The following is a 92195-nucleotide window of genomic DNA, read 5'->3' on the forward strand; positions in this document are numbered from 1 at the left end:
GTAACGAGCGGGCAGACCAGTTGGCTAATCGTGGCGTGGACGAAGTGCGGGGTTACAAGCAGAGCTGATGTTCAGAGTGCGACGATGGCCTGTGCCAGTTGCATGTCGGTAAAGGTTTGCCCTGGCAGGCGTTCGCGAATGTGTACCAGCGCCGCCTCCAGGCGCACACCACGGATCTGGCCATCCGTGGCAACAAAAGATTCGGCGTCGTCCCGTGCCGCTTGAACGATCTTGTCATCCTTGAATGACGAACTGGTGCCCCGAGTGGCACTCATGGACAGGCTCACCAGCGCGTCGGTGGTCATGACGAAGCTGGTGGCGTGTGCCGTGCAGGTGCTGCCCAACAGCAACAGGGTGCACAGCAGTTTTGGCGGGTTCATGGTGGTTGTGGGTTCTGCATCAACTAGGGCGTGCAGGCTAACAAGGGCGCCTTGGGCAAAACTGCTGCAGCTTTGCTAAGGATTGTAAAAAACTGTCGAGCCTTGAGCGCCTTGGCCCGGTCTTGGGCTGCCCGGGCCATGGCGTGCTAAGATTGCGCGCCTTGAAATACACCACACCGCTGAGAGTTGAACCCTGATGGCCATCCGATCCGTAGTACTCGATACCGAAACCACCGGCATGCCGGTGACCGATGGTCACCGGATCATCGAGATCGGCTGCGTCGAGTTGATGGGCCGTCGCCTCACCGGCCGTCATTTCCATGTCTACCTGCAACCGGATCGGGACAGTGACGAGGGCGCTATCGCCGTTCACGGCATCACCGATGAATTCCTCAAAGGCAAACCGCGCTTTGCCGAAGTGGCCGATGAGTTCTTCGAGTTCATCAACGGCGCCCAACTGATCATCCATAACGCGGCGTTCGACGTCGGCTTCATCAACAACGAATTCGCCCTGATGGGGCAGATGGACCGGGCGGATATTTCCCAGCACTGCTCGATCCTCGACACCCTGATGATGGCGCGTGAACGCCACCCGGGCCAGCGCAACAGCCTGGATGCATTGTGCAAACGCTACGGTGTCGACAACTCCGGCCGTGAATTGCATGGCGCCTTGCTCGACTCCGAGATTCTCGCCGACGTCTACCTGACCATGACCGGTGGCCAGACCAGCCTGTCCCTGGCTGGTAATGCATCCGACGGCAGCGGCTCGGCGGAAGGCTCGGGCAATCGCTCATCGGAAATTCGCCGGCTGCCGGCTGATCGTAAAGCGACCGCCATTATCCGTGCCAGCGAGCAGGACCTGGCCGAGCATGCGGCGCGATTGGAAGCGATTGCCAAGGCGGCGGGTGCACCGGCGTTGTGGTCGCAGCTGGCGGAGCAATAATCTTCATTCGCCACATTCTCTTCCAGCTTCTACCCTGAGTGCATAGCCCTCAGGACCACAAGCCGTCATGTACAAAGACTTGAAGTTTCCCGTTCTGATCGTGCATCGCGACATCAAGGCCGACACCGTTGCCGGTGACCGGGTTCGAGGCATCGCCAGGGAATTGGAACAAGAGGGCTTCAGTATCTTTTCTGCCGTGGACTATGCCGAGGGGCGGCTGGTGGCATCGACCCATCACGGCTTGGCCTGCATGCTGATTGCCGCTGAAGGTGCCGGGGAAAATACCCATCTGCTGCAAAACATGGTCGAACTGATTCGCCTGGCACGGGTGAGGGCGCCCAACCTGCCGATCTTCGCGCTGGGCGAGCAAGTCACTCTGGAAAACGCCCCGGCGGACGCCATGAGTGAGCTCAATCAACTGCGCGGCATTCTTTATCTGTTCGAAGACACGGTGCCATTTCTCGCCCGGCAGGTGGCTCGCGCTGCGCGGACCTACCTGGACGGCTTGTTGCCACCATTCTTCAAGGCCCTGGTCCAGCACACCGCCGATTCCAATTACTCTTGGCACACCCCCGGCCACGGGGGCGGCGTGGCCTATCGCAAAAGCCCGGTGGGGCAGGCGTTCCATCAGTTTTTCGGTGAGAACACGCTGCGTTCGGATTTGTCCGTTTCAGTACCGGAACTCGGTTCGCTGCTGGATCACACCGGGCCGCTGGCCGAAGCTGAAGCCCGCGCCGCACGCAACTTTGGCGCTGACCACACCTTCTTCGTCATCAATGGCACGTCCACCGCCAACAAGATCGTGTGGCACTCCATGGTCGGCCGTAACGACCTGGTGCTGGTGGATCGCAACTGCCACAAGTCGGTACTGCACTCGATCATCATGACTGGGGCGATCCCGCTTTACCTGTGCCCGGAGCGCAACGAGCTGGGCATCATCGGCCCGATTCCCCTGAGCGAATTCAGCCCCGAGGCCATCCGTGCCAAGATCGACGCCAGCCCCCTGACCCGTGGCCGGCCGGCGAAGGTGAAGATGGCGGTGGTGACCAATTCGACCTACGACGGCTTGTGCTACAACGCCGAGCTGATCAAGCAGCAATTGGGCAGCAGTGTCGAGGTGCTGCACTTCGATGAGGCCTGGTACGCTTACGCGGCCTTTCACGAGTTTTTTGCCGGGCGCTACGGCATGGGCACTTCACGCACACCGGACAGCCCCCTGGTGTTCACCACCCACTCGACGCACAAGTTGCTGGCCGCCTTCAGCCAGGCGTCGATGATCCATGTTCAGGATGGTGGCGCCCGCCAACTGGATCGTGACCGCTTCAACGAAGCCTTCATGATGCATATCTCCACTTCGCCGCAATACAGCATCATCGCCTCGCTGGACGTCGCCTCGGCAATGATGGAAGGGCCGGCCGGGCGCTCGCTGTTGCAGGAAATGTTCGACGAAGCCCTGAGCTTTCGTCGTGCGTTGGCCAACCTGCGCCAGCATCTGGCCGCTGACGATTGGTGGTTCTCGATCTGGCAACCGCCGTCGGTGGCGGGCATCGACCGGGTTGTCACGACGGACTGGCTGTTGCATCCCGGCGACGACTGGCATGGTTTTGGCGACGTGGCCGAGGATTATGTGCTGCTGGACCCGATCAAAGTGACGCTGGTGATGCCCGGCCTCAACGCCGGAGGAGCCTTGAGCGACCGGGGTATCCCGGCGGCGGTGGTCAGCAAGTTCCTCTGGGAACGCGGGCTGGTGGTGGAGAAGACCGGCCTGTATTCATTCCTCGTGTTGTTCTCCATGGGCATTACCAAAGGTAAATGGAGTACCTTGCTCACCGAATTGTTGGAGTTCAAGCGTAGCTACGATGCCAATGTCAGCCTGGCCAGCTGTTTGCCATCGGTGTATGCCCAGGGTCCGTCGCGCTATCAGGGTCTGGGGCTGCGTGACCTCTGTGATCAATTGCACAGTTGTTACCGCAGCAATGCCACCGCCAGGCACCTCAAGCGCATGTACACGGTGTTGCCGGAAATCGCCATGAAACCGGCCGACGCCTACGACCAACTGGTGAGAGGTGAGGTGGAGGCCGTGTCCATCGATGCCTTGCCTGGGCGCATCGCAGCGGTGATGCTGGTGCCTTATCCGCCGGGCATTCCGTTGATCATGCCCGGCGAGCGTTTTACCGAGGCAACGCGGTCGATCATTGATTACCTGGCATTCGCCCGCACGTTCGACAGCGGCTTCCCCGGGTTTGTCGCCGATGTTCATGGGCTGCAGCACGAAGATGACGGTCATGGTCGTCGTTACACCGTCGATTGCATCAAGGATTAAGGATGGTTATGCACGCAGTGATGAACGTGAAGTATCCGGGGCTCAGTGTCCGCGTGGCCGACGAGGGCTTCGATGCCTATGTGTGGGGCAATGACTTCAGCTTTGAGGTCAGCGGCTACGGCCAGCCGCAGATGGGCAAGCGGGTTGACGAATGGCCTGTGGAGCGGATCCTGCCGTACCGCAAGTGCTATGGCATAGACCCGGAAGAGTTCGCCAGTTTCCGTAACGCCGCCGACAGCGCAGTCTTCATGGCTTACCTCGATGATCGGGCGGTAGGGCATATTGTGGTGAGCACCAACTGGAATGGCTTTGCCCATGTTGATGAGTTGGCGGTGGTCCTGTCTGCGCGTCGCCATGGTGTGGCCAAGGCGCTGCTGGATGTGGCGCAGTTCTGGAGCCGCAAGAAAAACCTGCCGGGCATGATGCTGGAAACCCAGAACAACAACCTCGGGGCCTGCCGCTTGTATGAGCGATGTGGCTATGTGATGGGGGGCGTCGACCACCTGCGCTATCGGGGCATTGATCCGCAAACCCGCGAAGTGGCGATCTTCTGGTACCGCTTGTTCAAGACGGAAACCGCAGCGTCCTAGCCTGCCAACAGGCCTTCTGCCTTCTGCGTGACAATCTCCAGCAACGCATTCAGGGCAGGGGCAGTCACGCTGTCCTTCAGGGTCAGCGCATACAGGCTGACCTGGATCGGCGGTGACAGCGGGCACGCGTCCAACCCTGCTTCCCGTGCGCCGAATGCGGTAAACGGGTCGACAATCGCCAAGCCTTCCCCGGCCTCCACCATGCTGCGCATCATCTGGTAGGTCTGTACGCGCGTCTGCACCACCGGCAACGGGCGCAGGGCTCGCAGCTTGGCGTCCAGCAGGCGGCTGAGCGGGTCCTGGCCTTCGAGACCGATCATCGACTGCCCCGCCAGGTCCTGCAGGGCAATGTACTTCTGCCTGGGTTTGAGCCAGCCATGGGGAGCGAGCAGTTGCAATTTGCCTTGGGCCAATACGGTGCTTTGAATTTGTGGATGTTCCGGGTCATGCAGGCTCAGGCCCACATCGGCCTCGTGCAACAACAGGCTCCTGACAATTTCCCGGGTCGGCAGGCTCGACAGGTTGCACGGCGTGTCCTGGAAGCGTCGACGTAGCATGGCGATGCTTTGCGGCAGCAACTGGTTGGCCAGGGGCGGGGTGCACAGGGCGCGCAGGGTCGGCGCGTGATGGTGTTTCAACCGGCTGGCCAGGCGTTGCACCGGCTCCAGGGCCTCGTAGAGGTGGGCGATTTCGGCCTGCAGTTCCAGGGTCTCGCGCGTGGCTTGCAAGCGCCCACGCACACTGGCAAACAGCATGAAGCCTAATTGCTGCTCGGCGTCTTTGAGCACGGCGTCTACATCGCCCACGGGGAGTTGCAACCATTCGGCGGCAGTGCCGAGGTGTCCGGTTTGCAAGATGGCCTGAATCACTTCGATATGACGTAAACGCATCGCCGGAGTCTAGGGTGCGCGCGACGGTGTTTCAATGGCTGGGGCAAAAGAGCGCATGTTGCGGGGGCATATCGGGTAATCGTGCGTGCAACTGCAACGAGCAGGCCCTATAAAGAGCGTATTGATTTTATCCGGGAGGCGTACCCATGCGCGGACTGACCGCAGTGGCTGGAGCGTTGCACACCCAACGCGGTTATACGCGTTGGGCGGCATTAACGGTGGTGCTGGTCATAGGCCTGTTGGCCGTGGCCTTGGGGCCGCGGTTGTTTGGTGATGTGACCCTGGTCGAGATCGCCAGCGCCAAAGCCCAGGTGAGCCAGCTCGGTGAGGCCGTCGAACGCTTTCATCAAGATACCGGTCGCTATCCTGGCGATGAGGAGGGGCTTGAAGCGCTCATCGGGCAGCCCGCCGGAGAGGCCAACTGGAAGGGCCCTTATGTCGACGAGGCGTTGCTGACGGATCCTTGGGGTATTGCCTACCAGTATCACTATCCGTCGAGCCAGCCCAATACTCCCTTCGATCTGTTCTCCTTCGGCAAGGACCGCACGCTGGGCGGCGTCGGGGATAACAAGGATATTACCTACGGCGACCTCTGATACATCTGGCATAACCTGGCGACCTGATTAGAATGGTGCATCTGATCATCAACGACCAATGCCGATGACTCGGCACTTAAAACAACAACAGGTCTGGTCTCAAATGCCTCTACCCACGAACATCTTCGGGGTAACGGCCAAGCAACTCCTGGTACTGGCAACCCTGGGGTGTGCGGCTGCTTATCTCTTGAACAATCAAGAAGAACATTCACCTGAAACCCTGGCGCTCGAAGCGTTTATCCGTTCCCAGGAACAGGTGAGCGAGCGCGTCGGCGCCGTGCTGGAAATGGCGTTGGTCAGGCAGGTTGTGGCTTACCCCACCAACACTACATCGGGGTACAAGCGTTCGATGTTTGTCGTCGAGGGCGAGAGAGGGCAGTTGATGGTGACGCTCAAGCAAATGGACGGCGAGCCAGGGGTCGAGGTGACTGAGATGCGTAGCCGGTGATCCGCCAGCCCAGTCAGTGGCAGCCAGGGCCAGGACTGAGCAGGTCGACCAGGCGAGATCTTATGAGGCGAGGGTGGTTTGCGATTCGCGCACGATGATCGTGCCTGACTGGATCAATTTGAATTCATCACCTTCCAGTTTTTCTACGCGGTCGCCAATGGCCAACTTGTAGGTGGTGGTAGGCGTCGAGCCAGCCTGGCTGTCCTGCGCCGGGTTGGATTCCTGGAACTCATGCACCGAATACACACGTCCTTCCGCGTCTCTGGCATGGAACTGTCCGACAAGTACTGCAGCCATCTGTTTAGAACCTCTGGAGATAAACACTCGATTTCGGTTCTGTAGACCGTCATGGAGCGGGGTAGTTTACCTATAAGAAAAAAATACTATTCGTTGAGGTTTTCAGACACTTCCTACGCGCTTCTTGCACATTGCGCGCTGCGGAAAACCTCTCGAGGATTATCACAACCTGCTGGTGATCACGCCGCGAAGGCTCTATAACTACACACTCCTTAGTCAGACGTCGGGAAAAATCAATGAGCAAGGTCTACACGGTTGCCGTCCTGGTGGGCAGCTTGAGAAAAGCCTCGATCAACCGCAAGGTCGCCCTGGCATTGGCTGAACTGGCCCCTGCCAACCTCAAGTTGAACATTGTCGAAATTGGCGATTTGCCGCTCTATAACGAGGATATCGACGGTGCTACACCGCCGGCAGCCTACAGTACTTTCCGTCAGCAGGTCAGTTCATCCGACGCGGTGTTGTTCGTGACCCCGGAATACAACCGTTCCGTGCCCGCGCCGTTGAAGAATGCCATCGACGTCGGTTCCCGCCCTTACGGGCAAAGCGCTTGGAGTGGCAAGCCCGGGGCGATCATCAGCGTTTCGCCGGGTGCCATTGGTGGGTTTGGCGCCAACCATCATCTGCGCCAGTCCCTGGTGTTCCTCGACGTGCCCTGCATGCAGCAGCCGGAAGCCTACCTGGGTGGCGCGGGCAGCGTGTTTGACGAGGCGGGCAAACTCTCGGACAAGACCCGGCCGTTTCTGCAGGCGTTTATCGATGCCTTCGGCAAGTGGGTTGCCAAACAGAACGGCTGATGCCCTCGAACCCGGCCGACAAGGCCGGGTTTTCTAATGAGGGTTCAGGCCAGTTGATCGGCCAGCAGCAGCGCCAGTGCGGTACTTTTCAGGCGCGATGCCCGATCGACTTCCGGCCCCAGGATCGTCTTCTCCACATACAGTGAATGCACGTTCGTCACTCCAATAAAGCCGAGCCAGGCGTCCATGTACGGGCGCTGGAAATCCATGGCCTGGGCGTCCGGTGCGGAAAAATCCATGCCGCGCGCATACACATTGACGGCGGTCTTGTCCTGCAGTAAGCCCCGCAGGCCGTGCTCGGGGCTGAACTCGAACAGCACGTCCTTCTGTGACACCACGTCGATAAAGTGCTTGAGCTTGTAGGGCACGGCGAAATTCCACAGGGGCACCGAAAACACCAGCACGTCAGCCTGATGCAGATAGGCGGCCAGGGATTTCAGCGCAGCCCAGGCGCCGGCCTGTTCCTCGGTCAAGGGCGTGCCGCTGAGACCGGCGTACTTGGCGTCCATGATCGCGCCATTGAATTCCGGAAGCTCCAGGGCCCATAGATCCAGTGTGATCACCTCTGTATCCGGAGCATTGTGCTGATAGCGGGCGATAAATTGGCGGGCGACATCCAGGGACGCGGAGCGCTGTTTACGTGGGGAGCATTCGATGTGCAGGAGCGTGGTCATGATGGGCCTCGGGGCAGTTGACCCAGGCATTGCAACATAGTGATGATTGAAATATAAATCGTGTTTTCAGTGCTCATTAATCATTAATTAAAATATGTTCGACATCCTGCTACTCAAAACCTTCGTCGCTGTGGTGGATGAAGGTGGCTTCAGTCGCGCCGCGGCCCGCTTGCATCTCACGCAGTCGGCGGTGAGTGGTCATCTGCGGCGCCTGGAAGAGCAGGTCGGCAAGTCTCTGCTGATCCGCACCACGCGCGCCCAGCAACTGACGCCGGACGGCGCGCGACTGATCGCTTATGCACGGGGCATTTTGGCGCTGAACCGGGATGCCTGGGCCGAGCTGACGCGCTCGGCCTGGGAAGGCAACCTGCGCCTGGGTGTTTCCGAGGAGTTTGCCGAAGCACGACTGCTGCGCGAATTGCAGGCCGCCGCCGAGTACCCGGGCATGCAGATCAGCGTGCAAGTGGGCATTCCCGGTACGTTATTGGCCCTGATGAAGCAGGGCGAGCTGGACGTGGTGATAGGATCGTTGTGCGAGTCCGGCGAGCCAGGCCTGGCCTTGTGGCAGGAGCCGCTGGTATGGGCCTGGTGCGCGCAGCCGCGTGCGGTGTTGCCGACGCCCCTGCCACTGGCGCTGTTTCCCGAGCCCTGCCCGTATCGAGAGGCGGCCCTGACCCGCCTGGCCCAGGCCAACATCACGCAGCGCACCGCGGTCCTGTGTACCAGCTATGCCGGGTTGCACGCCGCAGCGCTGGCCGGTTTTGCTATCGCGCCCATGGTTCGCAGCCAGGTCGGCGCGGGCTTGACGGTACTCGGTGCCGAGCACGGTTTACCCGTGCTGCCCGATGCGCAGTTTCGCCTGTTCAGTGCGCCGGATGCGGACCCACGCCTGGTTGAGGTGATCACCCAGGTGGTGGTCCGCTATGGCGCCGCTCCACGCAACTGAAGGTCAGCGCAACCAGTTGGTGCGCGCCAGCTCAATCACTTCATCGCCACGCCCGCTCATGACCGCCTTGAGCATGTACAGGCTGAAGCCCTTAGCCTGTTCCAGCTTGATACTCGGAGGCATCACCAGCTCCTGGGTAGCGGTGACAACATCTACCAGCACCGGGCCGTCATGGGCCAGGGCGCGGCGGAGTGCCGGTTCCAGGTCTTCGGATTGCTCCACGCGGATCCCCAGGATCCCCATGGCGTTGGACATGGCCGCGAAGTCCGGATTTTTCAGCTCGGTACCGGTATCGAGGTAGCCCGCCGCTTTCATTTCCATGGCGACAAAACCCAGGGACGCGTTGTTGAACACGATGACTTTCACCGGCAGTTGCAGTTGTGCCAGTGAGATGAAGTCCCCCATCAGCATGGTGAACCCGCCGTCGCCGGACATCGAAATCACCTGGCGCCCAGGAAACGCCGCTTGGGCACCGATGGCCTGGGGCATGGCATTGGCCATGGAGCCGTGATTGAACGAGCCGATCAGGCGGCGCTTGCCATTCATTTTCAGATAGCGGGCGGCCCAGACGGTCGGCGAGCCCACATCGGCGGTGAAGATTGCATCATCGTCCGCCAGTTCACTGAGCAAGCGTGCGACATATTGCGGGTGAATCGGGCGGTTGGCTTTTGACGGCTGCGCCAGGTCATCCAGCCCCTGTCGGGCTTTCTCGTAATGCTTCAACGAGGTGTCGAGAAAGCTGCGATCGGTCTTGCGGGTCAGGCGGGGCAGCAGTGCATCGATGGTTTCACCGACATCGGCGGCGATGCCCAGGTCCAGGGCGACACGACGTCCCAGGGCCTGGGCATTGCGGTCGACCTGAATGATGGTCGCGTCGGTCGGGTAGAACTGACGGTAGGGAAAGTCGGTACCGAGCATGACCAGCGTGTCGCAGTTGAGCATGGCGTGGTAGCCCGAGCTGAAGCCGATCAAGCCGGTCATGCCCACGTCGAAGGGGTTATCCCATTCCACATGCTCCTTGCCGCGAAGGGCATGCACCACCGGCGCGCCCAGGGCGTCGGCCAGCGCAACGACCTGGTCGTGGGCACCGGCACAGCCGCTGCCGCATAGCAGGGTCACTTTCTGGCTGCCCTGGAGCAGGTCGGTGAGGCGCTGCAGGTCCTGTTCGGCCGGTAGCGTGCGCGGCGCATGCAGGGCCGGCCAGGGCTTGAGCCGGTCTTCGACTTCCAGCAGCGACACATCCCCCGGAATCACCACCACGGCCACGCCCCGGTTGAGAATTGCCGAGCGCATGGCACGGTGCAGCACCTCGGGCATCTGCGCGGGGTTGCTCACCAGTTCGATGAAATGGCTGCACTCCTTGAACAGTTCCTGGGGATGGGTTTCCTGAAAGTAATTGAGGCCGATCTCCGAAGAGGGGATTTGCGCAGCGATAGCCAGTACCGGCACGTGATTACGATGGCAGTCGAACAGGCCATTGATCAGATGCAGGTTACCCGGCCCGCAACTGCCGGCGCATACCGTCAGCTCGCCGGTGACGGCGGCCTCGGCGCCGGCGGCGAACGCCGCGACCTCTTCGTGGCGTACATGCATCCATTCGATGCTGTCCATGCTGCGCAGAGCGTCAGTCAGGCCGTTGAGGCTGTCGCCAGTCAGGCCCCAGATACGCTTGATGCCCGCTTGCTCGAGCGTGGTCGCCAATTGCCGGGCCAGGTTGATTTTCGCCATGAAGCACTCCAATCGTCAGTGAGATGAAAAGCGTCTGATCAGAAGAGGACAGTTCAATCAGGGCGTATGTTCACCCCGCTGCATGAAGCTTGTGTCATCTGTCCTGCAAAAACTCAGGCACTTGATGACATAACGCGTAGTCATGGAACTCTGGTTTTGTGCGTGGCCACTGAGGAGATGAAGCGGCAGGGAGCCCTCTCCTAAACATGTCAGAGGTCTAGCTATGCGGTTATCCAGTCAGTCTGCTATTTCGTCACCGGTCCCAATGGTTCACCCGCAAACAACAGGCACTTCTGCTCCGGCGTTGCCTGACGTGCGGGTTCCAAGTGTTTCGAATGTAACGCGGGATTCAACTCGCCATATGGAGCGCTCTACTCAATACCCTATGGCGAGCGAGGAAGAGATCCATACCAGAAACAGGCGTGGTATGAAGTGGTTCAAGCGACCCAAGCCGCCCGTGGAAGCAGGTTCGGGTAAGCCACCTGCGTCATCTAAACCCCCAAAGCCGATTGTGTCTGCGTTGCCACCTGTGCCGCCGGTGCGCCCCAAGCCGATAACCAAGCTGAAAGGTACGCAGGCCTCTCTGGGGGACTCCCAGAAAATTGTCGGGTTGAACAAAAACAACGCGTTCCCACCACTCCCCAAGCAAGTTGCCGCCAGCGCGCGCAGCGCCTTCGTGAATGCGGCGGTAGGCGGTCTGATCAATATCCCATTCACGGTGGGGGAGCATTTTGCGTCTAAAACCATTATTGCCAGGATTGAAGCGCAAGCCAAAATGCCAGGCGCCGAACAGGTCAACGCAAGCGGCGTCAAGACGACCGTAGACCCAGGCGCTACGGAACAGCAAAAAATTGAGGCGCGCCTGGAGAACAATGAAATAAAACTGGAGTTGATGGTCAATTCAATCCTGTCCATCAACGAAGGTCCAGACGCCCCGGCAGTGGGCAAGGGCCCTGGCGCGCCCACCGACACGGGCGGGCGTCTGGCCAATCTGGAAAAAACCATGGATGTTGTTGAGGCGCAGATGAAAGACATCGCGACTAGATACGGGCTTATTTACGAGCCGTATGTCGCGCCCGCTTCATCCGAAACACCGACTGAGCAGTCTCGCCTGGAGGCCATCGAGCAGCGGTTGATCCATATGACCCGGATGCTCAAGCGGCTGGTCAAAGTTGCGGAAGCAGACGCTGAGTAGCGCCTGGGTCAAAGCAAGAAAAGCCAGGTGAAAAAAATGGGCACGCCGACGGGGTCGGGTGCCCATTTTTTCATTCAGGCTTAACGTCGACGAAACAGCGGCAGCGGTTCATCGGTTGCAGCCTGGTAAGTCACCGAGAAATCCTTGAGGCTTTCCAGCGCTTCGTACGGGTCTTTGTCGGCGCGCAAGGCGAAGGCATCGAACCCGCAACGGTGCAGGTAGAACAGTTGGTCGCGCAGTACATCGCCAATCGCACGCAGTTCGCCTTTGTAACCGTAACGGTCACGCAGCAGACGGGCGTTGGAGTAGTTACGACCGTCGGTGAAGGCCGGGAAGTTCAGGGCGATGACCTGGAAGTGCTGCAGGTCTTCGCCGATCTCTTCGGCTTCTTCATCGGCGTCCAGCCACACGCCCAGGCCACCGTCGCGGGCCTTGAGGGCGTGGCCGTGTTCGCGCCACAGGGCCAACGGCACGATCAGGTCGTCGCAGTTGGAGATGCCGTCGAAGCTCGCGTCCTTGGGCAGCAGGTGCCAGGTTTCGTCGACGACTTGGTTGTTCTTAATGATTCGCTGCATAGACGCGCTCCTTGAACAGGTCGATGCCGATGCGCTGGTAGGTGTCGATGAAACGCTCATCTTCGGTACGCTGTTCGATGTACACATCGATCAGTTTGCCGATCACCTCGGGCATGGCTTCCTGGGCGAAGGACGGGCCGAGGATCTTGCCCAGGCTCGCATCACGGCTGGCGCTGCCGCCCAGGGACACTTGATAGAATTCTTCGCCTTTCTTGTCCACGCCCAGGATGCCGATGTGACCGACGTGGTGGTGACCACAGGCGTTCATGCAGCCGGAGATGTTCAGGTCCAGCTCGCCGATGTCGAACAGGTAGTCCAGGTCGTCGAAACGGCGTTGGATCGATTCGGCAATCGGGATCGACTTGGCGTTGGCCAGGGAGCAGAAATCGCCACCGGGGCAGCAGATGATGTCGGTCAGCAGGCCGATATTCGGCGTGGCGAAGCCGCTTTCGCGCAGCTCGCCCCATAGCGTGAACAGTTGGCTCTGCTCAACGTCGGCGAGAATGATGTTCTGCTCGTGGGAGGTGCGCAGTTGGCCGAAACTGTAGCGGTCGGCCAGGTCGGCGACGGCGTCCAGTTGCTTGTCGGTGATATCACCCGGCGCAACGCCGGTCGGTTTCAGCGACAGGGTCACCGCCACATAGCCCGGCTGCTTGTGCGCCAGGGTGTTGCGGGCACGCCAGCGGGCGAAGCCAGGGTGTTGCTGGTCGAGGGCGGCGAATTCGGCGTCCTGGTTGGCCAGGGCCTTGTACTCGGGGTCAACGAAGTGCTTGGCCACGCGGTGGACTTCGGCTTCGGTCAGGGTGGTCTGGCCGCCGTGCAGGTGTTCCATTTCGGCGTCGACTTTCTGGGCAAATACCTCAGGGGTCAGCGCCTTGACCAGGATCTTGATCCGGGCCTTGTATTTGTTGTCACGACGGCCGTAGCGGTTGTAGACCCGCAGGATGGCGTCGAGGTAGCTCAACAGGTCCTGCCACGGCAGGAACTCGTTGATGAATGCGCCGACCACCGGGGTACGGCCCAGGCCGCCACCCACCAGCACACGGAAGCCCAGCTCGCCGGCTGCGTTGTACACCGGCTCCAGGCCGATATCGTGCACTTCGATCGCTGCGCGGTCCGAGGTCGAGCCATTGATGGCGATCTTGAACTTGCGCGGCAGGTAGGCGAATTCGGGGTGGAAGGTGGTCCATTGGCGGACGATTTCACACCAGGGGCGCGGGTCGATCAGTTCGTCGGCCGCTACACCGGCAAATTGGTCGGTGGTGACGTTGCGCAGGCAGTTACCGCTGGTCTGAATGGCGTGCATCTGCACGGTGGCCAGTTCAGCCAGGATGTCCGGCACATCTTCCAGCGCCGGCCAGTTGAACTGTACGTTCTGGCGCGTACTGATGTGGGCATAGCCCTTGTCGTAGTCGCGGGCAATCTTGGCCATCATGCGCACCTGGCGCGAAGTCAGCTGGCCATAGGGCACGGCCACCCGCAGCATCGGCGCAAAGCGCTGAACATAAAGGCCATTTTGCAGGCGCAGAGGGCGGAACTCTTCTTCGCTCAGTTCACCTGCCAGATAGCGTCGGGTCTGATCACGGAACTGCTTGACGCGGTCCTCGATGATGCGCTGATCGTATTCGTCGTATACGTACATATAGGTCCTGTTCTCGGCAAATCTGCGCGCACGGCCGCGCACTCCCAACGGAGCCGGCGCACGATACCAGTTTGCGTTTATGCGCAAAAGTGATGTTTGAGTATATGTAAATAACCAAATTGACTAATGAGAACGGTTATCGCGATACCCACATTTGTCATGCGGGCAATCATGAACTTTACTGTGGTCGAGTCTTAGTGCAGTCACCTATAAAACCGACAAGAGGCATGCGATGAGCAATTCTACAAAGGCCCGTAAACCTGACAGTACCGTTGATGCCTGGGCGATTTTGTTTTTGATCGTTCTGGTGGTGGGCACCGCAGTATTCTGGGTGAGCCACCAGTAAAAAGGCTGTCGCTGAGCCTCGATTGACTGTCGCAATGCCACTATCATGGCGGTCAATGCTCAAGGCTCGGACAACCATGTTGAAGGTTCTGATTACGTGTGTGTGGTTGCTGGGGGCGGCGTACGGGACGATGGCCCAGGCCGCGTCGGTGGTGTTTCTCAATCCCGGCCTGTCGACGGAAACCTTCTGGGTCAGTTATGCGCAATTCATGCAGGCCGCGGCCAAGGACCTCGGCCTGGATTTGCGCGTGCGTTATTCCGAGCGCGACACTCGCAACACCCTGGCCCAGGCCCGGGAAGCGCTGCAAGGCGCTGAGCGCCCCGATTACCTGGTGCTGGTCAACGAACAGTACGTCGCCCCGCAGATTCTGCGCATGGCCCAAGGCAGTGGGGTCAAGTTGTTGCTCGTGAATAACGCACTGACGGCTGATCAGGCGCAAATGCTCGGCAGCGGCGTCAATTGGCTCGGCAGTATGGTGTCCAACGACGAGCAGGCCGGTTACCTGATGCTCAACGACCTGCTGCGTGCTCACGGCCCGGCGGCGCCTGGCGAGACCATAGAGCTGTTGGCATTCTCCGGCGTCAAGACCACCCCGGCGGCCTTACTGCGTGAGCAGGGCCTGCGTCGCGCTCTGGCCGAACACCCGCAGGTGCGCCTGCGCCAGCTGGTCTATGGCGAGTGGAGCCGCCAGCGCGCCTATGAGCAGGCCACGCTGCTATTCAAGCGCTACCCGCAGACGACGCTGGTGTGGTCGGCCAATGACGAGATGGCGCTGGGCGCGATGCAGGCCCTGAAAGACAGCGGTCGCGTACCCGGCAAGGACGTGCTGTTCAGTGCACTCAACAGCTCGCCGGAGGTCTTGAACGCGCGCCTGGACGGGCGGCTGACAACCTTGGTGGCCGGGCATTTTACCCTGGGCGGTTGGGCGATGGTGTTGATCAATGATGATGCCAAGGGCGTCGACATCAATGCCCATGGCGGGCGCGACCGCCAGGAAGCGCTATTCCAACTGATCGATACCGCCCAGGCCCGACGTTTGCTCGAGCCTATGGCAAAGGTGGATTTCCGTGCACTGTCCGCCGTCGACAAGCCGGCTTCCTACCGTTACCCCTTCAGCCTGCAACTGCTGTTGCGCTAGACGCCGGCCAGGTGCAGCACGAGCTTGACGATACCGAACAAGGTCAAGGCAAACACCACGGTAAACAGAATGCCCAGCGCTACAAAGTGGCTGGGCTTGCCGTGGGTAAAGTCCCGGGCGCGGTTCTTGCCGCTCTGTACGCCGAAGGCGGCAGCCACGACGCTGTGAAGCATCTGCCAGAAGGTAGGAGGCTTGTTGTTGACTGGATCGTCCATACATCCCTCGACACAAGGTGTGTGAGAGATAGCATAGCCGCTGGCGGGTTGTAGTGAGCGGGCTTGTCCTAATGCCAGTCAGTCAAGCGATAGAACGGACGATGAATAACTTGTGGGAGAGGGCTTGCTCCCGATGAGGGTGTGTCAGTCAGCAATTTATCGACTGACTCACCCTCATCGGGAGCAAGCCCCCTCCCACAGTCGCCGCGGTCCTTCAGAAACACCATGGCGTCTTTGTTGGGGCGGCTGCGCCGCCCAGCGCGGGGCGAGCCCGCTCACTACAGGGTCAGTTGTCGTAGCCGAGGTTCGGTGCCAGCCAGCGTTCAGTCACGGCCAGGTCCTGGCCTTTACGCGCGGTGTAGCTTGCAATCTGGTCTTTATCCACCTTGCCCACGGCAAAGTACTGCGCCTGCGGGTGGGCGAAGTACCAGCCGCTGACCGCCGCCGCCGGGAACATCGCGTAGTGCTCGGTAAGGAACACTCCGCTGCGGCCGGCGTGCAGTTCATGGGCTTCGGGGTCCAGCAACTGGAACAGGGTGCCTTTCTCGGTGTGGTCCGGGCACGCCGGGTAGCCTGGGGCAGGGCGGATGCCGCTGTACTGCTCCTTGATCAACGCCTCGTTGTCCAGCGCTTCATCCTTGGCATAGCCCCAGTAGTCTTTACGCACCTGCTGGTGCAACCACTCGGCGCAGGCTTCGGCCAGGCGGTCGGCCAGGGCCTTGACCATGATCGAGTTATAGTCGTCGCCCGCATCCTGGTAGGCCTTGGCCACTTCTTCGGCGCCGATGCCGGCGGTGGTAATGAACCCGCCCACGTAGTCGGTCACGCCGCTGTCCTTTGGGGCGACGAAGTCGGCCAGGGAGAAGTTCGGCTTGCCGTCGGTCTTGATGATCTGCTGGCGCAGGTGGTGCAGGGTTGCCAGAGGCTTGCCGTCATCGCCGTAGACTTCCAGGTCATCGTCCTGCACCTGGTTGGCCGGCCAGAAGCCGAACACCGCGCGGGCGCTGATGAGTTTCCCGTCGATCAGTTTCTTGAGCATTTCCTGGGCATCGGCGTACAGCGCGGTGGCGGCTTCGCCCACGACTTCATCGGTGAGGATGCGCGGGAATTTGCCGGCCAGGTCCCAGGAAATGAAGAAGGGCGTCCAATCGATGTACTCGGCCAGGACATTCAGGTCGATATTGTCCAGCACCTTGGCACCGGTAAACGTCGGCTTGACCGGGGTGTAGCCGGCCCAGTCGAACTGCGGCTTCTTGGCGATGGCCGCCGCGTAGCTCAGGCGCTCGGTGCGGGCGCTACGGTTGGAGGTGCGCTCGCGGACTTCCACGTACTCCTCGCGGGTCCGTTCGACAAAACCGGCCTTGAGCTCCTCGGACAGCAATTGCGTGGCCACACCCACCGCACGCGAGGCGTCGGTGACATACACCACCGCATCGTTGCTGTATTTGGGCTCGATCTTCACCGCCGTGTGCGCCTTGGACGTGGTCGCGCCACCGATCATCAGCGGCAGGTGGAAATCCTGGCGCTGCATCTCACGCGCCACATGCACCATCTCATCCAGCGACGGGGTGATCAGGCCGGACAGCCCGATAATGTCGCACTGCTGCTCCTTGGCCACCTGCAGGATTTTCTCCGCCGGCACCATCACGCCCAGGTCGACGATGTCATAGCCGTTGCAGCCCAGCACCACGCCGACAATGTTCTTGCCGATGTCGTGCACGTCGCCTTTGACCGTGGCCATCAGGATCTTGCCCTTGGCTTGCGGCTTGTCGCCTTTTTCCAGCTCGATGAACGGGATCAAGTGGGCCACGGCCTGCTTCATCACCCGGGCGGATTTCACCACCTGGGGCAGGAACATTTTGCCGGCGCCGAACAGGTCGCCAACAATGTTCATGCCGGACATCAGCGGGCCTTCGATCACTTCGATCGGGCGTGCGAACGACAACCGGGATTCCTCGGTGTCTTCAACGATATGCGTGGTGATGCCCTTGACCAGCGCGTGTTCCAGGCGCTTGTTGACCTCCCAACCACGCCACTCCTCGGTCTCGGCTTCCTTGACGCTGCCGTCGCCCTTGTACTTGTCGGCAATGGCGAGCAGGGCATCGGTGCCGTCCGGGGTGCGGTTGAGCACCACGTCTTCCACCGCATCACGCAGCTCGGCCGGGATCTGGTCGTAGATTTCCAACTGGCCGGCGTTGACGATACCCATGGTCAGGCCATTGCGGATCGCATACAGCAGGAACACCGAATGGATTGCCTCGCGCACCGGGTTGTTGCCGCGGAACGAGAACGACACGTTGGACACACCGCCGGAGCTCAGTGCATACGGCAGCTCGTCGCGGATATAGGCGCAGGCGTTGATGAAGTCGACGGCATAGTTGTTGTGCTCTTCGATACCGGTGGCGACCGCGAAGATGTTTGGGTCGAAGATGATGTCTTCCGGTGGGAAGCCGACCTCATTCACCAGGATGTCGTAGGAGCGTTTGCAGATTTCTTTCTTGCGCGCTTCGGTGTCGGCCTGGCCGGCCTCGTCGAACGCCATCACTACCACAGCAGCGCCATAGCGCTTGCACAGCTTGGCGTGATGAATGAACTGCTCCACGCCTTCTTTCATGCTGATGGAGTTGACGATGCCCTTGCCCTGGATGCACTTGAGGCCCGCTTCGATCACGTCCCACTTGGAGGAGTCGATCATGATCGGCACGCGGGAGATGTCCGGTTCGCCAGCGATCAGATTGAGGAAGGTCACCATGGCCTTCTTCGAATCGAGCATCCCTTCGTCCATGTTGATGTCGATCACCTGGGCGCCGGCTTCCACCTGCTGCAGGGCGACTTCGAGGGCTTCGGTGTAGTTGTCCTCACGGATCAGCCGGGCAAACTTGGCGGAACCTGTGATGTTGGTGCGTTCGCCGACGTTGACGAACAACGAGCTGCGATCAATGGTGAAGGGCTCCAGGCCCGACAGGCGGCAGGCCTTCGGAATGTCCGGGATCACGCGTGGCGCGTAGCCGGCCACGGCCTTGGCAATCGCCTCGATGTGGCCTGGGGTGGTGCCGCAGCAACCGCCGACGATGTTGAGGAAGCCGCTCTGGGCGAACTCTTCGATGACCTTGGCGGTTTCCGAGGGCAGCTCGTCATACTCGCCGAACTCGTTGGGCAGGCCGGCGTTGGGGTGGGCCGATACGTGGGTGTTGGCCTTGTTGGACAACTCTTCCAGGTACGGGCGCAACTCGCTGGCGCCCAGGGCGCAGTTCAAGCCCACCGAAATCGGCTTGGCGTGGGCCACGGAGTTCCAGAACGCTTCGGTGGTCTGGCCCGACAGGGTACGGCCGGAGGCGTCGGTGATCGTGCCGGAAATCATGATCGGCAGTTCCACGCCCAGCTCCTCGAACACGCCTTGCACGGCGAAGATCGCGGCCTTGGCGTTGAGGGTGTCGAAGATGGTTTCGATCAGGATCAGGTCGGCGCCGCCTTCGATCAGCCCTTTAGTGGCTTCGGTGTAGTTTTCCACCAGCTCGTCGAAGGTCACGTTGCGGTAGCCGGGGTTGTTCACGTCGGGCGACAACGAGCAGGTGCGGCTGGTCGGGCCGAGCACGCCGGCGACAAAGCGCGGCTTGGCCGGGTTCTCCAGGGTCTTGGCGTCGGCCACCTTGCGCGCCAGGCGCGCACCTTCTACGTTTAGCTCGTAGGCCAGTTCTTCCATGCCGTAATCGGCCATGGAAATGCGCGTGGCGTTGAAGGTGTTGGTCTCGAGGATGTCGGCCCCGGCATCCAGATAAGCCTTCTCGATCCCGCCGATCACGTCGGGGCGGGTAATCACCAGCAGGTCGTTGTTGCCCTTGACGTCGCTTGGCCAGTCGGCGAAGCGTTTGCCACGGTAGTCATGCTCCTCGAGCTTATAGCTCTGGATCATCGTGCCCATGCCGCCGTCGAGGATCAGGATACGTTCCTTGAGGGCTTGGTGAAGGGCTTGCAGACGAGCGCTACGATCGGACATGGGACTACTCTGGTCAGGCATTACGGGGGGCATGAATCATAGCAAACCTGTGCCGATTTGGAGCATGCCCGGGCTTTGCATGAATATCGTTCATGTTGGAAGGGGCGATGGCCCTGTAGAATCACCGGCAATTTTTCAGCGTACGCTTCGATTCGGGACCGGGCACATGCCATTTCGTTTTATTACCAGCGCCGTCCTGGCGTTGGTCGCCGGCTATGCCCAGGCACGAGGTCCCGCTTCGGCGATCTCCTATACCCGCGATATTCAGCCGATCTTTACCGAGAAGTGCGTGGCCTGCCACGCCTGCTACGACTCCGCCTGCCAACTCAACCTGGGCAGTGCCGAGGGCGCGGCGCGCGGTGCGAGCAAGTCGCCGGTTTACGATGGCGAGCGCAGCCAGGCGACGCCAACCACCCGTTTGTTCTATGACGCGTTCGGCAAGCAGGCGTGGCAGCAAAAGGGTTTCTATTCAGTGCTGGACGCCCAGGGCAGCCAGGCCGCGCTGATGGCGCGCATGTTGGAACTGGGCCACAACGCGCCGCTGCAACCCAATGCCAAATTGCCTGAAGACATCGTGCTGGGCCTCAACCGCGACAACATGTGCGCAATGCCCGGCGAGTTCAACGCCTACGCCGGTGCGCATCCCAAGGAAGGCATGCCCCTGGCGGTCACCGGCCTCACCGATCAGCAGTACCAGACCCTGCAACGCTGGCTCGCCTCCGGTGCGCCGATCGATGAGCAGGGCCTGGCGCCCAGTGCCCGTGAAGCCTTGCAGGTGCAGCAATGGGAGAACCTGTTCAACCAGCCCGGCGCCCGCGAGAGCCTGGTGGCGCGCTGGTTGTACGAGCACTTGTTCCTGGCGCATATCTATTTCGAGAACGGCGAGCCTGGGCATTACTTTCAATGGGTCCGTTCACGCACACCGAGCGGCCAACCCATCGACCTGATCGCCACGCGCCGCCCCAACGACGACCCCGGTACCCAGGTGTACTACCGCCTGTGGCCGGTGCAGGGGGTGATTGTGCATAAAACCCACATCACTTACCCGTTCAGCGCCGAGAAGATGGCCCGCATCAAGGCGCTGTTCTACGCCGGCAACTGGCAAGTGAATGCCTTGCCGGGCTACGGCCCGGGGCGTCGCGCCAACCCGTTCGAGACGTTCGAGGCGATCCCGGCCAAGGCGCGTTACCAGTTCATGCTGGATAACGCCGAATATTTTGTGCGCACGTTCATTCGTGGGCCGGTCTGCCGTGGGCAGATCGCCACGGATGTGATCCGCGATAACTTCTGGACCCTGTTCCAGGACCCGGATCACGACCTGTACATCACCGATGCCCGTTATCGCGGCCAGGCCACGCCGTTGCTGGCGATGCCGGGGCAGAACGATGACGTGGGCAGTGTGCTCGGCCTGTGGTTGGCCTATCGCGACAAGCGCAACCAATACGAAGTCTTGCGCCGCGACAGCTATGCAGACGTGGCGCCGCCCAGTTGGTCGACCCTGTGGGCCGGCAACGACAATGCGTTGCTGACGATCTTCCGTCACTTTGACAGCGCCTCGGTCACCAAAGGCCTGATCGGCGAAGTCCCGCAAACGATGTGGTTGTTCGACTATCCGCTGCTGGAGCGCACCTATTACCAACTGGCGGTAAATTTCGACGTGTTCGGCAACGTGTCGCACCAGGCCCAGACGCGCTTGTATTTCGACTTGATCCGCAACGGCGCCGAGCAGAACTTCCTGCGCTTGATGCCGGCTGACAGCCGCGACGGTTTTCTCGATGACTGGTACCAGAACAGCGGGAAGCTGAAGATGTGGCTCGACTATGAAGCGATTGACGACGACAAGCCGAGCGGCCTGCACCTCAACGCGCAAGACCCCAAGCGCGACTTCGCCAATCAGTTGCTGGCCCGCTACGGTGACCTCAACGTCAGCCCGGACCCGATCAACCGCTGCACCGGCGCGTTTTGCTCGCGTGACGGTATCGAGCCGGCCTTGCAGGACGCCGAACAGGCGCTCAGCCGCCTGACGTCACGCCCGGCCGCCGGGCTCAAGGTCATCGACCAATTGCCTGAAGCGACCTTGCTACGCATTGAGACCGCCAGCGGCAAGCGCGAGGTCTACAGCATGTTGCGCAATCGTGCGCACAGTAACGTGGCGTTCCTGCTGGGTGAGGCCTATCGCTACCAGCCCGGGCTGGATACGTTGACTATTTATCCTGGCGTACTGACCAGCTATCCGAACTTCATCTTCAACATCCCGGCGCAGCAAGTACCTGATTTTGTGCAGGCCATGGAGAACGCCAAGGATGCCAAGGGTTTTGAGCAGATCGTTGATCGATGGGGTATTCGTCGCAGTCATCCGCTGTTTTGGCAGTACTTTCACGATCTGTCGCGATACATCCACGAAACCACGCCGGTGGAAGAGGGTGTACTGGACATGAACCGCTATGAAAACCTCTGAGTCCTCGCGCTATCGTTGACCCTACGAGGATGGGCGCTGCCAGTAGGCGGGGCCATAGTCCATCAGCAGTTCACTGCCGGCGCGGATGTCGTCCTTGGCGATCAGGAAGACCATGTATTTCCCGGCGTAGACGGCTGCCACGTTGTCGTTGCCCACGCGTGGCGCGCCCGGCATCTGGCCTGTATTGATCAGGCTGAGCATGTTGCTGTTGCCATGCCCGCTGATCGTCGCGCCCTCGGTGGCGGTCTGGAATAAATAGTCGGACACCCGCTGCATGCCATGCTCAAGAATATCCGCGCTGAGCGACGCATCATTCAGATGCAGGCGCCCGGTGTACGGCCCCAACACATCAAAATGCTGGATATCGCGCCGTGCCACCAGCGAGTAGCCGCGCTCCGGGCCGTCGTCGAGTTTTTTTACCTCGAACAGTTCGCTCAGCAGGTCATGGTGACGGCCTTCCTTGGTGATCCAATCCTGGATGTCTTCCGTCACGGCCTCGATCACCCGCTGGCGCTTGGGCTCCCTGAGCCCGTCGAACAGGCCGCAGTCATTGGTGATCCTGATCTGCTCCACCGCGCCCTCCAGCTCTGCCGTCAGGCTGCGGTTGACGTTGTAGGGATCTTGCAGGATCGGCGCGGCATTGTTGATCTGGTGCCCATCGGGGCGATCGGCGTCGTAGTGCGTACGGCTGCGCTTGGCGGCGAGGGTAGGCTGTTCAGTGTCGGGTTCACGCGGCGACGTCTGAGTGGTGGAATCCTTGGAGGGACTGGCGGCCGGCGCCGGCACGGTGCGCTTGCGCGCCAGCGGTGTGTCGGGCAGGGGCTGGTCAAAAAATACCGCCAGGCGCCCGGCCTGGGTCAACTGGCCATTGTCCTCGACATACTGCCGCCATTTCACCGGGTTCAGATTACGCTGGTCGAGGAAGTGTTCCATCGAACGATGCGGCTGGGCCTGGGCCTGGGCCTGGGCGTGCAAGCGGTGCCAATCCTCCAGGTCTTGCCGGGTCAGCGGGCTGAACGACTGCTGCAGGCTGTGTTTTTCCAGGACTTTGCCAAGTGGCGTGAATGAGCCGTCCATATTGACGTGGTCGATAAAGGCCTGCGGGTCGAGGTTGTGATCGTGGGCATAGCCCTCGCGGGTGCGCTTGACCCGCATCGCCTGGGGCATGCGCCGCCAGCGTTGCAGGTTTTTCAAGGCTACGGGCACCCGAGCGCGGTTGGCTTGATCGAGCATTTCCTGGCCGCGACCGCGCAGTTCGCCGCGGGTATGCACAAACTGGTGAAACGCCGCCGGGTCGAGATTGTGCTTTTTGATGAAGGCGTCCGCCGCCAGTTTCAACGCCATCTCGGAGAACGCCGACCACTTTTGCAAGGTCGGCGGCGTAAGCACATTCAGGCCATCCGGCGCGCCGCCCGCGAGCCTTGTCGGGCTTGAAATGCACCGAGGACAGCCTGATACCCAAGTCCCGATTGGTTTTCGGGTTGATCAGTGCGACGGTAAAACTGTTTGCGCTCCCTTCGGCGATTTCCTTGAGGTAACCGTAGGAATGCTCGCGGATCTGATAAACGGCGATCTCGCCGCGCTCATCGATGTTGCAGACAAACGCTTGACCATACTCGCGTCGGTGGAAAATCCCCCGGGAATCCGGCTTGAGCCCGCTGATCCAGTGGGCTGACACCGCATAGCGGCTGATGTGCGGGTCACTGTTGCTCATGACCGTGACCGGTTCGCGAAAGCGTGGGCCGAAAACGCTGTCCGAGGCTGCGTCAATCAAGCGCCAGTCCGGCTGCGCAGTGCTGCCGACATTGCGCAGCGGCACATTGGGCGTGTCAGCCACTACAAACAGCCGGTCGCCGGCTTGTCGTGGCGCCCAGCCTGCGGGGTTCACCGGAATCAAGCGGCTGGCGGGAATCATCTCGTCCGCCCATTCGCCCAGCTTGTTCAAGGTCTTGTAGAACAATTTGAGCGAATAGTAATGGCCCATCTGCAACAAGGTCGGCAGGGCGCTAAGTGGGTTCAGTTCGTCCAACACCTGGATGATCAACTGCCGTGTCAGGGTCTTGAGCGCGGGCAGCGCCAGGCGAATCCCGGCCCGGCCGGACTGCACCATCACCCGTGCACTGCCGGCCACGTATTTGCCAATGGGCAGGGCGAACCCAACGATATCCGCAAAAAAACCCAAGCCGCCGAGGGCTACGCGTTCCGGGTCGCTGGAATTGAGGTCCTCGATTGCCCCCCAGAACGGCACGAGGATTTTTCCCCAGAACACCATGCGTTCGACGAGGTACTCGCCGATGTCCAGCACCTTGGTGGCTTCGCGGATGTTTTCCAGCAACGTCGCTTCGTCGCAGAAAAAATGTTGCTCGGCGATCATTTGCGCCAACGCTTCAGCGCGTGCCCCATAGAGGTGGTTGGTGGCGCGGGACACCTGACTGACGGGTCGATGGAGCGGTGCCAGCACCTCGCCAACCGGCTCGGCGATCAGCGTATGGTGCTGGCCGGGCCTGGGCGTTGCGCCATTGCGGTAGGCCGGCCAGTCGAATGCCAGCAAGGTACCGCAGCGAAAGGTACCTTTGCCGCGGCGGGTGGCAGCGCCGATGGATTGGGTCTTGACCACGCCACCGATCAGCAGGCTGCGAATGTCATCGCGTACACGAATCACGCCAAGGGCGGGAAACACTTCGATGTAACACGCCGCGTTCGCCAGACGCGGGTTGCCCAGACGCAGGATGAAACCCGTGCGGCCACGTACGGCGGCGGTCCGGCGCGGGGTCTCGAAGGTGGCTTCGACGTCGCGCAGCGGCTCGCGCAATGCATAGACGCGGACTTCATCGCGCTCGATATCGCCGACCGCCGGCGGGATTTGCGCGAGCAGTGTCTTGATCAGTTTTTTATAGGCGGCTTTCGGGGTTTGCAAATAGGCATAGAACGCCGTGTCATGGGCTTGGTCGCTGCTGAACTGCGCGCGTCCCGGTGGCCGGAGTACAAGCTGCTTGACCGCCTCGATCACCTCGCGCTCGTGGCGCTCCAGTGCCGCAACCGCCTGCGTCACTTGCTCCGGGGTGTAGCGCTGCTTTTGCACGGGCAGCAAACCGTTGGCCTGCGCCCAGTGCAGGGTCGGTGGCAATCTGGCCAGGGTCACCAGTGCCTGTCGCCCGGTATCGCCCTCGCAGGCCCGGAAGTACTCGGCTGAAAGGTTGTGCAACTCATCGAAGGTGAAACCCCGCGCCGCGCCGGGTGCCAGGCATTCGGCGAGCAGAAAGCCACTTTTGAAATGCACCCAGGCACTGGTGGTGCCGTAGGACAGCTCATCGGGAATGTCGTCGACCCATACCTCGCTGGCGATGTGCGCCTTGGCGACGCACAGCACCAGCGCCGCGCCATGGGCGTCGACGCCCAACTCACGCTGGTAGTCGTGCAGCAGGGACTCGCGGATTTGCGCGTAGCGGGCGCACGGTTCGATCAACCGGTTGAGTTCGTTGTCGTACTGGGCGGCGTCCTGGGGCTTGATGCTCAGCCATAGGGCGCGCCAGACGAGTTTGACCAGCACTGCCCGGGCGCAGTCCTGCGTCGGGTCTGCGCCGAACCAGTCGAGTGCGCTGACGATCCGCCGGCCGACTTCGAGGCTGTGGGGTTGATGCAGGTGTTCGCTTAACAGTGCCGTCGGCTGGCTGCGGGCCAGCTTTTGCTGCGGGGTAAAAAACGTGTCGGGAAGGATGTGGCTGAACAGCGATTTGCCGTGTTCCTCTTCCAGCGCACGCGTCACGCCGACGATGATTGCATCGCCGGCGTCGCCCAGTAGCGGCTCCAGGTCGTTATTGTGATCGGCATGCCCCAGCGCGAGCAGCGCGCAGCATTCGCGTAGCGTGTCGAGCAGCCTGTTCCATTGCGCGGGCGTGGCCGGGCTGTGAGGGACCAGGCCGTAATATTTGAGCGCAAGATCGAAGCGTACCGAACCGTCACTCTTGAGCCCGTCGCCGACGCGATGGAGGATGGTCAATAGCACCTCGGCATCCATCGTCCAGTAGGTGGGGATATCGCGCAGTACCACGGGTTGATTGCACAGCGTGAAAACCTCCGGGATGGCAGGTTTTGGCTGCCTCGGGGTGTTGACGAGGGCGGTGAGGGAGTCCAGCAGCGTGTCGGTGTAGGGCGTCTGGGAGGGTTGCCGATTGTGTAGGTATTCGACAAAGTCCTCGTCGGCCTCCAGTTTTTGCAGCGTGGTGAACGCGGCCTGGCATTGTCGGCCGAGTTCGGAACCGGGGAGCGGGCGGTAATAGAGGCGGGCAGCCGCTGCGCTGGAGGCGGAGCTGGCCAGCGGGGTGACTGCGTCGATCAAGTGGTACAGGGTGTCGAGCTGGGCGGGGCGTTTTCTGCAAAAAATCGATGACGATAGTGGGTCCATGGCGGGTCTCGGCCGAGTCGGTAAAACCCGATGTTAGGCAGGCGCTGCCGGGCCGGGACCTATATAGATACCTGCCGGTATGTCGGTGACTTTTCCGACAAAAATACTAGGACTTTGTACCGCCTCGATGATTGGCGTAAACTGGCGGCAAGCCTGTGAGGAGTTTCCATGACTGCCATAACCATTACCGACGCCGCCCACGATTACCTGGCTGACCTGCTGTCCAAGCAGAACACCCCGGGTATCGGCATCCGCGTCTTTATCACCCAGCCCGGCACCCAGTACGCCGAGACTTGCATCGCCTACTGCAAGCCTGGCGAAGAGAAGCCGGAAGACACCGCCCTGGGGCTGAAAAGCTTCACCGCGTACATCGATGCCTTCAGCGAAGCCTTCCTGGATGACGCCGTGGTCGACTACGCCACCGACCGCATGGGCGGCCAGTTGACCATCAAGGCACCCAACGCCAAGGTGCCGAACATCAACGCCGACAGCCCGGTCAACGAGCGTATCAACTACTACCTGCAAACCGAGATCAACCCGGGGCTGGCCAGCCACGGCGGCCAGGTGAGCCTGGTCGACGTGGTGGATGACGGTATCGCCGTACTCAAGTTCGGCGGCGGCTGCCAGGGCTGCGGCCAGGCGGACGTGACCTTGCGTGAAGGGATCGAGCGCACGCTGCTCGAACGTATCCCGGAGCTTAAAGGTGTACGCGATGTGACCGACCACACGCAGAAAGAAAACGCCTACTACTGAGTACGGTGTTCACTGCGAACAAAAAAACGGCGCCCCGTGAGCGCCGTTTTTTATGCTTGAAATTCAGATAATTACGAGAACTATCTAACAAATCAGATCAACTGTGGGAGCGGGCTTGCTCGCGATTGCGGCGTATCAGTCACCAAGGCGCTGACTGACATTGCGCATTCGCGAGCAAGCCCGCTCCCACATTTTTGTCTGCCGTGCATTCAGGGGCGATAAAGGTGGGCGTGACCTGCGCGGTACAGCGAAGACTCGCTGAAACCGTCATTGGCCAGCACCCGGCCCACCACAATCAGTGCCGTACGCCGGAAGCCCTTGAGCGCAACCTGCTCGGCGATGTCCGCTAACGTACCCACCACCCAATCCTGATCCGGCCAGGTGGCCCGGTGCACCACGGCAATCGGGCAATCCGCGCCATAGTGCGGCAGCAACTGGGCGACGATCTTCTGCAGATGATTGACCCCCAGGTGAATCGCCAGGGTGGTGCCATGGCGGGCCAGGCTGTCGAAGTCTTCCCCGGCCGGCATGCTGGTTTTATCGGCGTAACGCGTCAGGATCACGCTCTGGGCGATATCCGGCAGGGTCAACTCGGTTTCCAGCAGGGCTGCACACGCCGCCACGGCGGTCACCCCGGGAATGATCTGGAAAGGGATGCCTAACTCGCGCAAGTGCCGGATCTGCTCGCCAATCGCCCCATACAGGCTGGGGTCGCCCGAGTGTACCCGTGCCACATCCTGGCCGTTGGCGTGGGCGGTCTTGATCAGCTCGATGATCTGCTCCAGGTGCAATTCGGCGCTATTGACCAGCGTTTGCGCCTGATGACCTTCCAATACCGCCGCCGGCACCAGCGAGCCCGCATAGATAATCACCGGGCAACTGCGGATCAGCCGCTGGCCTTTGACGGTGATCAGTTCCGGGTCGCCGGGGCCTGCGCCGATGAAGTAGACGGTCATGGGGAGTTCCTGTTGAAAAACGGGCGAGCATGAAGATTGTTCATGATCGAGGAAGGCAATTATCGGGATTTCAGCCGGCGCACGCCAATGCAAAGGTGGCCTGGGGGGATTTTCGGCGGCTGATCAACAAGCGGGCAGGGGCGTTGACGAGTTGCTCGGCCAGGGCCAGGGCGGCGCTTTCGGCAACGCCGTAACAGCCGGTATGGGCAAAGGCAATCGCGGATTTATGGCTCAGACGGTGTTCAAACGTCGCCAGGTGTTGCGCACTGAAACAGCGTAAGGGCAACCCCAACTGTTCGGCCAGCGCGAGCAATCCCGGTTCATGCTGTTTGTGATCGATACTCGCCAGTGCCGTGACCTGCTGGCGCTCGATACCGCCCTCGGCCAGGGCGGCGTCAAACAGCGCCAGCAGGGCGTGAACCTCACAGCCCCGCTGGCAACCCAGGCCGACCACTAAGGTCATGCCGAGTAGTGGCCGTCGCGATTGCGCCGGAACAACCAGGCGCTGATCAAGCCCAGGGCCAGCCAGAACAGCACGTTGGTCAATTGCGAGGCAATCTTGAACTGCGCTTCCAGGGCCTCCGGGGCCAGCATCGAATGCACTGCCGGTTGCGGCGCACCGATGATATGGGGCACGGCCAGGATCGCCACGCCCAACACTTTAAGCAGCCAACTGCGGCCAAATACCAGCAGCGCGATACCGGCGGCGGTGGAGGCGGCCGTGCCGATCCACCAGATCTGGCGCTGGGCCAGGTCCGCCGCGGCGGTGCCCGGCAACTCGGGTGGCAAGCCCAGGGTCGGGGCCAGTACGAACGTCGCGTAACCGGCCAGGCCCCACAGCAGGCCCTGCGCCGTGCGGGTAGGTGCGCGCAAGGTGTAGAGACCGGCCAGCATCAGCGCGAAACCGACGGCGACCACCAGGTTGCCCCCGGTGGTAGACAGCACACGCTGCCAACCGTCTTCAGGCTCCCAGGCCTCGGCATCGTGGGTGTGGGCGGCGGCGCCTGCGGCATGTTCATGGGCGACTTCGGCCGTCGCCGGGGCTTTTTCAAAGGTCTCCGCCTGCAGAATCAGCGGGGCGACCCAGAAGCTTTGCAGCAAGGTCAGCAGCAAGGCGGCCAGCAAGCCGGTGAAACCTGCGGTTTGCGCAATACGCTTGATCATGTCAGCAGGTCTCAGTGGCACGGGAACGCGGCGCTGTGGCGGGTATCGTGCGCGGCGTTATGCACCGCCTCGATATGCGAAAAGCCGGCGAAGTAAACCAGGCACGCGCCCAGGATCGACGCACCGATGGCGGCCGTCAGGCGTTGGCTCAAGGTAGAAGTGCCGCTGGTGGCGGGCGAGGTGCTGCTGATGATCGACATGGCGCGTCCCTTTTCTTCGGTTTCAGGGTGACACGAGCGCATGCAAATCCCGCGAGCCAGGCCCGCAGAGTTCCGAACAGCGCCCGCCCACCGCGGGTTTGTTATCTGATTTTTCGGGCCGGTCTCCGGGCTCGCGAGGGGCACTCTGCAGAGAGGCCTGAAAGCATCGCCTTCCCATGCATTCGCACAGTGGCTGTGACACTTCGCTCGCTTACCGTTGCGGGGGCAGCACCGGACTTGCCATAGGTGTATGGCTCACCGGTTTCCCGTTTCACCCTTTGCAGGGCACCCGAAACAAGACACCTAGGAAAGCATGCAGGGCGACGGTAGTCAAATTGGTCGTGCCCCTGTAGCCTTGCACCTTCGAGGTTCTTCGGCCCAGGCCGGAGCTAAGAAGGGAACGCGGTTCAAGCCGCGGCTGCCCCCGCAACTGTGAAGGGTTCAACTGACTGCCACGCCACTGCCGATAACGCGGGAAGGCGCAGCCAGCGCCGGTCGCAAGACCCGCAAGCCCCAAGCCAGGAGACCTGCCTCGCAACCGATTTTCCAATTCAACCGGGCGGGGTGATCCGGTGACGAAATCCGCTGCTGCGCGCCGCCGCAGGGCCTGTCGTCCCGTCTGCCCGCCCCAAAAGGGCATCCGATGAAAACACTGGCCAAACTTCCCGTCACCATCGTTACCGGCTTTCTCGGCTCGGGCAAAACCACCTTGCTGCGGCATATGCTCGACAACGCCCAGGGCCGTCGTATCGCGGTGATCGTCAACGAGTTCGGTGAACTGGGGATCGACGGTGAAATCCTCAAGCAGTGCTCCATCGGTTGCACCGAGGAAGAAGCCAATGGCCGCGTCTACGAACTGGCCAACGGCTGCCTGTGCTGCACGGTGCAGGAGGAGTTCTTCCCGGTGATGCGCGAATTGGTGGCGCGGCGCGGCGACCTCGACCATATCCTGATCGAAACCTCCGGCCTGGCCCTGCCCAAGCCGTTGGTGCAAGCCTTCCAGTGGCCGGAAATCCGCAGCGCCTGCACGGTTGACGCGGTGATCACCGTGGTCGACAGCCCCGCCGTGGCCGCCGGCACCTTCGCCGCCTTCCCGGACCAAGTGGACGCGCAGCGCAAACTGGACCCGAACCTGGACCACGAATCGCCGCTGCACGAGCTGTTCGCCGATCAACTGGCCAGCGCCGACCTGGTGATCCTCAACAAGACCGACCTGATCAACCCCGAAGACCTGGCCCGTGTGCGTCTGGAAGTGGCCGAGGAGTTGCCGCCGGCGGTGAAGATCATCGAAGCCAGCAGCGGCCGCTTGCCGCTGGACGTGCTGATCGGCCTGGGTGCCGGCTCCGAAGAACACATTGACGGTCGGCATAGCCATCACGATCACCACCACGACGGCGAAGAGGATCACGACCACGATCACGACGCCTTCGACTCCATCTCCATCGACCTGCCGCAAACCGACGAAGCGCTGTTGCTCGACGCCCTGACTCAGTTGGTAGTGCAACACGGCATCCTGCGCGTCAAAGGCTTCGCCGCGATTGCGAATAAACCCATGCGCCTGCTGATCCAGGGCGTAGGCACGCGCTTTGACAAGCACTTCGACCGTGCCTGGGGCGCCGATGAAGCGCGGACCACGCGCCTGGTACTGATCGGCCAGGAGCTGGATGCGGCGGGTCTCGAAGCGCAACTGCGCGCCGCCCTCAGCGTCTGACCCATGCACCTGCTCAGGACCCAGCCCGGTGGTTTCGTCTCGGACGACAATATCGCCGACCTTGGACAAACCCCCGCCGAACTGGTGATCCTGTGCAGCGGCGATTCCAGCCTGGCGCTGTTGGCCGAAGCGGCGCAGCAGTTACCCGACGATTATCCCAGCTTGCGCCTGGCCAACCCGATGCAGGTGCAGAATCACGCCTCGGTCGACCTGTATGTCGATGAGGTGCTGCGCCACGCCAAGGTCATCCTGATTTCGTTGCACGGCGGCATCGGTTATTGGCGTTACGGCATTGAGCGGTTAGTGGAGTTGGCCGAGCGTGGTGTGCAGCTGATCCTGGTACCCGGCGATGATCGCCCGGACCCGGAACTCAGTGGTTTGAGCACCGTCGGCGTGGAAGAACGCGACCGCCTCTGGCACTTCCTGCGCCAAGGCGGTTTGGGCAATGCCCTGGATTTCTATCGCTGCCTGGCCAGTACGTACCTGGGCCGCGATTACGCCTGGGCCGAGCCGCAGCTGTTGCCGCGCACGGCGATTTATCATCCCCAGCACGCCAACGCCTGCCTTAATGACTGGCAGCCGCAGTGGAACCCTGAGTTGCCGGTGGCGGCGGTGCTGTTTTACCGCTCCCATTTGCAGGCGGCCAATACCGGTTTTATCGACGTGTTCTGCCAGCGCCTGCAGGCGGCGGGGCTTAATCCGTTGCCGATGGCGGTGGCCAGCCTGAAGGAGCCCGGCTGCCTGGCGGTGGTCGAGGACTGGCTGGACGAAGTCAGCGCAGCGGTGATCCTGAACACCACCGGCTTTGCCCAGTCCAGCCCCGAAGCCCCGCATTTATACCCGTTTCGCCGCAATATCCCGGTGATCCAGGCGATCTGCGCGCAAGACAACCAGCCGGGCTGGGAGGCCAGCGAACAGGGGCTCGGCCCACGCGACCTGGCGATGCACATTGCCTTGCCGGAGCTGGACGGGCGCATCATCAGCCGGCCGATCAGTTTCAAGGACTTGGCGTGGCGCAGCGAGCGTAGCCAGTCGGACGTGGTGTGCTACCGCGCAGCCCCTGAGCGCATGGACTTTGTCGCCGAACTGGCACGCCGTTGGGTTGAGCTGGCGCGGCTGCCGAATGCACAGAAACGTATTGCACTGGTGCTCGCCAACTACCCGACCCGTGACGGGCGCATTGGCAACGGTGTGGGCCTGGACACCCCAGCGGCGGCGCTGAATATCCTGCGTGCGCTGCAAGCGCAAGGCTACCCGCTGCCGCACGCGTTGCCGGACAGCGGCACCGCGCTGATCCACCAATTGCTGGGCGGCGTCACCAATGATCTGGACAGCCTCGACCTGCGCCCTTGCCACCAGAGCCTGGGCCTGGACGATTACCAGGCGATGTTCGACCGCTTGCCCGAAGCCAACCGCCAGGCCGTGCAGGAGCGTTGGGGACCACCTCATAACGACCCGATGTGCCGCGATGGCCGCCTGATGATTGCCGGCCTGCGCCTGGGCCTGACCTTTGTCGGGATCCAGCCTGCGCGGGGCTATCAGGTAGACCCCAGCGCGGTGTACCACGACCCTGACCTGGTGCCGCCCCACGGCTATCTCGCGTTCTATTTCTGGCTGCGCCATACCTATGGCGCCCACGGCGTAATCCATGTGGGCAAGCATGGCAACCTCGAATGGCTGCCGGGCAAGGGCGTGGGCCTGTCGCAAACCTGCTGGCCTGATGCATTGCTGGGGCCGCTGCCGAATATCTATCCGTTTATTGTCAATGACCCGGGCGAGGGCGCCCAAGCCAAGCGGCGCACCCAGGCGGTGATCATCGATCACTTGATGCCGCCGCTGACCCGCGCCGAAACCTATGGTCCGTTGCGTGACCTTGAGTTGTTGGCGGATGAGTATTACGAGGCGCAGTTGCTTGACCCGCGCCGCGCACTGGAACTGCAGAAAGACATCCTCAAGTTGGTGCGCGAAACCCGTATCGACCAGGAACTGGAGTTGGGCAGCGACGTGGACGCGGCCGTCTGGCTGCCGCGCCTGGACACCTATCTGTGCGACTTGAAGGAGTCGCAGATCCGTGACGGCCTGCATGTCTTCGGCGAATCTCCCGCAGGCCGCCTGCGTATCGACACCTTGCTGGCGTTGTTGCGCATCCCGCGTGGCGACGGCCGTGGCCCGCAATCGAGCCTGCTGCGTGTATTGGCCAAGGCTTTCGAGTTGGGCTTTGACCCCCTTGACTGTGCCTTGGCCGAGCCCTGGACCGGGCGCCGGCCCGAGGTCTTGCAGGCGCTCGACGCGCAGCTGTGGCGCACCGCCGGCGACACGCGTGAACGCCTGGAATTGTATGCGGCGCGGTTGATCGAGCAGGCGCTGGAAGGTCCGCTGGAACAGTTGGAAGAACCGGGCTGGGAGGACGTGAAGGCGGTTATCGAGAGCCTGCGCTGGGTGGTGGCGCCGCGCTTGGACAGCTGCGGCCCGGCCGAGATGCGGGGCTTGCTCGATGCCCTGGGCGGTCGCTTCGTACCGGCCGGCCCCAGCGGTGCGCCGAGTCGCGGGCGCCTGGATGTGCTGCCCACTGGGCGCAATTTCTTCGCGGTGGATGTGCGCAACCTGCCGACCACCACGGCCTGGCGCATTGGCTTTCAGTCGGCCAACCTGATTCTGGAGCGACACCTGCAAGATCACGGCGACCATCTGCGTCAGCTCGGCCTGTCGGTATGGGGCACGGCGACCATGCGCACCGGCGGCGACGATATCGCCCAGGCCATGGCGCTGATGGGTGTGCGCCCGGTGTGGGCCACCGGTAGCCAACGGGTGGATGACTTTGAAATCCTGCCGATCAGCCTGTTGGATCGCCCGCGGGTCGACGTGACGTTGCGGGTGTCCGGGTTCTTCCGGGATGCCTTCGCCAACCTGATCCGCTTGTTCGACGCGGCGGTGCAGGCGGTGGCCGCCCTGGATGAACCGGACGATATGAACCCGCTGGCCGCCAAGGTGCGCAGCGAGCGCGAGGCGCTGCTCAGCTCGGGCCTGGACGCAGAGGCCGCAGCCAGGCAGGCCGGCTGGCGGATCTTCGGCGCCAAGCCCGGTGCTTATGGCGCGGGCGTGCAGGGCGCCATTGACGGTCGCCTCTGGCAAAGCCGCGAGGACTTGGCCGAGGTTTACCTCAATTGGGGGGCGTACGCCTATGGTGGCTCGGATGAAGGCAGCGCCGCCCGCGAACAGTTCGCTCGGCGTTTGAGCCAGGTGCAGGCGGTGTTGCAGAACCAGGACAACCGCGAGCATGACCTGCTCGACTCCAACGATTACTACCAGTTCCAGGGCGGCATGCTCGCCGCCGTGGAAACCCTGAGTGGCGCCAAAGCCGCGAGTTACCATGGCGACCACAGCCAGCCGGACTTGCCAAAGATCCGTACCTTGAAGGAAGAGTTGAACCGGGTGATCCGTTCCCGTGCCGCCAACCCGAAGTGGATCGACGGGGTCAAACGCCACGGTTATAAAGGTGCCTTCGAAATGGCGGCGACGGTGGACAATCTGTTCGCCTTCGACGCCACGACGGCGCTGATCGATGATCATCAATACGCCTTGCTCGCCGACGCCTACCTGCTCGACCCCGACACCCGGGCCTTTGTGCAACAGCACAACCCGGCCGCGCTGCGCGACATGACCGAACGCATGCTTGAAGCTCAGCAGCGCGGCCTGTGGCAGGAGCCGGGTGCGTATCGCGAGGCGTTGGAAAACCTGTTGCTGGATATAGAAGAAGACAGCTGATGACTGATACGCCACATTTCCCACTGGCCGCCGTGGTCGGCGCCGATGCATTGAAACTGGCGCTGTGCCTGGCGGCCATCGACCCGAAGATCGGCGGCGTGCTGATCGAAGGCCCGCGCGGCATGGCCAAGTCCACCTTGGCCCGTGGCCTGGCGGATTTGCTGGCCAGCGGTCAGTTCGTCACCTTGCCGTTGGGCGCTACTGAAGAGCGGCTGGTCGGCACCCTGGACCTGGACGCCGCGCTGGGCGAAGGTCGTGCGCAGTTTTCCCCCGGCGTGTTGGCCAATGCCGATGGCGGCGTGTTGTACGTCGATGAAGTCAACTTGTTGCCGGATCATCTGGTGGACGTGTTGCTGGATGTGGCTGCCAGCGGCACTAACCTGATCGAGCGGGACGGCATCTCCCATCGGCATTCGGCGCGCTTTGTGCTGATCGGCACGATGAACCCGGAGGAGGGCGAGTTGCGCCCGCAGTTGCTCGACCGTTTTGGCTTCAATGTGGCCTTGAGCGGGCATACCGTGCCCGCCGAACGCGGGCAGATCATTCGGCGTCGGCTGGACTTTGACCGCGATCCTCACGCCTTCTGTGCGCAATGGGCCGGGCAACAGGCCGAGTTGCGTGAACGTTGCACCCAGGCCCGGGCGCGGCTAGACGGTATCGCGCTGGATGACCAGGCCCTGGCAAAGATTACCGAGCGCTGTTTTGCGGCGGGTGTCGATGGCTTGCGTGCAGACCTTGTCTGGCTGCGCGGCGCCAGGGCGCATGCCGCTTGGCGAGGGGCTGATGCCATCGCCGACGAAGATATCGACGCCGTGGCCGAATTTGCCTTGCGCCATCGCCGTCAGGAGCAATCACCGCCTGCCGGTCCTCCCCATCAGGGCCAGTCGCCCAAGCAGTCCGATCCTTCACCCGGCCAAGGCCAGTGGGGCGATATGCCTGCACCGGCACTGCCCACGGGTGCGCGCCGTGATGTGGCGGCCTGGCCAAAAAAGCCCTAGGCATCCGCCCTCGACTGGACGCGGGGGCGGATGCCCGGCCCAAAGCGGGGCGAGTGGACAAAGGCGCGCAGGGCAGGGCGCGCAGCGCTCAGCAGGGCTCGGTCAATTGGCCGGGCACCTTGCTCGGTGGTCGCCCGCACGCGCGCGAGGACTTGCTGTTTCATCTGCGTAGCCGGTCGGCGCATGAGTTGTGGTTGGTGATTGTCGATGCCTCGGCGTCCACGCGGCGTCATCGCGCATTAAGCGACGCCAAGGGCTTGCTGGCCCAACTGTTCGAAGACGCCTACCGACAGCGCGTGCGCATGGCGTTGCTGACGGCCAGCGGGCAGTCGCCGAAGTGGCAGGTGCAGGGGCTGAAAGCGGCCAAGAGCCTCGCAGGTTGGCTGGAGCAGCTGGGTGCCGGTGGCGGTACGCCGTTAATGGCGGCACTGATCGAGGCCGGGAATTGGTTGGCGCAGCGGCGCAAGCGCTATCCTGCCGAGCAGCAGCGCTTGTTGGTGATTACCGATGGGCGACTCAAGAAGGTTGCCGGTTTGCCGTCGCTGGAGTGTCCGGGGTGGCTGGTGGATATCGAGCGTGGGCCGATCAGGTTGGGGCGGGCCCAGGAGCTGGCGACGGGCTTGCAGTTGGAGTATCGCCACATCGATCATTTGTAGTGAGCGGGCTTGCCCTAATGCCAGTCAGTTAAGGCTTAACGCGGTCACTGTGGGAGGGGGCTTGCTCCCGATGGACTGCGTAGCAGGCCCATTTTTGAGGCCGCTGCGCGGCCTATCGGGAGCAAGTCGAATCGTCGCACCGCCCCTCCCACAATTTATTCATCGCCCGCTTTATCGCTTAACTGACTGGCATCAGGGCAAGCCCGCTCACTACAGACTCCCTGGCACGTTGGGCCAGAGATCCGCTACCAGGAACAGGCGCTCAGCTTCCTCCCAGTCTTCGCCGGTTTGCACCAGCCGCACCAACAACTGTGCCGGCGCCATCGGGTCCAGGTCGGCCAGCCAGTGGTGCATCTGTTCCACGCTCCACACTTCACTCGCGGGGTAATGTGCCGGCGCCAGCCATGCGTGGCGTGGCAGGGGTTGCCAGCGACCGGCTGGGCTTGCGCTGGAAAAATCCCGCCAGTCACGCTGATGCAGCCAGCGCCCGCGCAGATGCTGCGGATGGGCGCCGTGGGGCGGCGCGGCCTGGCCGGGCCAGGGGTACAACAAGTAACCCCCCAGCCACAGATGCGCCTCCAGGCATTGGATGTCCAGCGTGGCCAGGGCTTCGCGACTCTCGGCTTTGGCCGATATCGGCAATTGATGTTGAGCCAGGTGCGCCAGTTTGCGGTCCAGCCGGTCGTGGCACCCTGGGCCCAGCCATTGCGCGGTGTCCTGGCCGTTGCCGTGCTGGGGGCCGAGGTAAAGTTTGATCGCCAGTTCCAGGTGGTGCACGCCATCGCGGTCGCGCAGCAGCATATCCAGCTCGCCCAGGGTGTGCCCGGCGCGGCGGATCGGCAGGTTGGCCGCCAATAGCTCCACGCCCGGCGCGTGTTGCACGGCGAATTGCCACAGGCGTTCGTAGTAGAGGCCCAGGCGCCGGGTGCGTGACAGGCTCAACCAATGCTGCAAGGCGCTGCTGTCTTGATCGAGAGTGCGCAACCAGTGTTCCAGCCGATCGGGCGCCTGCACCCAGTCGCTGCCGGCCAATGGGTGACGCTGAGGCCAGGGCGTTTGCGCAAGCATCGGCGGGGCCAGGATCACCCACGCCAGGTCGCGCACCTCGGGGTGGCGCAGTTGGCGGGGTAAATGATGCAAGTCAGGGAATACCGTCATGGTCCGAGCATAGCCTTTTACGCACCGGGCAGGTGGCTGAGAACCGTTGTCATCATGGTCGGGCAGCGACAAAGGGTTTTGCCTGGCGCGGCCTTTCGCCCATAATCGTTGTTTTTCGCCATACCCTACATCCCGCAGGAGCCCCATGGAGCAATTTCGCAATATCGGCATTATCGGTCGTCTGGGCAGTACCCAGGTGCTGGACACCGTCCGCCGGCTGAAAAAGTTCCTGCTGGAACGCCACCTGCACGTGATCCTCGAAGACACTATCGCTGAAATCCTGCCGGGCCATGGCCTGCAAACCTCGTCGCGCAAGATGCTCGGCGAAGTGTGCGACATGGTGATCGTGGTCGGCGGCGACGGCAGCCTGCTCGGCGCGGCCCGGGCGCTGGCGCGGCATAACGTGCCGGTGCTGGGGATCAACCGGGGCAGCCTGGGCTTCCTGACCGATATCCGCCCGGATGAGCTGGAAGTCGAAGTGGCCAAGGTGCTCGACGGCCATTACCTGGTGGAAAACCGCTTCCTGCTGCAAGCCGAAGTGCGCCGCCACGGCGAAGCCATCGGCCAGGGCGATGCCCTGAACGACGTGGTGCTGCACCCGGGCAAATCTACGCGCATGATCGAGTTCGAGTTGTATATCGACGGCCAGTTCGTGTGCAGCCAGAAGGCCGACGGCCTGATCGTCGCCACGCCCACCGGCTCCACGGCATATGCGCTTTCGGCCGGTGGCCCGATCATGCACCCCAAGCTCGATGCCATTGTGATCGTGCCGATGTACCCCCATATGTTGTCCAGCCGGCCGATTGTGGTCGATGGCAACAGTGAGCTGAAGATCGTGGTATCCAAAGACATGCAGATCTACCCGCAAGTCTCCTGCGACGGGCAGAACCATTTTACCTGCGCTCCCGGTGACACCATCACGGTGAGCAAGAAGGCACAGAAGTTGCGCTTGATCCACCCGCTGGATCACAACTACTACGAAGTGTGCCGCACCAAGTTGGGCTGGGGCAGCCGCTTGGGGGGTGGAGGCGACTGATGCTCGATCCCGCGCGTAGCTACGACCTGATTGGTGACGTGCACGGTTGCGCCCATACCCTCGAGCACTTGCTCGACCGGCTGGGTTACCACAAGCAGGGCGGCACCTGGCGCCATCCCACGCGTATGGCGGTGTTCCTCGGCGATATCATCGACCGCGGCCCCCGCATTCGCGAGGCGTTGCATATCGTCCACGACATGGCCGAGGCCGGCCAGGCGTTGTGTGTCATGGGCAATCACGAGTTCAACGCACTGGGTTGGACCACCGCGGCACCGCCAGGCAGTGGCAAGCAGTTCGTGCGTGAGCACAACCCACGGCATGCACGCTTGATCCATGAGACCCTGACCCAGTTCGAGCATCACCCGGCCGACTGGCATGACTTCCTTGGCTGGTTCTATGACATGCCGCTGTTTGTCGATGCCGGGCGTTTTCGCGTGGTGCATGCGTGCTGGGACGACAGTTTTATCCAACCGCTGCGGGCGACCTTCCCGGACGGCTGCATCGACCAGCACTTCCTGCAGGCCGCCGCCGTGCCCGGCAGTTTTGCCTGCAACGCCTTCGACCGCCTGCTGCGTGGCACCGATATGCGCCTGCCCGATGGGCTGACGCTGACCGGTGGCGACGGCCTGACGCGCTCGTTCTTTCGCACCAAGTTCTGGGAGGACGACCCCAAGACCTACGGCGACATTGTGTTCCAGCCCGACGCCTTGCCGGAGCCGGTGGCGCGCACGCCGTTGTCGTCCACTGAAAAAAACTCCCTGCTGCGCTATGGCGTCGACGAGCCGTTGTTGTTCGTCGGCCATTACTGGCGCAGCGGCAAACCGGCGCCGATTCGCCCGAACCTGGCCTGCCTGGACTACAGTGCGGTGCTGTACGGCAAGCTGGTGGCGTATCGACTGGACCAGGAAACCCGGCTGGACCCCCGTAAATTTGTATGGGTCGACGTTGAGCGGCCTGAGGTTATTGCATGAGCACCGTTGCTGTATTGCGCTTGCCCTTGAGCGCCGACCTGGGTGGTTTCGTCAAACTGCTGCAACGCATGCAGGTGCCTCATCGCGTCAGCGAGGAGGGCGGTGAGCAGGTGTTGTGGGTGCCCGAGAGCATCAGCGACGACGTGCGCGTGTTGTATCAGCGCTTTCCCGCCGGTGATCCGGACCAGCAACTGGACATTCCCGAGCAGGCGCCCGTCACCCGCCCAGGCTTTGTCCAGCAACTGCGCATGAGCCCGGTGACCGCGCTGGTGCTGTTGGCTAGCATGATCGTGGGCGCGGTGACCCTGCTCGGTGAAAACCTGCAAACCATGGCCTGGCTGACCTTCCTGCCGTTCCGGGTCATGGGCGAATACATCCAGTTCACGCCGCTGGCCGACAGCCTGGCCGCAGGGCAGTGGTGGCGGCTGGTCACGCCGATGCTGATCCACTTCGGCATCCTGCACCTGGCCATGAATGGCATGTGGTATTGGGAGCTGGGGCGCCGTATCGAGGTGCGCCAGGGCAGTATCAACCTGCTGGGCCTGACCCTGTTGTTCAGCCTGGTCTCCAATTACGCGCAATATGCCTATGGCGGCCCGGGCCTGTTCGGCGGGCTGTCCGGTGTGTTGTATGGCCTGCTCGGGCACTGCTGGATCTTCCAGTTATTGTCGCCCAACCCGGCCTATCGCCTGCCCCGTGGGGTGCTGGCAATGATGCTGATATGGCTGGTGCTCTGCATGTCGGGGCTGGTCTCGATGATCGGCTTCGGCGAAATCGCCAACGCGGCCCACGTGGGCGGCTTGGCCATCGGTTGCCTGACAGGTTTGCTGGGCGGGCTGTACAGCCGTCGCAAAGCGTCTATTTGATAAGGAAGAGCCTTATGTCCTCTTTTGCTGAAATGATCGAAAACATCACCCCGGATATCTACGAGAGCCTCAAGCTCGCGGTGGAAATCGGCAAATGGTCCGATGGCCGCAAGCTCACCGACGAGCAGCGCGAACTGTCCCTGCAGGCGGTGATCGCCTGGGAAATCCAGAACCTGCCGGAAGACCAGCGCACCGGCTATATGGGCCCGCAGGAATGCGCGTCCAAATCGGCGCCGGTGCCGAACATCCTGTTCAAGTCGGATGCGATCCATTGATTGAAATTGGTCGCGGTGCAGTCAGCAAAATGTCGGCGCAACTCGGTGAGCCGACTGTTCAGTATGCGTTTCGCCTGGGTGATACCGAGGTGCCGGTCAACCCGTTGATCGGTACTCACGTGCGCCTGGAATACCTCGGCGCCATCCATTGCAGCCATTGCGGCCGCAAGACCAAGACCAGTTTCAGCCAGGGTTACTGCTACCCGTGCATGACCAAACTGGCCCAGTGCGACCTGTGCATCATGAGCCCCGAGCGTTGCCATTACGACGCCGGCACCTGCCGTGATCCAGGCTGGGGCGAAAAATTCTGCATGACCGACCATGTGGTCTACCTGGCCAATTCGTCGGGGATCAAGGTCGGCATCACCCGTGCCACTCAACTGCCAACCCGTTGGCTTGACCAGGGCGCGAGCCAGGCGCTGCCGATCATGCGCGTCGCCACCCGCCAGCAATCGGGTTTCGTCGAAGACCTGTTCCGCAGCCAAGTGGCCGACAAGACCAACTGGCGCGCGCTGCTCAAGGGTGACGCCCAGTCGGTCGACCTCAAGCAGGTGCGCGAAGAACTGTTCAGCGCCTGCGCCGACGGCTTGCTCGGTTTGCAGGAACGCTTCGGTCTGCAGGCCATCCAACCGGTGACCGACATCGAACCCATCGAAATCCGCTACCCGGTGGAGCAATATCCCGCCAAGATCGTCAGTTTCAACCTGGACAAGAACCCGATTGCCGAAGGCACGCTGCTGGGGATCAAGGGCCAATACCTGATCTTCGATACCGGCGTTATCAATATTCGCAAATACACGGCCTACCAGCTCGCCGTGCATCAGTAGAAGGATGCCACCCATGCGCACCGAACAACCGAAGATGATTTACCTGAAGGATTATCAGGCGCCGGATTACCTGATCGACGAAACACACCTGACCTTCGAGTTGTTCGAGGACCACAGCCTGGTCCACGCGCAACTGGTGATGCGCCGCAACCCTGAGCGCGGCGCCGGCTTGCCACCGTTGGTGTTGGATGGCCAGCAACTGGAGCTGCTGAGCGTGAACCTGGCCGACCAGGAATTGACCGACGCCGATTACCAGTTGACCGATAGCCACCTGACCGTGCACCCCAAGAGCGCCACCTTTACCCTGGACACCACGGTCAAGATCCACCCGGAAAGCAACACCGCGCTGGAAGGCCTGTACAAATCCAGCGGCATGTTCTGCACCCAGTGCGAGGCCGAGGGCTTTCGCAAGATCACCTATTACCTCGACCGCCCGGATGTGATGAGCACCTTCACCACCACGGTGATCGCCGAGCAACACCGCTACCCCGTGCTGTTGAGCAACGGTAACCCGATCGCCAGCGGCCCCGGTGAAGACGGCCGTCATTGGGCAACCTGGGAAGACCCTTTCAAGAAACCGGCCTACCTGTTCGCCCTGGTGGCCGGTGATCTGTGGTGCGTGGAAGACAGCTTCACCACCATGACCCAGCGTGAAGTGGCGCTGCGCATCTACGTCGAGCCGGAAAATATCGACAAGTGCCAGCACGCCATGACCAGCCTGAAAAAATCCATGCGCTGGGATGAAGAAACCTACGGCCGCGAGTACGACCTCGATATATTCATGATCGTGGCCGTGAACGACTTCAACATGGGCGCCATGGAAAACAAGGGCCTGAACATCTTCAACTCCAGTGCTGTGCTGGCCCGTGCCGAAACCGCCACCGACGCCGCGCACCAGCGTGTGGAGGCGATCGTCGCCCACGAGTACTTCCACAACTGGTCGGGCAACCGCGTGACCTGCCGCGACTGGTTCCAGCTGTCGCTCAAGGAAGGCTTCACCGTATTCCGTGATTCGGGCTTCTCCGCCGACATGAACTCGGCCACGGTCAAGCGCATTCAGGATGTGGCGTACCTGCGCACTCACCAGTTCGCCGAAGACGCAGGCCCGATGGCTCACGCCGTGCGCCCGGAAAGCTTTATCGAAATCTCCAACTTCTACACCCTGACCGTGTACGAAAAAGGTTCGGAAGTGGTCGGCATGATCCACACCTTGCTGGGGGCCGAAGGCTTCCGCAAAGGCAGCGACCTGTACTTCGAACGCCACGATGGCCAGGCGGTGACGTGCGACGACTTCGTCAAGGCCATGGAAGATGCCAATGGCGCCGACCTGAGCCAGTTCAAACGCTGGTACAGCCAGGCCGGTACGCCGCGCCTGGCGGTCAGCGAGTCCTATGACGCCGCGGCCAAGACCTACAGCCTGACGTTCCGCCAAAGCTGCCCGCAGACGCCGGACAAGGTGGAAAAACTGCCGTTCGTGATCCCGGTCGAGTTGGGCCTGCTGGACGGCAAGGGCGCCGGCATTGCCTTGCGCCTGGCCGGAGAGTCGAGCGCTGCCGGCACCTCGCGGGTGATTTCGGTGACTGAAGCCGAGCAGACCTTTACCTTCGTCGATATCGCCGAACAGCCGTTGCCTTCGCTGCTGCGCGGTTTCTCGGCGCCGGTGAAACTGAGCTTCCCGTATAGCCGCGATCAGCTGATGTTCCTGATGCAGCACGACAGCGACGGCTTCAACCGTTGGGATGCCGGCCAGCAACTGGCGGTGCAGGTGTTGCAGGAGCTGATCAGCCAGCATCAGGCGGGTCAGCCGCTGAAGCTGGATCAACGCCTGATCGAGGCCTTGCGCAGCGTGTTGAGCGATGAGCGCCTGGATCAGGCGATGGTCGCCGAGATGCTGTCATTGCCGAGTGAAGCCTACCTGACGGAAATCAGCGAAGTGGCGGATGTCGATGCCATCCACGCGGCGCGTGAGTTTGCCCGCCAGCAGCTCGCCGAGCAGTTGTTCGAAGCGCTTTGGCTGCGCTATCAGGCCAACCGTGCGCTGTCCCGACAGACCCCGTATGTGGCGGCCGCCGAGCACTTTGCGCGGCGCGCCTTGCAGAACATCGCGCTGTCGTACCTGATGCTCAGCGGCAAGCCCGAAGTGCTGGCGGCCACCCTGGAACAGTTCGACGCCTGCGACAACATGACCGAACGCCTGACCGCGTTGGCGGTGCTGGTCAATTCGCCGTTCGAAGCGCAGAAGGCCCAGGCACTGGCGGTGTTCGCGGAAAACTTCAAGGACAACCCGCTGGTCATGGACCAATGGTTCAGCGTGCAGGCCGGCAGCACCTTGCCGGGCGGTCTGGATCGGGTCAAGGCGTTGATGGAGCACCCTGCGTTCAACATCAAGAACCCGAACAAGGTGCGGGCACTGATTGGTGCATTCGCCGGGCAGAACCTGATCAACTTCCATGCGGCCGACGGTTCGGGTTATCGCTTCCTGGCGGACTTGGTGATCCAGCTGAACAGTCTCAACCCGCAGATCGCTTCGCGCCAACTGGCGCCGCTGACACGCTGGCGCAAATATGACGACACCCGCCAGGCGCTGATGAAGGCGCAGCTGGAGCGCATTCTTGCGTCCGGCGAGTTGTCGAGTGATGTGTTCGAGGTGGTCAGCAAGAGCCTCGCATAACTCAGCTAACCCTTGTAGTGAGCGGGCTTGTCCCGCGCTGGGTGGCGCAGCCGCCCCAAAAAGGACGCCGCGGTGTTTCAGCAAAACCGAGGTGTCTGGTTTTAGGGCGGCTGCGCCACCCAGCGCGGGACAAGCCCTAATGCCTGTCAGTTAAGGCTTAACGCGGTCATTGTGGGAGGGGGCTTGCTCCCGATGGACTGCGTAGCAGGCCCATTTTTGAGGCCGCTGCGCGGCCTATCGGGAGCAAGCCCCCTCCCACAGGTTATCCATCGTCCGCTCTATCTCTTAACTGACAGGCATTAGGGCAAGCCCGCTCACTACAAGCAGGTTCAAGTGGGCGTGGATGAAGTGAAGCCATCGGCTGCTGCCATTTTCTGACAGGGGCCTCTGCTAAGCTGCTGCACTTTTCGCTTTGCCGGGGTCGATATGTCGCGTACCACTCGTCTACTGACGTTGCTCCAAGCCCTGCGGGGCAAGAAACGGCCGGTGACTGCTGCTGTGCTGGCTGCGCAATTGGAGGTTTCGGAGCGCACTCTGTACCGCGATATCGCCGAATTGACGGCATTGGGCGCGCCGATTTTTGGCGAGGCCGGGGTAGGGTATGTACTGCGCGCCGGTCTGTTTCTGCCGCCCTTGATGCTCAATGCCGAGGAAACCGAAGCCATCGTGCTGGGCCTGCGTTATGTCGACCAGCGCGGCGATGACGTGCTGAGCCGCGCTGCCGCCAACGCCCTGGCGAAAATTGCGGATGTGCTCGACCCCGCCGCCCAGGAAGCGTTGCGCAACCCGACGCTCTTGCCCGGGCCGCCGGGCTTCGGCTACCCGGAAAACCGCGTGCCGCTCAACGTGTTTCGCGAAGCCATCAACCATCAAGCCAAGTTGCACATCGACTACGCTGATGCCAGCCAGACCCAGAGCCAGCGCCTGATCTGGCCGCTGGCGCTGGGTTTTCTCAATGAGGTGCGGGTCATTGTGGCGTGGTGCGAGTTACGCGGGGCCTATCGGACCTTTCGTACCGACCGTGTGGCTGCTGCGGCGAACCAGGGCGAGCGCTACCCAGGGCGACGCAGTGACCTGCTGCGAGGTTGGCGCAAGCTGATGGAACAACAGGCATCCGCACCCTTTACTCCTGACAAAAGCTGACACAAACCTGGCTTAGCATGGCGCCATAAATCACCAAAAAAGGAGCTGTGCCATGTCCCTTCCTGAGTTGGCCCCGGCCATCGCGGCCTATATCGAGGCGGCCAATACCTATGACACTTCGGCGGTTGCCCAGTGCTTTGCCGACGACGCCAACGTATTCGATGAAGGCGAGCATCAGGTCGGCACCGCCGCCATTGCACGATGGATGGAGGACACCGGGCGTCGCTACCAGCCTCGGGTCGAGGTACTCAAGGTTCAACACCGCACCGGCAAGGTGCTGGTCAGCAATGTGGTGCATGGCAATTTCCCAGGTAGCCCGCTGGAGCTGCGCTACACCTTTCGCCTGAACGAGCAGGGCAAGATTTCACGGTTGGATATCTCGCTGTAAGTCATACTGGCGGCCATGACATTCGACTCTCCGCTCGCCGCTTACCAACAGGCCATCAACCAGCAAGGTTTCGTGCCCGACGACGCCCAGCGTCGGGCGGTGGACGCCTTGCAGGCTTGCCACGCAGCCTTGCACCAAGGCCACTCGCCCATCACCGGGGTTTACCTGTGGGGCCCGGTGGGGCGTGGCAAGACCTGGTTGATGGACCAGTTCTACCAGAGCCTGAAAGTGCCTGCCCGGCGCCAGCATTTTCATCACTTCATGGGGTGGGTGCATCAACGCCTGTTCCAGCTCACCGGCATTCAAGATCCCTTGCAGGCATTGGCTCGCGAGTTGAGCCGCGAAGTGCGTGTGCTGTGTTTTGATGAACTGTTCGTCAATGACATCGGTGACGCGATCATCCTCGGTCGCCTGTTCCAGGTGATGTTCGAGGAAGGGGTAGTGATGGTCTGCACGTCCAACCAGCCGCCGGAGCAACTGTACGCCGATGGTTTCAATCGCGAACGCTTCCTGCCGGGTATCGAGGCCATCAAGCGGCATATGCGGGTGGTGGCGGTGGACGGCGCTGAAGACCATCGTTTGCATCCGGGAGCCGGCCTGCAGCGTTATTGGGTTAATCAGCCGGAGGCGCTTGCCACGCTGTTCAAGCAATTGAGCGAAGGGCAGGCGGTATCCGACGGGCCGCTCAGCGTGGGCCACCGAAGCCTCGCGGCCGTGCGCTTCAGCGACAGCGTGGTGTGGTGCCGCTATGCCGATCTGTGCGAGCAACCGCTGTCGGCAATGGACTTCATGCTGCTGTGCGATCGATTCAAGGCCATCCTGCTCGGTGAGGTTCCCTGCCTTAGTGCGCAGACCCGGCCAGGCCGCATCGCCCGTGGCACCGAAGATGGTGCGCAGCGTGTCGAAGCCGGTGATCGCGAATTACCGGCCCTGTCGGTGCACGATGACAGCGTGCGGCGCTTCATTGCGCTGGTGGATGAGTGCTACGACCGCAAGGTCCCGCTGTTTATCGAGGCCCAGGTGCCGCTCCAGCAGCTCTACACCGAGGGCTACCTGGAATTTGCGTTCCGGCGCACCTTGAGCCGCTTGCAAGAGATGCAGTTGCAGCGTTTCGGCGCCGGGGAAAAATCCACGTAAAACGTAGTTGGCGCGTTTTGGAAACGCACAACCTTCGTGCTTTCTGTCGGGCATTTGTAGTTAATCTCCTTCATCTGCGTCCGGCTCCACGCTTACAATCCTCGTTCTCAAAGGGAACCGGTTCCCTTGTTGTCGCAATCGAGGAAGGCAATGGACACCCCAGATATCCTGGTGCTGCAAGCCAGCTACACAAACCCTGTGCACGCCGAGGCCATTGGCCAAGTGCTTAATCACTACGCGCAGGACCCGATGGGCGGAGGCCATGCCTTGCCGGCCGACCTGTTGGAGCAACTGCCTGCCGAATTGGCCAAGCGCCCCCACGCATTCAGCGTACTGGCGTTTGTCGGTGGCGAGCCGGCGGGGTTGGTCAATTGCTTTGAAGGTTTCTCGACCTTCGCCTGTCGCCCGTTGGTCAACGTCCACGACGTCGTGGTGATGCAGGCGTTCCGTGGCTTGGGGCTGAGCCAGAAAATGCTGCAGAAGGTTGAAGAGATCGCGCGTCAACGCGGTTGCTGCAAGATCACTCTGGAAGTGCTGGAGGGTAACGCCGTCGCGCAATCGGCGTATCGCAAGTTTGGCTTTGAAGACTCGGTCTTTGATCCGGCCCACGGTCGCATGTTGTTCTGGAAGAAGTCGCTTTAATAAACGCAGGCATAAAAAAGGCGCCATCAAGTGGCGCCAAGTTAACCTTTGCCACAGGAGCGAAGTGGCACAGGGGTATACGTATTAAGTCAGCGTTAAATCAACTTTTCGGAAGCGGCTCTGAACGGTTCTGTTCAACACTGGAGGCTTTTACCGACTTGCCATCGGCGGACGCAGTCTGTTCATTCGTGCCGTGGGTTTGCTGCTGGACGAGGTTGAAGTTGTTGTAGAACTCTTTCGAACGCTCTGAGCCGCCTTCGGCAAAGGCAGCGGCGGAAGTCAGGGTCATCAGGCTGGCAAGCATTAAAGTCGAAAGTTTCATGGCAGTATTCCCGTTAAGAGTGAAAGGTATCCAGTCGTTCCGTGATTAGATTCATGGAGCGACTATGGGCCTATCTTATTAACTGGGGGTTAACGCGGTGATGACCCGAAGTTAACGTTTTTGTTAACTTCGGGAATATCTGAATAATCAGTCAATGATTACTTGAGAACGACGTCGGAAGCGTCCGCGGCTTTTGGCTTGAGCAAGCTGAAATCAATCAAGCTCTTCTGCTGGCGTGCATAGGGGTCGCCAATCAAGCGGGGACGTGGCTTGAAGCTGTCGTTGACCAGGCTCTTGCTGCGGTCCCACTCATCGAAACTCAGCCCGGCCAGGTCGGCCCAGGTGTGGATCAGTTGTGCGCTGCTGTACGGGCGCTGCAAGTCTGCGGCGAAGCTCCAGTCGTGGGTTTCACGCCATTTGGGCGAGGCGTAGGCCATGAATGGAATCGTGTACATCGGCGCTGTCGGTTTGCCCTCGTTACGGCCCAGCGTGCTGTGTCCGGCCGAGTCGTAGACGTCCTCGCCGTGGTCCGACAGGTACAGCAGGAAACCGTTCGGATCGGTCTTGGCGTAGTCCTTGATCAGGCTCGAGACCACGAAGTCGTTGTACAGCACAGCGTTGTCGTAGCTGTTGTAGATCGGCAACTGTTCATCGCTGATGCCCTCGGGCACGCCCTGGCGATCGGTGAATTTCTCGAAGGTTTCCGGGTAGCGGTACTGGTAGCTCATGTGCGTGCCCAGCAGGTGCACCACGATGAACTTGCGCTCGGCGGTATCGGCCAGGGCCTTGGAGAAGGGTGCCAGCACGTCACCGTCGTATTGGCGAGCATTCTGGTTACGGTTGTTGTTCAGGTACACCTGCTCGTCGGCCTGCTCGGAGAAGGTCGTGAGCATGGTGTTGCGCTTGGTCATGGTCTGCTGGTTGGTGATCCAGAAGGTCTTGTAGCCGGCCTGTTTCATCACGCTGACGATCGACGGCGTCTTGAGGTAAAGATCCGGGTTCTCTTCGTCGGCGAAGGTCAGCACCTGTTGCAGCGCTTCGATGGTGTAGGGGCGCGGGGTGATGACGTTATCGAACACGGCCAGTTGGTCGCGCAGCTTGTCCAGCTCCGGCGTAGTGTTGCGCGGGTAACCGTAGAGGCTCATGCGCTGGCGGTTGGTGGACTCACCGATGACCAGTACCAGGGTCGACGGTTGGCCGGCCATGGTGTCCTTGAGGTTTTTCAAGGGGGGAATCTGGCTGGCACTGGTCAGCATGCCTTGCATGTTGTTCAGTTGCTCGGTGTAGCGGCGATAGGCAACGATCATCTGCCACGGTACCGCCGGCTCGATGCGGCTTTCGAAGCGCTCAATCGCTTGTTCCCGGGTGTCGCTGGTGGCGAATTGCTTGACCAGTGGGTAACCGACCACGGCTACGACGATCGCGACGGCGGCCAGTATCGACTGGCCACGAGGCAGGTAGACCGGGCGCAGGCGCGTCCACAGGAAAACCGCCATGGCGGTATGGGCGATGAACGCCAATATGATCCACCAGGCAAAGTATTGGGTGGCATATTCGCCGGCTTCAGAGATGTTCGACTCGAACATGATGAAGATGACGCTCTGGGAAAATTCCTGCTGGTAGATGAAGAAATAACCCAGGCTGGCCATGGAGCATGCCCACAGCACGACACCGATCAAGGCGGCGAGCAGGCGCGTGCGGCGCGGGAACAGCAACATGGGCGCCAGCCACAGCGCGCTCAGGAAGAAGGCTTGCCGGAACCCACTGAAGCCGGACGTGCCGGTCAGTTGGATGAGTAGTTGGGTAATACCCGAGAAATACCAGAAAAACAGAAACAGCCAGCCCAGGCCGGCCCAATCAAAGCCTTTCGCAGTCGTCGTGCTGCGTTTGAACATCGCCATCCAGCGCCCCATCAGTCAATGATTGCCGCGCACACGCGCACGGCATCAGGCCGCTCGGTAAGTGAGCGGCATCGCGGATCGGAAGTATCGGGGCAGGTATGTGAAAACTTTGTGAGTTTTCTGTAGGCATTGCCTTGCAACGCTCTGGCGTGCAGCGTTCAGCAGAGTGCAGGCTTGGCGCCCGACGGCTGTTCCAGCTGGGCTTGCAGTTGCGAGCGTAGGCGCAGAACCTCTTGCTGCAACTGATCGCGTTCGTCTTTGAGCTGGCGCAGTTCATCGCGACGAACGGTGACGTAAAGGGTTTGCGGCGGTTTGGTCATTTGTACTGCGCTCATTGCTTACCTCGCAAATAGCCGGTAGATCGCGGTGCCGGAGTGCTCGGTTCGAGGTTCTCGGCATCAGTCGAGAGCAAGTCTGAATTCTTTTTTGGATCAAGGGAACTTTTTTATTTTTGGCGGTCGTGTGACTTTTGGTGGGGTGATGTTGAAACGATGGCGACTTTTTTGTCATGAAACTACACGGATCTGCTCTGGACTAATCCTCATTAGCCTCATTGCGCTATAAACTATGTCACACATTTTTTAGTAGTTAGGAGCATCAGCACATGCAACTGGGGATTATCGGACTAGGCCGCATGGGCGGTAACATTGCGCGGCGCCTGATGCTCAATGGGCATACCACCGTTGTATACGACCGTAACGAAGCATTCGTCAAAGGCTTGAGCGAGGAGGGCGCCACCGGCGTTGCCGACCTCAAGGCCCTGGTTGCCGGGCTGCAGAAGCCGCGTACCGTCTGGGTCATGTTGCCGGCAGGCGCGCCCACCGAAGACACCATCAACGAACTGAGCACACTGCTTGAAGACGGTGATGCCATCATCGATGGCGGCAACACCAACTATAAAGACGATGTGCGTCGCGCCAAGGCCTTGGCCGAAAAGGGCCTGCACTACGTAGACGTGGGCACTTCCGGCGGCGTCTGGGGCCTGGAGCGCGGTTATTGCATGATGATCGGTGGCGACGCGCAGACCGTGCAGCGCCTGGACCCGATCTTCAAGAGCCTGGCGCCGGGTCTGGGCAGCATCCCTCGCACCAAGGACCGCGCCGCCGATGCCGACCCACGTGCGGAACAGGGCTACATCCACGCCGGCCCTGCGGGCTCCGGCCACTTCGTCAAGATGATTCACAACGGCATCGAGTACGGCATGATGCAGGCGTTCGCCGAAGGTTTTGACATTCTCAAGACCAAGAACTCGGAAAACCTGCCGGAAGACCAACGCTTTGACCTCAACGTCGCCGACATTGCCGAAGTGTGGCGCCGTGGCAGCGTGGTCTCTTCGTGGTTGCTGGACCTGACCGCCGACGCCCTGGCCACCGACCCGAAACTCGACGGTTACTCCGGTTCCGTCGCCGACAGTGGCGAAGGTCGTTGGACCATCGAGGCCGCCATGGAGCAAGCGGTGCCGGTGCCGGTGCTGTCCACTTCGTTGTTTGCACGTTTCCGTTCGCGCCAGCAGAGCACCTACGGTGACAAAATGCTGTCTGCCATGCGCTTCGGCTTTGGTGGTCACGTGGAGACTTCCAAAAAATGACCGCCAACGGCAAGAAACCCAAGGCCGAACCCGCTCCACCCACCACGCTGTTTCTGTTTGGTGCCCATGGTGATCTGGTCAAGCGCCTGCTCATGCCGGCGCTGTATAACCTCAATCGGGATGGGTTGCTGGGCGATGGCCTGCGTATTGTTGGCGTTGATCACAATGCTATCAGTGACGCCGACTTCGCCAAGAAGCTTGAAGATTTCATTCGCACCGAGGCGGCAAGCAAGGTCAGGGGCAGTGCTGGAAACGCATTGGACCCTGAGCTGTGGGCGCAGTTGGCCAAAGGTATCAGCTACGTCGAGGGCGACTTCCTCGACGACACGACCTACGCCGATATCGGCAAGAAGATCGCCGAAAGCGGCACCGGTAACGCGGTGTTTTACCTGGCCACCGCACCGCGCTTCTTCAGTGACGTGGTGCAGCGCCTGGGCAGCGCCGGGCTGCTCAACGAAACGGACGAGGCCTTTCGCCGTGTGGTCATCGAAAAACCTTTCGGTTCCGACCTGGCCACTGCCGAGGCGCTCAACGCGTGCCTGCTCAAGGTGATGAGCGAGAAGCAGATTTATCGCATCGACCATTACCTGGGCAAGGAAACGGTGCAGAACATCCTGATCAGCCGTTTCTCCAACGTGCTGTTCGAGGCCTTCTGGAACAACCATTACATCGACCACGTACAGATCACCGCCGCCGAAACCGTCGGCGTGGAAACCCGGGGTAATTTCTTCGAGAAAACCGGCACCCTGCGCGACATGGTGCCCAACCACCTGTTCCAGTTGCTCGCGATGGTGGCGATGGAACCTCCGGCAGCGTTCGGTGCCGATGCGGTGCGCGGCGAGAAGGCCAAGGTCGTCGGTGCTATCCGACCGTGGTCCCTGGAGGAAGCCCGGGCCAACTCGGTACGTGGCCAGTACACCGCCGGTGAGATCGGCGGCAAGTCGCTGCCCGGTTACCGCGAAGAGGCGAATGTCGCGCCCGACAGCAGCACTGAGACCTTCGTTGCCCTCAAGGTGATGATCGACAACTGGCGTTGGGTCGGCGTGCCGTTCTACCTGCGTACCGGCAAACGCATGAGCATTCGCGACACCGAGATCGTGATCTGCTTCAAGCATGCGCCCTATGCCCAGTTCCGCGACACCGAGGTGGATGAACTCAAGCCGACTTACCTGAAAATCCAGATCCAGCCCAACGAAGGCATGTGGTTCGACCTGTTGGCCAAACAGCCTGGGCCGACCCTGGAAATGGCCAATATCGAATTGGGCTTCGACTACAAGGACTTCTTCGAAATGCGGCCTTCGACGGGGTATGAAACCCTGATCTACGACTGCATGACCGGCGATCAGACCTTGTTCCAGCGCGCCGACAACATCGAGAACGGCTGGCGCGCCGTGCAGCCGTTCCTCGATGCCTGGAAAGAAGATGACGGCATCCAGGCCTACAAGGCCGGTGAAGACGGCCCGGCAGCCGCCGACGCCTTGCTGGCCCGTGATGGCCGCAGTTGGCACTCGCTGGGATGAATGACGTAGCGATTCATCCCATCCGATTCGTCTTGAGTGATATGGACGGGACGCTCTTGCGTCCCGATCATCAGCCCAGCCAACGCACCCTGGATACGGTACGCGCGCTGCGCGATGCCGGCGTGCTCTTCAGCCTGGCCAGTGGGCGCCCGCCCAAGGCCATGTTGCATATGATCGAGGCCTTCGGCATCGATGTGCCGGTTGCGGGTTTCAATGGCGGCACGCTGATCAACCCGGACGGCAGCATCCTGGTTGCCCACCACTTGCCGGCGGAGGCGGCGTTGGTGACGTTGGCGCTGTTCTCCGGCGAGCCGGACGTAGAGGTCTGGGTATTTGCCGATGGCGACTGGTTGCGTCGCGACCCGCCAGGTCCGATGGTACAGCGTGAAGCCGATGGTCTTGGCTACGGCCCGAAAGTGGTCGAGAGCTTCGAGCCGTACCTGGATCGGGTCGACAAGATTGTCGCGGCCAGTCAAAACACCCAGTTGCTGGTGGAGCTGGAAGCACGCTTGCAGCCCAAAGTGCAGGGTTTGGCGCAGGTCTCGCGTTCGCAACCGGTTTATCTGGATGTGACGGCCATGCTGGCCAATAAAGGCGAAGCCCTGAAGACGTTGGCGGCGCATCTTGGCATACCGCTGGAGCAGACAGCCGCCATCGGTGATGGCGGCAATGACCCGGCGATGTTTCACGTGGCGGGTTTTTCGATTGCCATGGGCCAGGCGGAAGAAACCGTCAAGCGCCAAGCCAGTGTGGTCACCGGCAGCAATCTCGAGGATGGCGCGGCGCAAGCGTTTGAGCGCTTTATTCTCGCGGCGCGATAAACCCTTAAGTTCCAATGCCGAACTTGCGCTCACTGTTCTACAGTGAGCGCAAGTTAGCGCAGCGGCTTACTTGGGCATCGCCCAGGACTGCAACTGGTAGCCATCTTTGTCGAGTTCGGCGCGGGCTTGCAACAACAAGTCTTCCAATTGCGCCGGGTCGGTATAGGCGCTCGAAGAAAGTTGTTTGCTGCCAATACGGGTATTAGTGCGGTCGATGACGCTCAGGCTGAGGGCGCCATTGCCATCGTGCCAGGCTACGCACTGAAAGGGCTGGAAAGCACGGTCTGCGATCAAAAGAGCTTCGTTGATGCGGAGCGGGGCGTTCATGTGGGTCGTCTCTCTCAATGCCCATTCAAGTGAAATGCCGTCGGTTGGGCTGACCGTGCGGCGGGTTACTTGTACTGATGCACGAAGGCGGGGTACGGGTCACATGTTAAAACGAGAAATTTCAACTTTTCCTGATTAGTGTCATGTAAGCAGCTGTTTTGAAAGCTGAATGAAAGTTTGCGCGCGCCGCAACTTTTTTGTACATGCGCTGAGGAAGTGGCTTTTTGCCGCCTCCTTATAGCGAATCGGTACAAAGCCTGCGTCAAGATCTTGCTAGGGTTATCAACAGCTGCCACAAACTATTGTTTCTAAATAACTTTAGTCATTTTGACGTCAGGGAGTAGTCATGGTTTTTACACCTGTCCAGCGCCGCCTGCTCGTGGTTGACCCCTGTGACGATTGCCACGGGCTATTACCCGGTTTGCGCAGTGCCGGATGGGAGGTGGACAGTTGTGACCTGGAAGCCGTGGGCGAGCGATCCTGCGATGTCGGCCTGTTGCGTTTGCACCCCTCGCACCTGGAACGCCCGGAGGCGGTCAAGGAGTTGATCAGCCGCAGCGGTACCGAATGGATCGCCGTACTCAGCCAGGATGTGCTGCGCCTGCAAAACGTCGGCGATTTTGTCTGTGAATGGTTTTTCGACTTTCATACCTTGCCGTTCGACGTCTCCAGGGTGCAGGTCACCCTGGGCCGTGCCTTTGGCATGGCGCGCCTGCGCGGCAAATGTCACGCGCGGGTCGACGAACCCGAGCATGAACTGCTCGGCGACAGCCGGCCGATCCGCGAGCTGCGCAAGCTGCTGGCAAAACTGGCGCCCACCGAGTCACCGGTATTGATTCGTGGTGACAGTGGTACCGGCAAGGAGCTGGCGGCCAAGACCCTGCATCGCCAGTCACAGCGCCATGGCAAGCCCTTTATCGCCATCAATTGCGGCGCGATTCCCGAACATTTGATCCAGTCCGAGCTGTTTGGCCACGAGAAAGGTGCGTTTACCGGTGCCCATCAGCGCAAGGTCGGGCGGATCGAAGCGGCCCACGGGGGTACGCTATTCCTGGATGAGATCGGTGACTTGCCCATGGAGTTACAGGCCAACCTGTTGCGCTTCCTGCAAGAGAAACAGATCGAACGGGTGGGGGGCAGCAGGCCCATCCCGGTGGATGTCCGGGTACTGGCCGCGACTCACGTCGACCTCGAAGCCGCCGTGGCAAAGGGCACGTTTCGTGAAGATCTGTATTACCGGCTCAATGTGTTGCAGGTGGTCACTGCGCCGTTACGCGAGCGTCACGGTGATGTAGGGATGCTGGCCAACCATTTTTCGCATTTCTACAGCCAGGAGACCGGTCGTCGTCCGCGCAGTTTCAGTGAGGATGCGTTGGTTGCCATGGGCGAGCACCTGTGGCCGGGCAATGTGCGCGAGTTGGCCAACCGTGTACGGCGCGGCTTGGTGCTGGCGGAGGGGCGACAAATCGAAGCCGCCGATCTGGGTTTGCAAAGCCGGCAGGCAATCGCGCCAGTGATGGCTACACTGGAAGATTACAAGCACCGCGCCGAACGCCAGGCGCTGTGCGATGTGCTCAACCGGTACAGCGACAACCTGAGTGTCGCAGCCCGTGTCCTGGGCGTATCCCGGCCAACGTTCTACCGGTTGCTGCACAAACACCAGATCCGCTAGGGCGGGTAAACCAAAAAGCCCCGCAACGACCCTTATCGTTGCGGGGCTTTTTCCTGTCGGGCCTTTCCTGATGAATGTGCGGGCTTTTCGCACCGCCGCTCCAGGCTGCAAAGCAGCCCTTTGCGTCAGAAGTAGTACGGGAACTTCAGGCTGAAACTGAACGAAGGCGCATCCGGCGTGATGCCGATGGCCAGGTTCGGCACGATGGTCAGGTTGTCGGAGGCCGCGATGGTCATGCCCACGTTGAAGTAGCCGGCATTGGCATCGCTGGAAACCACCGACTGCCAGTCGCGGCCGTCCGGCTTGAGCTTGCTCTGGCGCTGCACGAGGTCGGACACCGAGAACGACATGCTCATCTTCTCGTTGAGTGCGAAGGCGACGCCGGCGCCGATCTGGAAGCTGTCGCCCAGGCGCACCTTGCCGCCCACTTTCTGGTTGACGTCGCTGCTGATATCGTCAAACGACTCCTCGAAATTGTGGGTGTAGGACAGCGAGCCAAACAACACCGCCGGGTCAAAGGTCTTGACCAGGGAAATGCCGGGGGTGATCGACCAGACACCGTTACCCGTTGGCAGGCTTTCAGGCAGGAAAAGGTTGTCGTTGTCCGGTTGCTTGACCAGCTTGATGCCAAACGGATCTTTACCGGTCGGTGCCTTGACCCGCAGAGAAACCACTGCATCCGGCAGGCTGGGAGTTTCGTCGAGGAATTTGTACGCCACGCCGAAGTTCACGTCACCCAGGGTTGGATTGCGGGTGACTGAAGCCTCCGATGTCGCGGTGGCATCGTTGCCGGCGCCGCTCGACTGGTAGGTCGACTCGCGGTACACCACCGGCGCGTTCACGTCGAACTGCCAGCGGTTATCGACGTTGTAGCGCGCGGTCAGGTCAAGGGTCCAGCTATCGGACTTGATCCGGTCCAGGTTGAGATTGCCCAGGAAGATCGAATCCAGCGCCAGGAAGCCGTTGAGGGTCAGTTGGCGCGCATCGTAGCGGGCATAGGTAATGCCGGTTTCAACGCTGAACTTGCCATTGCCGAAAAAGCCGCTGGCTTCGTTATAAAGGTTGCTCACACTTTGCGCGGGGGCCGAATCATCCTTGAGAGACTGCCCGTAGGAACTGCCGCCACCTGCCGCGCCCCCGGACGCCGCTGCGGCACCTGTGCCGGCGACAGCCGTGCCGCCTTTCTTGAAGTCGGCGGGCGACTTGGCCAGGCGTCGCGGCGCGGGTGTTGCCGGTTGGTCTTCGACCTGGCGTACACGCTGTTCCAGCACCGCGAGGGCTTTTTGCTGCACTTCGTAACGCTGTTTGAGCTCGAGGAGCTCCTGTTTGAGGGTTTCGACATCGGTATCTGACGCTGCATACAACATGGATGCGGGCAGGAGTGTACTCAAACAGACCACCGCACGTAGCGATAACGATCGTTGCATGAAATAAGCCGTCCTTTTAATGCTTAAGTGTCGAGGGTCAGCGTAGTTCAATAACCGAGATTGCGTAGGCCTTTGAGTTGATCCAAGTTGCAGTTCAACGCGCGATTGTTCAGACCATTGTTCATCACGACATTGAGCTGGGTCATGTTGTTGACGAAGTTGGAGTTGCCGGTCAATACCGTACCTTGCAACACGTTCCCGCCGCCGATCTGCTGCAGGCTGTTGCCTTGGTTATGATTGGCCTGGATCGCCATCTGCAGGCCGCCGTTGTTGGCTGACACGCTCACGCGGCCTGCCGCGCTATCGCCGGTGACGGTACCGCCGGCGACCAGCACTTGCCCCGATTGCACGGCATTGGCAGGGGCGAAGCCGTTCTGGCTGATGTTGATGCCCACATCGTTGTAGGCGGTGTTGCCATCGCCGGCCGTGCGCACGCTCTGGGTCACGCCCTGGCCGCTGCCCAGGCCCGCGCCGCCTACCACGTTGCCGGTACCGGTGTGCTGGTTAGTCCCGCTACCGGTGGCGCCGGTAGTCTGTACGTAGAACTGCGGGGTGATCGTGGTTTTGTCGATCTGCATGCTGGCCTTGCCGGTAATGGTGTCGCCCACGGCGTTGGTCCAGGTGCTGCTCATCACAATGCCGAAGCTGATGATTCGCCCCGGCATTACGTAACGGCCACGCAGATCGGCCATTTCCGAATCCTTGAGTTCGATCGGTTTGAACCCCGACGACGCATAAGCAGGCATTGAGGCTGCCAGACACAAGACGGTCAGCCAGCGGGAAGTGTTCATCTTCAGCTCCTGGAGCGTCCTGCTCCTTATTGCGCTTCTAGAAGAAGTCGCTTTGGATAAAACCGAAGTCCATCAGCTCGGTATCGGCCAGGGGCTTGAACTTGTTCATCATGTTCCTGGCGGTCAGCGGGGTGGGCGGGTCGAGCAAGACATTGGTCTTGTCGTAACCCTCACCCAGCACGGCGAATACGATGCCGTTCCAGCCCTTGACGAAGTCGTCCTTCGAGTAGCGTTTATGGCCCAGCACCGGGTCGCCGATATACACCCAGTCCTTGTCGGCGCGCTGCATCACCACAAAATGCTTGTAGCCTCGAATTTCCAGCAATACCACTACGGGGATTCTCACCGTTACCAGCGTCTCAGGCGCAATTTTGTAGCCTCGGGCACGCATGCCGATGCTTTCGAGATAGCGCTTCATGTCCAGCATGGAAAAGCCCTGGGTACGCACCAGGTTCTGGTCGGCGGTCACCAGCATGCCTTTGATGACATGATCTTCGTCGACGTCCAGCCAATAGGCTTGGCGCAGGATGGTGGCGAGTGCCGCGGCACCGCAGCTGAAATCGGTTTTCTGTTCCACCAGGTTGGCGAAGCGCCGCTCACGAATACTCTCGACCTTCTTGAAGATGACTGCACCGCCAGGCATGGCGGAAACCGCCATGGTGCCCGCCCACGTAGGGCCGGTGAGCAGCATCAGGAGGGTGAGGGTCGCGAGGCGCATGATCGTATGACCTGTTGGACACTGGAATAAAAAAGGGCCTTGTTGCCAAGGCCCCATTGCATCAGAAGCGCACGCCGCTGGCGCAGACACTGCAACCCTGGCCGATCGACAGGCTGTTGCTGCCTTGGTTACCACCGCCCGATTGCAGGTTCACACCCACGTTACCGGAGTTGTGGTTAACCGAGTTGTCGAGGCTGGAGTTGTTGGACACGTATTGAGGCTTGCTGCCCCAGCCATAGCCATGGCTGGTAGCCGCGGCGTTGAGGTAGGTGTTGTTGAGCGAGTTTTGCTCGGTGTTGGAGGCTGCCGCGATGTTTTTACCATCGGCGGTGGTGATCGCCAGGTTGTTTTTACCCTGGTTGCCCTGGCCGGCTTGACCGTTGTAGCCCACGTTGCCGGAGTTATTGTTCACCGAGCTGTCCAGCGACGCATTGTTTTGCGTGCCTTTGTTGGTGAAGGTGTTGTGCTTGCTGGCTTGATCCACGTCGATCACTGCAAACACCGTTGCAAAGTCGCCTTTGGCACTGGAGATAGCACCGGCGTTGTCAGCTTGGTTGCCCGAACCCGCCTGCGCGTTTACCCCAACGTTACCGCTGTTATTGGTGACCGAGCCATCAGCCGAAGCATTGTTTTCGGTTTTGGTATCGTCGAATTTGTTGTGTGCACTTTTTTGCACATCGGTCACGACGGAGGCAACAGTACCGGTGGGTTGAGGGGCAGGGTGCCAGCCACCACCTGCTTGAGCAGCAGCAGCCATGAGTGCGGCGAGAGCGAAAACCAGTGGTTTCAGAGCCATTTGAGGTTTCATGGTGTTTCTCCTTGCTTCTAATTAGTTGGTTAAGTGTTGGTACGGTCTAACGTGTGCTACCAAGCGCTTACTTGATAGTGATGCCCAGGGTGTTAGCCACTCGGTTCCCCACCCCGGCACTCTGGTTCACCTGAATCACTCCTCGGCTGCCGGTGAAGGCCTGGTCGCTTGTCACGACCTGGCGGCTGCCAGTGGTGGGGGTGAGCCCTGAGTCGGTTGCCAGCGTCGTGGTGTTCTGTTGCAACAAGACGCTGTCGTCGATGCTGAGCGGGGCAGGATTGACGCTGATCCGCACGGCATTGACTGATTGGTTATTGGCCCCGGCCGACTGGTTGAAGCCCAGTACACCGTTGCCGTTGCTGAAAGAGGTGCCCTGGATCGCCGCCTTGGCGTTCAGGGAGGGATCGACGCTGCCATCCATTCGCTGGATGTTGAGGGTGGTGGCCTGGCCGCCCAGGGTGACGGCGCGGTTGTTGGCCATCTGTTGCTGGCTGCCTGCAGCCTGGTTGATCGACAGATTGCCGCCGTAGTCCTGCCCGCTGTTGTTGATCGTCGCGGTGTTGTCGGCCATGGCCGCAGCACTGCCCAGCAGGGCTAGTAGCACCAGGGAGCGGTTCATCATTTGCCCCCCATCATGCTGCCGATGTTGTTCAGGGGCGCCATGCCGCGCTGGATCGAGTCGCTGATCTGCCCACCCACGCTGCTGCCTGCACCGTGGCCGGCGGCAGAGCCGGCACCCAGGGTCGACATGCCGTTCTGAGTGGCTTGCAAGTGGGTCAAGTTGCTGCTGGATTGGACCGCTTGCACGATGCTCGAACCGCTGCTGATGCCGCCGATCGCCGCATCACTGAGCTCGCCCGTGGCGCCTATGACTTCCCGGCTTGGGTTGGCGTTGGCGGTGGTGGGGTAGGGGTCTGGCCCGAAAGGGGGACGCCCGTACATGTGACCTTGTACATCGCGGCCTGTCACGATAACGCCGTCACCCGCATAGCTCGGAACGCTGAGGCCGACACTGAGTGCACAGCTGATCAGCAGCATGTTCATCGAAACTTGAGTGAGTGTGGCCACGGCGGCATTCCTTATTCTTCGCGCTGACCCTAAACAGCGCTGTAAGGAATAGAGCAGAAGCTGTGCCGCTTTTTATTTATCGTTGTTATTCAAAGGGTTGAGTTTCTTGTGGGGCGAAGTGATGGCCAGGGTGTTTCATTGATGAAACAACAGCCCTCTGATGGGATATGCCCAGTCTTGTCTGAAGGTGTCTCAGCAATGAAACACTGCGCATGACAAAACGATGAATTCGCCTAGAGTGGGCGATCCAGAGGCGCAAGGTGTTTCAAAAATGGACACTGCGGGCACGAACGAAGCGGCCTTGGCAGGTAGAAGGCTCAACCTTTGGGGGCTTTACGCGGGATGGAATTGAGGACGGGGTTGCCTTCCAGGTTCTGGGTCAGGTAGACCGGCAGCACTTTAGGCAGGGACGGGATGAGGTTGTTGACCTCATTGATGTTGTAGATGCCACCGATGCGAATCGCCCCGGTACTGGCGTCCGCCAGCATCACCGGTTTGTCCAGGTAGCGGTTGATCAAAGGCAATGCGTCGGAAAGCGCCAGGTTGTCGAGGATCAGCTTGCCCTGGCGCCAGGCCAGCGCGGTATCGTCGGGGGCGGTCGCCTGCACGCGCGGTGTCGCGTCGCCGGGTTGGTAGCTGGCCTGCATGCCGGGGTTCAGCGGTACGCTGGCGTGCAGGTTGTCGCTGGCGACCTGTACCGAGCCCTCCAACAGCATCACCCGCACCTGGTCTTCATATTTCCAGACGTTGAACTGGGTGCCGGTGACCCGCACCTGGCCTTCGCCGGCCTGCACGATAAACGGGTGGGCACGGTCGTGGCTGACGTTGAAGAAGGCTTCGCCTTTTTTCAGCGTGACCCGACGCTGGTCCTTATAGTTGCTGTAGACCAACTCTGTGCCCAGGTTGAGTTCCACCTGGCTGCCATCGCCCAGGGTGACCTGGCGCAACCCGTGCGTGGCGTCATAGCGTTCATAAGCGCTGGGCACCCAGCCCGCTTCCCAGCCGGTGAAGGCCGCCAGGGGCAATGCCACCAGGCTGATCGCCGCTGCGACCGCATAAGTGCGCCAACGGCTGCGTGGCTTGAACGGCAGCGGTACTGCCCCAGCGCTGGGCTCATGGCGTGGCAGGTGGTCGGCGACGTCCCAGATCTCCAGCATCGCGGCGTATTCAAAAGCGTGCAGGGGGTGGGCGTCGTGCCATTGGGCAAAAGCCTGACGTTCAGCGTGCGTGCAATCGCTGGCGTGCATGCGCATGCACCAATGCGCGGCCGCATCGGTGATGGCGTCATATTCGGCTTCTGAAAGGGACTTTTCGGTCATCAACTCATCCTGATTTCGCACATTCTAACCTCCGTAGCAGGATGACGAGAACTGCCATCATGGTGATTGCATTTCAATTGGGAGTGGTTCTCGTTTGTTGTCTTCTGAAGCCTGGATACCTCCACAACTCCGGTGGTCAAGTTGAGACCTTGTGGCGAGGGAGCTTGCTCCCGTTGCGGCCTATGAGCCGACCTGTTGGAGTGACCGAGTACATATCCATTGCTGCGGTAACGGCGGCTTAGGGTTCCGCTCTTACAGCGGGTCACTTTTGGAAGGACCCAAAAGTAACCAAAAGGTCCTTGCCCCACCACTCGGCACCTCGCTCAGGCTCGGTGTGCCCGAACACAGGCTTGAATCCGTGGGCCGCCGCCACGCGCCATCCATGGCGCGGGGCGGCTAACCCGGCGTCCTGCCGGGTTGCCCACGGATTCAAGCCTGTGTTCGGCCAGCGTGGTTTGACGGGGCGCTTTAGATCAAAAGCAAAATCAAGATCAAGATCAAAAACACGGGATCAGGGCCATCATTTGTGTAGATACCTATGCTTCTGAATGCACCGAAAAACGCAGGTTGACAGTGGGCTTGCCCCCCGGTGTTTAATCGTCGGCCTGGCTACCCAGTCTTGTTGCCCCTTCCAATCATAAAATCGGAGCTTCAGATGTCACAGGTCCATGAGCGGGCGTTGGTCCGCATCGGTTTTGCCGAGCTGGTGGCGTTGCTGCATCGGGTCTTCGTACTGCACGGTACCTCGCCGCAGGTGGCCGCGACCTTGGCCCGCAACTGTGCCGGCGCTGAGCGCGATGGCGCGCATAGCCACGGGATTTTCCGTATACCCGGTTATGTCAGCACCCTGGCCAGCGGCTGGGTGAATGGCAAGGCCGAACCGGTGGTCACCGATGTCGCCTCAGGCTTTGTGCGGGTGGATGCCGGTAATGGTTTCGCCCAGCCGGCGCTTGAGGCTGCGCGCCCGCTGCTGGTGGAAAAAGCCCGCAGTGCCGGAATTGCACTGTTGGCCATTCATAACTCCCATCATTTTGCCGCGTTGTGGCCTGACGTCGAGCCGTTCGCCGAAGAGGGCCTGGTGGCGTTGAGCGTGGTCAACAGCATGACCTGCGTGGTGCCCCATGGCGCCGACCGCCCGTTGTTCGGTACCAACCCGATTGCTTTCGCCGCCCCGCGTGCCGATGGCGCGCCGATTGTGTTTGACCTGGCGACCAGCGCCATCGCCCATGGCGATGTGCAGATCGCGGCACGCAAGGGCGAGCGCCTGCCGCCAGGCATGGGCGTGGACAGCCTGGGCCAGCCGACCCAGGATCCAAAGGCCATATTGGAAGGGGGCGCGTTGCTGCCCTTTGGCGGGCACAAGGGCTCGGCCTTGTCGATGATGGTGGAGTTGCTGGCGGCGGCCTTGACCGGCGGCAATTTTTCTTTCGAATTCAGTTGGGCCGACCATCCAGGGGCGCGTACGCCATGGACGGGGCAGTTATTGATTGTGATCGACCCGAGCAAGACCGCCGGGCAAAGCTTTGCCGAGCGTAGCCAGGAATTGGTGCGCCAGATGCATGCGGTGGGGTTGCGGCGGTTGCCGGGGGATCGGCGTCATCGCACACGGGAGCGGTCGGATGCGCAGGGTATCGAGGTGGATGCCGAGGAGTTGGCGCGGCTGCGAGAGCTGGCCGGCGAATAAAACAGGCTGCGCCAGCGCCGGCGCAGCCCGATTCGATCAGTTGCGGCGGCCCAGCAACAGGCCGACGACCAGGCCGAAGCCTGCGGAAATCGCCACGGTCTGCCATGGGTGGCCACCGATGTAGGTTTCGGTGGCATCGACCACCGGCTTGCTGCGTTCACGTACGTTGGACACCGAGTCCAGCGCTTGCTTGAGTTTGATGGCAACCTGCTCGCGCAGGGTTTCTCCTTCTTCACCCACCAGGGATGCGCTGCTTTTGAGCAGCTTGTCCGACTCTTCTATCAGCGCGGTCAATTCGCTGAAGGCTTGATCCTTGATTTGGTCTTCGACGGCTTGGGCAGCGGTTTTGCGGGCCATTGGGTGACTCCTTGCAAGTGGATGTGACAGTGAACAATGGAGTATCGGGCCTCGGCAAAAGTTGCAGTTTTTTTGCGCCGAGGCCGTTGAAGGCTAAATCCGGATCAGGAAGTTTCGACCTACAGTGTAAGATGTCGCCTATTTGTGCAGCAGGTAATTCAACATGAGCTTCAATCTCGCCAACAAGACCCTCGCCGAGCGCGCCGAGCTGGAAGATGAAAAGTCCCGACTTTACGAGCTGTGGCAGACCAACCTGGGCAAGGCCAAGGGGGAGGCCGCGCGGCTGTTCGGCGAGCGTGCCAAGCGCAAGGGCAAGTGGGCCGAATGGGTCCGCGCGGAACTCGACGGCATGTCGCCGCCGGAGTTTTCCAACATGGTGCGCAGTGAAGTCAACAAGCTGATGGCGGCGGCTAAATAAAGCACGCCACGATCGCCTCGCGTACCTTCAGCAACAGGGGGTCGAGCTGGGCCTGGGTGCGCCAGCCCAACTCCACCGGATAGCGCGGCAGCGCCAGCGGGCAGGGCAGTACGCGCAAGCCGGTCATGCGCGCAATCGCCTCGGCGGCGTGCCCCGGAATGGTGGCGACCGCCTGGCTGCCCTTGAGCAAGTACGGCAGCGCCGCAAAGTGGCTGGTGGATGCACACACCTGGCGGCTCAGCCCCTGCGCCGCCAACCCCTCATCGGTAATCCCGATAAACCCGCCCGACGACACCAGCACATGTTCGCGTGTGACGAACTCGTCCAGGCTGATGCTGGCCTGGTCCGAGTCCACCAGGCAGCGGTAATCACCTTCTCCCACGACTTGGCGACTGAGCCGGCCTTGGGCGAAACCACCGGCGGTGAGCGCCAGGTCGAGGGTGCGATCAAGCAGGGCGGCTGCGACAATCTGGCTGTGGGTCTGACGGAAAATCACCCGCAGTTTCGGTGCGCGTTGTGCGATTGCGTCCATCAGCCGACGGCCATAGGCAATCTCGAAATCATCGGACAAGCCCACCACCACCGAGCGTCCCTGATACTGCTGGTTACCCGGGTCGACCATTGCCAGGCTTTGGCGACAGCGGTCCAGCGCTTCGCTGATGACCGGTTTCAATTGATTGGCGCGCAACGTCGGCGCCAGGCCACGCCCGGTACGCACGAACAATTGATCGCCATAGACCTCGCGCAGGCGGCGCAAACCTGCGCTGATGGCCGATTGCGTGACACCCAGGCGCAGGGCCGCCCGGCTGGCACTCGACTCGTCGTGCAGGGCTTCGAAGGTTTTCAGCAGGTTCAGGTCGACCTGGATGATATTCATTTGGCTCATATCATTTAGCACTGAGGTGGGCTTTATTCATGATCGAGGCTGGCGGGAAAATGGGCAACCCCCCTCATTCGGAGTGAACCTGATGCCTGTTTCGATAGTGGCAGCCCTGCAAATCGGTGCCTTGCCTGGCGGCAAGGCCGAAACCCTTGAGCAAATCCTGGCGTATGAGCAAGAAATCAAACGCAGCGGCGCACAACTGGTGGTGATGCCGGAAGCCCTGCTGGGCGGTTATCCCAAAGGTGAAGGGTTTGGCACGCAATTGGGTTACCGCCTGCCCGAAGGCCGTGAAGCCTTCGCCCGCTATTTTGCCAATGCCATTGATGTGCCGGGCGCGGAGACGCAGGCGCTGGCCGAGTTGTCGGCGCGTACGGGGGCGAACCTGGTGCTCGGCGTGATCGAGCGCAGTGGCAGCACCTTGTATTGCACCATGCTGTATTTCGAACCGACGGGCGGCCTGGTGGCCAAGCACCGCAAGCTGATGCCCACCGGCACCGAACGATTGATTTGGGGCAAGGGCGACGGCTCGACCCTGCCGGTGATCGACAGCGCCATAGGGCGCATCGGCGGCGCCGTGTGCTGGGAAAACATGATGCCGTTGCTGCGCACGGCGATGTACGCCAAGGGCGTCGAAGTGTGGTGTGCGCCGACCGTGGATGAACGCGAGATGTGGCAAGTCAGCATGCGCCATGTGGCCCACGAAGGTCGCTGTTTTGTGGTCAGCGCCTGCCAGGTGCAGCCATCGCCCGAGGCGCTGGGTGTGGAAGTGGCCAACTGGCCGGCGCAGCGCCCCTTGATCGCGGGCGGCAGTGTGATTGTCGGGCCGATGGGCGATGTGCTCGCCGGGCCATTGCGCGGTGAAGCAGGCTTGTTGACGGCGCAGATCGATACGGACGAACTGGTGCGTGCGCGCTATGACTACGACGTGGTGGGGCATTACGCCCGGCCGGATGTGTTTGAGTTGACGGTCGATGAGCGGGCCAAGCCGGGCGTACGCTTCATCGCTGACTAAACGCCGCTCAGCTGTGTGGGAGGGCCGGCTCCCACATTTGCAACCTCATTGGCTCAGGCGTGGGTATTCCAGCCATTGCTCGCGAGTCATTTCCCAGAGGTCCCGCGGGAAGGTGCCTTCAACGAACTCGCCTTGATCCGTGCGCACCCGGCGCATCCCTTCACGCTCGGAAATCCGGCGCGACGCCAGGTTCGGCGCCGCCTTGGGCACCCTCAACAGTGGCCGCTCCAGTACGCCAAACCAGTAGTCGTTCACCGCCGCACAGGCTTCGCGCATCAAGCCTTGCCCTTGCCATTGTGGGCCGAGCCAAAAACCACGGTTGTTATCGTGTTCGTCCATCAGGCTGATATTGCCGATTAACTTGTCCGGCGCGCTTTTCAGGCGGATCGACCAATGCCATTCCTTACCACGGGCCATGGCGGGCAGGGCGATTTGTTCCAGATAGGTGCGTGCGCCATCGGCCGGATAGGGCCAGGGCACCAGGGCGTTGAGGTAGCGCACGACTTCCCAGTGCGGGAATTGCTGTTGGATGCCCTCGGCGTCGGCCAGGGTCAGTGGTCGCAGGATCAGTCGTTCGGTGAGCAAGGTCGGTTGCATGGTCGTTACCAGGTAGCCGTGTTCGGCAGGTCCAACGTGCCACGCTCCACAAAGCGCATGGTGCCGAACAACCCGCCCGCCAGCTTGCCGCGCAGCACGTAGGGCAGGTTGTTCAGGCTTTGGGTCTGGCTCAGGCCCAGGGTTTGGCGCAGTACGGAAAATGCCGAAACACTTACCGGCACCATCAGCACGGTCTCGGAAAAGCGCGGCACCGAGCCTGCCTGGTCACTCACGCCTGATGCCAGCGGCCGGCCATTGACGTCCAGGTCCAGGGCGATGCCGCTGTAGTCGATGGCCGTTTCATTGGGGTTCTGTACCCGCAGCTTCACGGCGAAACGCACTTCCAGGTCTTGGCTTTGCAGGGGCTCGATCCCCACCACCGTGATGTTGACCGGGTCGCGGTGGGGGAACAGCGCGCAGGCGCTCAAGGTCAGCAGCAGTAACGATAGAACCATGAGCTTGCGCATCTGAAAGTTGCTCCTATTGCGTAACGTCCGGGTCTTGCATGACTTTGAGGGTAGAAGACTCCGGGTCGAATTCGTCTTCTTCCAGCTCTATGAACTCTTCGGGCAGGAAAATGTTCAGCACGATCGCACAAAATGCGCCCACGGTGATCGGCGATTCAAAGATGTTGTGCAGGGCCTTGGGCAGGTCGCGCAACACTTCCGGCACGGCGGCGACGCCCAGGCCCATGCCCAGGGAGATCGCCACGATCAGCACGTTGCGTCGGTGCAGCCCGGCTTCGGCGAGGATCTTGATTCCGGCCACGGCCACGGTGCCGAACATGATCAGCGTCGCGCCACCGAGCACCGGCTTGGGCATCAGTTGCAGTACCGCGCCGATCATCGGGAACAACCCCAGCAACACCAACAGGCCGGCGATAAAGTACGCCACGTAGCGGCTGGCCACACCGGTCAGCTGGATCACGCCGTTGTTCTGGGCGAAGGTCACCATCGGCAGGCTGTTGAAGGTGGCGGCCATGGCCGAATTGAGGCCGTCGGCCAGCAGCCCGGACTTGATGCGCTTGATATACAGCGGGCCCTTGACCGGCTGTTGCGAAATCATCGAGTTGGCGGTCAGGTCACCGGCCGCTTCAAGCGGCGAAATCAGGAAGATCACGGCAACCGGGATAAACGCGACCCAATCGAACGAGAAACCGTACTTGAACGGCACCGGTACGCTGATCAGCGGCACCTGGGGCAGGGCGGCCATGTCCACGCGGCCCATCCACCAAGCCACGACAAAGCCCAGGGTCAGGCCGATCACGATCGAACCCAGGCGCAGGAACGGGTTGCTGAAGCGGTTCAGAACCACGATGGTCAGCAGCACCAGTGCCGCCAGCCCCATGTTGCCCGCCGCGCCCAGGTCGCTGGAGCCAAAGCCGCCGGCCATGTCGGTGACCGCCACCTTGATCAGCGACAAACCCATCAGGGTAATGATGGTGCCGGTGACAACCGGGGTGATCAGTTTGCGCAGTTTGCCGATGAACTGGCTGAGCACCACTTCGATAAAGGCTGCAAAAAAACAGATACCGAAGATCGTCGAGAGAATTTCATCGGTCCCGCCGCCCCGGGCCTTGACCATGAAGCCGGCGCTGAGGATCACACTGATAAACGAAAAACTGGTGCCCTGCAGGCACAGCAGGCCGGAACCCACCGGGCCGAACTTGCGCGCCTGCACAAAAGTCCCCAGCCCCGAGACGAACAGCGCCATGCTCACCAGGTACGGCACTTCACTACCCAGTCCCAGAACACCGCCTACAATCAGGGTGGGCGTGATGATCCCGACGAAACTGGCGAGCACGTGTTGTAACGCGGCAAAGATCGCCGCGGTGAAGTGCGGACGGTCTTCCAGGCCGTAGATCAGGTCGGATTTATAGCGCGGTTGGGGGGCATGAGCGTCAGACAAAATGAGGGCTCGGGTCAGAAAATGGAGACGCAGGATGCCAGAAACTGCTAATCGTCAGAAGTGTAAAAAAATATTTATAAAGACCCTGCATAAACCGCCGGTGCTTGCCGATAGCCTGGGCAGGTCACCTATCAATTACAACAATGGTGACCAAGGTCTGAGCCGCGCGTTGACGCCGACGGATCGTTCGCGGCAGGGACGCATGCAAACACATCTTATGAGAGCGCATCTATGTCCCTTCGCCATCTGAATATTGCCCCTCGAGCTTCTCTCGGTTTTGCATTGATTGCCTTATTGGTCGTGGTATTGGGAATGTTTGCGGTTAATCGCATGACGTTGATGCGTCAGGCGTCGGCGGACATGGCCACCAACCAACTGCCCAGCGTCACTTATCTAGGGGTTATCACGGAGAACGTACTGCGCTTGCGTATCCTGTCATTTCGGGTGCTGGTCAACCGTGAGGCGGCGGGCCTGCAGGAGGCCGAAACCCGTATCGGTGTATTGCTTGATAAAGTGAAAACCGCTCAGGCCGGTTATGCGGTGATGCCAGCCGGCCCGGAGGAGGCGGCCTTGTACAAGACGTTTATCGTCACCCTGGACAACTACATCAAGGCCCAGGCCGAGATGCTGGCTTTGTCCAAGCAAGGCAAGCTCGATGAGATGCGTACCCTGATCAACACCCGCATCAAGGACGGCACCGATCAGATGGGCGAACAGTTGAACAAGCTGATCGCGATCAATGTGGCCGATGCCCGGCAGGCCAATGATGATGCCGAGCAGAGTTATCAAAGTGCCATCATCGGTGTCGTCGTGGTCTCGGTAGTAGCCGCTTTGCTGACAGTGTGTCTGGCCTGGGCGCTGACCAGGAGCATCGTCACGCCATTGCGCAAAGCCGTGGAAGTGGCCGAGACCATCGCCGGTGGCAACCTCAGCAAAGTGATCGAGGACGATGGCAAGGACGAACCGGCGCGTTTGCTCAGTGCCTTGTCCGCCATGCAAGCCAACCTGCGCCAGACCATCCAGCATATCGCCGGCTCCGCCACACAGTTGTCCTCCGCCGCCGAAGAGCTGAGTGCGGTCACCGAGGAAGCGTCCCGGGGCCTGCAACAACAGAACAATGAAATCGACCAGGCCGCCACGGCCGTCAACGAAATGACCGCTGCCGTGGAAGAGGTGGCGCGTAACGCGGTGTCGACCTCCGAAGCGTCCGGCCAGTCCAACCAGGCCGCCCGTGCGGGACGCGACCGCGTGGTCGAAACCGTCGAGGCCATCCAGACGATGACCCAGGATGTGCAAAACACCTCGGTGCTGATCGAAGGCCTGGCGTCCCAGGGGCGTGATATCGGCAAAGTGCTGGACGTGATTCGCGCGATTGCCGAACAGACCAACCTGCTGGCGCTCAACGCGGCGATTGAAGCGGCCCGCGCCGGTGAAGCCGGGCGCGGTTTCGCGGTGGTGGCCGACGAAGTGCGGGCGCTGGCCCATCGCACAGCACAGTCGACTCAAGAGATCGAAAAAATGGTCGCCGGCATCCAGAGCGGAACCGGCGAAGCCGTGCAGTCGATGCAGCAGAGCAACCAGCGTACCCATGCCACCCTGGAAATGGCTCGCGCCGCCGGTGTGGCCCTGGAGCAGATCACTCAATCGATCAGTCTGATCAACGAGCGCAACCTGGTGATTGCCAGTGCCTCGGAAGAGCAAGCCCAAGTGTCCCGCGAAGTGGACCGCAATCTGGTTAACATCCGCGACCTGGCGACCCAGTCGGCGGCGGGTGCCAACCAGACCAGCTCGGCCAGCCATGAACTGTCGCGCCTGGCGGTGGACCTGAATGGGATGGTGGCGCGCTTCGTCATCTGACCTGCAATAAGGCCAAAAATGTAGGAGTGTAGGAGTGTGGGAGGGGGCTTGCTCCCGATAGCGGTGAATCAGCTAGAACAGCTGTGGCTGACACACTGCAATCGGGAGCAAGTCGAATCGTCGCACCGCCCCTCCCACAATTGCTCTCTTTTTTGTGTCAGAGGCTATGGCTTCCACACCCCCGGGTTCACCAGGTTCGTCGGCTTTTGCCCGGCCAGCGCCTGCAACAGATTATCCACCGCACACTTGGCCATCGCCTCGCGCGTCTCTTGGGTTGCCGAGCCGATATGCGGCGTGGCGACCACGTTGTTCAACCGCAGCAACGGCGACTCGTGATTGAGCGGCTCACGCTCGAACACATCCAGCCCCGCCGCCCGGATGGTGCGCTGCTGCAAGGCTTCGACCAACGCCGCTTCGTCCACCACCTTGCCCCGCGAGATGTTGATGAAGATCGTCTCCGGCCCCATCCGCCTGAATGCTTCGGCGCCAATCAGCTTCTCGGTTTCGGCGGTCAGCGGCAAGGTCAGGCAGACAAAGTCAGCCTCTTGCAGCAAGTCGTTCAGGCTGCGGTACTGCGCGCCGAAACGCTGTTCCACCTGCGGCTTGGGCGAGTGGCTGTGGTAGATCACCGGCATGCCGAAGCCGAAATGCCCGCGCTGCGCCAGGGCTTCACCAATGCGCCCCATGCCGATGATGCCCAGGGTTTTGCCGTGCACGTCGGTACCGAAGTGCGCCGGGCCGATGTTCTTGTTCCATTGGCCGGCGCGCACCATGTCGGCCAGCTCGACCACCCGGCGTGCGGTGGCCAGGATCAACGCAAAACCGGTGTCGGCGGTGGTTTCGGTGAGCACGTCCGGGGTGTTGCTGAGCAGGATGCCGCGCCGGGTCAGGTAGTCGATGTCGTAGTTGTCGACCCCCACCGAGACGCTGGCCACCGCTTCCAGGTAGGGCGCCAGGTCCAACAGTTTGGCATCCAGGCGCAGGCTGGCGCCGAGCAGGCCATGGGCGCTGGGCAACGCGTCGCGCAGTTTGGCCAGGCCCGTGTCGTCCAGCGCGTCGATCAGCGTGACATCGGCCTGTTCATGCAGGCGAGCCATCAGCGGCGCGGAGAGTTTTTTGTACAGCACAACAGACTTTTTCATGAGGTTTTGACCTTCAACTCCAGGGTTGGCGCCCGTACGCGATCGCTGGCGCCGGGCTTGAGGAAAATCGTCAGCACCACCGACAGCAGCAACGCGCCGCTCATCAGCAGGTACGAGGCGCCGGGCGAGCCGGTGCTGCTATTGAGGTAACCCACCAGGTACGAACCACCGAATGAACCCAGCGCGCCCATGCTGTTGATCAGCGCCATGGCGCCACCGGCGACGTTGGCCGGCAGGATTTCCGGGACGATGGCGAAGAACGGACCGTAGGGCGCGTACATGCAGGCTCCGGCGATCACCAGCAAGGTGTAGGACCACCAGAAATGTTCGGCGCCAAGCGTGTAGGAGCCGTAGAACGCGATGGAGGCAATCAGCAACGGTGGCCACACAAAGCGTTTACGCTTTTGCAGTTTGTCCGAGCCCCACGACACCACCAGCATGCCGATCACCGCCGCGAGATAAGGCAGGGCCGACAACCAGCCGGCCTCGACCATATCCATTTTCAAACCCGCCTTGAGGATCGACGGCAGCCACAACACAAAGCCGTACACGCCGATGCTCCAGCAGAAAAACTGCAGGGCCAACACGATCACCTTGGGTGAGCGGAAGGCTTCGGCGTAGTTCTTCACCGCCTTGATGCCCACCTGCTCGGCGGCCAGGGCGCTCTCCAGATCCTGTTTCTCGCTGTCGCTTAGCCATTTGGCGTCCTTGGGCCGCTCATCGGCCAGGCGCCACCAGATAAAGGCCCAGATCACCGCCGGCAAACCTTCGATGATGAACATCCAGCGCCAGCTGAAGTGCTGCACCAGGTAGCCCGAGACCACCGACATCCACAGCATGGTCACCGGGTTGCCGAGGATCAGGAACGTATTGGCGCGCGAGCGCTCGGCACGGGTGAACCAGTGGCACAGGTACACCAGCATCGCCGGCATCACGGCCGCTTCAACCACCCCTAGCATGAAGCGGATGGTGATCAGCATATAGGCGTTGGACACCACGCCGGTCAGCGTCGCCAAGCCACCCCAGAAGATCAGGCTGACAAAGATCAGCTTTTTAACGCTGCGCTTCTGGGCGTACATTGCCCCCGGCACCTGGAAGAAAAAGTAGCCCAGGAAAAACAGCGCGCCGAGCAGCGACGACATTCCGGGGGTAATCATCAGGTCTTCGGCCATCCCGGAGGCGGCGGCGAAGCCATAGTTGGCGCGGTCCAGATAGGCCAGGCTGTAGGTGATAAAAACGATCGGCATGATGTACCACCAGCGGCGGGTGGCGAGTTTCACGGTATCCATGGTGTTGCTCCTGAGCTTGTTGTAGTTGTTGCAACAGGTTGTGGTGTGCGGGCTTGCCCCGCGCCGGGCTGCGGCGCCTTTGCTCAGCTCGCCTTCTGTGCCAGCGGCAGGTCTGCCCTGAACGGCAAGCCTTCCATATCGCCACGGCTCTGCACGGCACGGCTGCCGATCCAGTTACCGCGCTGCACGGCCTCGGGGAAACTGAGGTTTTCCAGCAGGGCACTGACCATGCCGACGGCGAAACCATCGCCGGCACCGACGGTATCCACCACGGTTTCCACCGGCACGGCGGCGATGAAGCCTTGGTCCATGCGGGTCCGGTAGTAAGCCCCATCCGGCCCCAGCTTGATCGCCACGGCCTCGGCGCCCTGGTCCAGGTAGAAGGCGGCAATATCGGCCGGGTCATCAAAGCCGGTGAGCAAACGGCCTTCGCTCAAGCCCGGTAATACCCAGTCGGCCAGGGCGGCGAGGGCATTGATCTCGCGGATCATCTGCTGCTCGTCGGGCCATAGCGATGGGCGCAGGTTCGGGTCGAACGACACGCTGCGCCCGGCCTTGCGCATTTGCATCATCAACTCGCGGGACAGTGCTCGCGTGGCGTCGGACAAGGCCGCTGGAATGCCGGTGGCGTGCAGGTGGCGCGCTTGCAGCAATGCCGGTTGGATGGCCTCGATAGACAAGTGGCTGGCCGCCGAGCCTTTGCGAAAGTATTCGACCTGGGGATCGGCGCCGCTGTCTTCACGGGACTTGAGTTGAAAACCGGTGGGATGCAGCGGGTCGACCGCTACGTGGCGGCAGTCCAGCCCTTCTTTTTTCAGGCTGTCGAGCACAAAACGGCCCAGGGAATCATTGCCCACCCGGCTCAGCCAGGCCACGTTGAACCCCAGGCGCGACAGGCCGATGGCGACATTGCTGTCGGCCCCGGCAATGCGCTTGTGAAACTGCGCCACCTGCGCCAGGTCGCCGGTCTGTTCAGCGACGAACATCGTCATGGTTTCACCAAACGACAGGATATCGAGCTTAGACATGGGCATTCTCCAGACGGGGCTGGCCAAGGGTGGCGAGGGCGGCGACCTGCTGGGCGGTGACCTGGACCAGGTCATCGCCTTGCAACGGAAATTCCACGGCCCGCGTAATACCTTGGGTCATGTGCTTGAGCAGTTGTTCCCACAGATGCAGGTCGGTGGGGCCGGGCGGCAGGGCGACGAGCTTGCCGTCCTGGCGACGGGCCACGGCTTTGCAGTGCAGGTAGTCCACATGCCGGCCGAGCAGGCGGGCGGCGGTGAGGGCGGACTGGTCCTGCCACTGCCAGTTGCCGATGTCGAAGGTCATCTTGACCGGCAGGCCGAGGCGCTCCACTTCACTGAAAAAGCGTTGCATCGGCTCGATACGCCCACCGTGCAACGTCTGGTCGTTTTCCACCAGGAGCCGGACCGGGTGACGGCTGAGCAGGGCGTGCAGGCTTTGCAGGTCGTTGGTGTCGGTGAAGTAACCCAGGGACACCTTCAACCAGCGCGAACCGAAAGCCAGGGCGCGATCCAGGGTCGCGGCCAGTTCAGCATTGGGCTGGGCGCGACCGGCGACCCAGAGTTCCAGGGGCGATGAGAACACCGATTCCAAATGCTGCTGCGCCGCTGCCTGGGCCAGTTCGCCAGGGTGCTCGTCGGTCAACAGTTCTTCGCGCCATTCGATGCGTTGGGCACCGGCAGCGCTGAGCACCTGGACAAAACTCAATTGGCCCTGCTGGCGGACCAGGTCGGCGCCGTAGCTGGAAAGGCTGATGGAGACGGGGTATTTATGCATTGTTGTGTACCTCTGAAACCGGTTTCATTTTTTTGTGCAAAGGAAGGTGCAAAGAAAGGTGAAAGACATTTAAAGGCGCCGAGTGGAGCCCCGCACGATCAACTCGGGCAGGAAGTCCAGGGTGCGCGTGGGATCGGTGTCGCCGCGCAAGCGCTTGAGCAAACAGTCAAACGCACTGGCGCCGATCGCCTCGGTCGGCTGGGCGAGGGCGGTGATGCCACTGCCCACCAGCGGATACCAGTCCAGGTCATCCAGGGCGAGCAGGCCAACGTCGTCGAACAAGTGGCAGCCCAACGCCTTGAGCGCGCGGGTGCAGGCCAGCGCGGCGACGCCGTTGGCGCAGAACAGCGCCTTGGCGCCGGGCTTGGCGAGAAAGACTTGCAGGTTGTTTTCCAGCGCCTCATCGAGCTCCAGCACCTTGCCGGTCAACCCTGGGCGGCGGTCGATCTCGGCAATGAAACTGGCCTGGCGCTCCAGGCGCGAGCTGGTGCCGTCGGCCGCTTCACTGACCATCAACACATCGCGGTAGCCCTGCTGCTGGAGATGCTCCAGCGCCATGCGCACGGCGGCCGGGTTATCCAGCCCCACCAGGTCGCTGTGCAACGGTTCTACCTTTCGGTCTATCAGCACCAGGGGCATTTCCCGTTGCAGCTCCAGCAGTTGGTCGAGGTGATGGCCGAGGGTATTCACGATCAGCCCTTCGATGTTGTACGAACGCAGCGCCGCCAGGTGCTGGCGCTCCTGCTCGTCATCGCGGTCGGTGTTGCACACCACCAGGCTGTAGCCGTGCCGGCGGCAGGCGGTTTCGACGCCATGCATCACCGCAATGGAGTAGGGGTTGCGGATATCCGCCACCAACATGCCGATCAGGCGTGTGCGGCCACGTTTCAGGCCGCGGGCCATCTGGTTGGGGCGGTAGCCGAGGGCTTCGATGGCGTGTTCGATGCGCAGGGCAATGGCATCGGAGAGCAGCGCGCGGTCATCGCCGATAAAGCGCGACACGCTGGCCTTGGACACCCCGGCGCGCTCGGCGACGTCGAGCATGGTCACGCGGCTGCGCTGGGCGGCGGAAAATGGAGTCACGGCAGAACCTTTCTTATTGGATTTGGTGTTTCACTGAAACCGGTTTCAGAAAACACTAGTCAACCGGCCTCGTCAAGAATTTCTTGGTGATGGCTCTGTCGTCAGACGCTGAAAAGCGGACGAATGGCGCTGCTACCTGTGAAATCTGACAGTATCAGCCGGCGTAAAGGAGGTGTTCAATTGCACCAACAGCGCCTGAGCCGTCTGAGTTTTTAGACAAAAAGGCGCATCGAGAGTGATTGAGTTGCGGGAGGTTTCGATGACCACTTCCAATACAACCCAGCCGAATGCGAATGGTCCTTCGGGCCCTGGCGGTATCCTCGTGCTGGATAAGCCAAAAGTCGTCGATGCACTACCGGATGGGTTGATCCCCGCTAAATTTTATTTCGACGATTTGAAGATGTTGCTTGAAACGCCTTGGGCGGTTTTACCCGCTACAGGCAGGTTCCAATATGTGATTTTTGAGTGGGCTGTCCATGGCGCCAGACCCGCCGATACCCCCCCGTTCGAACTGGTTGGCCCGCTGACGGATGCCGACTTTCCCATATCGCTGACGATTCCTCGGGCCTTTTTACTGAGCAGCGCTGTCGTTGATCTCAGGTATCGGATCCATAACACCCGGCCAGATAGTCCCAGCGTCGATACCTCTGAAACGGTGACTATCAGAATCGACCGCGATGCCCCTGGTGCTGGCGCGTTCCTTCCTCCTGCGATTTTCCCGATAGATCCGATAACTCAGGACTACCTGGACAACAATCCCATGGTGCCCATGGAAATCCCTCCGGGCTATCGAGGACGTGAGGTCGGTGACAAGGTACATATGTATTTTTCTGACCTGAATATGCTGCCAACGGGCTTGCCGACACTGACCTCGCTACCGCTGACGAGTGCCAATGGCCGCATTTTTGTAGAGGTGCCCAACGACGTGTTCCGCAGGTTCCCGGGTGCTCTCTGGCTGTTCTGTTTTTATCGTCTGGAGGACCGTGCCGGAAATGTGAACCCGGAATTTTCACAGGTGGCGCGGGTCGGGCTGCAAACCGACCTTCCTCCCATCATGTACACACGCCCCCGGTTTCCCCAATCCGAGTCCCACCCCAACCGGTATTTGACCTGCAGCACTCAGCCGCCGATTTGGTTAGGGGTCGAGGTACACATTCCCCCCGATCCGAACATCCTTGATGGGGATTTGATCACGCTCAGGTTTCAAGGGTATGGCCAATACCCTGATGTCAATCCAGACCCCAACATTGTGGAAACCCTTGAGCATTATTGGGACGCGGGAGGGGATGCAGCCGGCTTCAACTTCTGGATCCGTGATGTGGAACGTCTGATCCGCCCATTGAAAGAGAACGCAGGTGGGGAGGCTAGCTATTTGGTGTCCAGAGCGGGGGCGATCATAGGCCGCTCCGCCTCTAGGTTCGTGCAGTTCGACCGTGTGGTGCTGACGTCGCCACCGCCGCCCGACCCCATCTACTGCTGGATTGACGGTAATGGCCCCGAGCCTTGAGCCGAGTCATCCCAGCGCATGAATGTTGGGCTACATCGCTCTGATGGATGTTTTTTCGAGTCAGCGTGGTTGGCTGAATGCCATCGACGGGAGCGAGCGTGTCTGTTTAAAACACCAAGGAGAGACCGAAATGACTAAAAAACGTGGTTCGACTACTGCACCTGCGCCTTTGGTTCTCAATGCGCCTACGATCGTTGAAGCGCTGGATGATGCAACCGGCCTTATTCCTGCGTCGGTTGCACCTGTAGGTATTAACGTGGAATTGAGTACGGGGGTAGCGTCAAGGAACACCGATTGGATGAGCATCGAGATTCGCGCTACTGATGTGATTCCGCCCACGTGGGTCACCTTGGTAGCGCCCTATCAACTAACCGCCATTACCCCCCCGGTTCCGCCCGTTATCACCAGGTTCGTCCCCGCGCCGGCACCCCAGTTCCGACATGGTTTCTACGAGCTTAGAAATACCCAGTACCGTAATCTAGCGGGCATACCGGGAATCCCCGTCGACAGCTCCAATCCGGGGGCATTTCGGGTCGATACCATTGCGCCTTATGCCGTTGAGTCATCCCGTGAGCAACCGGATGTTCCGGAGTTTGTCAACGCGCCGCCGGGCACCGTGATCAACAATGCGTTCCTGATACAAGAAGGTGGCCTGGAGATCCGCATTCCAGCGAACGGTTATCCCTCGCAGCCGGGGCAATTCGAAGAAGGGGACAGGTTTTTTGTTTACTTCAGTCCGGTAATGGACCCGCGTCCCGAGCATTTGGTCAGCGATCCACTAGGGATACCGATGCTGACTACGGGGGGCACTTTCTTCCTGCCGGCCGCTCAGATAATTTTGAGTGGTTTGTACTATGTTTTCTACACCATCCGTGATCGGGCCGGTAACGTCAGCCGCCCTTCGTTCAATGATTTTCGTACCGTTGCATTGCTTGAAGATCCCCAGCTATTGCCAGTCCACATTCCATTGGCGCCCGCCCCGCTCAACGGCAGTACCGATGATCTGCTCGATATTCTGGATTATGTGCAAGGTATTGACGTTCATATTGAAGAGTACCTTCATCATGCGATCGGGCTGGACAGGTTCGAGTTGCAATGGGGTACGCAGCCATATGGGACGCAAACGCCAGCGCTTAGCGGATTTGACGTTATCTTCAGTAATATGAACGACGCGATCAAGGCCGCATATACCGCAACACTGGGGCCGCAGACTGTGATCGTGCGCTATCGTACCGACCGAAATGGCGTTCTCTTTGACTCTCCCGACAAAACCGTGCGACTTGATTTGTCGGTGGAAGGCCCGATTCTTCCTGGCACCCTTGAACCGGGAGATGTAAACCCTGGACTGCAACTGGCACAGGTGTATGGTGCGGTTTCGACTCCCGAGTTGAATACCCTGCGCATCGTCGACGCGAATCAACCTGTCACGATTGTGATTCCGCTCTGGACCGCTGCAGCGGCGCCCCATGCGAACAACAGGTTTTTCCTGTTCTGGGGCGTCACCCGAGAGCGCGTCGGGCCTTTTAACCTCAGTACCCTGACGCCCGGGGCGGATGCGACGTTCCCCATCCCGTGGGACGTAGTGGCTAGACATGGTAATGGCATGCAGCCGGTCAGCTACGTAGTCACCGGCCCCGGCACCACTAATGAAAACCCATCGGGTGTTACCACCGTCAACGTGATCGATGCCGTGACGGAGATATTGCAAGCTGCTCAATTCCGGCATCTTGATGCCAACGCTGAGTGGAGCTGCGTGTCCTTGCAGAGTCGTGGCCCTGGGGTGCCACCGACGCTCTTTGCCGAGCTTTTCATTCCAGCAGATCCAAGACTGGTGGTCGGTAATGATGTGAGAGTAACCGTGACTATTTGGAGCGAGGCCTTTGGTTTTCCACCGGGCCCATTCACGCAAGTCTTTACCCACCCATCGTTGAGCCAGGATGACGTGGATAATGGCTTCATTGTCGAAATTATTTACGGTGCATTCCTCAAGCAGTCTGTGATTGGGCCTTGCGAAGTGACCTACAGCACAGTGGTGAGCAGCGGAGCGACCGGTAACAGTGAACTGGCCGAGGTTTACTCGGTATTTTCCAATCCGGAGACCTACTGCGACGGTATGACTATCGTGAGACCTTAAGCGAGCTGTTCGTTGGAACCGTCAAAGGGAAGCGTCGCTTCCCTTTGACGTATCCGGCAGTTGGTAGTTGAAAATAGGCATTCTAGAAGCTGAGCTCGCAGGTTCACCTCGATCGCCTTATATTTCTGAAGCTATGTATTGCCCGCCGCTACATCCTGTTCAGATTAATCCTACATCCTTGGGTAAGTTCACTCAGTAATCTCTGCGCCGCACAGGTAAGGCTCCATTCCGAGGGAACGAGCCAAACCGTTTCAAAGGCACTAGCCCAGAGAGTGAAAACCTATGTCCGTGTTAACCAACTTCGAGCTCAAACCCTTGAGCAAGATGATGAAAGTTCAAACTATTACTTTTCTTATGTTTGCCGCTTTTCAATCGAGCGCACACGCTGTTCAACTGATTGGCGAGTCAAAAACCATTGAGGCCGGTGAACTACCCAATGACTGGCAACTGGATATGAAGTCCGAGCTGACCGTTAATGGTGCCCGGGCACAGCATATTCTGGTCAACGATTCGGCGTTGATTGTCAATGCGGGCAGCCTGATTGATGATGTCCGTGCCACCCAGGGATCGTCCGTCAGCCTGAACGGCGCTACCGTCGATTCATCTCACGCTGTGTTCGGCGCAGTGCGCCTGGATGACAGCAATGCTCTCATTCATGACAGCAACATCACTAGCCATACCACCGTAGGCCTGCAAACATTCCAGAGCTTCGACTCCGATAAAGGGGGCGTTGCCGAAGTATTCAATAGCACCATTCGTGGCCATATCGGCGGGGCGATTGCGGCGGGCAATAGTGAACTGCACTTCAGTCAAAACACATTGGTTGAAGGCACCGGCGCCGACAGTTTTGGCGTGTTTGTCGACAGGGCAACGGTCACTGCCAGCCAAAGCCGAATCATCGGCGGCAAAAACGGCGTGTTGTTCACTGATGACTATGACGAAGGCGGCGTGGGTAAACTGGTACTGGATAACTCCAGTGTCGAGGGCCGCAGCGGTTCCGCCATCGTGGTTAATGGTGAGCAGGGTTCGACCCCACGAGCAGAAATCGATGTGCGTAACGGCTCCACGTTGATCGGTGGCAACGGCACATTGCTGGAAGTTAACGGCGGCGCCACGGCGAGTATGAATGTCGACAACAGCCAATTGAAGGGTGACGTCATTGTCGAGGATGGCAGCAGCGCAGATTTGAAGCTGCAGAACCACGCCAGCCTGACCGGCCAATTGCAGAATGTCACCCGCCTGGATATCGGCGACCAGTCTTTTTGGGAACTCACAGGCGACAGCCAGGTTGGCGCACTGAGCCTGGCGGGCGGTACGGTGAAGTTCGGTCACACCGACGCGTTCTATCAGCTGGATCTGGACAGCCTCGACGGTAACGGCACCTTCGTCATGGGCACCGATTTCGCGCGTGGCGTCACGGACTTCCTGAATATCGAAGGCGAGGCCAAAGGCAATCACCGCCTGTTGCTCGCGGCCAGTGGTGCGGAACCGGTCAATCCGGAGGATATTCGCATCGTGCATACCGGCGGAGGCGACGCGCAATTTTCCCTGGTCGGTGATGTGGTCGACGTAGGTGCTTACTCCTACGGCCTGAAGAAGGAAGGCACTGACTGGTTCCTTGACCCGAACAACCGCGTGATAAGCCCAGGCACTCGCTCGGTACTGGCCTTGTTCAATACCGCACCGACCGTATGGTACGGTGAGGCGACCTCACTGCGTACACGCATGGGTGAGTTGCGTTTCGAGCCGGGTCAGGCGGGGGTGTGGATCCGGGGCTATGGCAATAAGTACAAGGTGGCCGACAGCACGGGTGTTGGTTACAGCCAGAACCAACAGGGCTTTACCTTGGGCGCCGATACTCCGTTGGCCGACAGTCAGTGGCTGGTGGGGGTAATGGCGGGTCACAGCACCTCGGACTTGAACCTCAAGCGCGGCACTTCCGGTAACGTGAAGAGCTACTACCTGGGTGCCTACGCGACGTGGTTGGACGAGGAAAGCGGTCTGTATTTCGATGCGGTCGCGAAGGTCAACCGGTTCCATAATGAGTCCAAGGTTGGGCTCAGTGACGGAACTTCGTCCAAAGGCAAGTACAACAACACCGGTGGCGGTTTGTCGGCGGAGGTCGGTCGCAACATCAAGTTGGACGATGGGTTCTTCGTCGAGCCGTATGCGCAGATGTCCACCGTAGTCATCCAGGGCGGCAGTTACAGCCTGGATAACGGTCTGCAAGCCAAGGGCGAGCGCACCCGCTCGATACTGGCCAAGGCCGGTGCGACCGTGGGGCGTGACATCCAACTCGACAGCGGCAGTGTGCTACAGCCTTATTTACGGGCAGCGATGGTGCATGAGTTTGCCAATAACAATAAGGTTTCGGTCAATAACAATGTGTTCAACAACGATCTGTCCGGTTCCCGAGCAGAATTCGGTGCGGGTGTGGCTGTGAAGTTGTCGCAGAACCTTCAATTGCATGCCGATCTTGAGCACAGCAGCGGCGGTAAGGTTGAGCAGCCTTGGGGCGCCAACGTGGGGGTTCGTTACACCTGGTAATTACACGCTATGCAAAAACGCCCGTATCGAGAGATACGGGCGTTTTTGCATGTGGCATGACCATCAACTGGTCAGGTTGAAGTCGACTTCGACCAAATGTGGATTTCCGTTGGCATCGGCATCGGTAGTAGCATGCAATGTACCTCTGATTTTAATGACACCCGGGGCCAGCCCCATGATGATCAAATCGCCTTTAATGCCACTGACCGTATAGTGTGCCGTGGGCGATTTTACCGAGTACCAGACTTCAACGCTGGTAAATTCCTGCTCCTCCAATTTGATTACCTTGCCGACTTCAATACTATCGGGCACCTGAATAAATAGTTCTTTGATGGTGGCCGCGTTATCGGCATGCCGGGCATTGACTCTAAAGACCGCCAGCTCGTAATTGCGGGATAGGGTGGTGGTCTGAAAATGAACGGGAGCGGAATCGATACGTGCGTCGAAGGTACCCGACGCATTGATTCGTTTTGGGCCCAATGCCTTTTGTTGCTCGGGGGTTAAAATTTGCGCTTGTACAGTCATGATCGCTTCTCCATCGCGGGTGGTTGTGCGAATAACAGAGGCATCAGCGGCTCTGTCTGAAGCATGTAATAGCAGAGTGTCTAACCTGTAAACTGTCAGAAATAACAGTATACGTAGACCGTAATGTATGAGCGTTTCTCGACGGATCAAATAGTCTAAGTGCACATTTTTAATTCGTTTGAGTACTAACTCAAACCGCTTCTGGCAGGTTCACATGGGGATACTCGGCCCAGTCCAGCTCAGCGTCTAAAAGCAGGTGCGGTGTCAGCTGAACAGCCCGGCGGCGATATTGATCGAGAACCCCAGAATCGCCGTATTGAACAGAAACCCGATCAACGATTGCCCCAGCACCACCTTGCGCAGGCTGCGCGTGGCCACGCCCACATCGGACGTCTGCACCGCCACGCTGATGGTGAAGGAGAAATACAGGAAGTCCCAATAGTTCGGCGTGAGCAGCCCTTCGGCAAAGCGCAGTGCCGGTTCCTTGCCCTCCCAGGTGTAATAGAGGCGAGCGTAGTGCACGCTGAAAATCACCCCGATCAACAACCACGAGCCGATGACCGTCAACCCGGTGAAGCCGTAATGCAACAGGCGCTCGGTGGGGGCCAGGTCTTTACTGCCGATCAGCTCGAACGTGATGGCGGCGAGGCTGGCGATGGCCGCGATGCAGACCATGAACAGCACCAGGCCGGCGTTTTCATCCTCGATTTCCGCGATGCGTTTTACATCCTGCGCCTTGGCGCGGATGGTCAGCCACAGCATCAGGACCAGATAGGTCCACACGCCGGCGTTCCAGCCGATGAGGATTTTGCCCAGGAGGGTGTCGGACGGTGCCAGGATGCCCACCGCAATGCCCATTACAGCGGCGGTGGAGAGGCGAGGGTGGGTGCGGGCTAGAAAGGGCATAGGTGCTCACAACTCAGGGGTTGTGAGCACCATAGCATCACTCGGTCTTATGGCGCTTGCGCACCAACTTCATGACCACCACAAAGAACACCGGCACAAACACCACCGCCAATGTCGCCGTGATCATTCCGCCGATCACCCCCGTACCAATCGCCTGCTGGCTCGCCGAACTGGCACCGGTGGCAATCGCCAGCGGCACCACGCCGAGAATGAACGCCAGCGACGTCATGATGATCGGCCGCAGGCGCAACCGCGCAGCCTTCAAGGTGGCGTCGATCAGGTCGTCGCCCTGCTGGTACAGGTCCTTGGCGAACTCGATGATCAAGATCGCGTTCTTCGCCGACAGGCCGATGATGGTGATCAGGCCCACCTTGAAGAACACATCGTTGGGCATGCCCCGCAAGGCCACGGCCACGACCGCGCCAAGCACACCCAGCGGCACCACCAGCAATACCGAGGTCGGGATCGACCAGCTTTCGTACAGCGCCGCCAGGCACAGGAACACGATCAGCAGCGACAGACCAAGCAACAGCGGCGCCTGGGAGCCGGACAAGCGCTCCTGCAACGACAGCCCCGTCCATTCCTGGCCCAGGCCCGCCGGCAGTTGGCTGACCAGGCGCTGGATCTCTTGCATGGCCTCGCCGGTACTGTGACCCGGCGCCGGTTCACCACTGATGGCGATGGCCGGGTAGCCGTTGTAGCGCGTCAACTGCGTCGGGCCCTGAGTCCATTTGGCTTCGACAAACGCCGACAGGGGCACCATCTTCCCGGCGTTGTTGCGTACGTTGATCTTCATCAAGTCCGCCACCTGGCTGCGCTGGTCGCCTTCGGCCTGCACCACCACCCGCTGCATGCGGCCCTGGTTGGGGAAGTCGTTGATATAGGCCGAGCCGACGGCCGAGGACAACACATTACCCACATCGGCGAACGAAACGCCCAAGGCGTTGGCTCGCTTGCGGTCAACCTGCAACTGCACTTGAGGCGCTTCGGCCAGGGCGCTTTCGCGTACGTTGGCCAGGATCGGGCTTTTTTCCGCCGCCGCCAGCAGCTCGGTGCGGGCTGCCATCAAGCCGGCATGGCCGACGCCACCGCGATCCTGCAAACGGAACTCGAAACCGCTGGAGGTGCCCAGGCCATCGACCGGCGGGGGCAGGATCGCGTAGGCAACGGCGTCCTTGAGTTCGGTGAAGGCCATGTTGGCGCGCTCGGCAATCGATGCGGCAGCGTCATCGCTGCCACGTTCCGACCAATCCTTGAGCGTGGTAAACGCCAACGCCGCGTTCTGCCCGGAACCGGAGAAACTGAAACCCATGATCATGGTGGTATCACCCACCCCAGGTTCTTCGGCGTTGTGCGCTTCGATCTGCTCGGCCACCTGCACCGTGCGGTTCTTGCTCGCACCCGGCGGCAGTTGGATATCGGTGATGGTGTAGCCCTGGTCTTCCACCGGCAGGAACGAGGAGGGCAGGCGGCTGAACATCCACCCCAGGCCCACCAGCAATACCACGTAGATCAGCAAATAGCGGCCGCTGCGCTTGAGCGCATAGGCCACCCAGCCTTCGTAGCGGTCGGTGAGGTTTTCAAAGCGACGGTTGAACCAGCCGAAAAAACCGCCCTTGGTGTGGTGTTCGCCCTTGGCAATCGGCTTGAGCAGGGTCGCGCACAAGGCGGGTGTCAAGGTCAGGGCCAGAAACGCCGAGAACAGGATCGAGGTGGCCATCGACAGCGAGAATTGCTGGTAGATCACCCCCACCGAACCCGGCATGAACGCCATCGGCAGGAACACCGCGACCAGCACCAGGGTGATGCCGACAATCGCGCCGGTGATCTGGCCCATGGCCTTGCGCGTTGCCTCCTTGGGCGACAGGCCCTCGGTGGCCATGATGCGCTCGACGTTCTCGACCACCACAATCGCATCGTCCACCAGGATGCCGATGGCCAGTACCATGCCGAACATGGTCAGCACGTTGATCGAGAACCCCAGCAACAGCATGGTCGCAAAAGTGCCCATCAAGGCAATCGGCACCACCAGGGTCGGGATCAAGGTGTAGCGCACGTTCTGCAGGAACAGGAACATCACCGCAAACACCAGCGCCATGGCTTCCAGCAGGGTGTAGACCACCTTGGTGATCGAGACCTTGACGAACGGCGAGGTGTCGTACGGGATCTTGTATTCCACGTTGGCCGGGAAGTAACGCGACAGCTCATCCATCTTCGCCCGCACCAGGGTCGCGGTGTTCAGGGCGTTGGCGCCGGGTGACAGCTGCACGCTGACCGCAGTGGACGGCTTGCCGTTCAGGCGTGTGGAAAACTGGTATTCCTGGCTGCCGATTTCCACCCGCGCCACATCACCGATGCGCACGGTGGAGCCGTCCGGGTTGGCTTTAAGCACGATGTCGGCGAATTCCGCCGGCGTCGACAGCTGGCCCTTGACCAGGATCGCTGCGGTGATTTCCTGGGTCCTGGTCCCCGGCAAATCGCCCAGGCTGCCCGCCGAAACCTGCGCGTTCTGCGCGCTGATCGCGGCGTTGACGTCGGCCGGCGTGAGGTTGAAGCCGATCAGCTTCTGCGGGTCGATCCAGATCCGCATGGCGCGCTCGGCACCATACAGTTGGGCCTTGCCCACACCGTCCAGGCGCTTGAGTTCGTTCATCACGTTGCGCGCCAGGTAATCGCTGAGCGCCACGTCGTCGAGCTTGCCGTCGTTGGACGTCAGGGTCACCAGCAGCAGGAAGCCTGCGGAAACTTTCTCCACCTGCAAGCCTTGCTGGGTCACCGCCTGCGGCAGGCGCGATTCCACCGCCTTGAGACGGTTCTGCACGTCTACCTGGGCCATTTCCGGGTTGGTGCCCGGTTGGAAGGTCGCGGTGATCGTCGCCGAGCCGAGGCTGCTCTGGGATTCGAAGTACAGCAGGTGGTCGGCGCCGTTGAGCTCCTGCTCGATCAGGCTGACCACGCTTTCGTCCAGGGTCTGGGCCGAGGCGCCCGGGTACACCGCGTAGATTTCCACCTTCGGCGGTGCGACGTTGGGGTACTGCGCCACCGGCAACTGCGGGATGGCGATTGCGCCGGCCAGCAGGATGAACAGGGCGACCACCCAGGCGAAGATCGGGCGGTCAATAAAGAACTGCGGCATGGCGGGTTATTCCTTTACGAGACGGCCCGAGGCAGGGCTGTCATCCACTTCGACTTTTTCACCGGGGCGCGCATGTTGCAGCCCTTCGACGACGATGCGGTCGCCGGGCTTGAGGCCACTGCTGACGACCCAGCGGTCCTCGATCACGGCGCCCAACTCCACGGGTTGCTGGCTGACGGTCTGTTCGGTATCCAACAGCAGCACCATCGGTATGCCGGCGCTGTCTCGGGTAATGGCGCGTTGCGGCACGCTGATGCCTTGCTTGTCGACGGCCTGTTCCAGGCGCACCCGCACAAAGCTGCCGGGCAGCAGGTCGAGGTTCGGATTGGGGAACTCACTGCGCAGGGTGATCTGCCCGGTGCCCGGGTCGACGCTGATGTCGGTAAACAGCAATTTGCCCGGCAGCGGGTACGGGCTGCCGTCATCCTGGATCAGCGTGGCCTTGGCCTGGTCCTGGCCGACCTGCTTCAGACTGCCGGCGCGGAAGGCGCGGCGCAGGTCATTCAGCTCACGGGTGGACTGCGTCAGGTCGGCGTGGATCGGGTCCAGTTGTTGGATGATCGCCAGGGGCGTGGCTTCGTTCTGGCCGACCAGTGCGCCTTCGGTCACCAAGGCGCGGCCAATACGTCCGGAAATCGGCGCGGTCACGGTGGCATAGCCCAGGTTCAGTCGGGCGCGTTCGACGGCCGCCTTGTTAGCGGCGACTTCAGCATTGGTCTGGCGCAGGTTGGCGCGGGCATTGTCGTAGTCCTGGGCGCTGATGGCGTTGCCGTCGACCAACTGGCTGTAGCGCTGTTCCTGCAAGCGAGCCTGGAAGGCATTGGCCTCGGCTTTGCTCAGGTTGGCCTGGGCACTGTCCAGGTCGGCCTTGAACGGTGCCGGATCGATGCGAAACAGTACGTCGCCCTGTTTGACGTCATGACCTTCCTTGAACACCCGTTGCATCACCACGCCGGCCACTCGCGCACGCACTTCGGCAATCCGCGGGGCGGCGATGCGCCCGCTCAACTCGCTGGTAATGGAGAGGGGCTTGGCCTGCAGGGTTTCGATGCGGACTTTGGCCAGGGGCATTTCCGGCGCTTCGTCCGCCGAGTTGCCGCAAGCGCTGAGGGCCAGCGCCAGGGCCAGCAGGCAAAACGGCGCAAACAGATTCTTCGACATGCTCTTATCCCAATAATGACGGCTGCATCCTAAGGTCACCTGCGCCGTGGTGCTGTGAAGCTGTGTAGCGTGTCTGTGAAGAAATGTAAGGTGCGGCGCGCTCGGCGCCGCGGGCGTATATCCTTGCACAACCTTGCCGGCACGGGAGATCCGATGTGGGAGGGGGCTTGCTCCCACATGGGATTTTTGTTCGACCAATACTGTATTTTCTGGAAACACCTTTATGCCCAACATCCTTCTGGTGGAAGACGACGTCGCGCTCGCGGAACTGATTGCCAGCTACCTGGAACGCAACGGCTACCACGTCAGCGTGCTCAGCCGTGGCGACCATGTACGTGAACGTGCACGTCTCAACCCGCCGGACCTGGTGATTCTCGACCTGATGCTGCCCGGTCTCGACGGCCTGCAAGTGTGCCGTCTGCTGCGCGCCGACTCGGCGGGCCTGCCGATCCTGATGCTGACCGCCCGCGACGACAGCCACGACCAAGTGCTGGGCCTGGAAATGGGCGCCGACGACTACGTCACCAAACCCTGCGAGCCGCGTGTACTGCTTGCCCGTGTGCGCACCTTGCTGCGCCGCAGCAGCCTGTCCGAACCGCAGATGGCCAATGACCAGATCATCATGGGCAACCTGTGTATCGACCTGTCCGAACGCACGGTGACCTGGCGCGAGCAGCCGGTGGAGCTGTCCAGCGGTGAATACAACCTGCTGGTGGTACTGGCCCGGCATGCCGGCGAAGTGCTCAGCCGCGACCAGATCCTGCAACGCCTGCGCGGTATCGAATTCAATGGCACCGACCGCTCGGTGGACGTGGCCATCTCCAAACTGCGTCGCAAGTTCGACGACCATGCCGGTGAGGCGCGCAAGATCAAGACGGTGTGGGGCAAGGGTTACCTGTTCAGCCGTTCCGAGTGGGAATGCTGATTCATGTTCCGTGTGCTGATTCGTCTCTACCTGATCACCATCGTCACCTACAGCGCGGCGATCTTCCTGATTCCCAAGCTGGTCATCCAGTTGTTCGAACATCGCTACATGGACTACAACGTCGAACAGACCCGTGGCCAGCAGGCACTGATCGTCAAGCAATACCAGCGAGCGCCGGTGGAGCGCTGGTCGCAGGTCACCGAGCAGCTCGGCCGCGACTTTGCCCCGCTGAAGGTGCAATTGCTGTTGCGCCAGGACGCCAGCTACACGCCCGAGGAGGAGAAGCTGTTCGAGCAAGGCAAGCCGGTGATTCGCCTGGGGGAGTGGGGGTGGGCGGAGGAGGTCAGTTCACCGATCAACCAGCAGTTCGTGGTCAAGCTGACCGTTCCGCCCGACCCGATGGACATGAACCTGCTGTACTGGTCGATGAATGTGTTGATCGGCGCGGCGCTGCTGGCCTGCCTGCTGGTCTGGCTGCGCCCGCACTGGCGTGACCTGGAGCGCCTGAAAACCACGGCTGCGCACCTGGGCAGGGGGAACCTCAGTGAGCGAACGCACATCCCGCCCAGTTCCAACATCGGCAGCCTGGCGTCGGTGTTCGATACCATGGCCGATGACATCGAGCACTTGCTCAACCAGCAACGCGACCTGCTCAATGCGGTCTCCCACGAGCTGCGCACGCCGCTGACGCGCCTGGATTTCGGCTTGGCGCTGGCCTTGTCCGAAGACTTGCCCCAGGCCAGCCGCGAACGCTTGCAAAGCCTGGTGGCGCATATTCGCGAACTGGATGAGCTGGTGCTGGAATTGCTCTCCTACAGCCGCCTGCAAAACCCGGCGCACTTGCCGGAGCAGGTGGACGTGATGCTCGACGAGTTTATCGACAGCGTACTGGGCAGTGTCGATGACGAGATGGAAAACCCCGAGATCGTCATCGATGTGGCGCTTGACTGTGCTGTCGAGCGTTTCGCCCTTGACCCACGCCTCACCGCCCGCGCGTTGCAGAACCTGCTGCGCAACGCCACGCGTTATTGTGAAAAGCGCATTCAGGTGGGGGTGAAGGTGTGCCCCAAGGGCTGTGAGATCTGCGTGGACGATGACGGTATTGGCATCCCGCTGGACCAGCGCGAGCGCATTTTCGAACCCTTCTATCGCCTGGATCGCAGCCGCGACCGCGCCACCGGCGGCTTCGGCCTGGGGTTGGCCATCAGCCGGCGCGCCGTTGAAGCCCAGGGCGGAACATTGACCGCGTTGGCCTCACCCCTGGGCGGCGCACGGTTCAGGTTGTGGTTGCCGGCGGCAGGCGCATAATCAGGCTCCCCCGATTCGACTGAGGAGCGTTCGACAATGACCGATGTTCACGCGTCTGCCCAGCAGGGCTTCTCGACCCAGGCCGCCACCTACGCCCAGGGCAGGCCCGACTACCCACGGCAACTCATCGGTTGGCTCGGTGAGGCGCTGGGGGTTGAGCCGCAGTCGACGGTGATCGACCTGGGCGCCGGTACCGGCAAGTTCACCCGCTTGCTCAGCACCTTGACGCCTGCGCTGATCGCCGTCGAGCCGATTGCGGCGATGGCCGCGCAATTGACCAGGTCGCTACCCGATGTGCGCTTGGTGGAGGGCACCGCCGAATCGATCCCGCTAGGGGACGCCACCGCCGACGCAGTGGTCTGCGCCCAAGCGTTTCATTGGTTCGCCACGCAAGCGGCACTCGCGCAGATCCACCGTGTACTTAAACCCGGAGGGCGCCTGGGGTTGGTGTGGAATGTGCGTGATGAGTCGGTGGACTGGGTCGCCGCCATCACTGCAATCATCACACCTTATGAAGGTGACACGCCGCGCTTTCATACCGGGCGTTGGCGCGAAGCGTTCACCGGCAAGTATTTTTCCGCGCCTGAACTCACCTGTTTTCCCTACCAGCATGTGGGCAGCCCGCAGGAAGTGATCATGGACCGTTTCCTGTCGGTGAGCTTTATCGCCGCGCTGCCCGATGCCGAAAAGGCCAAGGTCAGGGCGCAGTTGCAGGCACTGATCGACACTCACCCCGCGTTGCAAGGGCGCGATAGCGTGGCGTTCCCGTACCAGACTCAAGCGTATGTGTGCCACCGACTAAGCTAAAAGGCATAAAGTCAGATCATATTGGTATAAGTCGTTATAAGAAAAATCGCTATCCTGCCGCCAGAAATTTATAAGGCCATGGGTAGCTGTAATGGATGTGGGTAATCTGGGGTTTGTCGTCGCTGGCCTGATCGTCGGTTTTATCGTGGGCATGACCGGTGTCGGCGGTGGTTCGTTGATGACGCCGATCCTGCTGTGGTTCGGTATCAACCCGGCGACGGCCGTGGGCACTGACCTGCTGTACGCCGCCATTACCAAATCCGGTGGGGTGCTGGTCCACAGCAAGAACCGCAATATCGACTGGAGCATCACTGGCTGGCTGACCCTGGGCAGCGTACCGGCGGTGTTGCTGACCCTGTGGTTCCTTGCCAGCCTGCACACCGATCCCAGTGCGATGAACGCGGTGATCAAACAGGCTCTCGGCGTGGTGCTGCTGCTGACGGCCCTGGCGATTCTGTTCAAGAAAAGCCTGTTGGCCTTCGCTCAACGTCATGCCGGCGATGATTACCACATGAGCCCGCGCAACCTGAACGGGCTCACGGTGGTGACCGGCGCCATCCTCGGCACCATGGTTGCCCTGACCTCCATCGGCGCCGGCGCCCTGGGCACCGTTGCGCTGTTTATCCTCTATCCCTTCCTGGCCACGCGCCGCCTGGTGGGCACCGAGATCGCCCACGCCGTGCCGCTGACCCTGGTGGCGGGCCTGGGCCACGCCAGCATGGGCAACATGGACTGGCACCTGCTGGGCTTCCTGCTGATGGGCTCGCTGCCGGGCATTTACCTGGGCAGCCACATGACCGGCAAAGTCCCGGACGGCGTGCTGCGCCCGTGCCTGGCGATCATGTTGATGAGCATCGGCTACAAGCTGGCTTTTTAAGATAAGTACCGGTCAATGTGGGAGGGGGCTTGCCCTAATGCCTGTCAGTTAAGCGATAAAGCGGACGATAAATAAATTGTGGGAGGGGGCTTGCTCCCGATAGCGGTGTGTCAGGTTCAGAAACCGTGACTGACACACCGCCATCGGGAG

The 92195-nt window shown here is 61.0% G+C and carries 82 protein-coding genes and 2 riboswitches (1 of these 84 only partly in view); of the genes, 41 read left to right on the forward strand and 41 right to left on the reverse strand.

Annotated elements, in window-relative coordinates:
• Positions 1-68: the final stretch of a ribonuclease HI gene (gene rnhA / locus DK870_RS19975; protein ID WP_003173571.1), read on the forward strand. It extends 385 nt beyond the left edge of the window; 68 of the gene's 453 nt are visible here — the last part of the coding sequence; its start codon lies beyond the left edge, outside the window; it ends in the stop codon at positions 66-68.
• 3 nt (positions 69-71) lie between these two features.
• Here rnhA and DK870_RS19980 read toward each other — a convergent pair whose 3' ends face one another.
• Positions 72-380, reverse strand: a complete 309-nt coding sequence (locus tag DK870_RS19980) for a DUF2388 domain-containing protein (RefSeq protein ID WP_161549481.1) — start codon at positions 378-380, stop codon at positions 72-74.
• 202 nt (positions 381-582) lie between these two features.
• Here DK870_RS19980 and dnaQ point away from each other — a divergent pair, with 202 nt between their 5' ends.
• The 3 genes from dnaQ (at position 583) to DK870_RS19995 (ending at position 4236) form a co-directional block, all read left to right on the forward strand.
• The gene (gene dnaQ, locus DK870_RS19985) at positions 583-1323 is read left to right on the forward strand and encodes a DNA polymerase III subunit epsilon (protein ID WP_178126885.1); all 741 of its coding nucleotides are present in this window, start codon (positions 583-585) and stop codon (positions 1321-1323) included.
• Between the two features lie 67 nt (positions 1324-1390).
• Complete coding sequence (locus DK870_RS19990; RefSeq protein WP_161549483.1) at positions 1391-3646, forward strand: Orn/Lys/Arg decarboxylase N-terminal domain-containing protein; 2256 nt, start codon at positions 1391-1393, stop codon at positions 3644-3646.
• Between the two features lie 20 nt (positions 3647-3666).
• On the forward strand, positions 3667-4236 hold the full coding sequence (locus DK870_RS19995) for a GNAT family N-acetyltransferase (protein ID WP_060757208.1): 570 nt from the start codon (positions 3667-3669) through the stop codon (positions 4234-4236).
• Here DK870_RS19995 and DK870_RS20000 read toward each other — a convergent pair.
• Positions 4233-5126, reverse strand: a complete 894-nt coding sequence (locus DK870_RS20000) for a LysR substrate-binding domain-containing protein (protein WP_090371523.1) — start codon at positions 5124-5126, stop codon at positions 4233-4235. The genes DK870_RS19995 and DK870_RS20000 overlap by 4 nt on opposite strands.
• Before the next feature lie 146 nt (positions 5127-5272).
• Between DK870_RS20000 and gspG the strand changes: the two genes are divergently transcribed.
• On the forward strand, positions 5273-5722 hold the full coding sequence (gspG, locus tag DK870_RS20005; protein ID WP_161549484.1) for a type II secretion system major pseudopilin GspG: 450 nt from the start codon (positions 5273-5275) through the stop codon (positions 5720-5722).
• A 103-nt stretch (positions 5723-5825) separates the two neighbouring features.
• Positions 5826-6170 carry a hypothetical protein gene (locus DK870_RS20010; RefSeq protein WP_104996118.1) on the forward strand — a complete coding sequence of 115 codons (345 nt, stop codon included), beginning with the start codon at positions 5826-5828 and terminating at the stop codon, positions 6168-6170.
• A gap of 60 nt (positions 6171-6230) precedes the next feature.
• Here the strand turns inward: DK870_RS20010 and DK870_RS20015 are convergent, their stop codons facing one another.
• Entirely contained in the window at positions 6231-6467 is a 237-nt protein-coding gene (locus DK870_RS20015) for a hypothetical protein (RefSeq protein WP_017136925.1), read from the reverse strand.
• Between the two features lie 236 nt (positions 6468-6703).
• Between DK870_RS20015 and DK870_RS20020 the strand changes: the two genes are divergently transcribed.
• Positions 6704-7261 (forward strand): NADPH-dependent FMN reductase, encoded by a 558-nt coding sequence (locus DK870_RS20020; protein WP_161549485.1) that lies wholly within the window; start codon positions 6704-6706, stop codon positions 7259-7261.
• A gap of 44 nt (positions 7262-7305) precedes the next feature.
• Here the strand turns inward: DK870_RS20020 and DK870_RS20025 are convergent, their stop codons facing one another.
• The gene (locus DK870_RS20025; protein ID WP_161549486.1) at positions 7306-7935 is read right to left on the reverse strand and encodes an FMN-dependent NADH-azoreductase; all 630 of its coding nucleotides are present in this window, start codon (positions 7933-7935) and stop codon (positions 7306-7308) included.
• Between the two features lie 94 nt (positions 7936-8029).
• Between DK870_RS20025 and DK870_RS20030 the strand changes: the two genes are divergently transcribed.
• Positions 8030-8881, forward strand: a complete 852-nt coding sequence (locus tag DK870_RS20030; protein ID WP_161549487.1) for a LysR family transcriptional regulator — start codon at positions 8030-8032, stop codon at positions 8879-8881.
• A gap of 3 nt (positions 8882-8884) precedes the next feature.
• Here DK870_RS20030 and poxB read toward each other — a convergent pair whose 3' ends face one another.
• A complete protein-coding gene (gene poxB, locus DK870_RS20035; RefSeq protein ID WP_161549488.1) occupies positions 8885-10609 on the reverse strand; it encodes a ubiquinone-dependent pyruvate dehydrogenase in 1725 nt (574 codons plus the stop codon).
• A gap of 427 nt (positions 10610-11036) precedes the next feature.
• Between poxB and DK870_RS29720 the strand changes: the two genes are divergently transcribed.
• Complete coding sequence (locus DK870_RS29720; RefSeq protein ID WP_256679898.1) at positions 11037-11804, forward strand: type III secretion effector protein; 768 nt, start codon at positions 11037-11039, stop codon at positions 11802-11804.
• Positions 11805-11884: 80 nt separating this feature from the next.
• Here DK870_RS29720 and DK870_RS20045 read toward each other — a convergent pair whose 3' ends face one another.
• Both DK870_RS20045 and DK870_RS20050 read right to left on the reverse strand, forming a co-directional pair.
• Complete coding sequence (locus DK870_RS20045) at positions 11885-12379, reverse strand: DUF934 domain-containing protein (RefSeq protein WP_060757128.1); 495 nt, start codon at positions 12377-12379, stop codon at positions 11885-11887.
• Positions 12363-14021, reverse strand: a complete 1659-nt coding sequence (locus tag DK870_RS20050) for a nitrite/sulfite reductase (protein ID WP_161549489.1) — start codon at positions 14019-14021, stop codon at positions 12363-12365. Before DK870_RS20050 ends, DK870_RS20045 begins: the two co-directional genes overlap by 17 nt.
• Positions 14022-14443: 422 nt before the next feature.
• On the opposite strand from DK870_RS20050, the gene DK870_RS20055 reads away from it, so the two are divergent.
• Complete coding sequence (locus DK870_RS20055; RefSeq protein WP_161549490.1) at positions 14444-15505, forward strand: ABC transporter substrate-binding protein; 1062 nt, start codon at positions 14444-14446, stop codon at positions 15503-15505.
• Here the strand turns inward: DK870_RS20055 and DK870_RS20060 are convergent.
• Positions 15502-15720 (reverse strand): DUF2970 domain-containing protein, encoded by a 219-nt coding sequence (locus tag DK870_RS20060; RefSeq protein ID WP_060757125.1) that lies wholly within the window; start codon positions 15718-15720, stop codon positions 15502-15504. The two genes, DK870_RS20055 and DK870_RS20060, sit on opposite strands and share 4 nt — an antisense overlap.
• A 286-nt stretch (positions 15721-16006) precedes the next feature.
• Complete coding sequence (gene metH / locus DK870_RS20065; RefSeq protein ID WP_161549491.1) at positions 16007-19717, reverse strand: methionine synthase; 3711 nt, start codon at positions 19715-19717, stop codon at positions 16007-16009.
• Positions 19718-19883: 166 nt separating this feature from the next.
• On the opposite strand from metH, the gene DK870_RS20070 reads away from it, so the two are divergent.
• Positions 19884-22175: a fatty acid cis/trans isomerase gene (locus tag DK870_RS20070; RefSeq protein ID WP_161549492.1), complete on the forward strand. Its 2292-nt coding sequence runs from the start codon at positions 19884-19886 to the stop codon at positions 22173-22175.
• Between the two features lie 21 nt (positions 22176-22196).
• On the opposite strand, the gene DK870_RS30040 is transcribed toward DK870_RS20070, so the two are convergent.
• Entirely contained in the window at positions 22197-23108 is a 912-nt protein-coding gene (locus DK870_RS30040; RefSeq protein WP_372241685.1) for an SET domain-containing protein-lysine N-methyltransferase, read from the reverse strand.
• Positions 23083-26580, reverse strand: a complete 3498-nt coding sequence (locus DK870_RS20075; RefSeq protein ID WP_256679899.1) for a hypothetical protein — start codon at positions 26578-26580, stop codon at positions 23083-23085. The genes DK870_RS30040 and DK870_RS20075 overlap by 26 nt, the downstream gene beginning before the upstream one ends.
• Before the next feature lie 168 nt (positions 26581-26748).
• Here DK870_RS20075 and nfuA point away from each other — a divergent pair, with 168 nt between their 5' ends.
• Complete coding sequence (gene nfuA, locus DK870_RS20080) at positions 26749-27333, forward strand: Fe-S biogenesis protein NfuA (protein WP_161549493.1); 585 nt, start codon at positions 26749-26751, stop codon at positions 27331-27333.
• Between the two features lie 209 nt (positions 27334-27542).
• On the opposite strand, the gene cobM is transcribed toward nfuA, so the two are convergent.
• The 4 genes from cobM to DK870_RS20100 form a co-directional block, all read right to left on the reverse strand.
• Positions 27543-28289: a precorrin-4 C(11)-methyltransferase gene (gene cobM, locus DK870_RS20085; RefSeq protein ID WP_090371495.1), complete on the reverse strand. Its 747-nt coding sequence runs from the start codon at positions 28287-28289 to the stop codon at positions 27543-27545.
• A gap of 70 nt (positions 28290-28359) precedes the next feature.
• Positions 28360-28752, reverse strand: coding sequence for a cobalamin biosynthesis protein (locus DK870_RS20090; protein ID WP_161549494.1), 393 nt, complete (start codon positions 28750-28752; stop codon positions 28360-28362).
• Positions 28749-29453, reverse strand: coding sequence for a CbtA family protein (locus DK870_RS20095; protein ID WP_060757118.1), 705 nt, complete (start codon positions 29451-29453; stop codon positions 28749-28751). Before DK870_RS20095 ends, DK870_RS20090 begins: the two co-directional genes overlap by 4 nt.
• Before the next feature lie 11 nt (positions 29454-29464).
• Positions 29465-29653, reverse strand: coding sequence for a CbtB domain-containing protein (locus DK870_RS20100; RefSeq protein WP_060757117.1), 189 nt, complete (start codon positions 29651-29653; stop codon positions 29465-29467).
• Between the two features lie 98 nt (positions 29654-29751).
• A riboswitch (cobalamin riboswitch) is annotated at positions 29752-29961 on the reverse strand.
• A 41-nt stretch (positions 29962-30002) separates the two neighbouring features.
• Positions 30003-30203, forward strand: a riboswitch (cobalamin riboswitch).
• A 93-nt stretch (positions 30204-30296) separates the two neighbouring features.
• On the opposite strand from DK870_RS20100, the gene cobW reads away from it, so the two are divergent.
• Genes cobW through DK870_RS20120 form a run of 4 tightly spaced genes read left to right on the forward strand, consistent with a single transcriptional unit; the run spans position 30297 to position 36783 of the window.
• A complete protein-coding gene (gene cobW, locus DK870_RS20105; RefSeq protein ID WP_090371491.1) occupies positions 30297-31364 on the forward strand; it encodes a cobalamin biosynthesis protein CobW in 1068 nt (355 codons plus the stop codon).
• A gap of 3 nt (positions 31365-31367) precedes the next feature.
• The gene (gene cobN, locus DK870_RS20110; RefSeq protein WP_161549495.1) at positions 31368-35129 is read left to right on the forward strand and encodes a cobaltochelatase subunit CobN; all 3762 of its coding nucleotides are present in this window, start codon (positions 31368-31370) and stop codon (positions 35127-35129) included.
• Entirely contained in the window at positions 35129-36127 is a 999-nt protein-coding gene (locus tag DK870_RS20115; protein WP_161549496.1) for an ATP-binding protein, read from the forward strand. The genes cobN and DK870_RS20115 overlap by 1 nt, the downstream gene beginning before the upstream one ends.
• Before the next feature lie 53 nt (positions 36128-36180).
• Positions 36181-36783, forward strand: a complete 603-nt coding sequence (locus tag DK870_RS20120) for a VWA domain-containing protein (RefSeq protein ID WP_161549497.1) — start codon at positions 36181-36183, stop codon at positions 36781-36783.
• 210 nt (positions 36784-36993) lie between these two features.
• On the opposite strand, the gene DK870_RS20125 is transcribed toward DK870_RS20120, so the two are convergent.
• Positions 36994-37941, reverse strand: coding sequence for a DUF1853 family protein (locus DK870_RS20125; RefSeq protein ID WP_161549498.1), 948 nt, complete (start codon positions 37939-37941; stop codon positions 36994-36996).
• Positions 37942-38086: 145 nt separating this feature from the next.
• Here DK870_RS20125 and DK870_RS20130 point away from each other — a divergent pair, with 145 nt between their 5' ends.
• From DK870_RS20130 to DK870_RS20175, 10 genes are all read left to right on the forward strand, one after another.
• On the forward strand, positions 38087-38977 hold the full coding sequence (locus tag DK870_RS20130; protein WP_003217892.1) for an NAD(+) kinase: 891 nt from the start codon (positions 38087-38089) through the stop codon (positions 38975-38977).
• Positions 38974-39948 carry a metallophosphoesterase gene (locus DK870_RS20135; protein WP_372241686.1) on the forward strand — a complete coding sequence of 325 codons (975 nt, stop codon included), beginning with the start codon at positions 38974-38976 and terminating at the stop codon, positions 39946-39948. The genes DK870_RS20130 and DK870_RS20135 overlap by 4 nt, the downstream gene beginning before the upstream one ends.
• Positions 39945-40814 carry a rhomboid family intramembrane serine protease gene (locus tag DK870_RS20140; RefSeq protein ID WP_060757110.1) on the forward strand — a complete coding sequence of 290 codons (870 nt, stop codon included), beginning with the start codon at positions 39945-39947 and terminating at the stop codon, positions 40812-40814. The genes DK870_RS20135 and DK870_RS20140 overlap by 4 nt, the downstream gene beginning before the upstream one ends.
• A gap of 14 nt (positions 40815-40828) precedes the next feature.
• Complete coding sequence (locus DK870_RS20145; RefSeq protein ID WP_060757109.1) at positions 40829-41089, forward strand: YeaC family protein; 261 nt, start codon at positions 40829-40831, stop codon at positions 41087-41089.
• Positions 41086-41916, forward strand: a complete 831-nt coding sequence (locus DK870_RS20150) for a DUF2797 domain-containing protein (protein WP_090371477.1) — start codon at positions 41086-41088, stop codon at positions 41914-41916. Before DK870_RS20145 ends, DK870_RS20150 begins: the two co-directional genes overlap by 4 nt.
• Before the next feature lie 13 nt (positions 41917-41929).
• On the forward strand, positions 41930-44587 hold the full coding sequence (gene pepN / locus DK870_RS20155) for an aminopeptidase N (protein ID WP_060757107.1): 2658 nt from the start codon (positions 41930-41932) through the stop codon (positions 44585-44587).
• A gap of 426 nt (positions 44588-45013) precedes the next feature.
• Complete coding sequence (locus tag DK870_RS20160; protein WP_060757106.1) at positions 45014-45730, forward strand: YafY family protein; 717 nt, start codon at positions 45014-45016, stop codon at positions 45728-45730.
• A gap of 52 nt (positions 45731-45782) precedes the next feature.
• Complete coding sequence (locus tag DK870_RS20165; protein ID WP_060757105.1) at positions 45783-46118, forward strand: nuclear transport factor 2 family protein; 336 nt, start codon at positions 45783-45785, stop codon at positions 46116-46118.
• Between the two features lie 15 nt (positions 46119-46133).
• Positions 46134-47255 carry a cell division protein ZapE gene (zapE, locus tag DK870_RS20170; protein ID WP_161549499.1) on the forward strand — a complete coding sequence of 374 codons (1122 nt, stop codon included), beginning with the start codon at positions 46134-46136 and terminating at the stop codon, positions 47253-47255.
• 150 nt (positions 47256-47405) lie between these two features.
• Entirely contained in the window at positions 47406-47897 is a 492-nt protein-coding gene (locus tag DK870_RS20175) for a GNAT family N-acetyltransferase (protein WP_090371465.1), read from the forward strand.
• Positions 47898-47997: 100 nt separating this feature from the next.
• On the opposite strand, the gene DK870_RS20180 is transcribed toward DK870_RS20175, so the two are convergent.
• The 3 genes from DK870_RS20180 to DK870_RS29390 all read right to left on the reverse strand — a co-directional run bounded on the left by DK870_RS20180 (position 47998) and on the right by DK870_RS29390 (position 50455).
• Entirely contained in the window at positions 47998-48219 is a 222-nt protein-coding gene (locus tag DK870_RS20180; RefSeq protein ID WP_060757102.1) for a hypothetical protein, read from the reverse strand.
• 158 nt (positions 48220-48377) lie between these two features.
• Positions 48378-50120: a phosphoethanolamine transferase CptA gene (locus DK870_RS20185; RefSeq protein WP_090371463.1), complete on the reverse strand. Its 1743-nt coding sequence runs from the start codon at positions 50118-50120 to the stop codon at positions 48378-48380.
• A gap of 158 nt (positions 50121-50278) precedes the next feature.
• Positions 50279-50455 carry a DUF6026 family protein gene (locus tag DK870_RS29390; protein WP_178126883.1) on the reverse strand — a complete coding sequence of 59 codons (177 nt, stop codon included), beginning with the start codon at positions 50453-50455 and terminating at the stop codon, positions 50279-50281.
• A 269-nt stretch (positions 50456-50724) separates the two neighbouring features.
• Between DK870_RS29390 and gnd the strand changes: the two genes are divergently transcribed.
• Genes gnd through DK870_RS20200 form a run of 3 tightly spaced genes read left to right on the forward strand, consistent with a single transcriptional unit; the run spans position 50725 to position 54049 of the window.
• Positions 50725-51708 (forward strand): phosphogluconate dehydrogenase (NAD(+)-dependent, decarboxylating), encoded by a 984-nt coding sequence (gene gnd, locus DK870_RS20190; protein ID WP_090371461.1) that lies wholly within the window; start codon positions 50725-50727, stop codon positions 51706-51708.
• A complete protein-coding gene (gene zwf, locus DK870_RS20195; protein ID WP_161549500.1) occupies positions 51705-53228 on the forward strand; it encodes a glucose-6-phosphate dehydrogenase in 1524 nt (507 codons plus the stop codon). The genes gnd and zwf overlap by 4 nt, the downstream gene beginning before the upstream one ends.
• On the forward strand, positions 53225-54049 hold the full coding sequence (locus DK870_RS20200; protein ID WP_104993468.1) for an HAD family hydrolase: 825 nt from the start codon (positions 53225-53227) through the stop codon (positions 54047-54049). The genes zwf and DK870_RS20200 overlap by 4 nt, the downstream gene beginning before the upstream one ends.
• 66 nt (positions 54050-54115) lie before the next feature.
• On the opposite strand, the gene DK870_RS20205 is transcribed toward DK870_RS20200, so the two are convergent.
• The gene (locus DK870_RS20205) at positions 54116-54376 is read right to left on the reverse strand and encodes a hypothetical protein (protein ID WP_025857279.1); all 261 of its coding nucleotides are present in this window, start codon (positions 54374-54376) and stop codon (positions 54116-54118) included.
• A gap of 346 nt (positions 54377-54722) precedes the next feature.
• Between DK870_RS20205 and DK870_RS20210 the strand changes: the two genes are divergently transcribed.
• Positions 54723-56048, forward strand: coding sequence for a sigma-54 dependent transcriptional regulator (locus tag DK870_RS20210; RefSeq protein ID WP_161549501.1), 1326 nt, complete (start codon positions 54723-54725; stop codon positions 56046-56048).
• 125 nt (positions 56049-56173) lie between these two features.
• Here the strand turns inward: DK870_RS20210 and DK870_RS20215 are convergent, their stop codons facing one another.
• From DK870_RS20215 to DK870_RS20245, 7 genes are all read right to left on the reverse strand, one after another.
• Positions 56174-57475: a hypothetical protein gene (locus DK870_RS20215; protein WP_104993470.1), complete on the reverse strand. Its 1302-nt coding sequence runs from the start codon at positions 57473-57475 to the stop codon at positions 56174-56176.
• Positions 57476-57522: 47 nt separating this feature from the next.
• The gene (locus DK870_RS20220) at positions 57523-58266 is read right to left on the reverse strand and encodes a hypothetical protein (protein WP_060757095.1); all 744 of its coding nucleotides are present in this window, start codon (positions 58264-58266) and stop codon (positions 57523-57525) included.
• A 37-nt stretch (positions 58267-58303) separates the two neighbouring features.
• Positions 58304-58984, reverse strand: coding sequence for a C39 family peptidase (locus DK870_RS20225; protein WP_090371448.1), 681 nt, complete (start codon positions 58982-58984; stop codon positions 58304-58306).
• A gap of 61 nt (positions 58985-59045) precedes the next feature.
• Positions 59046-59792 carry a hypothetical protein gene (locus tag DK870_RS20230; protein WP_161549502.1) on the reverse strand — a complete coding sequence of 249 codons (747 nt, stop codon included), beginning with the start codon at positions 59790-59792 and terminating at the stop codon, positions 59046-59048.
• A 67-nt stretch (positions 59793-59859) separates the two neighbouring features.
• On the reverse strand, positions 59860-60411 hold the full coding sequence (locus tag DK870_RS20235) for an adhesin (RefSeq protein WP_104996119.1): 552 nt from the start codon (positions 60409-60411) through the stop codon (positions 59860-59862).
• The gene (locus DK870_RS20240) at positions 60411-60860 is read right to left on the reverse strand and encodes a hypothetical protein (protein WP_060757092.1); all 450 of its coding nucleotides are present in this window, start codon (positions 60858-60860) and stop codon (positions 60411-60413) included. Before DK870_RS20240 ends, DK870_RS20235 begins: the two co-directional genes overlap by 1 nt.
• A 317-nt stretch (positions 60861-61177) precedes the next feature.
• Positions 61178-62179: a FecR family protein gene (locus tag DK870_RS20245; protein ID WP_161549503.1), complete on the reverse strand. Its 1002-nt coding sequence runs from the start codon at positions 62177-62179 to the stop codon at positions 61178-61180.
• A gap of 655 nt (positions 62180-62834) precedes the next feature.
• On the opposite strand from DK870_RS20245, the gene DK870_RS20250 reads away from it, so the two are divergent.
• Positions 62835-63863 (forward strand): Ldh family oxidoreductase, encoded by a 1029-nt coding sequence (locus tag DK870_RS20250; protein WP_161549504.1) that lies wholly within the window; start codon positions 62835-62837, stop codon positions 63861-63863.
• Positions 63864-63899: 36 nt separating this feature from the next.
• On the opposite strand, the gene DK870_RS20255 is transcribed toward DK870_RS20250, so the two are convergent.
• On the reverse strand, positions 63900-64220 hold the full coding sequence (locus DK870_RS20255; protein WP_016979401.1) for a YqjD family protein: 321 nt from the start codon (positions 64218-64220) through the stop codon (positions 63900-63902).
• Between the two features lie 163 nt (positions 64221-64383).
• Here DK870_RS20255 and DK870_RS20260 point away from each other — a divergent pair, with 163 nt between their 5' ends.
• A complete protein-coding gene (locus DK870_RS20260; protein WP_060757089.1) occupies positions 64384-64638 on the forward strand; it encodes a hypothetical protein in 255 nt (84 codons plus the stop codon).
• Here the strand turns inward: DK870_RS20260 and DK870_RS20265 are convergent.
• Positions 64631-65524, reverse strand: coding sequence for a LysR family transcriptional regulator (locus tag DK870_RS20265; RefSeq protein ID WP_161549505.1), 894 nt, complete (start codon positions 65522-65524; stop codon positions 64631-64633). The genes DK870_RS20260 and DK870_RS20265 overlap by 8 nt on opposite strands.
• 82 nt (positions 65525-65606) lie before the next feature.
• Here DK870_RS20265 and DK870_RS20270 point away from each other — a divergent pair, with 82 nt between their 5' ends.
• Positions 65607-66533, forward strand: coding sequence for a carbon-nitrogen hydrolase family protein (locus DK870_RS20270; RefSeq protein WP_060757087.1), 927 nt, complete (start codon positions 65607-65609; stop codon positions 66531-66533).
• 45 nt (positions 66534-66578) lie between these two features.
• Here the strand turns inward: DK870_RS20270 and DK870_RS20275 are convergent, their stop codons facing one another.
• The 3 genes from DK870_RS20275 to DK870_RS20285 are packed head-to-tail and all read right to left on the reverse strand — an operon-like array spanning position 66579 to position 69038.
• Positions 66579-67130, reverse strand: a complete 552-nt coding sequence (locus tag DK870_RS20275) for a GNAT family N-acetyltransferase (RefSeq protein ID WP_161549506.1) — start codon at positions 67128-67130, stop codon at positions 66579-66581.
• Between the two features lie 5 nt (positions 67131-67135).
• Entirely contained in the window at positions 67136-67597 is a 462-nt protein-coding gene (locus DK870_RS20280) for an LEA type 2 family protein (RefSeq protein ID WP_090371436.1), read from the reverse strand.
• 13 nt (positions 67598-67610) lie between these two features.
• On the reverse strand, positions 67611-69038 hold the full coding sequence (locus DK870_RS20285) for a nucleobase:cation symporter-2 family protein (RefSeq protein WP_104993477.1): 1428 nt from the start codon (positions 69036-69038) through the stop codon (positions 67611-67613).
• Between the two features lie 231 nt (positions 69039-69269).
• Here DK870_RS20285 and DK870_RS20290 point away from each other — a divergent pair, with 231 nt between their 5' ends.
• A complete protein-coding gene (locus tag DK870_RS20290; protein ID WP_161549507.1) occupies positions 69270-70895 on the forward strand; it encodes a methyl-accepting chemotaxis protein in 1626 nt (541 codons plus the stop codon).
• Positions 70896-71059: 164 nt separating this feature from the next.
• On the opposite strand, the gene DK870_RS20295 is transcribed toward DK870_RS20290, so the two are convergent.
• The 5 genes from DK870_RS20295 to DK870_RS20315 form a co-directional block, all read right to left on the reverse strand.
• Positions 71060-72037: an NAD(P)-dependent oxidoreductase gene (locus DK870_RS20295; protein ID WP_161549508.1), complete on the reverse strand. Its 978-nt coding sequence runs from the start codon at positions 72035-72037 to the stop codon at positions 71060-71062.
• Complete coding sequence (locus DK870_RS20300) at positions 72034-73326, reverse strand: MFS transporter (protein ID WP_161549509.1); 1293 nt, start codon at positions 73324-73326, stop codon at positions 72034-72036. The genes DK870_RS20295 and DK870_RS20300 overlap by 4 nt, the downstream gene beginning before the upstream one ends.
• An 83-nt stretch (positions 73327-73409) precedes the next feature.
• Positions 73410-74354, reverse strand: a complete 945-nt coding sequence (locus DK870_RS20305; protein WP_161549510.1) for a sugar kinase — start codon at positions 74352-74354, stop codon at positions 73410-73412.
• The gene (locus DK870_RS20310) at positions 74347-75129 is read right to left on the reverse strand and encodes a sugar phosphate isomerase/epimerase (protein WP_161549511.1); all 783 of its coding nucleotides are present in this window, start codon (positions 75127-75129) and stop codon (positions 74347-74349) included. The genes DK870_RS20305 and DK870_RS20310 overlap by 8 nt, the downstream gene beginning before the upstream one ends.
• Before the next feature lie 69 nt (positions 75130-75198).
• A complete protein-coding gene (locus DK870_RS20315; RefSeq protein WP_161549512.1) occupies positions 75199-76212 on the reverse strand; it encodes a LacI family DNA-binding transcriptional regulator in 1014 nt (337 codons plus the stop codon).
• A gap of 259 nt (positions 76213-76471) precedes the next feature.
• Here DK870_RS20315 and DK870_RS20320 point away from each other — a divergent pair, with 259 nt between their 5' ends.
• The 3 genes from DK870_RS20320 to DK870_RS20330 all read left to right on the forward strand — a co-directional run bounded on the left by DK870_RS20320 (position 76472) and on the right by DK870_RS20330 (position 82400).
• Positions 76472-77719, forward strand: a complete 1248-nt coding sequence (locus DK870_RS20320) for a hypothetical protein (protein ID WP_060757077.1) — start codon at positions 76472-76474, stop codon at positions 77717-77719.
• Positions 77720-77849: 130 nt separating this feature from the next.
• Positions 77850-79853: a hypothetical protein gene (locus DK870_RS20325; RefSeq protein WP_161549513.1), complete on the forward strand. Its 2004-nt coding sequence runs from the start codon at positions 77850-77852 to the stop codon at positions 79851-79853.
• Positions 79854-80135: 282 nt separating this feature from the next.
• Positions 80136-82400, forward strand: a complete 2265-nt coding sequence (locus DK870_RS20330) for an autotransporter outer membrane beta-barrel domain-containing protein (RefSeq protein ID WP_161549514.1) — start codon at positions 80136-80138, stop codon at positions 82398-82400.
• 63 nt (positions 82401-82463) lie between these two features.
• On the opposite strand, the gene DK870_RS20335 is transcribed toward DK870_RS20330, so the two are convergent.
• From DK870_RS20335 to DK870_RS20350, 4 genes are all read right to left on the reverse strand, one after another.
• Positions 82464-82925, reverse strand: a complete 462-nt coding sequence (locus DK870_RS20335; RefSeq protein WP_060757074.1) for a hypothetical protein — start codon at positions 82923-82925, stop codon at positions 82464-82466.
• 264 nt (positions 82926-83189) lie between these two features.
• Positions 83190-83831, reverse strand: coding sequence for a DUF1345 domain-containing protein (locus tag DK870_RS20340; RefSeq protein WP_161549515.1), 642 nt, complete (start codon positions 83829-83831; stop codon positions 83190-83192).
• Between the two features lie 37 nt (positions 83832-83868).
• Positions 83869-86967: an efflux RND transporter permease subunit gene (locus DK870_RS20345; protein WP_161549516.1), complete on the reverse strand. Its 3099-nt coding sequence runs from the start codon at positions 86965-86967 to the stop codon at positions 83869-83871.
• Between the two features lie 6 nt (positions 86968-86973).
• Complete coding sequence (locus DK870_RS20350) at positions 86974-88128, reverse strand: efflux RND transporter periplasmic adaptor subunit (RefSeq protein WP_060757071.1); 1155 nt, start codon at positions 88126-88128, stop codon at positions 86974-86976.
• A gap of 223 nt (positions 88129-88351) precedes the next feature.
• Between DK870_RS20350 and DK870_RS20355 the strand changes: the two genes are divergently transcribed.
• The 4 genes from DK870_RS20355 (at position 88352) to DK870_RS20370 (ending at position 92045) form a co-directional block, all read left to right on the forward strand.
• Positions 88352-89053 (forward strand): response regulator transcription factor, encoded by a 702-nt coding sequence (locus DK870_RS20355; RefSeq protein WP_161549517.1) that lies wholly within the window; start codon positions 88352-88354, stop codon positions 89051-89053.
• A 3-nt stretch (positions 89054-89056) separates the two neighbouring features.
• Positions 89057-90361, forward strand: a complete 1305-nt coding sequence (locus tag DK870_RS20360) for an ATP-binding protein (protein ID WP_104993490.1) — start codon at positions 89057-89059, stop codon at positions 90359-90361.
• Positions 90362-90397: 36 nt separating this feature from the next.
• Positions 90398-91168: a class I SAM-dependent methyltransferase gene (locus tag DK870_RS20365; RefSeq protein WP_161549518.1), complete on the forward strand. Its 771-nt coding sequence runs from the start codon at positions 90398-90400 to the stop codon at positions 91166-91168.
• A gap of 91 nt (positions 91169-91259) precedes the next feature.
• The gene (locus tag DK870_RS20370) at positions 91260-92045 is read left to right on the forward strand and encodes a sulfite exporter TauE/SafE family protein (protein ID WP_060757067.1); all 786 of its coding nucleotides are present in this window, start codon (positions 91260-91262) and stop codon (positions 92043-92045) included.
• Positions 92046-92195: the final 150 nt, after the last annotated feature.

This window comes from Pseudomonas sp. Q1 (assembly GCF_009935975.1).
GTDB lineage: Bacteria > Pseudomonadota > Gammaproteobacteria > Pseudomonadales > Pseudomonadaceae > Aquipseudomonas > Aquipseudomonas palleroniana.

Bases quoted from the DNA above. Each gene is read 5' to 3' on its own strand.
- DK870_RS19980 (WP_161549481.1), bottom strand. From the start codon at position 380: ATGAACCCGCCAAAACTGCTGTGCACCCTGTTGCTGTTGGGCAGCACC.
- DK870_RS19990 (WP_161549483.1), top strand. From the start codon at position 1,391: ATGTACAAAGACTTGAAGTTTCCCGTTCTGATCGTGCATCGCGACATC.
- DK870_RS19995 (WP_060757208.1), top strand. From the start codon at position 3,667: ATGAACGTGAAGTATCCGGGGCTCAGTGTCCGCGTGGCCGACGAGGGC.
- DK870_RS20000 (WP_090371523.1), bottom strand. From the start codon at position 5,126: ATGCGTTTACGTCATATCGAAGTGATTCAGGCCATCTTGCAAACCGGA.
- gspG (WP_161549484.1), top strand. From the start codon at position 5,273: ATGCGCGGACTGACCGCAGTGGCTGGAGCGTTGCACACCCAACGCGGT.
- DK870_RS20010 (WP_104996118.1), top strand. From the start codon at position 5,826: ATGCCTCTACCCACGAACATCTTCGGGGTAACGGCCAAGCAACTCCTG.
- DK870_RS20015 (WP_017136925.1), bottom strand. From the start codon at position 6,467: ATGGCTGCAGTACTTGTCGGACAGTTCCATGCCAGAGACGCGGAAGGA.
- DK870_RS20020 (WP_161549485.1), top strand. From the start codon at position 6,704: ATGAGCAAGGTCTACACGGTTGCCGTCCTGGTGGGCAGCTTGAGAAAA.
- DK870_RS20025 (WP_161549486.1), bottom strand. From the start codon at position 7,935: ATGACCACGCTCCTGCACATCGAATGCTCCCCACGTAAACAGCGCTCC.
- DK870_RS20030 (WP_161549487.1), top strand. From the start codon at position 8,030: ATGTTCGACATCCTGCTACTCAAAACCTTCGTCGCTGTGGTGGATGAA.
- poxB (WP_161549488.1), bottom strand. From the start codon at position 10,609: ATGGCGAAAATCAACCTGGCCCGGCAATTGGCGACCACGCTCGAGCAA.
- DK870_RS29720 (WP_256679898.1), top strand. From the start codon at position 11,037: ATGAAGTGGTTCAAGCGACCCAAGCCGCCCGTGGAAGCAGGTTCGGGT.
- DK870_RS20045 (WP_060757128.1), bottom strand. From the start codon at position 12,379: ATGCAGCGAATCATTAAGAACAACCAAGTCGTCGACGAAACCTGGCAC.
- DK870_RS20050 (WP_161549489.1), bottom strand. From the start codon at position 14,021: ATGTACGTATACGACGAATACGATCAGCGCATCATCGAGGACCGCGTC.
- DK870_RS20055 (WP_161549490.1), top strand. From the start codon at position 14,444: ATGTTGAAGGTTCTGATTACGTGTGTGTGGTTGCTGGGGGCGGCGTAC.
- DK870_RS20060 (WP_060757125.1), bottom strand. From the start codon at position 15,720: ATGGACGATCCAGTCAACAACAAGCCTCCTACCTTCTGGCAGATGCTT.
- metH (WP_161549491.1), bottom strand. From the start codon at position 19,717: ATGTCCGATCGTAGCGCTCGTCTGCAAGCCCTTCACCAAGCCCTCAAG.
- DK870_RS20070 (WP_161549492.1), top strand. From the start codon at position 19,884: ATGCCATTTCGTTTTATTACCAGCGCCGTCCTGGCGTTGGTCGCCGGC.
- DK870_RS30040 (WP_372241685.1), bottom strand. From the start codon at position 23,108: ATGGAACACTTCCTCGACCAGCGTAATCTGAACCCGGTGAAATGGCGG.
- DK870_RS20075 (WP_256679899.1), bottom strand. From the start codon at position 26,580: ATGGACCCACTATCGTCATCGATTTTTTGCAGAAAACGCCCCGCCCAG.
- nfuA (WP_161549493.1), top strand. From the start codon at position 26,749: ATGACTGCCATAACCATTACCGACGCCGCCCACGATTACCTGGCTGAC.
- cobM (WP_090371495.1), bottom strand. From the start codon at position 28,289: ATGACCGTCTACTTCATCGGCGCAGGCCCCGGCGACCCGGAACTGATC.
- DK870_RS20090 (WP_161549494.1), bottom strand. From the start codon at position 28,752: ATGACCTTAGTGGTCGGCCTGGGTTGCCAGCGGGGCTGTGAGGTTCAC.
- DK870_RS20095 (WP_060757118.1), bottom strand. From the start codon at position 29,453: ATGATCAAGCGTATTGCGCAAACCGCAGGTTTCACCGGCTTGCTGGCC.
- DK870_RS20100 (WP_060757117.1), bottom strand. From the start codon at position 29,653: ATGTCGATCATCAGCAGCACCTCGCCCGCCACCAGCGGCACTTCTACC.
- cobW (WP_090371491.1), top strand. From the start codon at position 30,297: ATGAAAACACTGGCCAAACTTCCCGTCACCATCGTTACCGGCTTTCTC.
- cobN (WP_161549495.1), top strand. From the start codon at position 31,368: ATGCACCTGCTCAGGACCCAGCCCGGTGGTTTCGTCTCGGACGACAAT.
- DK870_RS20115 (WP_161549496.1), top strand. From the start codon at position 35,129: ATGACTGATACGCCACATTTCCCACTGGCCGCCGTGGTCGGCGCCGAT.
- DK870_RS20125 (WP_161549498.1), bottom strand. From the start codon at position 37,941: ATGACGGTATTCCCTGACTTGCATCATTTACCCCGCCAACTGCGCCAC.
- DK870_RS20130 (WP_003217892.1), top strand. From the start codon at position 38,087: ATGGAGCAATTTCGCAATATCGGCATTATCGGTCGTCTGGGCAGTACC.
- DK870_RS20140 (WP_060757110.1), top strand. From the start codon at position 39,945: ATGAGCACCGTTGCTGTATTGCGCTTGCCCTTGAGCGCCGACCTGGGT.
- DK870_RS20145 (WP_060757109.1), top strand. From the start codon at position 40,829: ATGTCCTCTTTTGCTGAAATGATCGAAAACATCACCCCGGATATCTAC.
- pepN (WP_060757107.1), top strand. From the start codon at position 41,930: ATGCGCACCGAACAACCGAAGATGATTTACCTGAAGGATTATCAGGCG.
- DK870_RS20160 (WP_060757106.1), top strand. From the start codon at position 45,014: ATGTCGCGTACCACTCGTCTACTGACGTTGCTCCAAGCCCTGCGGGGC.
- DK870_RS20165 (WP_060757105.1), top strand. From the start codon at position 45,783: ATGTCCCTTCCTGAGTTGGCCCCGGCCATCGCGGCCTATATCGAGGCG.
- zapE (WP_161549499.1), top strand. From the start codon at position 46,134: ATGACATTCGACTCTCCGCTCGCCGCTTACCAACAGGCCATCAACCAG.
- DK870_RS20175 (WP_090371465.1), top strand. From the start codon at position 47,406: ATGGACACCCCAGATATCCTGGTGCTGCAAGCCAGCTACACAAACCCT.
- DK870_RS20180 (WP_060757102.1), bottom strand. From the start codon at position 48,219: ATGAAACTTTCGACTTTAATGCTTGCCAGCCTGATGACCCTGACTTCC.
- DK870_RS20185 (WP_090371463.1), bottom strand. From the start codon at position 50,120: ATGGCGATGTTCAAACGCAGCACGACGACTGCGAAAGGCTTTGATTGG.
- DK870_RS29390 (WP_178126883.1), bottom strand. From the start codon at position 50,455: ATGAGCGCAGTACAAATGACCAAACCGCCGCAAACCCTTTACGTCACC.
- gnd (WP_090371461.1), top strand. From the start codon at position 50,725: ATGCAACTGGGGATTATCGGACTAGGCCGCATGGGCGGTAACATTGCG.
- zwf (WP_161549500.1), top strand. From the start codon at position 51,705: ATGACCGCCAACGGCAAGAAACCCAAGGCCGAACCCGCTCCACCCACC.
- DK870_RS20200 (WP_104993468.1), top strand. From the start codon at position 53,225: ATGAATGACGTAGCGATTCATCCCATCCGATTCGTCTTGAGTGATATG.
- DK870_RS20205 (WP_025857279.1), bottom strand. From the start codon at position 54,376: ATGAACGCCCCGCTCCGCATCAACGAAGCTCTTTTGATCGCAGACCGT.
- DK870_RS20210 (WP_161549501.1), top strand. From the start codon at position 54,723: ATGGTTTTTACACCTGTCCAGCGCCGCCTGCTCGTGGTTGACCCCTGT.
- DK870_RS20215 (WP_104993470.1), bottom strand. From the start codon at position 57,475: ATGCAACGATCGTTATCGCTACGTGCGGTGGTCTGTTTGAGTACACTC.
- DK870_RS20220 (WP_060757095.1), bottom strand. From the start codon at position 58,266: ATGAACACTTCCCGCTGGCTGACCGTCTTGTGTCTGGCAGCCTCAATG.
- DK870_RS20225 (WP_090371448.1), bottom strand. From the start codon at position 58,984: ATGCGCCTCGCGACCCTCACCCTCCTGATGCTGCTCACCGGCCCTACG.
- DK870_RS20230 (WP_161549502.1), bottom strand. From the start codon at position 59,792: ATGAAACCTCAAATGGCTCTGAAACCACTGGTTTTCGCTCTCGCCGCA.
- DK870_RS20235 (WP_104996119.1), bottom strand. From the start codon at position 60,411: ATGAACCGCTCCCTGGTGCTACTAGCCCTGCTGGGCAGTGCTGCGGCC.
- DK870_RS20245 (WP_161549503.1), bottom strand. From the start codon at position 62,179: ATGACCGAAAAGTCCCTTTCAGAAGCCGAATATGACGCCATCACCGAT.
- DK870_RS20250 (WP_161549504.1), top strand. From the start codon at position 62,835: ATGTCACAGGTCCATGAGCGGGCGTTGGTCCGCATCGGTTTTGCCGAG.
- DK870_RS20255 (WP_016979401.1), bottom strand. From the start codon at position 64,220: ATGGCCCGCAAAACCGCTGCCCAAGCCGTCGAAGACCAAATCAAGGAT.
- DK870_RS20260 (WP_060757089.1), top strand. From the start codon at position 64,384: ATGAGCTTCAATCTCGCCAACAAGACCCTCGCCGAGCGCGCCGAGCTG.
- DK870_RS20265 (WP_161549505.1), bottom strand. From the start codon at position 65,524: ATGAGCCAAATGAATATCATCCAGGTCGACCTGAACCTGCTGAAAACC.
- DK870_RS20270 (WP_060757087.1), top strand. From the start codon at position 65,607: ATGCCTGTTTCGATAGTGGCAGCCCTGCAAATCGGTGCCTTGCCTGGC.
- DK870_RS20275 (WP_161549506.1), bottom strand. From the start codon at position 67,130: ATGCAACCGACCTTGCTCACCGAACGACTGATCCTGCGACCACTGACC.
- DK870_RS20280 (WP_090371436.1), bottom strand. From the start codon at position 67,597: ATGCGCAAGCTCATGGTTCTATCGTTACTGCTGCTGACCTTGAGCGCC.
- DK870_RS20290 (WP_161549507.1), top strand. From the start codon at position 69,270: ATGTCCCTTCGCCATCTGAATATTGCCCCTCGAGCTTCTCTCGGTTTT.
- DK870_RS20295 (WP_161549508.1), bottom strand. From the start codon at position 72,037: ATGAAAAAGTCTGTTGTGCTGTACAAAAAACTCTCCGCGCCGCTGATG.
- DK870_RS20300 (WP_161549509.1), bottom strand. From the start codon at position 73,326: ATGGATACCGTGAAACTCGCCACCCGCCGCTGGTGGTACATCATGCCG.
- DK870_RS20305 (WP_161549510.1), bottom strand. From the start codon at position 74,354: ATGTCTAAGCTCGATATCCTGTCGTTTGGTGAAACCATGACGATGTTC.
- DK870_RS20310 (WP_161549511.1), bottom strand. From the start codon at position 75,129: ATGCATAAATACCCCGTCTCCATCAGCCTTTCCAGCTACGGCGCCGAC.
- DK870_RS20320 (WP_060757077.1), top strand. From the start codon at position 76,472: ATGACCACTTCCAATACAACCCAGCCGAATGCGAATGGTCCTTCGGGC.
- DK870_RS20325 (WP_161549513.1), top strand. From the start codon at position 77,850: ATGACTAAAAAACGTGGTTCGACTACTGCACCTGCGCCTTTGGTTCTC.
- DK870_RS20330 (WP_161549514.1), top strand. From the start codon at position 80,136: ATGTCCGTGTTAACCAACTTCGAGCTCAAACCCTTGAGCAAGATGATG.
- DK870_RS20335 (WP_060757074.1), bottom strand. From the start codon at position 82,925: ATGACTGTACAAGCGCAAATTTTAACCCCCGAGCAACAAAAGGCATTG.
- DK870_RS20340 (WP_161549515.1), bottom strand. From the start codon at position 83,831: ATGCCCTTTCTAGCCCGCACCCACCCTCGCCTCTCCACCGCCGCTGTA.
- DK870_RS20345 (WP_161549516.1), bottom strand. From the start codon at position 86,967: ATGCCGCAGTTCTTTATTGACCGCCCGATCTTCGCCTGGGTGGTCGCC.
- DK870_RS20350 (WP_060757071.1), bottom strand. From the start codon at position 88,128: ATGTCGAAGAATCTGTTTGCGCCGTTTTGCCTGCTGGCCCTGGCGCTG.
- DK870_RS20355 (WP_161549517.1), top strand. From the start codon at position 88,352: ATGCCCAACATCCTTCTGGTGGAAGACGACGTCGCGCTCGCGGAACTG.
- DK870_RS20360 (WP_104993490.1), top strand. From the start codon at position 89,057: ATGTTCCGTGTGCTGATTCGTCTCTACCTGATCACCATCGTCACCTAC.
- DK870_RS20365 (WP_161549518.1), top strand. From the start codon at position 90,398: ATGACCGATGTTCACGCGTCTGCCCAGCAGGGCTTCTCGACCCAGGCC.
- DK870_RS20370 (WP_060757067.1), top strand. From the start codon at position 91,260: ATGGATGTGGGTAATCTGGGGTTTGTCGTCGCTGGCCTGATCGTCGGT.